107 protein-coding genes and 1 tRNA gene (2 of these 108 running past the window's edge) are annotated in these 115,343 nt (G+C 38.9%); 63 read left to right on the forward strand and 45 right to left on the reverse strand.

Annotated features, from left to right (window positions below):
* On the reverse strand, window positions 1-966 hold the 5' portion of the coding sequence (locus O2942_06095; protein ID MDA0781819.1) for a hypothetical protein. 24 nt of this gene lie to the left of the window's left edge; the window shows 966 of its 990 coding nt (coding positions 1-966); it begins with the start codon at window positions 964-966; the stop codon falls past the left edge of the window.
* A gap of 54 nt (window positions 967-1,020) precedes the next feature.
* On the opposite strand from O2942_06095, the gene O2942_06100 reads away from it, so the two are divergent.
* Together O2942_06100 and O2942_06105 are read left to right on the forward strand one after the other, a co-directional pair.
* Window positions 1,021-1,437, forward strand: a complete 417-nt coding sequence (locus tag O2942_06100) for an MAPEG family protein (GenBank protein MDA0781820.1) — start codon at window positions 1,021-1,023, stop codon at window positions 1,435-1,437.
* Between the two features lie 111 nt (window positions 1,438-1,548).
* Window positions 1,549-2,250, forward strand: coding sequence for a pirin family protein (locus tag O2942_06105; protein MDA0781821.1), 702 nt, complete (start codon window positions 1,549-1,551; stop codon window positions 2,248-2,250).
* A 64-nt stretch (window positions 2,251-2,314) separates the two neighbouring features.
* Here O2942_06105 and O2942_06110 read toward each other — a convergent pair whose 3' ends face one another.
* From O2942_06110 to murJ, 6 genes are all read right to left on the reverse strand, one after another.
* Window positions 2,315-2,659, reverse strand: a complete 345-nt coding sequence (locus O2942_06110; GenBank protein MDA0781822.1) for a hypothetical protein — start codon at window positions 2,657-2,659, stop codon at window positions 2,315-2,317.
* A gap of 79 nt (window positions 2,660-2,738) precedes the next feature.
* Window positions 2,739-3,524, reverse strand: coding sequence for an exodeoxyribonuclease III (gene xth, locus O2942_06115; GenBank protein ID MDA0781823.1), 786 nt, complete (start codon window positions 3,522-3,524; stop codon window positions 2,739-2,741).
* A 22-nt stretch (window positions 3,525-3,546) separates the two neighbouring features.
* Complete coding sequence (locus O2942_06120; GenBank protein MDA0781824.1) at window positions 3,547-4,449, reverse strand: tetratricopeptide repeat protein; 903 nt, start codon at window positions 4,447-4,449, stop codon at window positions 3,547-3,549.
* A 14-nt stretch (window positions 4,450-4,463) separates the two neighbouring features.
* On the reverse strand, window positions 4,464-4,940 hold the full coding sequence (locus O2942_06125; GenBank protein MDA0781825.1) for a hypothetical protein: 477 nt from the start codon (window positions 4,938-4,940) through the stop codon (window positions 4,464-4,466).
* A gap of 248 nt (window positions 4,941-5,188) precedes the next feature.
* Window positions 5,189-5,947, reverse strand: a complete 759-nt coding sequence (locus O2942_06130) for an SIMPL domain-containing protein (protein ID MDA0781826.1) — start codon at window positions 5,945-5,947, stop codon at window positions 5,189-5,191.
* Between the two features lie 72 nt (window positions 5,948-6,019).
* Complete coding sequence (murJ, locus tag O2942_06135; GenBank protein MDA0781827.1) at window positions 6,020-7,558, reverse strand: murein biosynthesis integral membrane protein MurJ; 1,539 nt, start codon at window positions 7,556-7,558, stop codon at window positions 6,020-6,022.
* A 266-nt stretch (window positions 7,559-7,824) separates the two neighbouring features.
* Between murJ and O2942_06140 the strand changes: the two genes are divergently transcribed.
* From O2942_06140 to O2942_06150, 3 genes are all read left to right on the forward strand, one after another.
* The gene (locus O2942_06140; GenBank protein MDA0781828.1) at window positions 7,825-8,784 is read left to right on the forward strand and encodes a calcium/sodium antiporter; all 960 of its coding nucleotides are present in this window, start codon (window positions 7,825-7,827) and stop codon (window positions 8,782-8,784) included.
* Window positions 8,785-8,942: 158 nt separating this feature from the next.
* Entirely contained in the window at window positions 8,943-9,452 is a 510-nt protein-coding gene (locus O2942_06145) for a TRAP transporter small permease subunit (protein MDA0781829.1), read from the forward strand.
* On the forward strand, window positions 9,449-10,879 hold the full coding sequence (locus tag O2942_06150) for a TRAP transporter large permease subunit (protein ID MDA0781830.1): 1,431 nt from the start codon (window positions 9,449-9,451) through the stop codon (window positions 10,877-10,879). The genes O2942_06145 and O2942_06150 overlap by 4 nt, the downstream gene beginning before the upstream one ends.
* 109 nt (window positions 10,880-10,988) lie before the next feature.
* On the opposite strand, the gene panB is transcribed toward O2942_06150, so the two are convergent.
* On the reverse strand, window positions 10,989-11,786 hold the full coding sequence (panB, locus tag O2942_06155) for a 3-methyl-2-oxobutanoate hydroxymethyltransferase (GenBank protein MDA0781831.1): 798 nt from the start codon (window positions 11,784-11,786) through the stop codon (window positions 10,989-10,991).
* 107 nt (window positions 11,787-11,893) lie between these two features.
* Between panB and O2942_06160 the strand changes: the two genes are divergently transcribed.
* The 3 genes from O2942_06160 to O2942_06170 all read left to right on the forward strand — a co-directional run bounded on the left by O2942_06160 (window position 11,894) and on the right by O2942_06170 (window position 14,087).
* Window positions 11,894-12,151 carry a DUF1467 family protein gene (locus tag O2942_06160; GenBank protein ID MDA0781832.1) on the forward strand — a complete coding sequence of 86 codons (258 nt, stop codon included), beginning with the start codon at window positions 11,894-11,896 and terminating at the stop codon, window positions 12,149-12,151.
* 127 nt (window positions 12,152-12,278) lie between these two features.
* Complete coding sequence (locus O2942_06165; GenBank protein ID MDA0781833.1) at window positions 12,279-13,373, forward strand: glutamine synthetase beta-grasp domain-containing protein; 1,095 nt, start codon at window positions 12,279-12,281, stop codon at window positions 13,371-13,373.
* 147 nt (window positions 13,374-13,520) lie between these two features.
* A complete protein-coding gene (locus tag O2942_06170; protein ID MDA0781834.1) occupies window positions 13,521-14,087 on the forward strand; it encodes a hypothetical protein in 567 nt (188 codons plus the stop codon).
* On the opposite strand, the gene O2942_06175 is transcribed toward O2942_06170, so the two are convergent.
* From O2942_06175 to O2942_06185, 3 genes are all read right to left on the reverse strand, one after another.
* On the reverse strand, window positions 14,084-15,196 hold the full coding sequence (locus O2942_06175; protein ID MDA0781835.1) for an ATP phosphoribosyltransferase regulatory subunit: 1,113 nt from the start codon (window positions 15,194-15,196) through the stop codon (window positions 14,084-14,086). The two genes, O2942_06170 and O2942_06175, sit on opposite strands and share 4 nt — an antisense overlap.
* A 67-nt stretch (window positions 15,197-15,263) precedes the next feature.
* Window positions 15,264-16,136 carry a SidE phosphodiesterase domain-containing protein gene (locus tag O2942_06180; GenBank protein MDA0781836.1) on the reverse strand — a complete coding sequence of 291 codons (873 nt, stop codon included), beginning with the start codon at window positions 16,134-16,136 and terminating at the stop codon, window positions 15,264-15,266.
* Window positions 16,137-16,297: 161 nt separating this feature from the next.
* Window positions 16,298-17,251 (reverse strand): hypothetical protein, encoded by a 954-nt coding sequence (locus O2942_06185; GenBank protein MDA0781837.1) that lies wholly within the window; start codon window positions 17,249-17,251, stop codon window positions 16,298-16,300.
* Between the two features lie 279 nt (window positions 17,252-17,530).
* Between O2942_06185 and O2942_06190 the strand changes: the two genes are divergently transcribed.
* The 7 genes from O2942_06190 (at window position 17,531) to O2942_06220 (ending at window position 27,713) form a co-directional block, all read left to right on the forward strand.
* Window positions 17,531-18,604, forward strand: coding sequence for an efflux RND transporter periplasmic adaptor subunit (locus O2942_06190; GenBank protein MDA0781838.1), 1,074 nt, complete (start codon window positions 17,531-17,533; stop codon window positions 18,602-18,604).
* Between the two features lie 4 nt (window positions 18,605-18,608).
* Window positions 18,609-21,770, forward strand: a complete 3,162-nt coding sequence (locus O2942_06195; GenBank protein MDA0781839.1) for an efflux RND transporter permease subunit — start codon at window positions 18,609-18,611, stop codon at window positions 21,768-21,770.
* Entirely contained in the window at window positions 21,745-23,505 is a 1,761-nt protein-coding gene (locus O2942_06200) for an LD-carboxypeptidase (GenBank protein ID MDA0781840.1), read from the forward strand. The genes O2942_06195 and O2942_06200 overlap by 26 nt, the downstream gene beginning before the upstream one ends.
* 184 nt (window positions 23,506-23,689) lie before the next feature.
* Window positions 23,690-24,262: a P44/Msp2 family outer membrane protein gene (locus tag O2942_06205; GenBank protein MDA0781841.1), complete on the forward strand. Its 573-nt coding sequence runs from the start codon at window positions 23,690-23,692 to the stop codon at window positions 24,260-24,262.
* Between the two features lie 74 nt (window positions 24,263-24,336).
* On the forward strand, window positions 24,337-25,347 hold the full coding sequence (locus O2942_06210; protein ID MDA0781842.1) for an alpha/beta hydrolase: 1,011 nt from the start codon (window positions 24,337-24,339) through the stop codon (window positions 25,345-25,347).
* Window positions 25,348-25,419: 72 nt separating this feature from the next.
* Window positions 25,420-26,181, forward strand: coding sequence for a thiazole synthase (locus O2942_06215; protein MDA0781843.1), 762 nt, complete (start codon window positions 25,420-25,422; stop codon window positions 26,179-26,181).
* A 17-nt stretch (window positions 26,182-26,198) separates the two neighbouring features.
* Entirely contained in the window at window positions 26,199-27,713 is a 1,515-nt protein-coding gene (locus tag O2942_06220; GenBank protein ID MDA0781844.1) for a glycosyltransferase family 39 protein, read from the forward strand.
* Window positions 27,714-27,720: 7 nt separating this feature from the next.
* Here the strand turns inward: O2942_06220 and O2942_06225 are convergent, their stop codons facing one another.
* Together O2942_06225 and O2942_06230 are read right to left on the reverse strand one after the other, a co-directional pair.
* On the reverse strand, window positions 27,721-28,428 hold the full coding sequence (locus O2942_06225) for a phosphatase PAP2 family protein (protein MDA0781845.1): 708 nt from the start codon (window positions 28,426-28,428) through the stop codon (window positions 27,721-27,723).
* A 70-nt stretch (window positions 28,429-28,498) separates the two neighbouring features.
* Window positions 28,499-29,830 carry a pitrilysin family protein gene (locus tag O2942_06230; GenBank protein ID MDA0781846.1) on the reverse strand — a complete coding sequence of 444 codons (1,332 nt, stop codon included), beginning with the start codon at window positions 29,828-29,830 and terminating at the stop codon, window positions 28,499-28,501.
* A 143-nt stretch (window positions 29,831-29,973) separates the two neighbouring features.
* On the opposite strand from O2942_06230, the gene O2942_06235 reads away from it, so the two are divergent.
* From O2942_06235 to purH, 4 genes are all read left to right on the forward strand, one after another.
* Window positions 29,974-30,375 carry a nucleotidyltransferase substrate binding protein gene (locus O2942_06235; protein MDA0781847.1) on the forward strand — a complete coding sequence of 134 codons (402 nt, stop codon included), beginning with the start codon at window positions 29,974-29,976 and terminating at the stop codon, window positions 30,373-30,375.
* Entirely contained in the window at window positions 30,372-30,680 is a 309-nt protein-coding gene (locus O2942_06240) for a nucleotidyltransferase domain-containing protein (protein ID MDA0781848.1), read from the forward strand. Before O2942_06235 ends, O2942_06240 begins: the two co-directional genes overlap by 4 nt.
* Complete coding sequence (locus tag O2942_06245; GenBank protein ID MDA0781849.1) at window positions 30,680-32,575, forward strand: nucleoside-diphosphate sugar epimerase/dehydratase; 1,896 nt, start codon at window positions 30,680-30,682, stop codon at window positions 32,573-32,575. The genes O2942_06240 and O2942_06245 overlap by 1 nt, the downstream gene beginning before the upstream one ends.
* A gap of 89 nt (window positions 32,576-32,664) precedes the next feature.
* The gene (purH, locus tag O2942_06250) at window positions 32,665-34,251 is read left to right on the forward strand and encodes a bifunctional phosphoribosylaminoimidazolecarboxamide formyltransferase/IMP cyclohydrolase (protein ID MDA0781850.1); all 1,587 of its coding nucleotides are present in this window, start codon (window positions 32,665-32,667) and stop codon (window positions 34,249-34,251) included.
* A 25-nt stretch (window positions 34,252-34,276) separates the two neighbouring features.
* On the opposite strand, the gene glpX is transcribed toward purH, so the two are convergent.
* Together glpX and O2942_06260 are read right to left on the reverse strand one after the other, a co-directional pair.
* Window positions 34,277-35,281 carry a class II fructose-bisphosphatase gene (glpX, locus tag O2942_06255; GenBank protein MDA0781851.1) on the reverse strand — a complete coding sequence of 335 codons (1,005 nt, stop codon included), beginning with the start codon at window positions 35,279-35,281 and terminating at the stop codon, window positions 34,277-34,279.
* A 35-nt stretch (window positions 35,282-35,316) separates the two neighbouring features.
* Window positions 35,317-36,606, reverse strand: coding sequence for a homoserine dehydrogenase (locus tag O2942_06260; protein ID MDA0781852.1), 1,290 nt, complete (start codon window positions 36,604-36,606; stop codon window positions 35,317-35,319).
* Window positions 36,607-37,173: 567 nt separating this feature from the next.
* Between O2942_06260 and O2942_06265 the strand changes: the two genes are divergently transcribed.
* Both O2942_06265 and O2942_06270 read left to right on the forward strand, forming a co-directional pair.
* Complete coding sequence (locus O2942_06265; protein MDA0781853.1) at window positions 37,174-38,409, forward strand: type II and III secretion system protein family protein; 1,236 nt, start codon at window positions 37,174-37,176, stop codon at window positions 38,407-38,409.
* Between the two features lie 7 nt (window positions 38,410-38,416).
* Window positions 38,417-38,899 (forward strand): hypothetical protein, encoded by a 483-nt coding sequence (locus O2942_06270; protein ID MDA0781854.1) that lies wholly within the window; start codon window positions 38,417-38,419, stop codon window positions 38,897-38,899.
* 207 nt (window positions 38,900-39,106) lie between these two features.
* Here the strand turns inward: O2942_06270 and proC are convergent, their stop codons facing one another.
* Together proC and O2942_06280 are read right to left on the reverse strand one after the other, a co-directional pair.
* Entirely contained in the window at window positions 39,107-39,910 is an 804-nt protein-coding gene (gene proC / locus O2942_06275) for a pyrroline-5-carboxylate reductase (GenBank protein MDA0781855.1), read from the reverse strand.
* On the reverse strand, window positions 39,907-40,173 hold the full coding sequence (locus O2942_06280) for an accessory factor UbiK family protein (protein ID MDA0781856.1): 267 nt from the start codon (window positions 40,171-40,173) through the stop codon (window positions 39,907-39,909). The genes proC and O2942_06280 overlap by 4 nt, the downstream gene beginning before the upstream one ends.
* A gap of 74 nt (window positions 40,174-40,247) precedes the next feature.
* Between O2942_06280 and lgt the strand changes: the two genes are divergently transcribed.
* The 19 genes from lgt to O2942_06375 all read left to right on the forward strand — a co-directional run bounded on the left by lgt (window position 40,248) and on the right by O2942_06375 (window position 63,230).
* Complete coding sequence (lgt, locus tag O2942_06285; protein MDA0781857.1) at window positions 40,248-41,042, forward strand: prolipoprotein diacylglyceryl transferase; 795 nt, start codon at window positions 40,248-40,250, stop codon at window positions 41,040-41,042.
* Window positions 41,043-41,134: 92 nt separating this feature from the next.
* Window positions 41,135-42,172, forward strand: coding sequence for an SAM-dependent methyltransferase (locus O2942_06290; GenBank protein MDA0781858.1), 1,038 nt, complete (start codon window positions 41,135-41,137; stop codon window positions 42,170-42,172).
* Window positions 42,173-42,565: 393 nt separating this feature from the next.
* Window positions 42,566-44,461: an Rne/Rng family ribonuclease gene (locus tag O2942_06295; GenBank protein ID MDA0781859.1), complete on the forward strand. Its 1,896-nt coding sequence runs from the start codon at window positions 42,566-42,568 to the stop codon at window positions 44,459-44,461.
* A gap of 80 nt (window positions 44,462-44,541) precedes the next feature.
* Complete coding sequence (aroA, locus tag O2942_06300; protein MDA0781860.1) at window positions 44,542-45,858, forward strand: 3-phosphoshikimate 1-carboxyvinyltransferase; 1,317 nt, start codon at window positions 44,542-44,544, stop codon at window positions 45,856-45,858.
* Window positions 45,859-46,042: 184 nt separating this feature from the next.
* Window positions 46,043-47,467, forward strand: a complete 1,425-nt coding sequence (locus tag O2942_06305; GenBank protein MDA0781861.1) for a fused MFS/spermidine synthase — start codon at window positions 46,043-46,045, stop codon at window positions 47,465-47,467.
* A gap of 18 nt (window positions 47,468-47,485) precedes the next feature.
* Window positions 47,486-48,130: a (d)CMP kinase gene (gene cmk / locus O2942_06310; GenBank protein MDA0781862.1), complete on the forward strand. Its 645-nt coding sequence runs from the start codon at window positions 47,486-47,488 to the stop codon at window positions 48,128-48,130.
* 140 nt (window positions 48,131-48,270) lie between these two features.
* A complete protein-coding gene (locus tag O2942_06315) occupies window positions 48,271-50,001 on the forward strand; it encodes a 30S ribosomal protein S1 (GenBank protein ID MDA0781863.1) in 1,731 nt (576 codons plus the stop codon).
* A 90-nt stretch (window positions 50,002-50,091) separates the two neighbouring features.
* Window positions 50,092-51,006, forward strand: a complete 915-nt coding sequence (gene sppA, locus O2942_06320; protein MDA0781864.1) for a signal peptide peptidase SppA — start codon at window positions 50,092-50,094, stop codon at window positions 51,004-51,006.
* A 109-nt stretch (window positions 51,007-51,115) separates the two neighbouring features.
* The gene (locus O2942_06325; protein MDA0781865.1) at window positions 51,116-51,400 is read left to right on the forward strand and encodes an integration host factor subunit beta; all 285 of its coding nucleotides are present in this window, start codon (window positions 51,116-51,118) and stop codon (window positions 51,398-51,400) included.
* Window positions 51,401-51,453: 53 nt separating this feature from the next.
* Window positions 51,454-53,238, forward strand: coding sequence for an AsmA family protein (locus tag O2942_06330; GenBank protein ID MDA0781866.1), 1,785 nt, complete (start codon window positions 51,454-51,456; stop codon window positions 53,236-53,238).
* A gap of 60 nt (window positions 53,239-53,298) precedes the next feature.
* On the forward strand, window positions 53,299-53,598 hold the full coding sequence (locus O2942_06335) for a LapA family protein (GenBank protein MDA0781867.1): 300 nt from the start codon (window positions 53,299-53,301) through the stop codon (window positions 53,596-53,598).
* Window positions 53,595-54,245 (forward strand): phosphoribosylanthranilate isomerase, encoded by a 651-nt coding sequence (locus O2942_06340; protein MDA0781868.1) that lies wholly within the window; start codon window positions 53,595-53,597, stop codon window positions 54,243-54,245. The genes O2942_06335 and O2942_06340 overlap by 4 nt, the downstream gene beginning before the upstream one ends.
* A gap of 10 nt (window positions 54,246-54,255) precedes the next feature.
* Window positions 54,256-55,461 (forward strand): tryptophan synthase subunit beta, encoded by a 1,206-nt coding sequence (trpB, locus tag O2942_06345; protein MDA0781869.1) that lies wholly within the window; start codon window positions 54,256-54,258, stop codon window positions 55,459-55,461.
* A 147-nt stretch (window positions 55,462-55,608) separates the two neighbouring features.
* Window positions 55,609-56,388: a tryptophan synthase subunit alpha gene (gene trpA / locus O2942_06350; GenBank protein MDA0781870.1), complete on the forward strand. Its 780-nt coding sequence runs from the start codon at window positions 55,609-55,611 to the stop codon at window positions 56,386-56,388.
* Between the two features lie 66 nt (window positions 56,389-56,454).
* Window positions 56,455-57,453: a fatty acid desaturase gene (locus O2942_06355; GenBank protein MDA0781871.1), complete on the forward strand. Its 999-nt coding sequence runs from the start codon at window positions 56,455-56,457 to the stop codon at window positions 57,451-57,453.
* Window positions 57,454-57,571: 118 nt separating this feature from the next.
* Window positions 57,572-58,729: an N-acetylmuramoyl-L-alanine amidase gene (locus tag O2942_06360; GenBank protein ID MDA0781872.1), complete on the forward strand. Its 1,158-nt coding sequence runs from the start codon at window positions 57,572-57,574 to the stop codon at window positions 58,727-58,729.
* Window positions 58,730-58,931: 202 nt separating this feature from the next.
* Window positions 58,932-61,382, forward strand: a complete 2,451-nt coding sequence (locus O2942_06365) for a penicillin-binding protein 1A (protein ID MDA0781873.1) — start codon at window positions 58,932-58,934, stop codon at window positions 61,380-61,382.
* An 18-nt stretch (window positions 61,383-61,400) separates the two neighbouring features.
* A protein-coding gene (prfB, locus tag O2942_06370; GenBank protein ID MDA0781874.1) for a peptide chain release factor 2 occupies window positions 61,401-62,496 on the forward strand; the annotation gives its coding sequence in 2 pieces (ribosomal slippage) (window positions 61,401-61,469 and window positions 61,471-62,496; 1,095 coding nt in all).
* Between the two features lie 206 nt (window positions 62,497-62,702).
* The gene (locus O2942_06375; protein ID MDA0781875.1) at window positions 62,703-63,230 is read left to right on the forward strand and encodes a hypothetical protein; all 528 of its coding nucleotides are present in this window, start codon (window positions 62,703-62,705) and stop codon (window positions 63,228-63,230) included.
* 155 nt (window positions 63,231-63,385) lie between these two features.
* Here the strand turns inward: O2942_06375 and groL are convergent, their stop codons facing one another.
* The 8 genes from groL to O2942_06415 all read right to left on the reverse strand — a co-directional run bounded on the left by groL (window position 63,386) and on the right by O2942_06415 (window position 73,787).
* Entirely contained in the window at window positions 63,386-65,035 is a 1,650-nt protein-coding gene (groL, locus tag O2942_06380; protein ID MDA0781876.1) for a chaperonin GroEL, read from the reverse strand.
* 33 nt (window positions 65,036-65,068) lie between these two features.
* Window positions 65,069-65,362, reverse strand: a complete 294-nt coding sequence (groES, locus tag O2942_06385) for a co-chaperone GroES (GenBank protein MDA0781877.1) — start codon at window positions 65,360-65,362, stop codon at window positions 65,069-65,071.
* Between the two features lie 320 nt (window positions 65,363-65,682).
* On the reverse strand, window positions 65,683-66,552 hold the full coding sequence (rsmA, locus tag O2942_06390) for a 16S rRNA (adenine(1518)-N(6)/adenine(1519)-N(6))-dimethyltransferase RsmA (protein MDA0781878.1): 870 nt from the start codon (window positions 66,550-66,552) through the stop codon (window positions 65,683-65,685).
* On the reverse strand, window positions 66,521-67,774 hold the full coding sequence (locus O2942_06395) for a peptidylprolyl isomerase (protein ID MDA0781879.1): 1,254 nt from the start codon (window positions 67,772-67,774) through the stop codon (window positions 66,521-66,523). Before O2942_06395 ends, rsmA begins: the two co-directional genes overlap by 32 nt.
* Before the next feature lie 74 nt (window positions 67,775-67,848).
* Window positions 67,849-70,032 carry an LPS assembly protein LptD gene (gene lptD / locus O2942_06400; GenBank protein MDA0781880.1) on the reverse strand — a complete coding sequence of 728 codons (2,184 nt, stop codon included), beginning with the start codon at window positions 70,030-70,032 and terminating at the stop codon, window positions 67,849-67,851.
* Window positions 70,033-70,320: 288 nt separating this feature from the next.
* On the reverse strand, window positions 70,321-70,566 hold the full coding sequence (locus tag O2942_06405) for a hypothetical protein (GenBank protein MDA0781881.1): 246 nt from the start codon (window positions 70,564-70,566) through the stop codon (window positions 70,321-70,323).
* A gap of 84 nt (window positions 70,567-70,650) precedes the next feature.
* Window positions 70,651-73,200 carry a methyl-accepting chemotaxis protein gene (locus O2942_06410; protein MDA0781882.1) on the reverse strand — a complete coding sequence of 850 codons (2,550 nt, stop codon included), beginning with the start codon at window positions 73,198-73,200 and terminating at the stop codon, window positions 70,651-70,653.
* Between the two features lie 38 nt (window positions 73,201-73,238).
* A complete protein-coding gene (locus O2942_06415; protein MDA0781883.1) occupies window positions 73,239-73,787 on the reverse strand; it encodes a chemotaxis protein CheW in 549 nt (182 codons plus the stop codon).
* Between the two features lie 322 nt (window positions 73,788-74,109).
* Here O2942_06415 and O2942_06420 point away from each other — a divergent pair, with 322 nt between their 5' ends.
* A complete protein-coding gene (locus O2942_06420) occupies window positions 74,110-74,388 on the forward strand; it encodes an HU family DNA-binding protein (protein ID MDA0781884.1) in 279 nt (92 codons plus the stop codon).
* Between the two features lie 485 nt (window positions 74,389-74,873).
* On the opposite strand, the gene O2942_06425 is transcribed toward O2942_06420, so the two are convergent.
* Together O2942_06425 and O2942_06430 are read right to left on the reverse strand one after the other, a co-directional pair.
* Window positions 74,874-75,179 (reverse strand): hypothetical protein, encoded by a 306-nt coding sequence (locus O2942_06425; protein ID MDA0781885.1) that lies wholly within the window; start codon window positions 75,177-75,179, stop codon window positions 74,874-74,876.
* Between the two features lie 93 nt (window positions 75,180-75,272).
* Window positions 75,273-75,485 carry a hypothetical protein gene (locus O2942_06430; GenBank protein MDA0781886.1) on the reverse strand — a complete coding sequence of 71 codons (213 nt, stop codon included), beginning with the start codon at window positions 75,483-75,485 and terminating at the stop codon, window positions 75,273-75,275.
* A 251-nt stretch (window positions 75,486-75,736) separates the two neighbouring features.
* Here O2942_06430 and rpiB point away from each other — a divergent pair, with 251 nt between their 5' ends.
* The 7 genes from rpiB to O2942_06465 all read left to right on the forward strand — a co-directional run bounded on the left by rpiB (window position 75,737) and on the right by O2942_06465 (window position 82,564).
* The gene (rpiB, locus tag O2942_06435) at window positions 75,737-76,174 is read left to right on the forward strand and encodes a ribose 5-phosphate isomerase B (GenBank protein MDA0781887.1); all 438 of its coding nucleotides are present in this window, start codon (window positions 75,737-75,739) and stop codon (window positions 76,172-76,174) included.
* Between the two features lie 85 nt (window positions 76,175-76,259).
* On the forward strand, window positions 76,260-77,588 hold the full coding sequence (locus O2942_06440; GenBank protein MDA0781888.1) for a serine hydroxymethyltransferase: 1,329 nt from the start codon (window positions 76,260-76,262) through the stop codon (window positions 77,586-77,588).
* A 93-nt stretch (window positions 77,589-77,681) separates the two neighbouring features.
* Entirely contained in the window at window positions 77,682-78,149 is a 468-nt protein-coding gene (gene nrdR, locus O2942_06445) for a transcriptional regulator NrdR (GenBank protein MDA0781889.1), read from the forward strand.
* A gap of 240 nt (window positions 78,150-78,389) precedes the next feature.
* Window positions 78,390-78,659, forward strand: coding sequence for a hypothetical protein (locus O2942_06450; protein ID MDA0781890.1), 270 nt, complete (start codon window positions 78,390-78,392; stop codon window positions 78,657-78,659).
* On the forward strand, window positions 78,660-79,034 hold the full coding sequence (locus O2942_06455; GenBank protein MDA0781891.1) for a hypothetical protein: 375 nt from the start codon (window positions 78,660-78,662) through the stop codon (window positions 79,032-79,034).
* Window positions 79,035-79,150: 116 nt separating this feature from the next.
* Window positions 79,151-80,239, forward strand: coding sequence for a bifunctional diaminohydroxyphosphoribosylaminopyrimidine deaminase/5-amino-6-(5-phosphoribosylamino)uracil reductase RibD (ribD, locus tag O2942_06460; protein MDA0781892.1), 1,089 nt, complete (start codon window positions 79,151-79,153; stop codon window positions 80,237-80,239).
* Window positions 80,240-80,311: 72 nt separating this feature from the next.
* Window positions 80,312-82,564 (forward strand): hypothetical protein, encoded by a 2,253-nt coding sequence (locus O2942_06465; GenBank protein ID MDA0781893.1) that lies wholly within the window; start codon window positions 80,312-80,314, stop codon window positions 82,562-82,564.
* 39 nt (window positions 82,565-82,603) lie between these two features.
* Here O2942_06465 and O2942_06470 read toward each other — a convergent pair whose 3' ends face one another.
* The 3 genes from O2942_06470 to O2942_06480 all read right to left on the reverse strand — a co-directional run bounded on the left by O2942_06470 (window position 82,604) and on the right by O2942_06480 (window position 85,160).
* Entirely contained in the window at window positions 82,604-83,146 is a 543-nt protein-coding gene (locus O2942_06470; GenBank protein ID MDA0781894.1) for a hypothetical protein, read from the reverse strand.
* 58 nt (window positions 83,147-83,204) lie between these two features.
* On the reverse strand, window positions 83,205-83,990 hold the full coding sequence (locus O2942_06475; protein MDA0781895.1) for a hypothetical protein: 786 nt from the start codon (window positions 83,988-83,990) through the stop codon (window positions 83,205-83,207).
* Window positions 83,991-84,074: 84 nt separating this feature from the next.
* Window positions 84,075-85,160, reverse strand: coding sequence for a hypothetical protein (locus tag O2942_06480; GenBank protein ID MDA0781896.1), 1,086 nt, complete (start codon window positions 85,158-85,160; stop codon window positions 84,075-84,077).
* 526 nt (window positions 85,161-85,686) lie between these two features.
* Here O2942_06480 and O2942_06485 point away from each other — a divergent pair.
* The 5 genes from O2942_06485 to O2942_06505 all read left to right on the forward strand — a co-directional run bounded on the left by O2942_06485 (window position 85,687) and on the right by O2942_06505 (window position 89,174).
* Window positions 85,687-85,950 carry a hypothetical protein gene (locus O2942_06485; GenBank protein MDA0781897.1) on the forward strand — a complete coding sequence of 88 codons (264 nt, stop codon included), beginning with the start codon at window positions 85,687-85,689 and terminating at the stop codon, window positions 85,948-85,950.
* Between the two features lie 82 nt (window positions 85,951-86,032).
* Entirely contained in the window at window positions 86,033-86,599 is a 567-nt protein-coding gene (locus O2942_06490) for a hypothetical protein (GenBank protein ID MDA0781898.1), read from the forward strand.
* An 88-nt stretch (window positions 86,600-86,687) separates the two neighbouring features.
* Window positions 86,688-87,509 (forward strand): mechanosensitive ion channel, encoded by an 822-nt coding sequence (locus O2942_06495; protein ID MDA0781899.1) that lies wholly within the window; start codon window positions 86,688-86,690, stop codon window positions 87,507-87,509.
* A 58-nt stretch (window positions 87,510-87,567) separates the two neighbouring features.
* Window positions 87,568-87,843 carry a hypothetical protein gene (locus O2942_06500; protein MDA0781900.1) on the forward strand — a complete coding sequence of 92 codons (276 nt, stop codon included), beginning with the start codon at window positions 87,568-87,570 and terminating at the stop codon, window positions 87,841-87,843.
* Window positions 87,844-87,950: 107 nt separating this feature from the next.
* A complete protein-coding gene (locus O2942_06505) occupies window positions 87,951-89,174 on the forward strand; it encodes a hypothetical protein (protein ID MDA0781901.1) in 1,224 nt (407 codons plus the stop codon).
* 127 nt (window positions 89,175-89,301) lie between these two features.
* Here O2942_06505 and O2942_06510 read toward each other — a convergent pair whose 3' ends face one another.
* The 5 genes from O2942_06510 to O2942_06530 form a co-directional block, all read right to left on the reverse strand.
* Window positions 89,302-89,928 (reverse strand): hypothetical protein, encoded by a 627-nt coding sequence (locus O2942_06510; protein ID MDA0781902.1) that lies wholly within the window; start codon window positions 89,926-89,928, stop codon window positions 89,302-89,304.
* 113 nt (window positions 89,929-90,041) lie between these two features.
* Window positions 90,042-90,905 carry an IS3 family transposase gene (locus O2942_06515; protein MDA0781903.1) on the reverse strand — a complete coding sequence of 288 codons (864 nt, stop codon included), beginning with the start codon at window positions 90,903-90,905 and terminating at the stop codon, window positions 90,042-90,044.
* Between the two features lie 11 nt (window positions 90,906-90,916).
* Window positions 90,917-91,201 carry a transposase gene (locus O2942_06520; GenBank protein MDA0781904.1) on the reverse strand — a complete coding sequence of 95 codons (285 nt, stop codon included), beginning with the start codon at window positions 91,199-91,201 and terminating at the stop codon, window positions 90,917-90,919.
* A 111-nt stretch (window positions 91,202-91,312) separates the two neighbouring features.
* Entirely contained in the window at window positions 91,313-93,700 is a 2,388-nt protein-coding gene (locus O2942_06525; protein MDA0781905.1) for a response regulator, read from the reverse strand.
* Window positions 93,701-93,719: 19 nt separating this feature from the next.
* Window positions 93,720-94,460, reverse strand: a complete 741-nt coding sequence (locus O2942_06530; protein ID MDA0781906.1) for a DUF5020 family protein — start codon at window positions 94,458-94,460, stop codon at window positions 93,720-93,722.
* A 154-nt stretch (window positions 94,461-94,614) separates the two neighbouring features.
* On the opposite strand from O2942_06530, the gene O2942_06535 reads away from it, so the two are divergent.
* The 3 genes from O2942_06535 to O2942_06545 are packed head-to-tail and all read left to right on the forward strand — an operon-like array spanning window position 94,615 to window position 97,363.
* Complete coding sequence (locus O2942_06535; GenBank protein MDA0781907.1) at window positions 94,615-95,556, forward strand: methyltransferase domain-containing protein; 942 nt, start codon at window positions 94,615-94,617, stop codon at window positions 95,554-95,556.
* A 21-nt stretch (window positions 95,557-95,577) separates the two neighbouring features.
* Window positions 95,578-96,315, forward strand: coding sequence for a transporter substrate-binding domain-containing protein (locus O2942_06540; protein MDA0781908.1), 738 nt, complete (start codon window positions 95,578-95,580; stop codon window positions 96,313-96,315).
* Window positions 96,316-96,337: 22 nt separating this feature from the next.
* Window positions 96,338-97,363 (forward strand): class I SAM-dependent methyltransferase, encoded by a 1,026-nt coding sequence (locus tag O2942_06545; protein MDA0781909.1) that lies wholly within the window; start codon window positions 96,338-96,340, stop codon window positions 97,361-97,363.
* 321 nt (window positions 97,364-97,684) lie between these two features.
* Here the strand turns inward: O2942_06545 and O2942_06550 are convergent, their stop codons facing one another.
* On the reverse strand, window positions 97,685-97,927 hold the full coding sequence (locus O2942_06550; GenBank protein ID MDA0781910.1) for a hypothetical protein: 243 nt from the start codon (window positions 97,925-97,927) through the stop codon (window positions 97,685-97,687).
* Window positions 97,928-98,313: 386 nt separating this feature from the next.
* A tRNA-Ser gene (locus tag O2942_06555) sits at window positions 98,314-98,403 on the reverse strand.
* A gap of 157 nt (window positions 98,404-98,560) precedes the next feature.
* Here O2942_06555 and flhB point away from each other — a divergent pair.
* The 7 genes from flhB to O2942_06590 all read left to right on the forward strand — a co-directional run bounded on the left by flhB (window position 98,561) and on the right by O2942_06590 (window position 106,141).
* Entirely contained in the window at window positions 98,561-99,646 is a 1,086-nt protein-coding gene (gene flhB, locus O2942_06560) for a flagellar biosynthesis protein FlhB (protein MDA0781911.1), read from the forward strand.
* An 88-nt stretch (window positions 99,647-99,734) separates the two neighbouring features.
* The gene (locus tag O2942_06565; protein MDA0781912.1) at window positions 99,735-100,229 is read left to right on the forward strand and encodes a hypothetical protein; all 495 of its coding nucleotides are present in this window, start codon (window positions 99,735-99,737) and stop codon (window positions 100,227-100,229) included.
* Between the two features lie 586 nt (window positions 100,230-100,815).
* The gene (gene rho / locus O2942_06570) at window positions 100,816-102,075 is read left to right on the forward strand and encodes a transcription termination factor Rho (GenBank protein MDA0781913.1); all 1,260 of its coding nucleotides are present in this window, start codon (window positions 100,816-100,818) and stop codon (window positions 102,073-102,075) included.
* 86 nt (window positions 102,076-102,161) lie between these two features.
* Entirely contained in the window at window positions 102,162-103,109 is a 948-nt protein-coding gene (mdh, locus tag O2942_06575) for a malate dehydrogenase (protein MDA0781914.1), read from the forward strand.
* A gap of 25 nt (window positions 103,110-103,134) precedes the next feature.
* Entirely contained in the window at window positions 103,135-104,337 is a 1,203-nt protein-coding gene (gene sucC, locus O2942_06580) for an ADP-forming succinate--CoA ligase subunit beta (protein MDA0781915.1), read from the forward strand.
* A gap of 120 nt (window positions 104,338-104,457) precedes the next feature.
* Window positions 104,458-105,333: a succinate--CoA ligase subunit alpha gene (gene sucD, locus O2942_06585; protein ID MDA0781916.1), complete on the forward strand. Its 876-nt coding sequence runs from the start codon at window positions 104,458-104,460 to the stop codon at window positions 105,331-105,333.
* Window positions 105,334-105,655: 322 nt separating this feature from the next.
* The gene (locus tag O2942_06590) at window positions 105,656-106,141 is read left to right on the forward strand and encodes a DUF4402 domain-containing protein (GenBank protein ID MDA0781917.1); all 486 of its coding nucleotides are present in this window, start codon (window positions 105,656-105,658) and stop codon (window positions 106,139-106,141) included.
* Between the two features lie 152 nt (window positions 106,142-106,293).
* Here O2942_06590 and O2942_06595 read toward each other — a convergent pair whose 3' ends face one another.
* The 8 genes from O2942_06595 to O2942_06630 all read right to left on the reverse strand — a co-directional run.
* Window positions 106,294-108,204: a hypothetical protein gene (locus tag O2942_06595; protein ID MDA0781918.1), complete on the reverse strand. Its 1,911-nt coding sequence runs from the start codon at window positions 108,202-108,204 to the stop codon at window positions 106,294-106,296.
* A gap of 103 nt (window positions 108,205-108,307) precedes the next feature.
* The gene (locus O2942_06600) at window positions 108,308-108,727 is read right to left on the reverse strand and encodes a hypothetical protein (protein MDA0781919.1); all 420 of its coding nucleotides are present in this window, start codon (window positions 108,725-108,727) and stop codon (window positions 108,308-108,310) included.
* 18 nt (window positions 108,728-108,745) lie between these two features.
* Window positions 108,746-109,525, reverse strand: a complete 780-nt coding sequence (locus tag O2942_06605) for a uracil-DNA glycosylase (GenBank protein MDA0781920.1) — start codon at window positions 109,523-109,525, stop codon at window positions 108,746-108,748.
* Window positions 109,522-110,616 carry an AraC family transcriptional regulator gene (locus O2942_06610; protein MDA0781921.1) on the reverse strand — a complete coding sequence of 365 codons (1,095 nt, stop codon included), beginning with the start codon at window positions 110,614-110,616 and terminating at the stop codon, window positions 109,522-109,524. The genes O2942_06605 and O2942_06610 overlap by 4 nt, the downstream gene beginning before the upstream one ends.
* A 21-nt stretch (window positions 110,617-110,637) precedes the next feature.
* Window positions 110,638-111,471 (reverse strand): hypothetical protein, encoded by an 834-nt coding sequence (locus tag O2942_06615; protein ID MDA0781922.1) that lies wholly within the window; start codon window positions 111,469-111,471, stop codon window positions 110,638-110,640.
* 28 nt (window positions 111,472-111,499) lie between these two features.
* On the reverse strand, window positions 111,500-112,303 hold the full coding sequence (locus tag O2942_06620; GenBank protein MDA0781923.1) for a hypothetical protein: 804 nt from the start codon (window positions 112,301-112,303) through the stop codon (window positions 111,500-111,502).
* Window positions 112,304-112,457: 154 nt separating this feature from the next.
* On the reverse strand, window positions 112,458-114,212 hold the full coding sequence (locus tag O2942_06625; protein ID MDA0781924.1) for a hypothetical protein: 1,755 nt from the start codon (window positions 114,210-114,212) through the stop codon (window positions 112,458-112,460).
* Window positions 114,213-114,642: 430 nt separating this feature from the next.
* Window positions 114,643-115,343, reverse strand: the 3' portion of a protein-coding gene (locus tag O2942_06630; protein MDA0781925.1) for a prepilin peptidase. Its footprint extends 31 nt past the window's final position; only the last 701 of its 732 coding nucleotides appear in the window; its start codon lies beyond the right edge, outside the window — the gene reads right to left on this strand; it ends in the stop codon at window positions 114,643-114,645.

The raw sequence follows: 115,343 nt of genomic DNA on the forward strand, positions 1-115,343 counted from the left end.
CCTTATCGCATCTTTTACGGCTGCTCTTTTTGCCTCAATGTCGACTTTAAGGTTCTCACCTTTTTTAAGATTATACATGTCATATAAATTCTCTATCATATCATCTGAATATTTATCTACTTCTTCTAGCATCTGTTTTTGCACGCCCGCAAACACAGTATCTAGTAATTTGTTGTCCAGAACATGTACCATACTATAGATTATCCTGCCCGACATTTCATCGCCGCTTTTATATATTTTTATGACTATATCGGTAAGTGCTTTTTCCGCTTCATCTTCCAATCCGCTATGTAGCAGCAGTAAAGCTCCCTGATATGAGGCAAATATATCATCATCTTTTACCATGATACCTGCCAGTTTTGCCTGACTGTCTTTAGGCAGGTCACGGGCAATTTTCACTACTCCTTCCAATCCATAATGTTCCTTCATTTCCTTATATTTTACAACGGACAGGTCGGAAAAAAGTATGTCCGCACTTTCTTGTTTATTTAAAAATTTGGGGTCGGGAATATAACTTGAAGCACCATAAGTATAGTTGCCCTTATCCTTGATTGCCATAATGGCGTATTTTGCCTGCATCTTTACATATTCATTATGTTCATTGCTATCATTTATTATCTCTTGCAATGCCGGTATAATATCTTCGGAAGCTTTATTACCGATAGCTGCAAGCGTTTCAAGCAGGGCTATCCTGTATGCAGAACCACGTTTGCTATATGCCCATTGCGGGTTCAGCTTTTGCACAATAATAGGCACAACCTCATGCGGCTTGGACTGCCCCGACATAGCCAGTTTTTCTTTTGCCTTTAATAATGCGATGATATCCTTTGGTAAACCGTGTTCACCGGTTCCTGCATTTTCCTCTATAACCGTTAACGCATCTTCATATAATTTTTCATCTGCGTAACTTGTATTTACAAAAGAAAATAATAACAATAATAACAATAATAAAATTACCCTGTTCATATTCTCACTATGATATATTATTGAGTTTAAAATAATAATATTACGTAAGATTTTATGGTTACATCATTATATGCCGGCTTACTAGCTTTTTTATTATTATCTCTTTCTATAATAGTGATAAAGGGACGCAGACAGGAACAAACGGCACTAGGCAGCGGTGGTTCAAGAATGCTTGAACAGCGTATAAGGGCGCAGGCAAATCTGGCAGAATATACTCCTATCGTACTTATCTTATTATTTGCCGCCGAAACTCAGGGCGTAAGCATATATTTAATTCACTTGATAGGTCTTCTGTTCTTTACAGGCAGGGTAGTTCATGCTTACGCCCTAATATCCTTTGAAAAATATGACGGCAACAAGCTTATAACATCGACAAAATACCGTAAGATAGGCATGGTCTGTACATTTTTGTCACTAGCTATACTGGCATCAACTAATATAATAGCTTACGCATATAAAACATTACAATAATTTAACTACTAATGATTCTTTATCGGTATTATTATAAAGTTATTGTTGAATGAACTCTATTGTCATCTCGGTCTACGGGTCGAGATGACGACTTAAATCACAGGAGATGCAATGATAAAAATATATCCGTATGAAGAATTAGGCGGAATGGAAATATCATGGCTAAAGGCAAAATATCATTTTAGCTTTTCCAACTACCACAACCCTAAGCGTATGGGATTCGGCAAGCTACGTGTAATAAATGACGATATTGTACGGGCAGGTCAGGGCTTTGACACCCACCCACACCGTGATATGGAAATTATCACATATGTTAAAAAAGGTGCTATCACCCACAAAGACAGTAACGGAAACGAAGGCAAGACCGGTGCCGGTAACGTTCAGGTAATGAGTGCCGGTACGGGAATCAGGCATAGCGAGTTCAACTTTGAAAACGAGGATACTTACCTTTACCAGATATGGATAGAGCCTGAAGAAAAAGGAGTTGCCCCACGATGGGACGCGGCAGAGTTTCCTTCACAGCCTGATAATGACAACTTACAACTGCTGGTATCGGGACGCAAGGAAGACTCGGAAAAAGGAGCTTTATATATCCACCAACAGGCATCAATTTACGGAGGACGTATAAAAGAAGGTAATACTCTTGAGCATCATATCCGCAATCAGATATATATTCTGGTATCAAATGGGCAGATAGAGATTGAAGGACAAAAGTTAAAAGAAGGTGACGGAGCTGAAATTACCGATAAAGAATCTATTTCAATAAGTGCTGTAAAAGACAGCGAAGTTCTTATTATTGACGTTCCGGAATAAAATTTATAATAAGTTCCGTGTTTAGATCCCCACCCTTGTGTGGGGATCTAAACTAAACATATTTTTAACGTCCTTGTTCCCTATCATTATCACGCCTCTGCTGTTCTCTTGCAGCATGGCTTCCGCTCCTATCCGGAGTCACAATATTTGCACCAGTATCTCTATCAATATCTTGTGCTGCCTGACCTGCTCCTCTATCGATTCCGTCATCAAGATCAGGTAAGAAAGGAGCCTGACCCGGTTGAATATTTACTAGTCGATCTACTCCCCTTTGAGGTAACGGAGGCGGGTTTTCAGGGTTACCTCGTCTTATCTGCTCCTCAGGAGTTCCGGGTTCTTCTGCTCTTGGTCTGACATTCCTTTGAGGCGATTCAGGCTCAGGTCGTCTTCTGTTATTTTCGTTATCCACTGTAAAACTCCTTGTTTATAATAAAAATATTAACTTTTTAACATCTTAACAAAAATAAACCTATTTTACAAGAGGCAGTTTATAATTGCAAAATTATCGGAGCGTGATCGGAAGGTTTTTCCCAATCTCTTGTTTGCGTTACTACATTATATGATAAAAGCCTGTCTTTTAAAGGAGAAGTCGTCCATATATGGTCAAGCCTTCTACCCCTGTCGGATTTTTTCCAGTCACGGTTACGGTAGCTCCACCAGCTATATGATTTTTCGTTATCGGGTATAAAGTGTCTTGCCGTATCTATCCAGCCGAATGTTTCCCTGAATCTATCAAGACCAACCCTTTCAGGTTCGGTATGGGAAACAACATTCCTAAGCTGCCTACTTGACCAGACATCATGCTCCATAGGAGCTATGTTAAAGTCACCCAATATTATTATTTTGTCTGTTTTTTTGCGGTTTGATGTAAACCACCTGTTCATGTAATCAACAAAATCCAGTTTGAATTTATATTTAGGATTAATATTAACATCAGGTTCATCACCACCGGCAGGTATATAAAAATTATGCAATTCTATCCCGTCAGGCAGCATAGTTGAGATGTGCCTTGAGTCAAAAGAACCTGCCATATTCTGTTTATCAACTCCCGCAAGTGGTATCTTGGATAATATGGCAACACCGTTATAGCTTTTCTCACCCCTGAACAATATATGTTCATACCCTATTTTTTTTATTGCCTTAACAGGAAATGACTCATCTACCACCTTTGTTTCCTGCAAACATAATATGTCCGGATTATGGAGCCTAGTAAATTCCTCCACTTGTTTTATCCTGAGCCTGACCGAATTAATATTCCAACTGGCTATTTTCATAATTTACTACTGATTTTATAGGTTATCCCTGAGTGTCTCTTTCTAAAAGCTGTAAGTTATTCCATGCTTTTTCATAGTGGGACGAGCTGGCTGAAAGTGCCTTAGCAAGATAGACTTTTGCCAATTCCTTGTCATTCGCCATACTTGCATAAAAACCAAGATTATTCATAACTTCGGCTTCGGAAAAATATCTTTCCAATATTACCTTAGCCATATTATGCTCTCCTGCCAGACCGTACAATAACGCAAGGTTAAGCTCTATTCTTTTTCTTTTTTCATCATCGCTTTGGTCAACAAGTGACACCGATTTTTCCAATATATCCTTACCACGCTTATAATCTCCGCCAAACGCAAGTGACAAACCTATATTATTCAATACGGTAGGATTATGTCCGTTATTTTTTATAGCAAGGTTATAATATTCCATCGACTCTTCAATATGTCCCTTTAAGGCATATATAACACCAAGTGCGTTTACGGCTTTCCACCTAGTATCGTCAAGGCTTACGACTTGACTGAGTATTTCAACTGCTGCCTGAAATTTTCCCAACACCAGATTGCACAAGCCCTTACCTTCGCTAGCGACAATATTTGCGGCATCGTTATTCAATATCCTGTCATATATGTTTATTGCCTTTCCGCAATTGCCGGTAAGCCTCAAAGCCTCGGCATAATATAACAGGCTTTCACTGCTGCTGTTTTCATTGATAAGTTTATCATACAGCGTTACGGCTTTTGGGTAGTCACCCTGTTTATAAAGGTCGTCAGCTTGTTTCAAGGAGTCAAAATTACTATTATTATCCTCTTTCTTATTACTTTTATTAAATGCCATATTATCGCCGTTAATATAGCTATAGCCGGAACATCCTGCTAAAAAGACGGTAAGTAATGTTATGTGTAAGAACACATTGAGTGATTTAAGCATGATATCAATAATTCCTAATCAAAATATATAGGATAATCATACTGCTCCGAATTGTAAGGGTCAACCTTTCTCGGAGGCGGCAGCTTTTTATCCTGATTCAGGTAGTAATAACTGCTATTATCCGCATCAGGATCGTATTTGGGATATCTTGTTCCGTAATTAGCGTCATTATCCTGAGGGTAGGGGGCAGATTGCTGATTATATTGCTGATTTGGATTGTAATATTGCTGCTGCGGCTGAACAGGAGCCGATTGATACCCTCGTAGCGGCGGCACATAATCGGCATCGTTGTCCTGAGGATAAGCATATTGCTGATTATATTGTTGTTTGTTGTACTCATTAGCACGCTGCTGCCTGTCAAAAATATTGGCTCTCCAGTCTTTTGACAGAGTATCCGAATCATACTTACTTTTAGGCACTGTAATATCAGGTCTCGCACAGGAGGTTGTTGCGGTCAAGACAAGCAAAATGGCAAATTTTTGCCATTTCATAAGCATTTTACTTTGAGTAAAAAAACTATTTTGCATCTTTTCCTTGCTACAATTTAATATATAATTAAAATATTTTCGCTAAAAAACTCGACAATTAAAAATATGGGGTCAAAAAGGATAAAAACTATATTTTTAGTAAAATAAATTTTTAAAACGTTTAATATAACATTTCTATATAAAGTCAAAGAGAAAAATGTTTATTTTTCAAAAATATTGCCTAACTTAAGACCCCTGAAAAGAACTCATTATCAATCAATAATGAATTGTGCATTCACATTAGCGGTTATAGTAAGCTCTCCCAAAGCAATAGTTCCCCCTGAAGACTCGGCATCCATTGACATTGCCATCATTCTCATGTGAGGCTGAGGTTGTACGGGAGAATTATATAAACTTGCGTTTATTCTGTATGGCTTACCTATAGAAACCCCTAAAGATTCAGCTATTGCCTCGGCATTCTTTTTAGCATCTTTTGCTGCCATTAGTTGTGCTTTCTTTTGTAGCTCATCAAATTTTGAGGAGGCGAAATTCACATTGTTTATATTTGTAACACCGGCATCTATTGCTTCTTCCAGTAGTGCCTCAAGCTTATCTGTTTCCTTTAATTTTACCGCAATACCTTTTTGGGTCTCAAAATGGCTGAAAACCTGCGTATTACAATTCTGATTGTCGGAAGGCACGAATCTGTCATTATTATTACACCTTACATATGTATATACGGGATTCACATTTATAAAATTGGTCTGGATATTTTTTTCTTCTATTTGAAGCTTGTTTTTCATGGCTTTTAAAAGTTTATCTGCCACTTCATCATTTTGTTTTTGTGCCTCTTTTAGGGACTTATCATTTTTTCGGATAGTAAAAGAAACATGAATTTCATCAGGCACAACCTGAACTTCAGCCTTACCGTTTACAGAAATAAGATTATAATCCTCTCCATCAGAATCGGCATATGCTTTTGAAAATAATGTAAACGATATAAAAAAAACTAATATGTACCTTAATGACATGCTCTTCCCCTGTTTTATAATTTTGCGTTTAAAATAGTACCGTATATATAAATTTTCAATTACAATTATCATTTATCCCTTTAATAATCTCCTAAAGTCACTCGGTCTTACGCATTTGGTGATGTACGAGACTATAAAGAAAGCTAGAATACCGCTTATTATCAGTCCGCTAAGTGCGATAAATTTTTGCATAAAAACGCCGGAAAGATAACTGCCCATAAAGCCCTGCATATAAAAAAGCATTACACCCATAACCGCAGAAGACAGCAACACTTTAAGCAACCTTATATTCAAACTCCTGTCAGCTTTATAAAGCCCTCTTTTTATTAAGATACCGCAAAGTAACGATGTATTGAGCCATGATGAAAACGAGGTTGCAACCGCAAGCCCTACATGCCCTATATATCTTATCAGTATCAGGCTTATGGTAACATTTGCCACCAGACATATTGCAGCGATTTTTACAGGTGTCTTCGTATCTCCGTTAGCGAAGAAAGAGGGCAAAAATATCTTTATCATAACAAAGGCAGGCAGCCCTACTGCATACGCTATCAGTGCCGCAGAGGTTGCTTTTGTTTCCTCCGCCCCGAACTGCCCCCTTTCAAACATGACCGATATCAAAGGCTCGGCAATTATCATTAATGCCAACGCCGCAGGTATGGTAAATATCATTACTATTTCCAAAGCTCTGTTTTGCGTATTTATCGCCTCATCTAATTTTTTACCCTTTATCTGGCGTGAAAGCATAGGCAATAAGGCAGTTCCCATAGCCGTACCTATTATAGCAAGCGGAAACTGAACCAACCTGTCGGCATAATAAAGGTAGGAAACCGCTCCTGCCATAGTTGTTGCGATAACGGTATTTATCCATAGATTTATCTGTGTAACTCCACCGCCTATAATCCCCGGAACCATTCTTTTTAGAAGAATTTTCACGTCATCATCTAATTTCGGCAATGAAAGATATATCCTTGCACCGTTTTTATATGCGGCAACGCCCACCCACAAAAACTGTATCACACCAGACACCATAACTGCCCAAGCAAGTGCATGTGCGGGAGTGTCGGTATATTTAGCCACCACCAAAAGGGCAAATATACAGCATATATTAAGCCATATGGGTGCAGATGCGGCAACGGCGAACTTACCGAAACTATTTAGCACGCCGCTAAATAGGGACATCAGGGAAATAAACAGTAAATACGGAAAAACTATCCTGCCGAACTGTACTGTTACATCGAATTTTTCCGCATCGTCTAAAAAGCCGGGGGCAAGCACATGCATAACCGCAGGCATGAATATCTGCATAATTATGGTCAGACACAATAATATGAAGAACATGAAAGAAAGGACGTGGCTTGCAAAGCTTACCGCTTCATCTTTGCCTTTTTCTTCCAGCTTTCCGGCAAACAGTGGAACAAATGCGGCATTGAACGCTCCTTCTGCCGACAGAGTCCTAAAAAAATTAGGCAGACGAAATGCGACAAAGAAGGCATCAGCTAAGAACCCCGCCCCTAATACGGACGCTATTAATATATCCCTGATATATCCTAGTATCCTTGAGCAAAGGGTGAATCCTCCCACTGTAAAAGCTGATTTGAATAATGACATAACTTATTATTTTTTATTTCCGCTATAATTTTGTTCTACTAAAATAAAGTAACTTTGAATTTAATTTACTTCTCGTGTCAAAAAAGTTTCCTAACTTTTTAGAATGTGGATTCCACTATAATTTTGCTCTACTAGCAAAATTCGTGGAATGACAAAATATATATTCGCAAAAAGACACTTTAAAACAAATACTCGCTTCACAGTCCGCTGGCAATTAAAAATATAACGTGATATATAGTTCTTCAAATTGATAAGGGAAATAATATATGGTTACGGCATTACAGATAATCGGCGGACTTGTTCTATTATTTATAGGCGGAGAGATTCTGGTTCGTGGGGCTGTAGCTTTGGCAAAAGATTTGGGTCTTTCGGCATTTATTATCGGTCTTACGGTGGTAGCCTACGGCACATCAAGCCCTGAGCTTGTAATAAGCGTGCAATCGGCTTTGGATAACCACCCCGATATTGCACTGGGCAACGTAATAGGAAGTAATATAAGCAATATATTATGCGTTATAGGATTAACGGCTCTTATCTGTCCGATTGCTATAGATAAAAAAGAAAGCGGTTTTGACGGCAAGATTATGCTTGGGGTCACAGCCTTACTAACCGCCTTATGCTTCCTTGGAATGTTAAATATAATATCGGCAGTAATATTCTTAGGAACGTTGGTAGGCTATACGTATTTTATTTTTCATAATGAAAAAAAGAAAAAAAGACAGCAGAAATTATCCGAAGATACAACCGCAGAGATTGAAGAGCAGTTAAAAGTAAGCCTGAGCCGATGGCAGGCTATAGCCTTTTGTATTGGCGGAATAATCCTTCTTATGCTGGGTGGCGATACTCTTATAACAGGTGCTGTTACCTTAGCGAAAATGGCGGGTTTATCCGAAGCGGTTATCGGCGTTACCCTTATTGCTATGGGAGGCTCCGCTCCTGAGCTTATAACCTCTGTGGTAGCCGCATTTCATAAAAAATCCGATATAGCACTCGGTAACATAATCGGCAGCAATTTGTTCAACATACTTGGCATACTGGGAATCACCACTGCACTTAGTCCTATTGAAGTGGCTCCTAAATTTTTAGAACAGGACTTACCTATCCTTGCGTTAACTACCGTTGCCCTACTGGCTGTTATGCTTATGCGTCCTGTCATTTCAAGGTTTGCAGGGTGTTTATTCTTTGCAGGATATATAGGTTATTTAGGATTGCAGTTTTATAGTTGATGTATGTCATGGAAGAACTTGTTTCATCACCTCTAACGTGACAAAGAAGATACTGAAATAAATTCAGTATGACAAAAATTCTGTTTCTTGAACACTCCTGAAAAAACAGTTTCAAAATATTGTGGCTAAACCTAAAAAAATATTTATAATCCGCAGGCATGCAGAAATTATTAAAACTCTCATGTACTATTGACAGCACAAACCGCACTATAGGCAGGTTATTTTCATGGCTGGCACTTGCTATGGTTTTGTTGATGTTCTTTAATGTAATTAGCCGTTATGTGTTAAACATAAACCTTGTATGGCAGCAGGAGCTTGTGGGCTTCATGCATGCTATTTTATTTTTGGCGACTGCCGGTTATACCCTGCTTGATGATAAACATGTGCGTGTCGATGTATTATATCAGCAACTAAATAAACGTAAAAAAGCCGTAGTTGAACTTGTTGGTACTATAATATTCTTATTTCCCGTATGCTTTGCCGTCAGTTATTTTTCATTCGAGTTTATTTCAAGTTCATGGGAGATAAAAGAATCCTCGTCCGAATATAACGGTATGCCGGGAGTATTCTTTTTAAAATCGTTTATCTGGGTATTTTGTTTTACAATTTTCACGCAGGGAATTTCGACCATCTGTAAATCAATTATTACTTTACAGGAGAAGGAATGACCATTCTTCTTACCATAATGCTGATAACTCTTTTTTGTGCCTTGCTCTCAGGCTTCCCCGTAGCATTTGTCCTATCGGGAGTTTCGCTTATTTTTGCCTGTATAGGTTCAACGCTTGGTTTGTTCGATATGGCATATCTATCGGCACTACCTAACCGCATATACGGCATAATGCGAAATGACCTGTTGATATCAATACCGCTATTCGTTTTTATGGGCGTAATGCTTGAACGGGCTAAAATAGCCGAAGAGCTATTGGAAGGCATGTCACTGGCATTTGGTAAAATGAGTTCCGGTCTTGGAGTATCGGTTGTTCTGGTGGGGGCGATACTTGCCGCCTCAACAGGGATAGTTGGGGCTACCGTTGTAACTATGGGGCTTATATCATTGCCTACTATGCTGAAAGCCGGTTACTGCCCTCGCATATCGTCAGGTACTATATGTGCAGCCGGTACTTTGGGACAGATAATTCCGCCATCTATAGTCCTGATATTACTTGGCGACCAGATATCGAGTGCCAATCAGACGGCACAAATGAAAATGGGTAATTTGTCACCCGATCCGGTTTCAATTGCCGATTTGTTCGTAGGTGCGTTGATACCGGGGCTAATCCTTGTCATATTATACATAGCGTGGCTTATTATATATAGTAAGTTATTTCCCGATAAAACACCTGCACAAAAAACAAAAAAAGATATAAGATTCACAGACCTGACGAAATCTTTATTGCCTCCTTTGCTACTTATATTAATAGTTCTCGGCTCTATTTTGACAGGAGTTGCCACGGCAACCGAATCTGCCGCAGTAGGTGCTGTCGGTGCTATCATATTATCATTCTTCAAAAAAGAATTTAATCTGAAAAATCTCAATGAGGTAATGCGTTCTACCGCTAAAGTTTCCTCAATGGTTTTTACCATATTAATAGGTGCGGCTATATTTACTCTGGTATTTAGGGGATTTGGCGGTGATGATATCGTACATTCAATATTGGGCGACTTGCCGGGTGGTTTGTTCACCGCAATGTTGCTTACTATGGTTGTGATGTTCCTGCTAGGGTTCTTCCTTGACTTTATTGAGATAATATTCGTGGTAGTACCGATAGTAGCACCTATATTATTGATGATAGGGGCTGACCCTATATGGCTGGCTATAATGATAGCCGTAAACCTGCAAACATCTTTCCTTACACCGCCTTTTGGTTTTGCGTTGTTTTATTTAAGGGGAGTAGCACCCGCATCGGTATTAAGCTCGGACATATATAAAGGTATAATACCTTTTGTTGTAATACAGATTGTAGTGCTATGCCTTTTGGCGGCTTTCCCTCCATTATCAACCAAGCTCCCTGAGATTGTTTACGGCAAGGTAAAAGCCGCACCGCATCAGTTGGAGGTTGAAACTTATGATGATGAAGGCAGTGTGGATTTTTAGGCCGTGTTCATTAATTATGTCATCACATGGCGATAAGTTATCTTATAATGCGTTCATTAGATACCGGAACTATGGAAAGTATGAAAATGCTTTTTGAAAAATTAAAATGCTAAAAACAGTTTTCTTTAGCCGGAAACTTGCCTGATTTAACCTCTTTACTATATGCTTTTGCGGCTTTTTCAAGTTCCTCGGCAACATTTCCGAAGCGTTTTACAAATTTAGGTTTAAAATCCTGAAACAGACCGGACATATCTTCGCTAACCAGTATCTGTCCGTCACACTGGGCAGAACCGCCAATCCCTATAACGGGTATTTCAAGTTCTTTAGCCACATCGGCGGCAAGCTGCTCTATCACACCTTCTATCACAACGGAAAAAGCACCTGCATTTTGAACGGCTATAGCGTCCTGCATTATTTTTTCTCTGCCCTCTTTGGTTTTACCCCTGCAACTATAGCCGCCATATGCGTTGACCCTCTGTGGCATAAGCCCTACATGACCCATCACAGGTATGCCCCTTTGTACAAGAAAGTCTATGGTATCGGTCATTTCAGTGCCACCTTCAAGCTTCACTCCCTGACACCCTGTACCGCTTATGATTTTAGCTGCGTTTTCAAATGCCTGCGATACGGAACTTTGATAACTTCCGAAAGGCATATCGACTATAACGCATGCTTTTTTAGAACCACGCATTACGGCAAGCCCGTGATTTATCATCATATCGACGGTAACCGGCAATGTTGATTCCATGCCGTAAAGCACCATTCCGACCGAATCACCTACCAGAAGCAGGTCTACGTGTTCGTCAAGAATTTTGGCGAAGGGAGCCGAATAAGCTGTAAGGCAAACGATAGGCTCACCGTTCTTACGCTTTTTAATATCAACTACGGAAGTTCTTTTTGTTATCATATCGGTATATTTTATATAACAATGTAAGAATAAGTCACGCAAAAAACATTGATTAGAAATATATTTTCGATACAATCCGTCAAGAAATTTATCAGGCAGTTTAATAAATGTCCATAGCTTCGGTTGTTGTTGTTTTTGTAATATTATGGTGGCTTGTATTGTTCATAGCTCTTCCTATAGGAGTAAATCCTGAAGAAAATCCCGATTCGGGCAATATGAAGGGTGCGCCGAAGAATCCCGATTTAAAAAAGAAGATAATAGCAACTACAATAATCACCGTTATTCTCACAACTGCATATTATTTTGCCGTTGAAAAAGGCTATATCGGTTTTTTTGATCACGACTCTTTACAACAACCATTCTAAAAAAATAGAATTTAATTCGTTAAAATACTACCTATACCAAGAGTTTCCCGATATTTTGCCCTTTACTTTGTAATCATTTTGATTATAATGCATGCGTTGCATCAACGCTAAAAAAACGGAGAAAAAAATGAGCAACCCAGCACTCGCAGAGTATATCTGGTTGGACGGTACTGTACCTGTTCGTCAGATTCGTTCAAAAGCAAAGGTGGTTAGCCTTTCTGATAACCCTAAGATAGAAGATTTTCCCGAGTGGAGCTTTGACGGTTCTTCAACCTCACAGGCAACGGGAGATAATTCGGACTGTATGTTAAGACCTATTAATTTTGTTAAAGACCCTATCCGTGGCGAAGGTAACTACATAGTAATGTGTGAAGTTTTCAATGCCGACGATTCTGTGCATGAATCAAATTCCAGAGCCCAGCTAAGGGCTGTTCTTGATGCAGGTGCGGCAGGTAAAGAACCGTGGATCGGCTTTGAGCAGGAATATACTTTGTTCCAGAGAAACATTCCGCTAGGCTGGCCTGAGCATGGCTATCCGGCTCCGCAAGGTCCTTATTACTGCGGTGTAGGAACAGAGCAGATATTCGGAAGAGAAATTGCTGAAGAACATGCTGCGGTGTGTCTTGCTGCCGGTATCATATTCTATGGTATCAATGCTGAAGTTATGCCCGGACAGTGGGAATTCCAGATCGGTTACAGAGGTGTCGATAACGAGGATAACGGCGTATTGAATATTTGTGACCACATGTGGATAGCACGTTGGTTACTTCACCGTATCGCAGAAGAATATGATGTTCATGTTTCTTTCGAGAACAAGCCTATAAAAGGTGACTGGAACGGCGCGGGAATGCATACTAACTTCTCTACCAACGAAACCCGTGATAAAAACAAGGGTAAAGCTGCTATTGACGATGCCGTTGCTCGCCTTTCTAAAAAGCACGATAAACATATTCCTCTATACGGTCATAACCTACACGAAAGACTTACGGGTCGCCATGAAACTTCAAGCATACATGAGTTCAGTGCAGGCACTGCCGATCGCGGTCGCTCTATCCGTGTGCCGCTTGGTGTGGTTCAAAAAGGATACGGCTATTTCGAGGACAGACGTCCGGGTGCAAACTCCGATCCTTATCTTGTAGCGGCACGTATTACTGCTACGGTATGCGATACTGATGAAAATGTTTTTACTTTTAATAACTGGCCTAGACAAAAAGCCGCCTGAAAGGAATAACTTTTTCAAAGAATAAAAAAGCCGGAGAGTTTTCTCCGGCTTTTTTTGTATATAGCCCGCCGAAATTTTTTCTTGAAAAGAAAAATATTACAATTATTCTAAAATTAAACAACAATGTCATTGTTTTGGAGGGGCGGTATGGGAAATAACAAGCCAAAAGCCTATAGCGGAAAGAACAGAACCAAACAAAAACGTGAGGATAAAAGGCGAAGTCAGCCAGAATCAAAACTTAATTTCCAAAACAATCATGACAACAAAAGTATCGATGGTCGGAAAGTTTTACAGTCCATATCCTCAACTTCCTTGAGCGAACTTAGCGATTCAATACAAACAGATGACTTGCATGATGTATTAGATGAATTTGAAGGTCGCGGTCGATTAATTTTAGAAGGTTATGAAAGTGCTTCAAGCAAACCGCCTTCAAGACAACAATCCAATGAAGATTTGCAAGCCGATTCCGTTATAAAAATAGATCTGCAAAAATCAGCCGATATAGGAGAGTTGTTAGAACGGATAGATAGCAGTGTTAACCCTAGCTCTAAAGTCGTCGGCAAATCCGGCAATAACGATTATATATCAACAGACAGCTTAAACTTCGTATTCGTACAAAAGCATGAGCTAAAAAGAAGCAAGTCATACGAAGAACTATTAAACCGTCAGCAAGAACAAAACGGCAAAGGGTTTTTGGGGCGTTTTTTTAGCTAGACCGTTTTTAGTTGCTTACCTTCCAAGTAACAGGAACAGCCCAGATATTGTGCTGTTTTTTTCATATCCTCACCATGTTCAAGTGAATGGATTATAACATAACCTTCTTTTTGCAGGCTCTCAATTTTTGCCGCACCCGTATCAAAGGGTATCAAAACCTTCTCTTTAGCGACAGGGCGAGGCAATAACCTGAACAACTCGTTCACATATAAAGTCGCACCGATACCGCTACCGTCTTCATCTATCTTATACCTTCCGCCACGCCCGAGTTCTGCCTTGGCTCCTTTAGCAAAAATAGAAAACCCTATTCCCGAGTGATAGCTAAACTGTCCGGCTCCAAGGGGGTCTGTGGATATCTGAACGTCAGGCAACTTGTCCTTAACTATATTGATAACTTCTACAAGGCGGTAAAACAGCACCTTTGCAGAATCAGGGACTGCTATATTAGAGATATCCTCACTCATGATATTGTAATTTATGAGTTTTAATATCAACTCGGCTCCTTCGCCTGCCAGATTGTTGATAGCAGTTTCATCTTTCCTTTTTATTGCCGAAAAAAGCGGCTTACGATCTTCTTTTTTAAAGCCGAGTTCTTTAAGGACTATCCCCGCCAAATCGGGCAAATTAAAATCTATGCACAGCCTTTTAACACCGGCGGCTTTTAATGCTCCCAGAGCCACAATTACAACCTCCGCATCGGCATAGGCGTTATCAACGCCTATAAGTTCTATGCCCGTCTGTGTGAATTGGCGTTCTGCGTGCAGACCGTCACCTTTTACCCTGAATACGTCACCTGCATATGAGAGCCTTAGCGGCTTTGGTGTATTAACCAGCCTTGTTGCGGCTATTCTGGCTATCTGAACGGTCATATCGGAACGCACACCCATCATCTTATCTGATTGCGGATCCATAAAGCGGAACGTGTTTTTCTTTAAAAAGCGTCCGGCACCTGCGAAAAGGCTATCTTCATATTCAATAGCCGGCGGAGATACTTTCTGGTAACCGAAACCTTCAACATGCTTTGATATCTTTGCCACTATATTTATTTGCGCTCCGGCTTTCGGGAATAACAAATCATGCAGCCCTGTAGGCAATAATGCTTTATTCATTTTATTTCTCAACTTTAGTCAATTAAAGACACTATAAGAAATTTGTTACTTTTTTCAATTTATTATTTTAAAGGTTATGCAAACCTTGTGACTGAGCTTTAGCAGCAACCATTTCGGCATAACTACTAAACTTGACTTGTTCTGATTTTCTTACGGGTAATAACTTACCCTGATTATATAGACTACCGAGTACATGGCTTTGATTCATTGAGTTTTCTATATTTGTGTATATGTCACCTTGTTGGAGTGCGTCTCTTTTTTCGGTATCAAAGCTTCCTTTGATTATTTTTCCGCTTTTTGACAGGCTTTTAAAATCTTTCGGCGAGTCGCCCTGCTCCACCATTCTTTGCTTAATCTCATCTATTATCCGATTAAGTTCTTGCCTTTCTTTTAAAGAAGATTCGTGATAAATACGCATTTTATGCGGATTAAAATCAAAATCATCAGCTCTTAAAACGTCTAGCGAATCAGCAGATTTTATTACTTTTTTATAAATTTCCGGACCTCCATGTTCCATAGATGAAGCAGCATGGCATATCTGAAAGGCTTTTTCAAGACCTATAATATCATTTGCCTTCATAAAATACATACAGTTGCTTACACTCCTTATCTCACTTTTAGTGTAAGGAGCATCTCCCGTAAGATCGGACTTACGTCCGGAATCATGCAATAAACCTGCAACCTGCATCGCCGTAACCTCTTCTTGAGAGAGTTCTCTTGCCTCTGCGTCTCCTTTAGAAACCAGATAGTTTGTAAGGACAGGTATGTAATATGCTACACGACTTACGTGTAAAGGACCATGGCGAACAGGTCTTTGTGCCGAGCTTAATACACCCTCGTTCAACACAGCAGTGTGATTTCTTTCCGTGCCATATTCTTTTTTTGTATCATCGGTCAAATGATAAAAATTTTCAAATATCTGTTTGGCAAATTCCTTCAATACACACCTCCAAAGTAATATTTTGATAACAATCGTATCTATTTGAGTAGTATTTTAACATAACATGCTTGATTTTACAATCTAATCACCGACAATTGAACATTATGAACTTCTTTATCTTTTAAGATTAGATGTTTTTGTAATTATTTGTCGAAGTAGTTTTAACTCGGACCAAAATTCTTTTCAAAATCATTGATAGCACGGTCTAATGACTGAATACGCTGATCGTCAATGCGTTTTTGCCATTTCCCTTTTCTTTCTTCAACCCTTGATGCTTGTTGTTGTTTTGTATCGGCAAACCTTGACTCGTATTCTTCGGATCTGTCTTTATCGGAGTCCATTCTAACACCTGCATCTTTCAGGGCTCTTAGTCCGTCCGGACTAAGAGCTTCCACCATTTTTCTATCTATAATTACCTTACTAAGAGTATCCTTGCTTGCATAAGGATTTACGGTCAGGTCGGTAGCCTTAAGTTCTCCATCATCATTCCAGTCGGGTTTAAATGAAAATGCTACGCTAGAACCCGGTGCACTCAGTGGAGCCGCCTCATATTCACTTGATTTAGGGTCGTATGACTCTTTATCATTGTGATAAGACGTATCAACATATTTATCAGGGTATATTGCATATACTCTTCCATCATCACTTTTGCCGGCATAAGTTGCGGCTTTATCGGGGTGATACGATGCAGAAATCAAGCCGCCTGTCGCCCCCATCATATTGCCGGAATCTCCTCTTTGGCTTGATCTGACGGCTGTGTCGTTAACATACGCAGTATTTAAATATAGACCCGTTAACTGAGAAAAAAGTGAGTCGCTTTTTGCCTGCCATGGTTCCTGACCCGAGAATACCGGAGGTATCCAGCCGTCATTATAAGCCCTGTCGTCCTCTCTTCCAGTTGCTCCTCTTGCAGCACCCCGATACAGAACAGTTCCGTCCTCATTCTTTTGCATTTTAGGATATTCCGAACTTGAAGCCAATGCTGCCTCTGCAAAACTATCCCTTACGGCTAACAGACTTGGATTTGCATTAAATGTCGTTGTCGCAAATCCGTTTAATTGTCTTGCCAACTTATCACTATCAATCTTAAATAACGGCTTATTTTCTTCAGGCATTTTTCAATTAATTATTAATTTATTACTAATATTATATACATAATTTAGTTAATATTTTATTAAATAAATTACAAAAATCTCACGCAATGCTAAAAATATCCTTAAATAATTGTTATAAACCTGAGTATAACCATACTTAATTGTGTTTCATCGGAGTTTTATGTTAACAGCCTTAAATTTTTGTAATTTTTATGCCAAATCTCAAGCTTTTCTTGTAAGAACTACTTAAATATGCTAGGTTGCGTTGCATATAATCACTTATCCCCGATATATAGTCCTATGCCGCATATTTCCTCAAAATTTATAGCCATATTAATATTTGCGGCAGTCTTTTTGTGGATAGGCTCAGGCTTTTTTCCGAGCATGGCAAACAAGCCTGAAGACGGCGGTACTGCAACCGCTCAAAAAACAACATCTACCGCACCGAAGGTCGGTATAACAAAGTCGGTAGCAAAAAACATCTGGCAAGAAGTTCAGCTATACGGCACTACCCAGTCATACCGCAGGGTAAATATAAGATCGCAGACACACGGCAAAGTCGAGAAAATATCGGTATTAGAAGGCGGAAGAGTTAAAGAAGGTGATATAATTTTATCCTTAGAAGTCGAAGACAGGAAAAAAATCCTGCAAAGTGCCGAAGCACTATTAGCACAACGCCAACTTGAATATGATGTGGCAAAGTCATTAAAAAATTCGGGTCACCAGTCCAAAACAAAATTATCGGAAAGCTACGCAAACCTGCAATCTGCCGTAGCGAACCTTTATAAAACCCAGACCGATTATGATGATATTTCTATAAAAGCGCCTTTTAACGGTATAGTTCAGGAGTTGCATGTTGAAGAAGGTGATTATCTCCATCAGTCCGGTGAGCAGGTTGCTACCGTTATCGATGATTCGAAGATACTTGCCGTTGTACAGATACCTGAAAATAAAATAACCGGTATAAAAATAGGCAATAACGCAACGATAAAAACCGTAAGCGGAATAGAAACGGTCGGGTTTGTTAGTTACATAAGCAAGGTTGCCGAAGCCTCTACAAGAACTTTTAGGGTTGAGGTAGAAATAATAAATGACGGCTATGATTTTTTTGAGGGCATGACTACGGGGATTATAATTCCTGTAAAACAAATAAAAGCCCATCTTATCAAGCCTTCTTTTTTCACTCTTGATGAGTCCGGAGAGATAGGCTTAAAAACACTATCCCATGAAAGCAGAGTGGAATTTTATCCTATAAATATAATTAAAGAGTCTAAAGAAGGGGTGTGGATAACAGGCATACCCGATAACACTAAAATAATAACCGCAGGTCAGGAATTTTTAAGGGTTGGCGATAAAGCGGTAGTGGCTGAGTAAAAAGATGGACACTTTCATTGACGCATGTATAAACAGATACCGCACGATAATACTGATATTGCTGTTAGTATTTGCCGTCGGCACATCTTCATACAGGTCTATACCCAAAGAGCAAGACCCTGACGTACGCATACCGTTTATCATAACGACAATGACCCATGAGGGCATATCGCCTGAAGATGCAGAGCGTTTACTTATAAAGCCGATGGAAAAGGAACTGCGTTCCATAGAGGGTGTAAAGGAAATGACTGCTTACGCAACCGAGGGGCGTGCATCTGTCACATTGGAGTTCAACGCCGGTTTTGATAGCGAAAAAGCATTGAACGATGTACGTGAGAAAGTTGATCTTGCAAAAACAGAGCTGCCGACAGATACAGATGAACCTGATGTAAAAGAAATAAATTTAAGCCTGTTCCCCGTGATAAACGTGATTATCGGCGGTGACATACCTGAACGCACTTTAGTTACCATAGCCCGTAACCTACGCGATAAGATTGAAGAACTGCCTAATGTCCTTGATGTCAATATAGCAGGCGACAGGGAAGAAGCAGTTGAGATTGAGATAGACCCGATAATGATAGAAAGCTACCGTATAACGCTGGCAGAGATGAATCAGGTAGCAAACGGTTTTAACAGGTTGATAGCGGCCGGTGCGCTTGATAACGGTAACGGGCGTTATTCAGTTAAAGTCCCAGGTTTATTAGAGGGGTTAAGCGATATTTTATCGCTTCCTGTAAAAGTAAACGGCGATTCTGTTATAACTGTTCGTGATATCGCAAAAATTAAAAAAACTTTCAAGGATCCTACAGGCTTTGCCCGAGCAAATGGTAAAAAATCTCTTGTACTTGAAGTTTCAAAACGTACAGGAACAAATGTCATCGAAACTATAACTCAGGTCAAGGAGCGTGTTGCATTTGAAAAACAGTTCTGGCCTGAACATATTGACATTACTTATTCAGGGGATAAGTCAGGTACTATAATCAATATGCTCAAAGACCTTGAGAATAATATAATCATGGCAATTTTACTGGTCATGATAGTAATTATTTACTTTGTGGGGCTGCGTTCGGCAACACTTGTAACTATAGCAATTCCGGGGGCGTTCTTACTTGGAGTTCTGTTTATTGATTCTATCGGGCTAACCGTCAATATAGTTGTGTTGTTCAGCCTTATATTATCTATCGGTATGCTTGTGGATTCGGCTATCATCACATGCGAGATGGCAGACCGTAAAATGACCGAAGGGAAAAGCAAAAAAGAGGCTTATACCGAAGCGGCAAAATATATGAAATGGCCTATCATAGCCTCCACCGCCACTACTTTAGTAGTGTTCATGCCGTTATTGTTCTGGCCGGGGATAGTCGGGCAGTTCATGCAATATATGCCTATTACTTTGATAGCCACTCTTACAGGCTCATTATTAATGGCGATAATTTTTATTCCTACTATAGGGTGTATATTGCCTTTCAAACACAAACCCTCACAGAAGGTTATTGAAAATATCGAGTTAACCGAAAAAGGCGACCTTGAAAAACTAAAAGGCTCCGCATCAGTTTATTACAAATTACTAAAGGCGGTTGTAAACCATGCAGGAATATTTGCCCTGTTTATATTCCTGATACTATGCAGTGTATATGTATATTATGCCAAATTCGGTACGGGTGTAGAATTTTTCCCCGAAATAGAGCCTGAAACATCGCAGATTCAGATAAGGGCTCGCGGCAACCTCTCCGTACAGGAAAAAGACGCGTTAGTCAGAAAGGTGGAAGAACGGATATTTGACGTTGAGGGCATAAGGGTATTTTACGCAAAATCCGGTGCTATGGAGGGCGGCAAGGGCATACCTGAGGACGCAGTCGGAATTGTCAATATAGAATATGATGACTGGAACAAACGCCCCAAAGCCCATAAGATAGTGGAGGAGATAAAAAAACGCACAGAAGGCATGGCAGGTATAATAATAAGTGCACAGGACGAACAGGCAGGTCCGGGTGCTGCAAAACCGATAGAACTGATAATATCCTCCCGAAAACCGGAATTGCTTGAACCTGCCGTTACCAAAATACTTGATTTAATGAGCAATATTGAAGGCTTGGTTGATATTGAGGACACAAGACCCATACCGGGTATTGAATGGAATATGGATATAGACAGGTCGATGGCGGCAAAGTTCGGGGCAGATGTAAATATACTGGGTAATTTCATCAAGTTTATAACTAACGGGCTTAAAATGACCTCTTACCGCCCTGACGATTCTGATGAAGATGTTGATATCCTTATACGCTTTCCGGAAGAAAAGCGTAACCTTACCGCCCTTGATGATTTAAAGGTAGCAACCGAGGCAGGATTGGTTCCCATATCAAATTTCGTAACACGCAAGGCACAGCCAAAGGTAGATACGATATACAGAATAAACGGTATGCGTAATATGACTATCAAGGCTGACGTGGCAGAAGGTGTCCTTGCCGATACCAAAGTTAAGGAAGCCAAAGAAATGCTTGCCCAAATGGAGCAAAACCCCGATATCTCGGTACGCTTCAAAGGCGATGAGGAACAACAAAACGAAGCACAGCAATTCTTATCTAATGCGTTTATACTTGCCCTGTTTTGTATGGCACTGATATTGGTAACGCAGTTTAACAGTATATATTATATGCTGATTATATTAAGTGCCGTATTTTTATCTACCGTAGGTGTATTGCTGGGCCTGATAGTTACAGGGCAGCCTTTCGGTATAGTAATGTGCGGTGTCGGGGTAATTTCCCTTTCAGGTATTGTGGTCAACAATAATATCATATTCATAGATACGTATCAGAAGCTGAAAGCGGAAGGTATGGAGCCAAGGGAAGCAGTCCTACGGACAGGAATACAACGCCTGCGTCCTATTCTTTTAACGGCTGGCACAACGGTTCTGGGATTGATACCGATGGTACTGGCACTAAATATAGATTTCATCACAAGGGAGGTTACTATCGGAGCACCTTCAAGCCAATGGTGGAGACAGCTTTCAACATCAATAGCCGGAGGTCTCACTTTTGCTACAATTTTGACGTTGTTTTTTACCCCAAGTTTGCTTATAATAGGAGACAGATTCTTTTATAAAAAACCTGAGGCAACGAAAAAGAAGCCAAAGTCAAAAAATGAAAAGATTAGAACAAGAGTATAAAGATAAACTTATAATATCAATAGTTACAACATCTTGGTATGCACCAAGTGACCAAATACAAGGTGCTGCCGCTTTTTTTGAAGAATCAGGATTCGGTGTGCGTATTAAAACACGCGGTCTTGACACAAAAGAAGAACGTGATAAATACGACATTGCATCGGTATTTCAGAAAATCAAGGGGGAATATTTCAAATCCGAACCAACCTCAACAGATGAAGAAAGAGAAGCGACTCAAAAAGATTTTGAGAAGGATTATCTCGACTACTCTGCCGCATTTAAAAAAATGAAAAAAAAGGACGGAAGCTCTACTAATGTTGAGGACGAACGGCTACAAAGGTTAGGTAATAATGAATTTGTACCGTTAAAAGATTATCTAGAGGATACTTATAAAAAGTCACAAATATTAAAAGAAGAAGTTGAAGCTGCAAGTCGTGGTGAAGTAGATGTTATATGGCCGGTTGACGGAGGAAGCGGAGCACCGGAAATGTTATCGTTCCTTCCTGATAAATTACCTGAAAATCCGGCGGTAATAGTTGGTATGAGTGATGTCGGGCATGTCCAGAATGCTTTAATACACTCAACAAATCATTCGATGAAGGGCATTCAAGAGTTCGGCTCACGTGTATTTGGAGATAGATTATTTACCGATAGAAATAGAGGACGGATAAACGAGTTATTCTCAACTATACAAAAGACTCGAAATGGTGAGGAAGTTGATGCTGAGTACACACTTAAAGCCGGTGAAAAAAATAAAACCCCAACAAAGCCTCAACTAGTTAATATGAGTGGAGGAACGCTCAATGTTATTAATCGGGCAGGCGATTATGATTTGCCTTTAAGCAATGATAAAAACTCTGACACGGTTATTGTTGAAATGCATGGACAGGCTAAAAAATTAGCAGGGGATGTCAGCCAACGAGCCGAAGATCGGGAACAAGATTCATTTGATAAGATTTTCGGTAATAAAAAAAACATCATTTTAGGTAACGTTCTATTCGATAAAAAAAGTGATGAGTTTCAAAGATTCACCGATAGAGCATCAGATGAAGGCATAAATGTTTATGAGGGTCTGCCGTTCGGTCATGGCGGGACTCGGTATCAAAGGCGACCTATTCCGCTTAATGTTGCTAGCGTTCTTCTTCCCGGTTCCTCTGAAACAGAAGCCACTTTGCTTATTAATCCTTCAAAAGAAAAGCTACAGGAAAAATTAGAGGAAATAGGATATAAATATACTCCTGCAAAATTTGTTGAAACATTAAAAAGCTCCCCCGAACAAGCAAGGGAATTTATAATGTCAGAACCTGAAATGGCTGCCGTAATGATAAAGTATAGCGGTTTACAGCCTAAAGATATTTTCGATCAGGTGGGTGTTGATGAAAGCGTTCAGAAGCAAATAACTGATAAAATATCTCAAGGGATCGGTGAACCGAGGGACAAGAAGATTAGTTCGCCACAAATTCAATTCCCGGATAGAATTATTAGAGAAGTTAAAGAAAGTGATTTAAAAATGCAGGAACAATTACAGCTCGGCAAAGAAAACTTAAAGCAAGTACCGGAAGAATTAATGAGTATGTCTGAAAAACATCAGCGGGAGCTATTGGAAATCTCTAAGCTTCTAAAAGGTGAGGGAGCTAAACCGAGCTATGACGATAACGGAACTGAAGTTCAATCAAAGGCAAAAAGCGAAACTAAAAGACGAGAACACAACACTCCTCAAAACGGTATAAATCTATAATAGCTTTGCACGTCTGCTATAATAAAGACTACAATGCGATTTATATAAAATCTATATTTATCGAACACTCCCTAACCCGTTGCTAAATAAAGTATTTGACAAGCGTGTAATAGATATGTTATGTTGGTTGTTGCAAGGTTGAAAAATGCATATAATTTTTAACTCCAAGTAGGAGTTCATGGGAATGAAAAGTAGAAAACAGTTAGTTTTTGCAAGTTTATTGGTTTCTTTAACGGCTTTTAGTTCAAACGCTAATGCTATTGAGCAATCCGTTATTGATGACGTATATTTAGATTCAAGAGAAGATATCCTTGAAAACAATAATGTTTCGTTCGGTTACAGGCTTCTATCGGCGGATAGCGTTTTAAAAAACGCACGCATTGAGCAGCAGCTATCTCACAACAAGGCAATATATGAAAATAACAGCTATCACAAAACAAAAGTGATGTCTAATTTTGTATATGACATAAAGAAGAAAAACGGTGTTAATGCTTATGTGGGAGCCGGTATCGGTGTTATGCACATTTCAAGCACCGATGATAATAAAGACGAATCGGAAACGTCACCATCTTATCAGGTTATCACAGGCATGAGCTACACATCGCCTAATCTGCCTTCATTTAAATTCCAGCTAGGTTATAGCTATATTGACAGGGTGGCAGGTCAGGAAGCCGGCAACGACCTGCACTTAAAGCAGGATAACTTAGAAAATGACGGAAACCACGCTGTTTCAGCAATCATAAAATACACTTTCTAAAAAAATATATTTTTGCTAAAAGTGATATATAAGATTAATTTACATAAAAAATTAACTTAATTAATTATATTAGCATGAAAAAGTCCGAACGATTCTTTAAAGATAGCGATAAAGAACTTAATTATATTTTTTGTGAACCGGAGAATCTCGACACCTCAAAACCTGTTGATTTGGTTTATGCATTACACGGGCTAGGAGGAGATGCCGAATCTTTTAGCGAATCTACACAAATATGCCCTGAATCTGCATCTACAAATTCGCTTGTTATAATCCCGTCTGCTCTAAACAAGGCTTGGCAGGACGAATCTATTAACCTTCTAAAAAAGCTAAATGAAAAAATAAACACCGATTACAATATTGATAAAACACATATTGTCGGTCACTCAATGGGAGGCGCTACGGCATTAGAGCTATTTTGCGACAACGGATTTTCTACCGATAATATATTTGCGGTCTCTACCTCTTATGATTACGAAGGGTGCAATCCCGAACACGGTTCAAATATTTACTTATACCACTATAGGGGTGATGCGATAGTTCCTGTAGAAGGCGGTACAAGTGCATTACCCGCAGTCGGCAATGTTGTCTCTCAAAATGAGTTGACGAATAATGCTGCAATATATAACGGTTGCGATATGTCGGATCGTCAAGTAATAGACGAAGGTTCAAAAACAACCGCACAATATAATAACTGCAACGATAATACCATCGTCAGGCACACGAAAGATTTGCCTTCTAACCTACGCCCGCATAGTTGGCAAAAAGAGCAAACCGCAAAGATACGGGATATAATTGAAAATCAATCCTACCCTTCCATATCTCCATCTTCATTCACATACGGTACTTCTTCTAATCCTTCATTTACCGCACAGCCGTCTTTACCTGAGGCATCTTCTTCGGCAAGTTCAAACAGACCGGATATAGGTCTTATAACCTCAATTGCCGCAGGAACTACAGCGGCTTTAGTTTTCGGTTCTATGTTTACTTCATTTTTTTGTAAAAAGACAAACCTTCATACCGAACGATTAGAAAGGGAAAGGGATAATAAGCAGTCAGGTTCAAATGCCGAATATAAAATATTATAAATGTATTGTTTATAAAAAATATATTTTTGCTATAGTGCTTTCAAAATACATAAAAATACGAAAGAAATCACTATGGACAAATTTATAATCGCAGGTAAAGAATTTAACTCGCGCCTTTTGGTCGGAACAGGAAAATATGCTTCACTGGAGGAAACAAGGGACGCTATACGTGCAAGCGGAGCAGAAATAATAACCGTTGCGGTACGCCGTATTGATGTAGCGGAACAAAAAAGCATTCAGGATTATTTACCTAAATCGGAATTCACATATCTTCCGAACTCGGCAGGCTGTTATACCGCCGATGAGGCTGTAAGAACACTACGCCTTGCCAAGGCGGCAGGCGGCGGAAATCTCGTGAAGCTGGAAGTTATAGGAGATAAAACCACCCTATACCCCGACATGGAAGAAACATTAAAAGCGGCTAAAACTCTGGTAGAAGAGGGCTTTGAAATAATGGTATATTGCAATGATGACCCTATCTACGCAAAAAAACTCGAAGAGCTTGGCTGTGTGGCTATCATGCCCCTTGCCGCTCCTATAGGGTCGGGTCTTGGCATACAAAACCCTCTTAACATAAGGATAATTGTACAAAACGCATCAATACCCGTATTGGTAGATGCAGGAGTCGGCACAGCCTCCGATGCGGCTATCGCTATGGAATTGGGCTGTGACGGCGTATTAATGAACACGGCAATATCCGATGCCGACAACTCTGTGTTGATGGCAAAAGCAATGAAAAAAGCGGTAGAAGCAGGAAGGCTTGCATATTTAGCCGGCAGAATGGCAAAAAAGGAATATGCTGTTGCGTCCTCCCCTGAAGTCGGAATTATATAGAAACACGATAAATGCCTATGACAAGAGAAATAAAGATATTTTTCATACTCGCTGCCGCAATTACGGCTTATAGGATATATTATCTGTCGCTAGAAGAGTTCAACCTGTTTTTTGACGAGGCACAATACTGGTATTGGGCACAAACATTTGACTGGGGCTATTATTCCAAACCACCAATGGTGGCATGGCTTATATCACTTACCACAGGCATATGCGGCGATACCGAGGGGTGCGTAAGGCTTGCCTCACCTTTGCTGCATTTTATTACCTCGGTCACTATATATTTTATCGCACAGGAATTATATAAGGACGAAAAAGCGGCACTTTTTAGCGGTCTTGCTTACGCAACTTTGCCTGCCGTTTCGGTCTCCTCAGCCCTGATATCAACCGATCCGCCACTACTTACCTTTTATGCGTTATCACTATTATTCTTTATAAAAGCCGTTAAAGAGGAAAGCTACAAACACTGGATACTTGCCGGAATTACGGCAGGTTTTGGCATGATGAGCAAATATAACATGCTGTTATTTTTATTATCCGCAATGCTGTATATGTTCTTGTCACCGGATAACAGGAAGCATCTAAAAGACAAAGGTTTTTGGACGGCATGTGTTATTGCCGGCTTGATATTTCTGCCCAATGTTATCTGGAATTTCAACAACGGTCTTGTTAGCTTCCTACACACAAAAGACAACGCCCAAGGTGAAGGTTTTTCTCTGCACTTTGATAAGATGTTTGAATTTTTAGGGTCGCAGTTCGGGGTGTTCGGTCCTATATTTTTCGGAACTTTGTTATTCATATTATTTAAAGTGATAAAAAGCTGTAAGACCGATGACGAAACAAAACTGCTTTTATGTTTTACTCTTCCCCTTTTACTTGTGATAACTACCGTTAGTCTGTTATCAAGAGCTCATGCCAACTGGGCGGCTCCCATATATGTTCCGGCAACGGTTCTGGTGTGTGCTTACCTCCTGCAAAACAATAGGAAAAAACTGATTATAGCATCATTTGCAATTCACATCATTGCCGCAGGGCTGCTTACTAATTTTTATAAATTAGATAATATTCCCAATATTGAAATAGCAGGCAGTAAGACAAAAATAGCGAACGGGAAATTATTCATAAAAGACCCGTTCAAGCGTGTGCATGGCTGGGAAGAACTCGGTCAGGGCGTGATAGTATTATTAGACTCATACCCTGACGCTACCGTTCTTACCGACTCCCGCAAGATTCATTCGGAATTGCTATATTATGCAAGACCACGTGCGTATGATGCCGTTAAATGGAACCCGACAGGCAACCGTGGCGACCATTTTGAAGTTACCACCGACATTAGGGAAGCTAAAACAAAAGACTTTTTATATATAACTGCTAATAACTCCGCTGACAAAATGGATAATTATTTTGAATCGGTAGAAAGAGTAGGCAACGTACACATTCCCCTTTATGAAGATTTTGATATAGATTTTTATTTTTACTACCTGAAGGGCTTTAAGGGATATGATACTGAAAATAATGAAATATCACCCTGAATTTATTTCAGGGGCTTTTTTCAATCTTCTCTTTTTCCTCACTAAACATCAACTTATGCAATATATAGCACATTCCAAGGACAAATAATCCTGAGAAAATAACATCGCTTAAGAAGTGCGCACCCTGCACTATTCTGGTAGCCCCATAAACACTACCCAGCATAGTTGCAAGAATAGAAAATTGCTTTCGCTTTTTTGGAAATGCAAACGCAAATGAGAAAAAGAAGAAGCCTACGGAAGGGTCACCCGATGTAAATGAACAGTTTCTTTCGCACTGGTCGGTTATTATAAGAGGAGGCGTAAATTCTTTCTTCCCGCCAAAATTTTCTACCTGATGCGGTCGTGCTCTGCCCCAGTTATCCTTGAATATGGCATTTACCACCAGTCCGGGACCGATTGCTAAGCATAATATAAGGTAAGCTATCTTTTTTTTTGTAAAACCAAGAATGTCAGATTTTTTTAAATAGTTCAAACCTAGCATGAAAAATAAAAAAACCGCTATGCAGATAGTTACATACTTTACCGATTCACGTAAAAATGCAAATATGGGATTTTTACCCAAGAAAAAGCCAAACACCATAGGCTCATCACTTATCATGGTTACTTTTTCACGGAAAAACAAACCTGAAACATAAAGGTCTAATTGCGGATAATACAAAAATAACGCTGCTATTACAGAGAATATGACTAAGTATAATATCTGATATTTTGTCATTTTCATTTCTTTGATAGCCTCAAAGTTATATTTTCTTAATTATTGTTTGCAAAACACTTAATATCAAAAATTACCCCTTCGGTGTCAGATAACCGGTAACCGATCTGTCAATTTGCAAAACTTCCCTAGCTGCTTCCTGAACCTGCTTTGCGGTAACTTTATCAATATTTTTTTCCCAGTTATCGGCATATTCCATTCCAACGCCTGTTGCCATCATCTGACCGTAAAGATATGCCAGAGTTTTTAAATCCTCCCTTGCATATATAGTTTCTGCTATCAGTGCGTTTTTGGCTCTTTTTAGTTCTTCTTCAGTTATGCCGTTTTGCTTAATATTTTCAATCTGCTTTTCAATTTCTTTTTCTATCTGTGCGATATCACTTTTATCTGACGGAATAGCATAAACCCCGAAAAAAGATTCCCCTAGCTGAAGGTCGTTATAGTAACTTGAAACGCTTACGGCAATCTCCTGTTCAACTACAAGATTTTGGTACAGCCTTCCCGTATCACTTTCAGCCAGAATATATGAAAGTAAAACCAGCGGATATGCCATTTCTTTTGCATCGGTATTTTGGCTTGGTGCAATATAATACCTGCTCCACTCCGAGCGGGTAACTTTTTCATCTGCAAGACTAATATTAATAGCAGCAAAATTATCTGTAGGCTCGCTAACCGTAATCCTTTCCGGAGTTTTTTTTGTTTTTATTTTACCGTAATATTTTTCCGCCAGCGGTTTTAATTCCTCCTCGGTAATATCGCCGGATACGACTAAAATAGCATTATTGGGTGCGTAATAATTGTCATACCATTTTTGTGCATCTTCAGTTTTAAGTGCCGCAATTTCATGCCTCCAACCGATAAGCGGAGTGCCGTACGGGTGATTCCTGTATAATGCCGCACGCATCTGTTCTGCGATAACCGAGGAAGGCTTGTTATCTACCCTTGCGGAGCGTTCTTCTAATATAACATCACGTTCGGTCAACACTTCTTTTTCATCAATTATAAGGTTTTCCATACGGTCTGATTCCATATCCATAACCGGTTCCAGCTTGTCACGTGAGATATTCTGGAAATACGCCGTATAGTCATAACTTGTAAAAGCGTTATCCTCACCTCCTGACTTTGCTATGGTTTTTGAAAACTCGCCCTTGCCATAGCGAGGAGTACCCTTGAACATCAGATGTTCCAGAAAATGTGCTATACCGCTTTTGCTTAGCGGCTCATCAACAGCACCTATTTTATACCAAACCATATGGGAGACGGCTGAAACCTTTGTATTTGGTATAACTACCACCTGCATTCCGTTATCAAGTGTAAAACCTTTTGCCCCGAAACTTTTTGCTATTGAAACTTCAGGGTAAAAACCCAGCAATATAATTATAATGAAGCTGAATATTTTTTTCATGCGTGTCCTTTATTTTTTATAACCGATAGTATAATAACCACCTTTTCAAATAAAACCAGTATAGCTTTTAAAAGGAAATACTTTATTGTAATTTTTATGTATCTGTGTTATTACAAGTTTTCAAATTTATAGATTTAAATGTTATGAATAAAGACATCAGATGGCAGCAGCGTTTTGCAAATTATAAAAAGGCTTTGTCACAACGATCTGATTTTATAAAGAAGCAGGATTTGAACAAACTTGAAGAACAGGGAATTATTCAAGCCTTTGAATATACTCATGAGCTGGCGTGGAAAACGCTGGCTGATTTTTTAAAAAGCAGCGGTAATACCGAAATATACGGTTCAAAAGATGCTACTCGCGAAGCTTTCGGGCTAGACCTGCTTGAAGATGGCGATATCTGGATGCAGATGATACAAAGCAGGAATATGACCTTCCATACATATAATGAGGAAACCGCAAAACAGATAGTAAGTGCTATCCGAAATAGCTATTTCATGGCGTTTACAAATTTAAAAGAAGTTCTGGAAGCTAAAGAAAAATGAATTTCGGTTTAGATGATAAAACTATAGGGCTGGTAAAAGGGGTTTTTTTAAAATACCCCGAAGTAGAATCGGTAACTTTATACGGCTCAAGGGCAACGGGTAAATTTACACAAGGTTCCGATATTGACCTTACGATAAAGGGGACGAGCATAGATATAAGTGTTTTAAGCAGGATAAGTAGCGAACTTGACGATTTGTTAATTCCATATACATTTGATTTATCGTCATTTTCTGATATTGATAACCCTGATTTACCGAATCATATAAAAAGTTTCGGTATCATCTTTTATAAAAAGGGCGAATAGTGATAAAACGTTCTCATATTGCGGCATTACATGATATATTTATGGCATCGGCAAGCCTGATAACATCCTTGTATTTGCGGCTTGGTGAGAATTTTGCAGCAAGTTATAATTACCTTACCCCCGCTATTTTGTTATTCACGGCTTCATGTGCCTGTGTATTTTTCTTTATGGGGCTTTATAAAGGTGTTTGGCGTTACGCATCGCTTAATGACCTTGTAAATATTGCAAAGTCGGTAGTTCTGGCAACGCTTATCTTCATACCGCTGATGTTCATGTTCAACCGTCTGGAAGATTTCCCCCGCTCGGTTCTGATAATAAACATACTTGTACTTATGGCAATGTTAGGCGGCCCCAGAATCCTTTACCGCATGTTGAAAGACAAGGATATTTCCCTTGGATTCCTGCAAAGCGGAATTGACGAGAGGACTCCTGTTTTACTTGTAGGAATGTCTGAAAACGGCGTAAGTTTTTTAAAGGAATGTGCAAGGCGTGAACGCTCAGAATATAAGATAGTAGGTATAATAGATAATGACAAAAACCGTATGGGGCGAAAAATTCACGGTATAACCGTCTATGGCGATGTTGACTCCATACCGGTTGCGATAAAACGCCTCAAGCGTGCGAATCAGCAACCCAAAAGGGTTATACTGGCACAGGATTATCTTGATAAGGAAACCGTTACCAAGCTGCTGAAAATGTCTGATACGCTTGGGTTTAAACTTGCAAAACTGCCTCGCATATCCGACTTTAAGGATAACATCGACAAGCTTGAAGTAAGACCAATCGCTATTGAAGACCTTTTAGGACGTGCCGAAATAACTCCTAGCCTTGGACGACGTGAAACTCTTATTAACGGCAAAAATATACTGGTGACAGGTGCGGGCGGCACTATAGGCAGTGAGTTAGTACGCCAGATATGCGAATATAGCCCTTTGCGTATAATTCTTTTAGAGATATCCGAATATAACCTTTACATGATAGACAAGGAGCTGGAAAATCTGGATAAGGATATTGAGATAATTTCCCTTATCGGTGATGTACGTAATTATAAATTACTCAATAAGATATTTGAAGAACATAAGCCTGATATTGTTTTCCATGCGGCAGCTTTAAAGCATGTGCCTATAGTTGAGCAAAACCTGATTGAAGCATTCATGACCAATGTTATAGGATCAAAAAATCTGGCTGACATCTGCACCCGTCATAAGGTAAGCCGTATGGTAATGATATCTACCGATAAGGCTGTCAACCCCACTTCCCTTATGGGAGTTACAAAGCGTATAGCAGAATGCTATATACAAAGCCTCGGTAATTCAAACGAAAATTCGGATACTATTTTCTCTACGGTCAGGTTCGGCAATGTTTTGGGGTCATCGGGTTCGGTTATACCTTTATTCCAAAGCCAGTTGGAAAAAGGAGGGCCTATAACAGTTACCCACCCTGACATGGAACGCTTCTTCATGACCGTTCCTGAGGCTGTGGAGCTTGTGCTTCAGGCATCTACTATAGAAAATGAAAATAATGATAAATCAGGCATATTCGTGCTTGATATGGGCAACCCCATCAAGATAGTAGACCTTGCCGCACAGATGATAAAACTTGCCGGTTTTACACCTGATGAAGATATCAAGATAACGTTTACGGGTGTCCGAGAAGGTGAAAAATTATATGAAGAATTATTTTATGATGATGAGGTCAGAGCAGAAACTCTTTATAAAGGCATCATGAAAGCTATAGCAGGCGATATTGATTTTCAGGATATCGTAAACAAAATAAATGCGGCGGAAAAAGAGTGTGAACACCAAAACCGTGAGGGTTTGACGGATATATTATTGCAAATAGTTCCTGAATATCTGACGGAACATAAAAAACAAATTGAAAAAGATGCGGCTTAAGCCTCCTTTCTTTATTCCCTCTCCCTATGGGAGAGGGTTAGGGTGAGGGGGAAACTTTCAAAATAATATAAAAAAGCGAAAGGAAAAAAATGAAACAACCAAACTATCAGGAACAAAAAATGTCAGTAAAGATAAAACGTGCGTTAATCTCGGTATCGGATAAAGCAGGCTTAGATGAACTTGCTCAATTTTTGAAACAGCATGGCGTAGAGATTCTTTCTACCGGAGGTACGGCAAAAAAACTGCGTGATGCAGGGCTGAATGTAAAAGATGTTTCAGAGCATACCGGCTTCCCTGAGATAATGGACGGACGTGTAAAAACCCTTCACCCTTCTATACATGGCGGTTTGCTTGCGGTTCTTGATAACAAAGAGCATGTAAAAGCCATGGAGGAAAACAACATAACCCCTATTGACCTTGTAATTGTTAATTTATACCCGTTTGAAGAAACCGTAGCACGTGGGGCGAGCTTTGAAGATGCTATTGAGAACATAGATATAGGCGGACCTTCAATGGTGCGTTCCGCTGCTAAAAACCATGCTTTTACTACTATCATAACCGACCATAATGACTATGCCGAATTAATTAATGAGATGAAAACAAACGACGGTGCAACATCAGATGTCTTCCGTCAGAGGATGGCGGCAAAGGCTTTTGCACGTACTGCCGCATATGATGCGGCAATCAGTACATGGTTTGCAAAGCAGCAAGGCGAACAATTCCCTCAAACATTTAATCTTACCGCATCTTTGAAACAACCTTTGCGTTATGGCGAGAATCCTCATCAGGGAGCCGCTTTTTATTCATATAATGATGGAACCGGCATAGCTGCCACAACTCAAATTCAAGGCAAGGAACTTAGCTACAACAACATCAATGATGCTGATGCGGCTTTGCAGTTGGTATCTGAATTTGATGAACCTGCCGCAGTTATTATCAAACATGCCAACCCGTGCGGAGTAGCTATCGGCGATAATATATTAGACGCATATAAAAAAGCATTGGCTTGCGATCCTGTCAGTGCCTTTGGCGGAATACTGGCATTCAACCGTAAACTGGAGGCGGAGATAGCAGACAATATTGCTAAAATGTTCGTTGAGGCAATCATAGCTCCCGACATATCCGATGAGGCAAAAGAGATATTATCCGCTAAAAAGAATGTAAGGATTCTTATTACAGGCAATAATAATAAGGTAAACAAATCTCTAACGGTAAAATCAGTTGTAGGCGGATTATTAGTTCAGGAAAGCGACTATGAACAAACTACAAAAGAAGACTTACAAGTTGTAACCGACAGAAAGCCGACTGATGACGAAATAAAAGAAATGCTGTTTGCGTTCAAAGTTTGTAAGCATGTTAAATCAAATGCAATAGTACTGGCAAGTAACAATGCCGGTATCGGCATAGGTGCAGGTCAGATGAGCCGTGTTGATTCTTCCAGAATTGCCGCCATAAAAGCAGGTGATTGCAAAGAAAACCCTAATCGTGCAAAAGGCTCGGTTTTAGCGTCCGATGCCTTCTTCCCGTTCGCAGACGGAGTTGAACAGGCAGCAAAAGCAGGAGTTACCGCAATAATACAACCGGGAGGCTCAATACGTGACGATGAAGTTATCGCAGAAGCCAACAAACATAACATTGCCATGGTATTTACGGGTAAAAGGCACTTCAGGCATTAGAAAACTAGTATAGTAAATTATTAGTCTAATGCTCGGCAGGGTCGCCGCCTTTTTTACGGTCGAAGAAATGCTGTGCCTTAATATGGCGTATAGTTCCTGTTTTAGAACGCATAACCACCGAATGCGTTGAAGCACCGCCTTTGAATCGTTGAACGCCGTCAAGCATTGAACCGCCGGTAACTCCTGTGGCAGCGAACATAACATTGCCCTTTGCCATCTCTTCCATAGTATATTTTCTGCTAAGGTCGCTCACGCCCATGCGTTTTGCTCTTTCACGCTGTTCGGAATCACTGAATATCAGCCTTCCCTGCATCTGCCCGCCGACGCATCTAAGAGCCGCAGCGGCAAGCACTCCCTCAGGCGCACCGCCTATTCCCATATACATATCAATCTGCGTGTCGTTAGTTGCGGTTGCTATAACACCTGCAACATCACCATCACCTATTAAGCGAACTCTGGCTCCTACTTCCCTTGTTTTAGCGATTATCTCCTCATGACGCTCACGGTCGAGTATGCATACTATCAAATCGGATATCTCGCATTTTTTAGCTTTTGCCAGACTTTTCAAATTGGATTCAACTGAATTATCCAAATCAACAACATGTTTGGGCAATCCGCTACCTACGGCTATCTTATCCATATATACGTCAGGTGCGTGCAAAAAGCCGTTTTTCTCCGCCATTGCGATAACTGCTAATGAGTTAGGACCTCCCGTAGCACAGATGGTAGTCCCCTCTAACGGGTCAAGTGCAATGTCGATTTCAGGCCCCTGACCGCTTCCGACTTTTTCGCCTATATATAGCATAGGGGCTTTATCACGCTCGCCCTCACCGATAACGACCGTACCGTCTATCGAAAGAGTATTAAGCGCTCTACGCATAGCATTAACCGCTGCCTGATCTGCGGCTTTTTCATCACCCAAGCCCATCCACTTATAAGAAGCAAGAGCGGCAGCTTCGGTAACACGCACCGCCTCCATGGCAAAATTACGGTCTAATGTCAGATCGTTATCATTTTCTTCTCTTCGCATTATGCTCACCATTTTTGTTCCTTTTTATTTATCGTTTACCCTTCTATACGTATAACGTTGGGTTTTTTAATTACACTATCCTGTTTTTCTATTTTTTCTACTGCTTTTATAATCGCCTTTTCGGAAGTCTTATGCGTAACGACAATTATATGTGCATGTTCGCCTTCTTTTGCCGATTTTTGCAAAATAGAATCTACCGATATCATTTCATCACGCAACACATCGGACACAGAAGCCAGAACACCCGACCTATCCTCGGCGGTAACCCTTATATAATATCTGCCGACATGTTCTAAAATACCTACAAATTCAGATTTGGCAAGCTTTTCAAACGGTGCATTAAACATATATGACGCTCTGCCCGATGCTATGTCGGCTATATCTGCCACCACTGCCGATGCAGTAGCTCCCTGACCCGCCCCCGGTCCTTGTAAAACAATTTTCCCTACAGCGTCACCTTCAATGAACACTGCATTATCAACACCTTCAACACTTGCTACCGGATAATTCTTCAAAACAAGACAAGGACACACCTTCTGACTAATGCCCTTATCGCTTTTAGAGCATATTCCCAGTAATTTTATCCTATAGCCCAGTTCTTTAGCATATTTTACATCAATTAGCGATACTTTCTCAATCCCTTCTATGTGAACATTATCGAAATCAACAGGAACTCCAAATGCCAGCGATGTAAGTATTGCCAGCTTATGAGCGGCATCTATACCGCCTACATCAAAGCTTGGGTCTGCCTCTGCGTATCCTAGTTCCTGAGCTTCTTTTAATATAACGTCAAAATCACGACCGGTATCTTTCATTGCAGTAAGCATGTAATTACACGTACCGTTTAAAATGCCCGATATTTTAGTTATCTCGTTCCCTGCAAGTCCTTCTTTTAAAGTTTTTATAACCGGTATGCCGCCTGCAACGGCAGCTTCAAACGCTACATAAACATTATTTTCCTCTGCGAGTAATGCTATCTCGTTTCCACGTTTTGCAATTAAAGCCTTGTTAGCGGTTACGAAGTTTTTGCCGTTTTTAATTGCTTTGATACACAAGTCATAGGCTACGCCCTCATCGCCGCCTATAAGCTCAACAACGGTATCTACATTTTCATCATCTGCGATATCACTTGCGTTATCATACCATTTTATACCGTCAAGATTTATCCCTCTATCTTTTTGGCTGCGGGCAGAAATCGCAACTATATTTATTTTTTTACCCGTACGTTGCTCCAATAACTCAGACCGGTTTTGCAATATCTTTACAACACCTACACCGACGGTGCCCAGACCTGCTATACCGACGTTCAAACTTATCTCAGACATACCGATTGCCTTTCTTATTTTTTAGTAATTTTAAAACAAGGCAAGAATATAGGGAATTTTTTGCCGGTTGTCACTATCGTAATTATTAAGATTAACAAGACTATTTATCAAAACGTCCGAAATATGTTTGAATATGCTCGGTTTTAGAAATATTCATTTATTAACCCGAATATCGTTTTAGAGATTATAAGGGGATCTTATATAGTTACAAGAAGATTCCCGACGTTACATCGGGAATGATATTAATATAATAAAATTATCAATGTACTTCCCGATAATGTTGTAAATCCTTTATCGCAAAGGGCTATAATAGACGAACGGCTATAAAGAACATACTCGCACTTTAGCTTTTATTAATGTCGGTCAGCATGTTTTTTACGGGTAGTTTATATTGCCGCTCTGAATGTTTTGATTGTAAATCAATATGTAAAATTAAATTGTGGATAATTAAATTTTATTGACTTGACCTAACCTTCCTATATGAACTATAAATTATATTAATACAGTGCATTTTCTACGTGCAGCTTCATTTTTTGAAGCTTTTTAAAAGTATTTTAGGTGGTTTTAATGTTTTCTATCAGAAGTTTATTGTTAAAAGTCGGTTTTTACTTCTTTATGCTACTTTCATTTACAAACATTGCCGTTGCAGGTGATGTTATAAACCTTACTATAGGTAAGAACGGGGCGGAAATAATAGATTTGCCGAGTGCAATGAGCCATGTACTGATAGCCGACAGGGAGGTTGCCGGAGTAGTTAAACATGCACCGAAAAAGGTTTCCGTAATAGGGCATGGGCTGGGACATACGAATATAAGATTTATGAACGGTAACCGTATCGTAAGGCAGGTGAATGTAACGGTTACTCAAGACCTGCTTTCTATAAAGCGTACGTTAAGCAACCTTTTCCCCGAGCAAAAAGTAGGGGTTGCCACGGTTAACGGCAGTGTTGCGTTAAAAGGAACCGTAAGTGATGCTCAGACTGCCGCACAAATAGTTAATGTAGTTAGAGAATATGTAGGTGATGAAAATAATGTCTTGAACCTTATGGGGTTAAGAAGCGGACAGCAGGTGATGCTTAGAGTAAGGGTAGGCGAAATTCGCCGTGATGTTTTGAAGAAGCTAGGGCTTGGCTTGCATGGTGTTATAACTTCAGGTTCCGCCGTACTTGGTGCTTTGGAAAGGGAAGGGGTGTTCAAAGTCCTTGCCGAGCCTACTTTGATAGCTATATCGGGTGAGACTGCCGATTTTCTGGCAGGCGGTGAAATACCCGTTCCTGTGATTCAGGCAGGTAATGTTATGTCGGTTGACTATAAGCCTGTGGGTGTAAGCGTGCAATTCACTCCGGTAGTGTTGTCTGAAAACCGTATAAGGCTTAGTGTCGCATCTGAGGTTTCTGAAGTTGATGCGAAAGTTGTAAGTGTAAACTCAATCTCCGTGCCTTCCATTTCAACAAGAAGGGCTAATACGACCGTTGAAATGGCATCGGGTGAGAGTTTTATGATAGCAGGGCTTATTGAGGACAGCAGTAAATCACATATACATAAGGTTCCGGGAGTGGGCGACCTTCCTATATTAAGTACATTATTCAGGAGTGTTGATTTTCAGCGCAATGAAACGGAACTGGTAATTGCGGTTACACCTTATCTTACAGACCCTGTAAGCGGTAATGATATTCGTCTTCCGACCGATAATTTTATACATAGGTCTAATATGGAAACGTTTTTCTTAGGCAGTATAGGTGTTCCGAAAAATACAGGGCGGAATGTAGGGCTGGAAGGCGGAGTCGGATATTTAATTGATTAGGGGTTATATGCGTTTATTTTTGTTGCTATCTTGTGTTTTATTTGTTTCATCTTGTGTTCGTCCTAGTGAACATACGGTCCAGGTTAAACCTGAAACGCTGTTAACAAGTAATATTGAGGACGTGACGTTCGCTATTACCGGTAGGGATTCTTTGGATTCAATGTTTGAGTGGGTGTTAGATGATAGACCGAGTGAAGCCGTGTTATATTGTGTAGGCGGTGATTCCCTATGTGTCGGTGCGGAAAAGATATTAAGCAACTTCTCGGTTCCGTACAGTATGAAAGTAACTAATAACAGGGAAAGTGCGGTATCTTTGAAATATAGCAGGCTGCTTACAAAGCAATGTCAAAGAGGAATCGGTTGTGCCATGTCGGCAAATTTCATAGGTGCTATAACTAACCGGTCAGACTTTACTAATCCCGCCCTTTCTGATTTTCAGGACGCACAAAAAGCCGTAGAGAACTATAATAATTATTATTATACAAGGTAATCCGAATCCGTATTTTTTATTCGGGAGTGTGATATATAGTGAATTCTAAATTCATTTACGTCATCGCCCGAGTTTTATTTAGAAAACTATAGGGCGATCTCGGTTAGATTACCCTATAATTGCCTTTGGCAATTCGGGTAATGATGTTTTTTATGAGAAATGAATTTAGAATTCACTATAGTTCAGTATGACAAGTCAGAGTATTTTTCATTCAGCCAATTCTTTTGAGCGACGAGTAGCCGCAGAGACGGTATTTTGAATGAGTTTTTGTAGTGAGCCGTCTTTAGAAAGTGCGTCAATACCGGCTTGCGTAGTTCCGTTAGGGCTGATTACCTGTTCTTTTAACTGTGTAACGCTATTATCGGAATTATTTGCCATTACGGCACTGCCTAAAACCGTGCTTATTGCAAGTTCGGTGGCGGTGTCTTGTGGTAATCCTTCTTTTATTCCGGCTTCTATCAGGCATTCTATAAAATGAAATACATAAGCAGGCCCGCTTCCGGCAAGACCTGTGGCAGCGTTCATTTGTGATTCGTTATCAAGCCATATAGCCATGCCCACCGATTCGAACAAGCTAGTTGTAATAGATTTTTGAGTTTCGTTTACAATATCGTTGGCACATATGGTAGTAGCACCGAGTTTTATAAGTGAAGGCAGATTAGGCATTGCTCTTACTATGGGAGTTTGTTTACCTAATTTATCTTCGAAAAACTTTATTGTCTTACCCGCCGCAACGGATATGAACAAAGTGTTGCCGTCGGTATATTTTTTATATTCTTCTAAAACATTGCCGATAATCTGAGGTTTTACGGCTAATAAAATTATTTCAGGCTTAAAATCATCAGGTATTTGTGAAGCTGAATTTACAAGATTTACACCGAAATCTGAACCTTTACCGCTTGGTGAAATTATAAGAGCCTGCGATTTGGATTCCAGATTAGGAAGTAGTCCGCCAAATAAAGCACTTCCCATTTTTCCGCAGCCTACAAGTATTATATTCTGACTTATCATTTGTTTTCTTTTAGTTTTTTTTCAAGAGCGGTAATTTTTTTTGAGAGTTTCTCTTGCTCAAGGCGAGCCTTTTGAGCCATTTGCCTTACTACTTCAAATTCTTCACGGCTAACAAGGTCGTGTTTTTTAAGTAGCTCGTCTACCTTTTCATGAACAGCATGGTCAAATTGTGACTTCATGTCGGCAAATGAGTTGAACGCCGTATCCATTGCGGAGCCTGCAAGTTTTGTAAAATCTTCAAAAAATTTGTTTTCTTTGTTCATTTCCTTTATTACTCTTTATAGTTATGAGTTTTCAGCTTATATAAACATAAAAAACAATCTTAATAAATAATAAAGTGATAGAATATCCACATATCGATCCGGTTATAATAGAAATAGGCTCACTTGCTATAAGGTGGTACTCCGTTGCATATGTGGTAGGAATCGTTATCGGTGCTTTATATGCCGACAGGCTTAACAAAAAACCGCCTGTGCAACAGAATCTTAAAGTATTCGATGATTTTATGGTATGGGCAATTATCGGTATAATTCTGGGCGGTCGTTTCGGGTATGTGCTTTTCTATAATTTTGAATATTATATTTCGCATATCGAAGAAGCTCTTAAAATATGGGCGGGGGGAATGTCGTTCCACGGAGGCTTTTTAGGTGTGGTTATCGCCACAATAATATTTTGTAGGAAGAATAAAGTTAATGTATGGGTGCTGTTTGACCTGCTTGCCTGTGCCGCACCTATAGGATTGTTCTTCGGAAGGATAGCAAATTTTATAAACGGGGAGCTATATGGGCGTGTGACCGATGCTCCGTGGGCTATGGTGTTCCCGACAGGCGGCAATCAGCCAAGGCACCCAAGCCAGCTTTATGAGGCATTCTTAGAAGGATTGCTATTGTTCATTATACTGTTTGTTATAGCAAACTACACAAAGTTAAAGCAATTTCCCGGAGTGCTGGCAGGAATATTTGTAGCAGGATACGCGGCTGCAAGGATAATAGTTGAGAATTATCGTGAGCCTGATGAGCATATAGGATTTTTATTCATGCAGATAACCACGGGACAGGCATTATCATTCCCTATGATGATTACGGGAATTATAATCATATTTTTTGCTATGAGGAAAAGGCGGGAGAAATAGGTGGTTCGATAAATATAGTTTTTGTTATGGGCGAAATTGTTTCAGTATGACATAGTATATTTGCATATGTATCGAAAAATTAAAAAAAACAGATGGATATAAAAACTATTATAAAAAACAGAGGTCACATATCCGTAAGTGAACTTATGAGTTATGCTTTGCCGATTTATTATGGCAGCCGGCAGCCTTTCGGAAAAGGAGGGGATTTTATAACCGCTCCTGAAATATCACAGGTGTTTGGCGAACTTATCGGGGCGTTCATAGCATATCAGTGGGTAAATATGGGAACTCCAAGCAGTGTTGCCCTCGTTGAGATGGGGCCGGGAAGGGGCATTTTGATGAAAGACCTTTTGCGTGGCACTAGGAACGTAAAAGGATTCCATGGGGCTATAGAGATACACATGGTGGAAAATAGCCATCAACTACAACAGATGCAAAAAGAAACCTTAGAAGGAATGCACGGCAATATTAAATGGCATGACAGCATAAATACAATACCACGAAAAAAATCGTTCTTTATAGCTAATGAATTTTTCGATGCTCTGCCTATTAACCAGTATGTAAAAACAAAAGAAAGGTGGTGCGAGAACTTAATATTTTTAGATAAAAACGAAAAATTAAGATTCGGGCTGTCGCCTGTTTGCGGTTTTTCAGAGGAATTTAATAAAAAGCACCCGTTTGCAAAGGAAGGCGACGTTTTGGAGGTCGGTCAAAGTTCGTTAGCAATCGTAAAAGACATAGCCAAACGTATAAAAGAGTTTGGCGGGGCAGGGGTTTTCATAGATTACGGCTATGATTATTACGGATATAAAGATACGTTGCAGGGTATGAAAAACCATAAATTCCATGACGTGCTGAAAAACATAGGTGAAGCGGATATAACGGCACATGTGGATTTTGTAGCGTTATCTGAGACGGTTAAAGAGCAGGGAATAAATGATTGCAGTATTGTTACCCAGCGTGAATTTTTGATGTCGTTAGGCATAGAAAAACGCCGTGAAATTCTGGTTGCCGGTGCGGCAAGTAAAAAACAGGCGAAAACGGTTAGTGATGGAGTTGAAAGGCTGATAGATGTGAAAAATATGGGAAACCTGTTTAAAGTTCTAGTTGCGGTTGAAGGAAAAACTTGATATCTAATTGTTTTTTATCCTGTTTTTTGCAGTTTTATTTTTAAATATATAAAAATTATTTATTTAATCGGAAATATGTGTATGATGTTCCTTTAGCAAACTTTCGTTGTTGTTATTAATGCTGAATTATTTATAATTATCAGGCTTAAAATATAAACAAACAATATGGAAAAATTGCTATTTTTATTGTGTATGCGGATTTTGGTTCGCTTAAATGTAGAATATCCGTTCTTGAGTAGGAATAAAAATAATTTCCGAAATGAGAATGTCCAAACTTTTTTATAAACATGTGTTCAGGGATGACATTTTTAGATAAATCAATTCTAGTAATAGAAAATATAATGGTTTCATTAAACTGTCGCTGTGAGCGAAAGCCTATGGAGTATTTAATAAATGCCAAAAAGAATTTTAGTAGACGCAACTCACGTAGAGGAAACTCGCGTTGTTGTGTTGGAAAACGGTCGTGTTACGGAGTATGATTCTGAAACATCGGTAAAAAAACAATTAAAAGGAAATATATATCTAGCAAAAATAACCAGAGTCGAACCTTCATTACAATCTGCCTTCGTAGAGTATGGAGGCGATAAGCACGGTTTTCTTCCTTTTTCCGAAATACACCCCGATTACTACGATATTCCTGTCGCAGATAAAAAAGCCCTGCTTGAGTCAATAAGAAGCGGTAACTCTAAAGACGATGAATCCGAAGAAGAAGATGAGTCTGTAAAAGATGCAAAATCAACCGGTTCTGGAAATGAAGGCGGCAATGAAGAATCTTCCGAATCGGAAGTTGATGTTGTTGCCGTAGAAGAAGAGCAGGAAATAAAAGACGAAAAAAAACAGGACGAGAACTTATACCGCAAATATAAGATTCAGGAAGTTATCAAGCGTAATAAGATAGTTCTTGTTCAGGTCGAAAAGGAAGAAAGGGGCAATAAAGGTGCTTCCCTTACTACTTTTATCTCACTTGCAGGGCGTTATTGCGTGTTAATGCCTAACTCACTAAGAAGAGGCGGCGTATCACGCAGAATAGAAAACCGTGATGATAGAAAACGCCTGAAGTCCGTACTTAAAAACCTTAACATACCTGTAGAAAAAGGACTGATAATCAGGACGGCAGGTGCTAAGCGAGCCGAGGACGAGTTAAGGGGTGATTATAATTATCTGGCAGGACTTTGGAACGGTATAATTGAAAAGACCAAGCAGTCAAACGCACCTGCATTCATTCATGCCGAAGGTGACATTATCAAGCGTACCATGCGTGACCTTTATAATGAAAAAATCGATGAGGTGCTGATAGAGGGAAAAGAAGCTTTTGAAACGGCTAAGGACTTTATTAAAGTTGTTATGTCGGGGCATGCCTCAAGAGTAAAGCAATATAAAAATAAAGTTCCCGTATTTACACGCTATAAGGTAGAAGAGCAGATAGCCGCACTTTATAATCCTGAGGTTCCGCTTGATTCGGGCGGTGCGTTGGTTATAAATCCGACCGAGGCACTTATATCTATTGATGTGAACTCAGGACGCTCGACCGGACAAAGGTCGGTTGAAGAAACGGCGGTATCTACCAATATCGAAGCGGCACGTGAAGTTGCAAGACAGCTTAGATTGCGTGACCTTTCGGGGCTTATAGTCATAGACTTTATCGATATGCTTGATCTTAGGAATAAGAAGACGGTAGAAAAAGTATTGCGTGACGCATTCGCAGATGACCGAGCTAGAATACAGATAGGAAGGATAAGTACGTTCGGACTGCTGGAAATGTCCCGTCAGAGAATGGCATCAAGCTTTCTGGAAGTAAACACTATGGTATGCCCTACCTGTGTAGGGGCGGGTGTGGTGAAAGCTACCGAGTCTAATGCCGTTACGGTTTTGAGAGCTGTTGAAAATGATGTCAGCAGGTCAAAATGCAAGGCAATAGGTGTTTATGTAACTCAGGACGTGGCACTTTATATACTTAACAACAAGAGAGAGCCTTTAAGCAAGATAGAAAATAAATATAATGTAAAAGTTTTCCTGAATGTTGATGATACGGCAGGTGCTAATAGTTTTTATATTGAGAAAATGAAAGGCTATGAAGATTCTGTTCCGGAGGCGGATACAAGACCTGTTAATAAACAGGAAAAACCTAAAAAGATTAGCGAGCCTCAAGAGGATAATAATGTAGAGCCGTTCCCTGAAAAAAAATCAAGACGTGAAACTAAACGTGAGGAAATACAGGAGAAAAAAGAAGCTCGTATTGTCGGTGCCGATAATATTTTTGAGGGCTTGTGGAAAAAGATAGTGGAGTAGTAGTTAGTTTTAGTGGTTGGTGTTAGTGTTAAGGGATAAAAACACTGACACTTAACACTATCACTTAACACTAAATAATAATGACAAAATTACAATCAACTAAATGCGGTTCTTTGAGCGGGGTTATTAAAGTACCCGGTGATAAGTCAATCTCTCACAGAAGTTTAATATTTGCATCACAGGCTATCGGCACTTCACGTATCTGCGGACTTTTGGAAGGTGAAGATGTTATAGCAACATCAAAAGCATTGCAGGCTATGGGTGTAGATATCAAAAAAGAACCAAATGGCGAATGGGTTGTAAAAGGTGTGGGTGTCGGCGGATTAACCAAGGCTGATAATGAACTTGATTTAGGTAACTCCGGAACAGGCGTAAGGCTGTTAATGGGACTTGTTGCTCCGTATAAGTTCAATACGGTATTTACCGGAGATGCAAGTTTAAAGAAAAGACCCATGTCCAGAGTTATGCAACCGCTAGAAAAAATGAATATCAGGTTTGAATGTAAAGCAGGTGGAAGGCTTCCCCTTACGGTTATCGGAAATGATGAAATCTTGCCGATAACATATAAGCTTCCCGTAGCTTCCGCACAGGTTAAGTCCGCTATATTACTTGCCGGTTTAAATTGCAGGGGTAAGACAACCGTTATTGAACCTGTACCTACTCGTGACCATACCGAGTTGATGCTAAAAGGGCTGGGAGCGGATATATCTACTAATGATAACGGCAATGGTGGACGAGAGATAACTTTGACGGGATACCCTGAATTAAAGGCTATGGATTTTGATGTGCCGGGCGATCCTTCGTCCGCCGCATTTGCGGTAGTGGCCGCACTGATAGTGCCCGATTCTGAAATAATGATAGAGAATGTTTGTATTAATCCCCTTAGGACGGGGCTGTATGATACGCTAATTGAAATGGGTGGTGATATAAAATTCCTGAATAAAAGGATTCAAGCTGGTGAAAAGGTTGCAGACCTTCAGGTGAAATATAGTAGGTTAAAAGGTGTGAAAGTCCCTGCATCACGTGCGGCTTCCATGATTGACGAATACCCGATACTGGCAGTAGCCGCTGCGGTTGCCGATGGTGATACTTTAATGGAAGGTTTGGAAGAACTGCGTGTTAAGGAAAGTGATAGATTGCAAGCGGTGTCGGACGGTCTACAAGCTTGCGGAGTCAAATTTGAAGCCGGAAATGATTGGTTAAAGGTAACGGGAGGCGATGTTAAAGGCGGAGGAATGGTTGAAACACACCTTGATCACCGTATCGCTATGTCATTCCTTATACTTGGAATGGTCGCAAAAGAACCTATTGCCGTAGATGACGGCACTATGATAAACACAAGCTTTCCTAAGTTTTCCCGACTTGTTAATTCTGTAGGCGGAAAAATAACCGTGTGAACTGTTTAAAAATAGCTTTTTAAACAGATTTATAATGTTTTTTTGTGAGAAATGCTCTATACGTATTACTTTATCCGCATTTTTTATTCATGATTTTATCGTGGTTTGTGTTTATAAAAAAGAACATAAGGATTTTCCTCGGTTTTAAACATAATGCTATTTTAAATTAAAGAGCAAGGTTTTAATGAGAGCAGCGTATATATACATAGTTATTTTGTTGGAAGGGTATGTAGTTCTGTCTACCGAATTGGTCGCTATACGTCAGCTTATACCTTTTGTCGGAAGCGGTACGGAAACTATGGCAATCGTTATAGCCGCCGTATTGATGCCGTTATCCTTCGGATATTATGTAGGCGGGAACTACCGTGCGAAATACGGACGGAAAAAATTAATCACCATCAGAAACAAGTTAATAAAAAACGTTATTAGTGCTTCGGTAATACTTGTATTCGGTCTTTCATACATACTGCTTGAGATATATTTCGGTATCTTTGATAATTATAATATCTCGCACAGGGTTGCACAGGCAACTATTTTCTCATTACTGTTTATTGTCTATCCGGTTTACCTGCTTGGTCAGACCGCTCCTTTGGTCAGTAACTATTTCAGGGGTAGCCACTTATCAAAAGCAACGGGAACTATATTAATGTTTTCAACAATAGGGTCGTTCTTAGGTGCTATTTTGTCAACGCTTGTGCTAATGGGTGCTATAGGAGTGCATAACGTAATTATCGTCAACATAGTATTGTTACTTATTGTAGTTGTGATACTAAGTAAAAAACTGTTTAGTATGAATAACGTTCTTATGGTTGTTATCACGTTTATCGCCTTTGGTCTGAACGGTAGCCATATAATGGAAGGTCTTGATGTGGTTGAGGATAATAATTACAATATAGTTAGGATAGAAAACGGTGAAGAGGACGGTACTAAAGTTCTGATAGTCAACAGAAGCCCTGCCGCAAAATATTCCGCAGATCCGGAGCTTAGATTCGGATATATAAGATATGTTGAAGAAAGATTCGTTAATCCTATAGCAAATCAAGACGGGGTATCCGATAAGCCTAAATCTATACTTGTAATAGGTGCCGGCGGGTTTACATTCGGTCAAGATGACTCTTTTAATAATTATACATTCGTCGATATCGATGCTACATTAAAAGAAGTTTCTGAAAAATATTTATTTAAATCCGAACTTAAAGATAACCATAAATTTGTTGCGATGCCTGCAAGAGGGTTCTTTAACCAAACAGATGAAAAATATGATCTTATATTCCTTGATGCGTTTACTAACGTAATTTCAACTCCTTTCCAGTTGATAACTAAAGAGTTCTTTGAGCAGGTCAAAGAACATCTGAATGAAGACGGTATAGTTTTGTTCAATGTTATAACCAGTCCGAATTTTAACGATAAGTTCAGCGTTAAGCTGGACAGAACTTTCAGGCAGGTGTTTTCCCCTGCTAATCGTCAGGTTTTGCGTTTATATGACGGTTGGACGGGGTCGGATTCGGATGAGAACGTTAACACGAATGTTGTATATTCTTATCATAACAGGAATTACACAAAAGGTAACTATACCGATAATATTAATACCTATTACTTGGATAGATGAATAAATAATTGAAGTTTTATGATTATAGCAATAGATGGACCGGCCGCGTCCGGAAAGGGGACGTTAGCCAAAAAACTGGCAGAACATTTTGGTTTAAATTATCTGGATACCGGAAGTATATACCGTGCCTTGGGCTATAAGATACTGGAAGCCGGGGGCTGTCCGGAAGATAAGAAGCTTGCTGTTGAAATGGCTAAGAACATAACGTCGGAAGAACTTAATAATCCGCATTTATATGATGAAGGAATCGGACGTGCAGCCTCGGTTGTTGCGGTAATTCCGGAAGTGAGGGACGCTTTGTTCAGGTTTCAAAGGGACTTTTCAAAAAGCCCTAAAGGGGCGGTTCTGGACGGCAGGGATATAGGTACGGTTATCTGTCCTGATGCCGATTTGAAGTTTTTTATTACCGCCGATATAGAGGTAAGAGCGATGCGGCGATTTAAACAGTTGCAAAACAACGGAGTTTCGGTTATATATCAGTCCGTGTTAGATGACCTTAGGCGACGTGACGAACGTGACAGTGGAAGAGCCGTAGCACCTTTGGCTATTGCCGAAGATGCCGTGCAGGTAGATACTACGGACATGGAAGTGTCTGAAGTTTTTGAAGAAATTGTCGCTGTAGTTGCCGGTGCAAGACGTGATTTCGCTAAGATAAACAACTAAAATATCGATTTTAAATTGTTTATTTCTAAATGGAATTTGGCAATGCCTTTAATGTTTTAATCTTACACACTAACCGCTTTGGTGAATATCGGTATTCATTCAAGGCATTTTTTTAACTTTTTTATTTAAATTAATTAATCATGACAAAAAATAATACTGTAAAGAAAAGTGAAGAATTTACAACAAGCGAGAGTTTTGCCGATCTTTTTGAACAATCCGTAAAAGAAGAAAAAGTAGAAGGTACTGTTGTACAGGGTACTGTTGTTGCTATTGAAAATGATATTGCTATAATTGATATAGGTCTGAAAACAGAAGGGCGCGTTTCTATTCGTGAATTTGAAATAGAAGAAGGGCAAGCCGATGTTAAAGTCGGCGATCAGGTAGAGGTTTACCTTGAAAGAATCGAAAGTGTAAGCAGCGGAGGTTCTATAGTTAGCCGTGAAAAAGCCGTAAGACAAAAAGCATGGGAAACATTAGAGAGTACATGTAAAGACGGTGATATTATCGAAGGGACTATATTCGGACGTGTTAAAGGCGGGTTCACGGTTGATATAAAAGGTGTTATCGCATTCTTACCGGGAAGTCAGGTCGATATACGTCCGGTAAAAGACATAACTCCGTTGATGAACATAAAGCAGCCTTTCCAGATATTGAAAATGGATACTAAGCAAGGGAACATAGTAGTTTCACGCCGTGCCATCTTAGAAGAGTCACGTGAAGAAGAGCGTTCGGAAATGCTTTCTCAGATTGAGGAAGGCGTACAGCTTGAAGGTGTTGTTAAAAATATCACCGATTACGGTGCTTTCGTTGATTTGGGAAGTGTTGACGGACTATTGCACGTTACCGATATTTCATGGAGCAGAATAAGCCACCCTTCGGAAGTTCTTTCTTTAGGACAGAAAATCAAAGTAAAAGTTATTAAGTTCAATCAGGATACGAAAAGAATTTCATTAGGTATGAAACAGCTTGAAGGAAACCCTTGGGCAGGAGTTGCTACCAGATTTCCTAAAGGGAAGCAATTCAAAGGTGTTGTTACTAACATTACCGATTACGGTGCTTTCGTTGAGATAGAAGAGGGTATTGAAGGTCTTGTACACGTTTCCGAGATTAGCTGGACAAAAAGCAATGCACATCCGGGCAAGCGTCTGTCGGTAGGTCAGGAAGTTCAGATCATGATACTTGATATTGATGAAGAAAAACATCGTATTAGCCTCGGCATTAAACAATGTGAGGATAACCCTTGGACGGCGTTCAGTGAAAAATATCCGGTCGGAAAAATCATTGAAGGTGAGATTAAGAACACGGTTGATTTCGGTCTGTTCATCGGATTGGAAGGCGATGTTGACGGTCTTATCCATTTATCGGATATCACTTGGAATGATAATGCCGAAGAATCATTAAAGCAATATAAGGTAGGTCAGGTTGTTAAGGTTAAGGTTCTTGGTGTTGAGCCGGAAAAAGAGCGTATCAGCCTAGGCATAAAACAACTTAGCGACGACCCTAGAGCTTCAGCCGTTAATGACATCGGCAAAGGTTCACGTGTAACCTGCGTTGTGTCCGATGTTAAAGATGAAGGTATAGAGGTTACTATAAATGATGCCTTAAAAACGTTCATAAAAAGAAGCGATCTTGCTCGTGATCGTATCGAACAAAGAAGCGATAGATTCGCAGTCGGTGATAAAGTCGATGCAAAAGTTGTGTCGGTAGATAAAAATTCCGGCTCGGTTTCAGTTTCTATAAAAGCTTTGGAAGTTGAAGAGCAAAAAGATGCTATTGCAGCTTATGGCTCTGCCGATAGCGGTGCAAGTCTCGGTGATATTTTGGGAGCTGCTTTGGAAAACAGCAATTCCTCAAAATCGGAAGACAAGTAGTATTAAATAATTGTAACTTGTAAACTACGCCTTTATAGGTGTAGTTTACAGTTGCTTAGGTTTTTATTTTTAAGTTGGGTTTTGTTTATTATGTCCTTATCAGCCGATACACTCCTTGACCGGATTAGAATGAAAGGCGAAATAAAAAAATGGCGTAATTTAACCATAATATTTGCCGTATTATGGGCTATAGGACTTATGGTGAGAGTGTTCGATCTTAATAATTTAAAGAAAGAATATATCGCTAGTGTTGATATAAAAGGTATTATAAGTCAAAGTCACGGACGTGATAAAAAGCTGGAATTTTTAAAAGACGATGAAAGGGTTCAGGCAGTCATAGTACATATAAACAGTCCCGGGGGAACTATGGTCGGCGGTGAGCATTTATATAACTCGCTTAGGGAGATAGCCGAGAAAAAACCTGTGGTGGCGGTTATGGGAACGGTTGCTGCTTCTGCCGGATATATGACGGCGATAGCTGCCGATAAAATATTTGCAAGTGAAGGCACTATGACCGGATCTATCGGTGTTATGATACAAGCGGCAGAGGTTACGGAGCTTGCCGATAAAATGGGAATTAATTTTATTACCGTTAAATCTTCGGATTTGAAAGGAACTCCGAGCTTTACCGAAAAAATGACTCCTAAGGCTAAAAAAGTCGTCCAAGACGGCATTGATGACGGTTATGATTATTTTACCGATCTTGTGGTGCAAAGAAGGTCTCTTAGTAAAGAAGAGGTATTAAAGCTTGCTGACGGTCGTATATATACCGGAAGGCAGGCTGTAAAAAACAAGCTGATCGATGCAATCGGTAAAGAAAGCGATGCGATAAAATGGCTGGAAGAGGAAAAAAATATAGAAGAGGGATTGAAGGTAAAGAATGTTTCAATAAAGGATAAAGACTCGATGTTTGATATGCTGCTTAACGGTTCTTTAGGTTTTGATAATCCGTATTTATCGCAGCTATTTCCGTCAAGTGGTTTTGTGGCGATGTGGAAGCCATAGCTTTATATAAAAAAATCAATAATTACTTTTACAATTATTATATGTCGTATATTAATATGCCGAAGGTAATAGAATTAACAAATAATTAATAAATTGTGGAGATGCGAAAGTGACTAAATCAGAATTAATTAGAAAAATTTCTCAACGTTTTCCTAATATGTTCTTAAAGGACATTCAGATTGTTGTAGATACTATATTTGATGAAATATCAGATGCACTGGTTGAAGAAAAGAGGGTTGAACTAAGAGGGTTCGGTGCATTTACTATAAGAAAAAGACAGGCAAGAAAAGCAAGAAACCCAAGGACTAACGAACTTGTTGATTTGGGAGAGAGAGCCGCTTTATATTTTAGGGCCGGTAAAGAGTTAAATGCACGCTTGAATAAAAACGATTAGTATATTATTAGTTATATAATAAAGCTTATAACCTGATATTCTAAGAATTATTCATGAAAAAATTACTTATATTATTTACATTATTCTTGTTCATGATAGTTGCGGCTTTACTTTCAGTGCCGCTCTGGCTTGATGTAAATAAATATAAGCAGGACATAACAAAGCTTATTCATGAAAAAACCGGATTTAAGGTTAAAATTGACGGTGAAATAACTGCGATAGCAGTTCCCGATATATCGTTGATGGTCGAAAATGTTTCGGTTGCTTCCTCGCTTGATGAAAGTCGTAATTTGTTTGCCTCAGAAAAGATGGTGATACAAATAAAATTAGCACCGTTATTTGATAAAAAACTGGAAATTGAAAGCCTGCAACTTATTAAGCCGAGCGTTAGCCTGAAGGTGAATAAAGAAGGTGAGGCTAACTGGGAGCAGAAAAAAGCAGAAAAAGAAGTAGATAAAGGAGCGGAGAAAGAGGCAGTTGACTCCAATGAGGTAACCGAAGTTGTTTATGGCGAAGAGAAGCCTTTTGATATTACCGAGCGTTTCTTATTAAACCGGTTTGAGATAAAAGATGCCGACTTTTCATACGTTGATGAGCAAAGTGAACAAAATATAAATATATCGAACCTGAATATAAAAACATCTATCAAGCCGGGCGAGAATGATTTCAATTTGTCAGGCAAACTAAATATATTTGAAGATAAATCAAAAGGTATTTTTGATCTGTCGGCTAAATACACAATAAGCGGTGCAACTTATAAACTTAATAATATCGATATAAAATTAGATGATATTAAGGCAAATAGCGAAATTGAGCATGAGAAGATAAACGGTAAACCGTCTTTAAAGCTATCATTATATACAAATAGTATTAATCTTAATAATTATACTATGGTATCTGCTAAAAACCGAAAAGTTACCGAGCAAACATCTGTTGAGGAAAAAGAAGAAAGTACCGAAGAGTTTACATGGGATACTAAAGAGTTTGATGTTGCCTTTTTGAATCAGGCTGACTTTAACTTTAATTTTAAGTCCGGCGGTATCAAATATGATAATTTTGAGATTGGTAATATTGCCTTAAATGCATATCTGAAAAGCGGAAGGCTGACATTGAATTTTAAAGATGTTTCCCTATATGGCGGGATAATGAATTCAGAGGTTTTGGTTGACGGTGCAAGCGGTCTGCCCGTGCTGAAAACTAAATTTGACATAAAGTCCTTAAACATGCAGCAAGTCCTGAAAACGGCAGGGCAAAAAGAAATATTTGAAGGGAAAACCGATATTGAAGGTAGCTTATATTCGGTAGGTAATACCCAAAAGGCATTGATAGAAAAATTAAGCGGTAAAATGTCATTGAATGTAAAAGACGGCGTAATCCAAGGTGTGGATCTAATATCAATTTTAAAGAGCAAGCCTGATGCCTTTAATTTAGGTGTCGCAAAACATACAACAAGATTCGAACAGATATCCGCAGACTTTGATATTAAGAACGGTTTGGCGGTAAATGAGAATCTTGTATTGAAGTCGGATATTATAAATTTTGCCGGACGTGGCGAAATAGATTTGCCAAAACAAAATATTGCGTATAAATTAACACCTAAATATTCGCAGGACTTTGAAAGTAATGAAGAACAAAAGCTTAGTATTCCTATACTGATAAGCGGTCATTTGTTGAAGCCGACAATCAGACTGGAAGTAAAATCCATAGTGCAGGATCTGATAAATAACCCCGAAGGTGGAAAAAACCTTGTAAATCAGTTAAAAAGGGATTTTAAGGATATGAAGAGCAATCTAGGTAGTGAAGACGGCATAAAATCATTGAAGGATATTTTTCAATAAAAAAGGAGTGTTCGATAAATATATATTTATTGAAAGTTTCCATAAAAAGGTGAATATGTTATGTGGATAATTAAAGTGGTTTTTTTCGTACTGATTACGGGTGTTACCACCATATTCGCACTTGCTAACCGTGAAGATGTCACGGTTTCTATGTACCCTCTATCATATGTCGTTGAAGCTCCGTTATACATAGTAATAATAGGTAGTTTTACTATGGGGGTTATAGTCTACGGTATAGGCTCCTCTTTCACCAAAGTCGGTTATGAAAAAATGAACTTGATGAATAAACGTAAGATACAAGCCCTAGAGAATGAAATAGAAGCATTGAAGGCGGAAAAGAAAATTAAAACATCGTTATGACGGTTAAAGTAAAGATATGCGGTCTGAAGACCAAAGATGAGGTCAGGGCGGCAGAAAGTTATGGTGCAGAGTATATCGGTCTTGTTTTCTTTCATAAGTCTCCAAGGAACATAACACCTAAACAGGCATTCAGGATAACCAAGGGTTTAAAACAGGGCGTAAAAAAAGTTGCGGTTGTTGTTGACCCCACGGATATGGAACTTGAGAGCATTATAAAAGATTTTAAACCTGATTATGTGCAATGTCACGGTAGCGAAAGCCGTAGCAGGATAAAGGATATTAAAAAAAGGTATAAGATAGGTGTTATAAAAGCATTCGCTGTTCGTTGCAGCGATGATGTAGTAAAATCCATGGATTATACCGACGTGGTCGATATGGTATTGTTTGATGCTAAAGTACCTAATTCGCCACTTCCGGGAGGTAACGGTCTTTCTTTTGACTGGACATTGTTAAAAGGGCGGGAGTTTAATGTTCCGTGGATTTTATCAGGCGGACTGAACGTGCAGAATGTGAAAAATGCCATTAAGATAAGCGGTGCAAAGATAGTTGATGTCTCTTCAAGTATTGAAAGTGAACCGGGTGTAAAAGATATCGGGTTGATAAAAGAGTTCATCAAGAACGCAAAGGCGGCACAAAATAAATTTTAAAGTATTTGATATGAATAAAAATAAATATTCACAGCCTGACGAAAAAGGACATTTCGGTATATATGGCGGTAGATATGTTTCGGAAACATTAATGCCGCTGATTCTGGAAGTGGAACAATCATATAAAAAATATAAAGATGACAAGGAGTTCAATAAGGAGCTTGAATATTACCTGAAGCATTATGTGGGCAGACCAAGTCCGTTATATTTTGCAAAAAGCCTGACCGAGCATCTGGGCGGAGCTAAGGTTTATTTTAAAAGAGATGAGCTTAACCATACGGGTGCGCATAAAATAAACCATTGTATGGGGCAGATATTGCTTGCCCGAAAAATGGGTAAGAAACGAATAATTGCTGAAACGGGAGCGGGGCAGCATGGTGTGGCAACGGCTACCGTATGTGCTTTGTTCGATATGAAATGCGTCGTTTATATGGGTGCAAAAGATATGGAAAGGCAAAAGCCGAATCTTTTCCGTATGAAACTTCTGGGAGCAGAGGTAGTGCCGGTGGACGCAGGCACGGGCACTCTAAAAGACGCAATGAATGAGGCTTTGCGAGATTGGGTATCGAATGTTGATGATACATATTACCTTATAGGCACAGCGGCAGGCCCGCACCCATTCCCGATGATGGTCAGGGATTTTCAGTCTGTAATAGGCAGGGAGGCTAAAGAGCAGTTGCTAGAGGCGGAGGGGAGGTTGCCCGATACTCTGGTTGCATGTATAGGCGGCGGTTCAAACGCACTTGGCTTGTTTACCGATTTTATAAATGATGAAATGGTCGAACTGGTTGCCGTTGAGGCATCGGGCAGGGGACTGGATACCCAAGACAACGCAGCATCAATTAGTAACGGGCGTTTTGGGGTTCTGCACGGAAACGCAACATATTATTTGCAAGATGATGACGGTCAGATTAAAAACGCTCATTCCATATCGGCAGGTCTTGACTATCCGGGGATAGGCCCGGAACATGCTTATTTAAATGATATAAAACGGGTCAAGTATGAGTCTGCAACGGATATCGAAGCTTTGGAAGCTTTTCAGCTTTGTGCTAAAACAGAAGGGATATTGCCTGCTTTAGAGCCTGCACACGCACTGGCACATGTTATAAAAATAGCCCCCAAATTGCCCAAAGAGCATATTATCATTATGAATTTATGCGGGCGAGGTGATAAGGACGTGTTTACTATTGCGGAAGCTTTAGGAGTTAAGATTTAATTTGCGTATATTTGTCATTCCACGAATTTGTTTAGTAAACAAATTATAGTGGAATCCATATTCTAAAAAGTTAGGAAACTCTTTACACGAGGTGCAAATTAAATTCAGTATGACAAAATGAAAAAATCTATATTTTTAGGAAAATATATGAGATTAGAAAATAAATTCAACGAGTTAAAACAGCAGGGTAGGGCAGGGCTTATAACATATATTATGGCATATGATAAAAGCCTTGAAGAATCGCAAAAAATTCTGAACGGACTGCCGGAAGCAGGAGCAGATATAATTGAACTGGGTATGCCTTTTTCCGACCCTATGGCAGACGGTCCTGTTATTCAGGCGGCAGGAATAAGGGCGTTAAAAGCGGGAGCTAAAGTTTCAGGTATTTTGAAAATGGTGGAACGGTTCAGGAAAAATAACGATAGCACTCCGATAGTGCTAATGGGTTATTATAATCCTGTGCGGAATTACGGTGTAGAAAAATTTTGTGTAGATGCGAACAAGGCAGGAGTCGATGCCGTTTTGATAGTTGATCTTCCGGTCGAAGAAGATGATGAATTATTCGAGATTACAAAGAAATATAATATCGCAAATATAAAACTGGCTACCCCTACTACCGATAATGAGCGTATGAAACTGATAGCAAAGAAAGCAAGTGGATTTTTATATTATGTTGCCGTTGCCGGAGTTACGGGTGTTAAATCGGCTAGTTACGAGTCTATAGGGCAGGCGGTGGAAAGAATAAAACAAAATTGTGATTTGCCTATAGCCGTAGGATTCGGTATAAAAACCGCAAGTGATGTAAAATCAGTGGGGAAATATGCCGACGCTGTTGTTGTCGGCTCCTCAATAGTTAACAAGATAAAGGATAGTTCGGCAGAAGAAGTATTGAATTTTGTCAGTGAGCTTGCAATTGGAAATAGATAAAATATTATTTACTAAGTTCTAATCTTTTATTATTATGTAATGAAATGATATAAATAAGGAGAAGATGTGGAAAATAAACAATCTATGGCATATTGGGATAAGCTTGTAGCTCCATATAAGAATCCCACAATACATGAAAGTTTGTTACAGTTATTTTCAACTCTAGGATTTTTTGCCGCCATATGCTATCTAATGTACCTGACGGTGGATTATTATTACCCGATTACGTTATTACTTTCATTATTTGCCGGTCTGTTCGTGGTAAAGATATTCATTATCCAGCATGATTGCGGTCACGGCTCATTCTTTAAGAAGAAAAAATATAATGATATGCTCGGTCCTCTTCTTAGCGTGTTTACAATGACCCCTTACGCACAATGGGCTAAAGAACATAACAGGCATCATGCCACATCGGGGAATTTGAACCATAGGGGTGTCGGTGACGTTACTACATGGACTGTTGAAGAATATCAAAATGCCGGTTCTTTGCAAAAACTGCAATACAGGATATTAAGAAATCCTTTCTTTCTGTTTACGGCAGGAGCTACGCTACATTTTCTTGTTAAGCAGCGTTTGCCCTTTTATAAGGCAAAGCGTTTGTCATCATGGGTTAGTGTGATGTTCACGAATGTTTATATGTTAGTCGTAGGTGCTGCCTTCTGCTATTGGCTGGGAGCAGGTACTTTTTTTAAGATATATCTACCTATAGCTTTCGTTGCTGCGGTCGCAGGGACGTGGATATTTTACATACAGCATCAATATGAAAACACGTACTGGGAAGGCGATAAGACATGGAATTATTGCGATGCGGCACTGAACGGCTCTTCTTTTTACGACCTTCCAAAATGGTTACACTGGATAACGGGTTATATCAGCTATCATCACATACATCATTTATCGGCAAAAATTCCTAATTACCGTCTGGAAAAATGCTATTACTCGGTTCCCGAGCTACAAAACCCTATAAAAATCAGTATATGGGAAAGCAGAAAAAGCTTCTGGCTATCACTATGGGACGAGGCAAATAATAAAATGGTAGGTTTCAAGGATTTAAAGGCGGCTTAAATTCAGTATGCCTATAAAGAGATAATTGCTTGAATAAAAATAGCTGAAAAATATTATTCAATAAGATATATTCTCTGTTATTGTAAAATTCGTTTTAATGACAGGAAGTCTTTAAATAATGAAACGCTTTGTAATTTTCGTAGTCTGTCTGTTGATACCGTTTGTATCTTACGCCCAAAATAAAGTTCAGGGTTTTAGAGCTTATGACCATGACCTATATAGCAGATTCGTACTTGATATGGATAAAAAGCCTGAATATAAGGCTTTTACCCTCGAAAATCCCCCACGCGCAGTAATCGATATCAATAATACCGTATGGGACGATAATTTGAGCCCACACAGCCACACCAAGCGTATAAAAGGAGTTCGTTATTCTCCTAAGACATCACCGTTGCGTATAGTGCTGGATTTGAATAATCCTGTGAATATCGTAGAGAATTTCGTCCTTGAACCTAAAGAGGGATACGGATACCGTTTGGTGCTAGACCTTAAGCCATCTAATCCTGATGATGAAGCTAAATTAAAACCCATACCGGTATCCAAAGATGGTAAAAGTTTTAACTCTCCGAAGCTCCCTGTGAAAAAACCTCGTAAGCCGTTAATAGTAATAGATGCAGGGCATGGCGGTCATGACCCCGGTACTATAGGTTATAGGAAAACATACGAAAAAGATATCACTTTGGCATACTCAAAAGAGCTTAAAAAACAATTAGAGGCAACAGGTAGATATAATGTTTATATGACCCGTACATCCGATAAATATATTCAATTGACCGACAGGGTTGAAAAAGCAAGGAAAGTAAAAGGCGATATGTTCATATCAATCCATGCTAACGCTCATGATAGCAGAAGTGTGAGCGGGTTTTCGGTCTATACTTTGTCTGAGAACGCATCGGATAAAGAGGCAGAAGCTTTAGCAAGAAAGGAAAATAAAGAAGATATAATAACAGGCATCGATCTGGTGCATGAATCTCGTGATATAACCGAACTTCTGATAGATATGACGCAAAGGGAAACCAAAAACGTTTCTTCTAGCTTTGCCGAAACTATAGTAGATAAATTGCAGCATGAGGTGAAACTGCTGACTAATCCTCATCGATTTGCAGGATTTAGGGTGTTAAAGGGTGCTGATATACCTTCGGTGTTAATTGAGCTTGGATATCTTTCAAACAGAAAAGAGGAGCGCCTATTGCAATCAGATGATTATAGAAAAAAACTGTCGGCAGGTTTTGTAAAATCAATAGATGAGCATTTTAAGAAGTATGAATTGGAGTAGGGGGATATAGTGTTTTAGAGGAACGTTTATAAATACAGATTTTGCCAACCAGAACACCACCGTTTCAGGTTCTTTTATAAACGGATTCGTACATAAAGCCGAGTAATGATGTTTTCTATGACAAAAAATATATTTTAATTGATAAATTTAAAAAAAACCGTACTATAAACGGTTTAATTTTTCTGGAAAAAGGTGTTCGATTTTGAAAAATATCTTTACAAAAATCGTAAATTTTCTAACGGCGGTTTTTACTCTGTGTTTGATAGGTGCGGTAATTGCCGCTATCGGTGTTTCGTATATATTATATAAATACGGTCGGGATCTGCCGGATTATAAAAAGCTTGCACAATATGAACCTCCTACCGTAACAAGGTTATATGCTGCCGATGGACGCATGATGGAAGAATACGCCAAAGAAAAACGTCTGTTCGTTCCTGTAAACGCTATACCTAAAAGGCTGATAAACGCTTTTATTGCTGCTGAAGACCAGAACTTCTATTCACATCCGGGCATTGATTTTTTAAGCATCTTAAGAGCTGCCGTAAAAAACGCATCGAATGTGGGGACAAATAAATCACTTGTGGGCGGGTCTACAATAACGCAGCAGGTGGTAAAGAACTTTTTGCTAACGAATGAAAAATCTCTGGACAGAAAAATCAAGGAGGCAATACTTGCGTTCAGGATAACTAAAGAATTTTCTAAAGATAAGATAATGGAATTATACCTTAATGAAATATATTTAGGCAACCGTTCCTATGGGGTAGCTGCCGCTGCACTTAATTATTTCAATAAATCCATTGACGAGTTGACCATTGAAGAGGCGGCAATGCTGGCGGCATTACCTAAAGCACCTAGCGATCTAGACCCTAGCAGATTTTACGATAAAGCGAAAACAAGGCGTGACTGGGTTATCGAACGCATGTTGGCGGAAGGTTTTATAACCGAGCTAGAGGCGGTTGACGCTATAACCGAGCCTATTAATGTAGTCTTACGTGATGAAACCGAAATGGTTAGGAATGCCGATTCTTTTTCAGAGGCGGTGCGTCAGGAACTTACAGAACTTTACGGTGAAGAAGGCGTTTATGAAAAAGGTCTTGCAGTCAGAACTACGTTACAACCGCAAATGCAAAGTTACGCTCAGGACGCTTTGCGAAAAGGTCTATTGGCATACGACAAGCGTCACGGTTATAAAGGTCCTGTAGCAAAGATAAAAATACTTGAAAATTATGCAGAAGAATTAAAACAGATAGCGAAACCTGAAAAGCTCGATGATTGGGAGCTTGCCGTAGTTCTGGGGCTTGATAAGGAAAAGGCTAAAATTGCTATTGACGAGGAAACAAAAGGTATAATACCTTTAAAGAACCTGAAGTGGGCAAAAAAATATATCAATGATAATTCAGTCGGTGGTGACATTGAAAAACCAAGCGACGCAGTTGCCGTCGGTGATGTGGTGGTTGTTCGGAAAACAGTTGAAAAGCAAAGTGATGAAACCGAATATTTTTTGGAACAAATCCCCGAAGTCAACGGTGCTATAGTAGCTATGGATCCATATACCGGTAAGGTGCTTGCCATGGTAGGCGGCTACGGTTACGGAGGCAGTCAGTTCAATCGGGCGATACAGGCTAAAAGGCAGCCGGGTTCGGCATTCAAACCGTTTGTTTATCTTGCCGCTTTAGAAAACGGGTTCGTGCCTACCTCGATTATCGTAGATGAAGAGGTTCAGCTTGAAAGGGGTGACAATCTGCCGGGGTGGAGACCGCAAAATTATTCAGGACAATATTACGGCCCTACAACATTGAGAGTAGGTGTAGAAAAATCAAGGAACGCAATGACGGTCAGGCTTTCCCAGTTGATGGGTATAGACAAGGTAGTTAATGTCGCTAAAAGATTCAACATATATGATGACCCTAACAGAGATTTATCGGTAGCACTGGGGTCGGCTGAAACTACACTGATGAGGCTAACCAACGCATATGCAATGTTGGTAAATGGCGGAAAAGTAATAAACCCTTCACTTATTGAAAGGATACAAAATAGTAACGGAAAAACTATCTTCAAAAGGGATAATAGAACATGCGAGGATTGTTTTATTAGTTTAAGCGAAGAAGAGGCAGACTCCCTTAGCCCTCCTGATGTGGAGGAGTATAGACAACAGGTTGCCGATCCTATAGCCGCATATCAGATGGTATCAATATTAGAGGGCGTGGTGCAAAGAGGTACTGGGCGTAATCTGGTATCGTTAGAAAAAATACTTGCTGGAAAAACAGGAACGACTAACGATAGTTTTGACGGGTGGTTTATGGGTTTTAGTGCTAATCTGGCAATAGGTGTGTATGTTGGATTTGATACGCCGAGAAGTCTTGGAAGGAATGAAACGGGAGCATCGGTTGCCTTGCCTATATGGAAAGAATTTGCAAGGCAGGCATTACAAAATGAGCCTGATCTACCGTTTAGAAGACCCTCCGGCGTAAAGCTTGTAAAGATAGATGCAAAAACAGGTTTGCTGCCTTCACCCGATACCCCGAAAGATCAGATTATTTTTGAAGCTTTCAGGGCAGGAACCGAGCCTGACTCCGCAACTTCAAACGCATTTGAACAAAAATTAAACGGTAACGGTTTTAATGAAGATTTCGGCAATGGTGGAATTTATTAATATTGATAACGGTTAGATATGAAGCCTGAAATACATGATTTAATTGACGATATAAAAAGTGATCTGGAGTTAATAAGGAGGTCTCTTTGACTGGGATACATCCGTAAAACGTCTTGAGGAGTTGAACACCCTTTGCGAAGCACCCGACCTTTGGAATGATAATGAAAAAGCAAGCAGCCTTTTAAAAGAAAGGACTTTCCTTGAAAACTCATTGAACGGCTATAATGAATCAAAGCAGGTTCTGGAAGATTGTGTTGAGCTTATAAGTCTTGGTGAAGAAGAAAAAGACGAAGATACCGTAAACGAGTCTGAAAAAGAATTGAAAAAACTAGCCAAAAAATTAAAAAGCAAAGTTGTAGAATGTCTGTTTTCAGGTGAAGCCGATTCCAATGACTGCTTCATGGAAATACATGCAGGAGCAGGCGGAACAGAGTCTCAGGACTGGGCTGAAATGCTGCTTAGAATGTATCTTAGATGGGCTGAAAGGCATGATTTTGAAACTGAAATAATTGACGAAAATGTCGGAGAAGAAGCCGGTATAAAATCAGCTACCTTCAAAATATGCGGTCATAACAGCTATGGCTGGTCAAGAACCGAAAGCGGCGTACATCGTCTTGTACGGATATCACCTTTTGACAGTAATGCCAGACGACACACTTCTTTTGCTAGTGTGTGGGTATATCCCGTGGTTGACGATAATATTGAAATAGAGATTGATGAAAAGGATTTACGGGTTGATACTTTCCGTGCGTCAGGTGCAGGAGGGCAGCACGTTAACAAAACAGACAGCGCTATCCGTATAACCCATATCCCCACCAACATCGTTGTGCAGTGCCAAAATAGCCGTTCACAACACAGAAATAGGGCGGAGGCATATAGTATGCTGCGTTCACGCCTTTATGAATTGGAGCTGCAGAAAAAACAACAGGCACAGGACGCAGTTAATGAAAGCAAGACCGAGATAGGTTGGGGGCATCAGATACGCTCATATGTCCTTCACCCTTACCAGATGATAAAAGACCTACGTACAGGTTATGAAACAAGTAATACGACGGCAGTTTTAGATGGCGATTTGGACGAGTTCATCAATGCTAGCCTGACTGAGCAGCTATAGTATAACACTATAGTAAATTAACTTTTCAACAATGCTGTCATCCCCCGAATTTTCGTAGAAAATTATAGGGGGATCTCAGTTTAATTTGTAGAGATCCCCGAACAAGTCGGGGATGACAATCCTAACTCTTGAAAAGTTAAAATACTATATATTTGATGCAGAGCGTTGTTTGTGCTATAATATTTGTAAAAATATCGGAGGAAAACTTGCCGGATAAACAAAATGATGAAGACCGTAAATTAGTAGAAGCAATAGATAATGTTTTTTACGATCTTGTAAAAGATGACGGTCATTCAAAAGAGCTTACTAAAAAAGAAGAGATACGTGAAGAAAAAGAACAAAAACGTAAGCGTGAGGCAATGCTTGCTCATGCAACGGTAGATGAAGGATTAAATAAGGATTCGTTAAAAAAACAGAAATTCGAAAGAAAAGAGTTAAGCAAACAAGAAGGTGCTGACCTTGAACATACAAAAGAACAGGAGCGTGAACCAGAATTGCACCTTGAAGAACGTGACCGTAATGACCATAATTATAAACAGCAACTAAAAAGTCCGTTAAAAGTTCAGGGTATAGACGCTGAGACAAAAGATATGATGAATGCAAAAATAAAACCTCATACCAATACATCTGTAGGTATTGAAGATGCCGGTTCTCCGAGCGAAATACGTACTCCCTCTGCTACTCCTTCTGCAAGGTCGAATATTGAAAAGGGAAGTTTTGATAGGTTTAGATAAGAGAGTTATTATCCATCGGATACTATGGTCAAGTCATAGTATTACGGGTATTAATAGGTGGAAGTTAATTAAAAGGACTATAAGTGTTTCGGATGAAAAAAGGCCTCCCATTTCTTAGGAGGCCTTTTGGCATTTTTTAAAAGTGTTAGTGCGAATTAGAATCCCATTCCGCCCATGCCACCCATTCCGCCCATGCCACCCATTGCAGGAGCAGCAGCGTCATCATCTTTGTCTTCTTCAGCTACGATAGTTTCAGTAGTTATCAATAGTCCTGAAATTGAAGCAGCGTCCTGAAGTGCAGAACGTACAACTTTTGCAGGGTCGATAATACCGGCTTTGAAAGCGTCAACATACTCAAGGTTTTGAGCGTCGAATATAATCTTCTCGTCTTTGCCTTCAAGAAGTTTACCGGCAACAACAGCACCATCTATACCTGCGTTAGCGGCAATCTGACGGACAGGAGCTTGTAGTGCACGTTTTACGATATTGATACCTGCCTGTTGGTCTTCGTTAACAGCTTTTAAGTTGTCAAGGACTCTTGTAGCATATAGTAAAGTAGCTCCACCACCTGCTACTACACCTTCTTCAACCGCAGCACGGGTTGCATTAAGTGCATCGTCAACACGGTCTTTTCTTTCTTTAACTTCCATTTCAGTAGCACCGCCTACTTTAAGTACGGCAACACCACCTGAAAGTTTAGCAAGACGCTCCTGAAGCTTCTCTTTGTCATAGTCAGAAGAAGTATCTTCTATTTGAGCTTTTATTGTTTTGCAACGAGTTTCAATATCTTTTTGTGAACCTTCACCATCAATTATAGTTGTATCATCTTTAGAGATAACAACTTTTTTAGCACTTCCTAACTGGTCAAGAGTAACGTTCTCTAATTTCTGACCTAAGTCTTCAGATATAACCTGACCTTCGGTAAGGATAGCGATATCTTCAAGCATAGCTTTACGACGGTCACCGAATCCCGGAGCTTTAACAGCAGCGATTTTTAAACCGCCACGAAGTTTGTTAACAACTAAAGTAGCTAGAGCTTCGCCTTCAACATCTTCGGCAATAATAAGAAGCGGACGACCTGATTGAACAACAGCCTCAAGTAGAGGTAGCATAGCCTGTAAGCCGTTTAGTTTTTTCTCGAAAAGAAGAATGAACGGGTTATCAAGTTCAACAGTCATTTTTTCAGCGTTAGTAACAAAGTATGGTGATAAGTAACCACGGTCAAATTGCATACCTTCAACAGTTTCAACTTCAAATTCCAGTCCTTTGCCTTCTTCAACGGTGATAACACCTTCAGCACCGACTTTTTCCATTGCTTCGGCAAGTTTCTCACCGATTTCCTTGTCACCGTTAGCAGAAATTGTAGCTACCTGAGCTATCTCGGCTTTGCCTGAAACTTTTTTAGCTTTTTTCTCAATTTCAGCCACAACCGCACAAACAGCCTGATCAATACCACGCTTTAAATCCATAGGGTTTAAACCTGCGGCTACTGACTTGATTCCTTCTCTTGCAATTGCTTGTGCAAGAACGGTAGCGGTAGTAGTACCGTCACCTGCGATGTCGTTAGTTTTGCTTGCAACTTGCTTAATAAGCTCCGCACCCATATTTTTGATAGTGTCCTTAAACTGTATCTGTTTAGCAACGGATACACCGTCCTTAGTGATTTTAGGCCCACCGAAAGATTGTCCTAAAATTACGTTACGACCTTTTGGTCCTAATGTTACTTTAACTGCGTCGGCAGCTGCGTTAATACCGGCTAGAAGCCCGTTACGAGCAGCCTCGGCGAAAATTACTTGTTTAGCCATTTGTATGTTTCCTTATTTTATGGTTATTTTTAATTATGCTGCTTCTTCAACAGCCATGATGTCGGATTCTTTCATTATCAACAATTCTTCACCGTTGATTTTAATTTCAGTTCCGCCCCATTTTTGGAAAAGTACTACGTCACCTTTTTTAACGTCAAGAGGCACAACTTTACCTGACTCGTCACGAGCTCCACTGCCAACTGCAACAATCTCTCCACGAGTCGGTTTTTCTTTAGCTGAATCAGGAATGATAATTCCTCCTGCCGTTTTTTCTTCTTCTTCGATGCGTTTCACTAAAACGCGGTCGTGCAAAGGTCTGATAGACATGTTATTAACTCCATTTATATATAAAATTTTTACAAGGGACTTTAGCCCTTACCACTCATTTGGTGACGTATTATTTTTTTTCAAGGGCGGAAGCAAAAAAAATGATAAATTTTTCAAAATATGTTTTATAGCTTATCCGAATAACTTCCCTATTCTTTATTTTTTGTCAACGAATTGGTGAACTTTTACAGGGGGCGACACATGCAGGTATAAAAACACTTGCGAGTTTCCACCCCTCACAAAAACACTTTGTGTTTTTAACTCTCCCTCAAGGGGAGAGTAGTTTTTTAACTTTTGCAGAGGGTTCTATAATGGTTGAGCTAGTTATTTAAACTATCCAATGAATTAGCCAAATCACAGAACTGTTTTACCGATAGTTCTTCAGGGCGTTTGTTCTCGTCTATAGATGCGGATTTTAAAATCTCTATAGGGTTTTTAGTAAGTTGCTTTAAACTGACTCGTAAAGTTTTCCTTCTCTGACCGAACGTTGCTTTGCACAGATTTTCTAATGTTTGCATATTAACCTTTGCGACCGGCTCTTTTCTGGGGGTCAGTGTAATAACCGTAGATGTAACTTTAGGAGGAGGATAAAAAGCACAAGGCGGTATGTCAAACTCATACTCTATATCACAAAGTAATTGTGCTTTTATTGAAAGCCTGCCGTAATCCTTAGTTTTTGGTTTTGCCATGATACGCATGGCAACCTCTTTTTGGAACATTAAAGTAAGGCTTTCAAATTTATCAATATTTTCAAGCCACATAAATAGTAATTCAGTGGATATATTATAAGGCAGGTTGGCAATTATCTTTACTTTACCGTCATTTTTTATATAGATATCGGTTTTTAGGGCATCGGCATTTACTATAGAAAGGCGTTCCCCCGATTCCGGTACAAGATAGTCATTTAGGGCGGTGATGCAGCGTTCATCTTTTTCAACGGCTATAACTCTATCCGCTCCGGCAGCTAAAATGGAACGGGTAAGCAGCCCCGGACCCGGACCTACCTCAATAACGCTCTTTCCTTCCAATGAACCCGAACTGCGAGCTATTTTGTCGGTCAGATTGCCGTCAAATAAAAAGTTCTGACCTAATTTTTTATCAGCGTTTATATTGTATTTACTCAATATATCTTTTATAGGAGGCAGGTCTTGCAAGTCGTTATACCCTAATCTCAATAAATGCTTTTTCACGAAGTTTCTGTAAATAACGCTGTGCTTGCAGGTCAAGCTTGCGGCGGAATATAATTTCCCTTAGCTTATCCTTAAGCACAAGGGAAGACTCCGGTTTTTCTTTATCACATACACCGAATATATGTACACCTTCGGGAGCAGGTACGGGAGGGCTAAGGCTTCCTACCGGAGTATTGATTATCGCAGGCTTAACTTCATGGTTCATATCGTCAATGTTAATAGCTATGGTATCGGTTGCTATATTTGAGCCGACATTTTTTGCAAATACGGCAAAGTCAGCACATGATTTATACTTCTTTGCGTTCTTAATTATTTTCTCCTGAATCTTTGAGATGTCGTTTTTTGAAGTTTCCGGTTTTATCTCAATAAAAGCATGCTTTAATTTAAAGTTTTTTACCGTTGTAGGGTCGTCCACCAATGCTCTGCGTTCGTTCAGTTTCATTATGTAATACTGTCCGTTAACAAAAAACGGGCGTGATATCTCCCCCACCTGAAGGTTGCGAACCTTTGAAATTATTTCTTTAGTTGCATGTTCCTCCCTTATCCAGCCTAATGAACCGCCGGACGAAGCGGTTGAGCTATGAGAAAATTCTTTTGCTATAGATTCAAATTTAGCACCGTTCTTTATTTCTTCATGCAGTTTTTCAGCAAGTAACCTTACCCGTTTTTCATCAGAAGGGGAATCGACAGGTATTACTATCTCAGACAGGTCTAACTCCGATATTCCCGATAAGTTTGAAATATGCTCCATTTTTTCTTCTATTTCTACGTCCGTTATCACTATCTGAGGCCGTACCTGCTGTGACAGTAGTTTGGTCCAGATAATTTGTGAACTTATTTGCTTTTTCATAGCGTCAATCGGAATGTTGTTCTTTTTCAGGAAGTTCTCGAACTCCCCCGGTTTAAGATTGTTCTGGGTTTCAAGGTTAGCTATCGCACTATCCATGTCCGATTCGGTTACCTCAATTCGATATTGCCTAGCTTCCTGCATATATAAAGCCTCGTCAATAAGTGTCTTTATTATCTGAGGCTTCAGTTTTTGCTTTGTCTCATTATTGTTCGGTAACCCTGATGATACTATAGAAAGTTCAAGCCTCTCACTCAGATCAACGGTAGATATTGCGGTATCGCCGACAATAGCGACTATTTCAAAGTTCTTGGCAATCGCACTATTGCCTAACAAAATTGATATTGTAAATAAAATAGATAATATATATTTCATAATTTTATTGCTGCTTTTACTAACCCTATTAGTACGAAAATTCGTATGAATAATAACGAAAAAATAATTATATTCTAGTATCCTAAATTTTTCAAAGATATTTGCAAGGAAAGAGTTGTGTTAGGTCTGATGTCACGGTCACGTGTGAATTCCTTGAACCATGCAAAGTTTACGTTAAAACAGTCTCCCTTATATAAAAGGTTTGCCTTGGTATATACCCATTCACCGTCTTCTAGGTCACGGTGACCTCCGCCCGAAACATTCCACTCATTATTCAAATCAAGCGAAGCACCGGCAATAATTAACTCACGATTTTCATTTCCCAGATTTGTAGTAGTGGTATCAAAGTTTTCATCAACAGAAAGATAATCAAGATTGAAGGTTACGGGAGCAACCGTGACATCGGCAGTTATTTCGTTTCTGTTTAATGCAAATGTTTCATCATCTACCCTGAAGCGGTAAGCAAGGTTAAACTTATCGTCCTTATGGTAGCCGATACGACCTACATAATCGGAGAAATGCTCATCTAAACCGGTTCTGGCACTGAAGTTGTTATTCTCTTTGAAATGGTAGTTCTGACCTAAAAGAAAGCTAAGATCGCCATAATCTTTATCAGATACCCTTCCTCTTAGACCGTAATTAACCCTAGGGCCGCTCTCGATTCTGTCATAACCTGTAAAGTGGTTTGAGTCAAAAAGGTTTTCGTCCGAAAATTCAATGTCCTGTGCGTCTTCATTGGGTATCTTATCAGGGTTGCCTCCATACGGGCTTACGATGAAATTAGCGGTAGGTTCAAGGAACACCTGCCTGTCATATATTTTATTAACTACAGGCAATTTCCAGCCTAACTTTGCCTCAGGGATAAATCTGGCAACTGAACCGTCAAGCTCCTCGCTGTTAGGGTCGGATGGGTTTTCTATTACCTCGTCAACAAAATAGCCGTCTCCTCGCAGGGAAGTTTTCAGTTCGAATACATGACCGGACTTAGTAATATGAGGTATGTTCCAGCCGCCTTTTACAGAAAGCCTGTTTGAACTTACGCCGTCATCACGCGTCAACACCATAAGGTTGGCATCTGCTATAAAACGTGAACCGTGAAAACCGGGCATAGTCTCATAATGTGCCGTCACACTAGGAAGTATCAACGGTGTAGCACCGGGGTCATCACTTTCCCTTAACCCTTGGAACGTTATTGATTCCGTGTGAATATAATTCCTTTTATCAATTGCCGTTGCAAAAACCCTTGATGTTAAGGTATCCTCTTCGCCAAAATCATATTTTTCCAGATATGTGTCGTCCGTAGAACGCTTACCGATGAATCCCCAACTCCATATGTCGGTTATTCTGAAGTCACCGCTTCCTTCTATATGCCCGCGAATTTCATTACCGCTTATCTCGTTGCCGTTAACATCAACCCTATTAGGATTGGTTATACTACCCTTTATATTCATAGAACCGCTTTGAAAAAGGTGGCGGTAATCCCCGGCAAGTATCGGACCTTCCTTGCTAGTGATTATAGGTGTTAAAGTAAGATCTTTATTAGGGGATATATTATAGTAATAAGGTGCTTTTACCGTTGTTCCGAATATTTTATCGGTTGAATATTTCGGAATTAAAAAACCGCTTTTCCTTTTGGCATCGGGTGTAGGGTGTGAAATATAAGGAGTATAGAGAGCCGGAACTCCTTTAATCTCGAAGAACGCATGGTTATATTTTACACGCTGTTTTTCATCGTCAATGGTAGCTTTCTTTGCCCTAACTTGCCACAGAGGCGGTTTTTCAGGGTTTTCCTCGCACATCTTACACGGAGTGTAGTGTATATCCTCAAGTACGATAAGTTTTTCATTTACCCTTTGTGCATTTGCTCCCCACATGCGTGAGTCGTCAATGAACTTAATTTTAAAATTATGTATAATACCCTTTTTCAGGTCGTCTTTGAGTTCCATATGATCGGCGAACATAACATTGCCGCTCGGCTCCATAATACTTATATTACCGATAGCTTTCACTACATTGGTGTTTTGGTCGTATGTTACCTTATCGGCAAAAAGCACTATACCGCCTTGTGTAACTTCAACCTTGCCCTCAGCCGTAACTATTTTGGACTCTTTATCGTAGTCCATTGAGTCGGCTTCAATTTCGGCAGGCTTTTTAGAGTTTTCCTTTATGTTGTCCGCAATATAATCCTGTGCATTTGACTTTGAATGCAAACCGGTAAATAAAATTATAAATGCTAAGGCTTGAACAAAATAATTCATATTGCAGATTTAAAATGAAATACAGATACAATTAAGAGTGAAGGCAACATATAGCAGCTATTTTACCTCATGTCATCAAAAGAAATGGTTTTTTCCACATGTGTACTAAGGATATTAAAAAGGGTGTCGTCCGAGAGATATATTACTACCTAACCTCAACTCGTTTAATCCTCAATCAAAAAAGCTTTAATTTTAGGTTCGTCAATTTTATACGCATATGCGACAAGACATGCTAAAATATTGACGAAAGCGTTTATAGGCTACTTGTTAGTTATAGTTCGATAGTCACTAAAACTCGCCGTTAATTATTCTTTTGAAATCAGGTATCTTTGTCTTCTTGCCCTGATAGGTACTTTGGTTTACCGCCTCAAAAAGGGCGTTCAGGGTTTCGTCAATTCTTTCTTTTGCTATCTCGTCGGGGCTTTTATCGGCTAAAGCTTTGTTCATTTGGGCAAATATCCTGTTCAAAGTTTCATTTATCTCTTCTTTATCAGCCGTTTTTGCCTGTTCGTCTTCTTTACTGAGTACAACCATTTTTAAACTCCATAAAACTTATACTATTCAAGCGGATAAAAATAAGCCCCCGTTATTTAGAGGGCTTGTTTTTTATAGGTAGGACTAGAATTCTTCCCAGTCATCATCATATTTTCCGGATATAGGTGTAACTTTTTCCGGCTTTGCCGGAGGGGATTTGGCAGCCTGAGCTTTTGGTTTTGACTGGGACATAGCCGAAGGCTTGCTTGCAACTTTCGCCGAAGACCTGCCCATAGATGCTACCTTAGCAGTAGCGTGCATTTGTCCTTCATCAGCTTCTTCAATCCTAAAGAACGATATCAACTCTTCAAGACCGTAAGCTTGATCCACAAGGGATTGTGCCGCTGCCGTATTTTCTTCTACCAATGCAGCATTTTGCTGTGTCATCTCGTCCATTTGAGCAACTGCGGAGTTTATCTCCTCAATACCTGTTGCCTGCTGGGAGCTTGCCGAGGCTATCTCTGAAATTATAGCAGCAACTTCTGCAACCGAACCGACTATTTCTTTTAATGTTTCTCCCGCCTGATTTACCAGTTCGGAACCGCTCTTAACCTGATCGGAGCTTTCATTTATCAGCGTTTTGATATCTTTTGAAGCCGCCGCAGAACGCCCGGCTAATGAACGCACCTCGGAGGCTACGACCGCAAAGCCCTTGCCTGCATCTCCGGCTCTTGCCGCCTCAACCGCCGCATTTAGTGCAAGAAGATTGGTCTGGAAAGCTATGTCATCTATAACATTGATGATATCGGATATTTTTTGTGATGATTCCGTAATACCGCCCATAGCAGTTACAACCTCGCTTACAACATTTCCGCCTTTAGTAGCGACATTCTTGGCACTTTCGGCAAGGCTATTGGCATTATTGGAATTTTCGGTGTTCTGCCTTACCGCACCTGTTATCTGCTCCATAGAGGCTGCCGTTTCTTCTAAAGTAGATGCCTGCTGTTCGGTACGCTCGGATAAGTCCTTACTGCCTGAGGATATCTCACTAGATGCGGAGTTGACCGAACTTGCGGATTCCTTGATTCTACCTACTATCGAGCGTAACTGGTTTATAGTGCCGTTAACAGATTCCTTTATCTCATTAAACATTCCTTCATATTCACCGTTAATCTGCTCGGTAAGGTCACCTTTGGAAAGCGATTTAAGTACGCCCACCGTTTCCGTCAAGCCTCTGTGCGATACCTCGCCGATCTCATTAATGCCTTTAGAAAGATTCAGCATAAATCCTTCCTTGCCTTCTAAAGATAATCTTTGTGTAAAATCACCTTTGGTAGTAGCGTCTACAACCTGCTTGACTTCTTCTTCGACAGCCAGTTCTAAAGTTATATCATTCCATTCGACAACTGTTCCAAGACGCTCACCTTTTTTGCCGAAAACAGGGTTAGCTATCAAAGAGAATGTACGTCCGCCAACTTTAATAGATGTTCTGTAAGTTGAGCTTAACTTTTCAAGCATAGATTTTTGATGCTCGGGATTTGCGTGGAAGATATCGATATTAGAGCCGACCACCGTATCAACATCGAATTTAGGCAAATCTTTTCTGATATCCGATTCCGCCTTTCTCAGCATTCCGCCTACGGCATCGTTCATGTATATGATATTGTTTTTCTCGTCAGCAAGCATTACGTTGGAAGTTACACTATCCAGTGATGTCTGAATGCGTGCGGAACGCATTTGTTCATCACGCAAGTGAGTTACGTCTACGGCAAACTTAACAACTTTGAATACTTTGCCGTTATTATCTAAAACAGGGTTGTAAGTTGCTTGAATCCATATTTCCTTGCTGCCTTTGCCATAACGGACATACTGGTCGGCAGCAAATTCACCCTTGCCTAATTTTTCCCAGAATTCTTTGTATTCGGAGGATTTAACATATTCCGGATCAACGAAAATACTATGGTGTTTACCTTTTATTTCATCTAAGCCGTAGCCCATAGCACCACAGAAATTCTCATTGGCATGTAGTATGTAGCCTTTAGGGTCAAATTCAATACATGCCTGAGAGCGGTTAAGTGCGTCAATCTGCCCCTGACTGTTTACAAGCCTCTCGTCTAAAGCCCTTTGCTTGGTAACGTCTTTCCATTCTACAACAGTTCCTGCTCGCTTACCGTTTAAAATAACAGGATTGGCTATCAGGTCAAATATACGACCGCCGACATTAATCGAAGTATTATAGGTACTTTTCAGGCTATCAAGCATGCCACGTTGGTGAGCAGGATTCTTATGGAATGAATCTATATTCACGCCTATAATTTTTTTGATATCAAAGGACGGCAGGTCTTTTTTGATATCAGACTCAGCTTCGGTCATCATTTTCATAAGTTCGGGATTCAGGTATATGATGTTGTAATTTTCATCAGCTATCATAACCTGCGAAGAAACGCTTTCTAATGTTTGTTCCTTCCTTTGTTGCTCCATTAATGTCGCATCAATAGAATCTTTAGTTATTTTGGCAACCGCTATTGCTAGAATAAGCCCCACAAGAACCAATATATTCTCCATGCCCCATTCGGACTGTGGGTTGAGCATTGACGCGAAGGTGTTAAATTCCGAAAAGACAAACATTCCTATAATAAAACAGAATGCAATTAAGACTCTTTGGCTAACTGAAAGTTTTTTTAGATTAGACATTGTATTTTCCTCTTTTTACATAAAAGTTAATTTTGTTGTTAATTGTCCGAGGTGGTTTGCTCCTGAGGAACATCAGCCTTACTCGCAATTTTTTCAGCTTCACAAAGCATGTTAGAGTCAAATAAATTTTCAATATTCAGTATGACAACCATCTTATCGTCAGACTGAATCAATCCGTCGACATAATTTTCATCAATATTGGTATCCATTTTAGGAGCGGATTTTATCTGTTCTACAGAAACCGTCAGAATGTCGGAAACCGCATCAACCAGCACCCCTATCAAACGCTGATTAACGGCTATTATTATAACTACATTTTTTTCATTAGGCTCCGTCGTCCCCATTTCAAACCTATGGCGGAGGTCAAAAATAGGAATAACCACACCACGTAAATTTATAACACCTTTCATAAATGGAGGGGAATTAGGAAGTACAGTAGGCTTGCTCCAACCTTTGATCTCACGAATAGTCATTAAAGATACGCCGTATTCTTCCTTTTCGACCTTAAATGTTAGAAATTGTTTTGAATCGGCATTTTCCTGACCTGCATCCAATCCATCGTTATTTGATTGTTTTTCACTTTTCATTATAAATATTCCTATACATTAAGAATTCCACAAATGACATAAAGAATAATTTCTTACGGTAATTTAAATTATCGCCTATAATGCTCAACTTATAATTTAAATACAAGTATAATTTTATATCATTGGTAAAAATTTTGATATTAATTAAAAAGATATAAATATCGGTAAAAAAATTAGGATTTTTTATTCGATAGTAAAACTAATATGGCTTAAAACTAAAAAAACGAAGTAAATGCTTGCTTTTTAGTATTTTAGGCGATATCAAAAATGTTAGGCGTTTTTTTGCCTAGTAAATTCAACAATAATAAAGGATTTTTTAAAAATGAATAAAGAGCAATTAACAGCTGCAATAGCTAATAAAACTGGTAGCACTAAAAAAGAAGCACAGGATTTTTTAGATGCTTATATAGAAGTACTTACTGATGCACTTGCCGATAACGATAACGGCATTCAACTTGCAGGTTTCGGCAGCCTTACCGTAAAAGACCGTAAAGCTACCACAGGAAGAAACCCTAGAACAGGCGAAGTTATCCAGATTCCGGCTAAGAAAGTTGTTAAATTTTCTCCTGCTAAAAAACTTAAAGATGCCGTTAACGGTTAATTTAAGCTTTTAAGGTGAATATGAAAAAGACCCTGAATTTAAGGGTCTTTTTTTGTATTTTTCAATGGTTGAGAAGCCGTAGTCAAAAAACTACTCTCCCCTTGAGGGAGAGTTAAAAACACGAAAGTGTTTTTGTGAGGGGTAGAAACTAGCAAGTATTTGTTATACCTGCATGTGTCGCCACCTCCTTAAAACTAACCCTCCACCGTACACGGGAGAGTTGGTAAAAAGAACTCAAATTTGAACTTTGCTCCCTCTCCCTTAGGGAGAGGGTTGGGGTGAGGGAGCTTTAAAATAAGCACTTTAATTGCAAGTCCTTGTTTTTATTAAAAGTCCTCTCCCTCATCCTAACCTTCTCCCAAAGGGAGAAGGGACTAAATTTTATAATGCCTTACCACTTTTGCAGAGGCTTCTATAATAATTCAAGTCTTTTTATTATTTAGATTCTGAGAATATATACTTTTGCAAAAATCGCACTGAAGTCTTTAATTATCAATATTCGCTTCGGGCTTGTAGTCAAGAATGCTTATGTTGCTATCGTGGTCGCAATTATACATCATTCTCATTTTTTGCTTTATATCATCTGATGCGATTCCTTCACCCTGTTCTAAAACAATGCCGTAATCCTCGGCATCGAAATTACCGCATTTTATTGCCTTTTGAAATTCCGGCATCTGATCTTGCCTGACTGCTATATATAAATACGACTTCTGCCCCGATTCATCTTTGTAAACCAGATAATTTACACAATAGGTTTTATTTTTTACCAGACTGCTAGGTATATTTCTCATTTTTAATGAATTAGTTAATAGTGAAAAAAATCTTAGCCAGTATATCAGTATAAGCCACAAGTTTCAACTAAAAGGTTTGTATATAGATGTATTTTAACGTGTTATGCCGTTATCTGTTTCTTGCCAGTTATTTCTTGCGTGTAAACTTTCAACTGCACCGGTTTGTTTTTGTTCCTTTACGTCATTATTCCTGAAAGCTTTTTGAGCTGACATTACGTTGCTTAAATTTTTACCAGATATTTCTTTTACTACTACACTGGATTCTTTTAGATTAACTTCCCCAACAAAAAAATTGTTTGCAGCCATATGATTCATCTCCTGTCCCCTCCCTTGATAGAGGGCAATAATTATAATATTATACAATAAAAAAGACTCAGTGTCACTTAAAAAGCTCACCTTGGTTAATAAGTTAGTGTTTATTGTTAAAATAATGCATTACCCACTATTTTTATGATAATCAAGAATTATTGAACAAATATTACAACTTTAAATTAATTGTTGTAATAATATGTTTTTTTGATATTTTCCGTTACAAATGTTTATTAATAGATGGTCAAATGTCTGAAATTATAGCCATAGCTACAGATCATGCGGGTTTTGAGCTAAAAGAGATCTTAAAAGAAGAATTGCACAAATCAGGCTATGAAGTTCTGGACTTGGGAACTAATAGCAAAGATTCTGTTGATTATACGGATTATGGGTATAAATTGGCGGAGCAGGTTGCGGTGAATAAATGCAACTTCGGTGTGGCAATATGTGGAAGCGGCATAGGGATAAGCATAGCGGCAAACAGGAATAAAAATATAAGAGCCGCACTATGCCATAATGTGGAAATGGCAAAATTGGCAAGACAACATAACGATGCTAACGTTCTGGTGTTGGGTGCCAGATTTGTAAGTTTAAATGATGCAAAGGAATGTTTGAAAGCTTTTCTTACTACGGGGTTTGAAGGTGGCAGGCATAAAAAAAGAGTAGAAAAGCTCAGCGGTATATAATTATAAGAAAGTGTAGTTATTCGATTCTTATTATTAAACTATTATTAAAGGAATTATTTTAATGTCAAACTTAGCGGAAAAAATTATGCACAATAAAAATGAAACTTTTTTTGAAGGACATTTAAAAGACACCGATAAGGAAATATTCAATGCCATTGAAGGTGAACTTGGTCGTCAGCAAAATCAGATAGAACTGATAGCTTCGGAGAATATTACCAGCCGTTCGGTGATAGAAGCACAAGGCTCTATATTCACTAATAAATACGCAGAAGGATATCCGGGTAAGAGATATTACGGCGGATGTGAATTTGCCGATCAAGTAGAGCAAATCGCTATTGACAGGGCTTGTGAGCTTTTTGATTGTACATATGCTAACATACAGCCTAATTCAGGCTCTCAGGCTAATCAGGGAGTGTTTTTGGCTTTGCTACGGCCCGGTGATACTATTTTAGGATTGTCACTTGCTTCGGGCGGTCACCTTACTCACGGCGCAGCCCCGAATATGTCGGGTAAATGGTTTAACTCGGTTCAGTACGGTGTGCGTGAAGATAACGCCCTGATAGATTATGATGAAGTTGAAAAACTTGCCAAAGAAAACAAACCTAAGCTTATTATAGCAGGCTGTTCGGCATATCCTAGAGTTATAGACTGGGCAAGATTCCGCAAGATAGCCGATGAAGTGGGTGCGTTTTTAATGGTCGATATGGCTCACGTGGCAGGTCTGGTTGCCGCAGGTACTTATCCAAGCCCGTTACCGCACGCACATGTGGTAACTACTACGACACATAAAACATTGCGTGGTCCTCGCGGCGGTCTTATCCTTTCAAAATTCCCTGATACTGTGGTGCGTAAAACCCCTACAGGCAAGGATATTACTTTGGGTAATGCTATTAATTCGTCAATTTTCCCCGGATTGCAGGGTGGGCCTTTGGTGCATGTTATGGCGGCAAAAGCGGTAGCTTTGAAAGAATGTATGACTGAAAGTTTCAAAAAATACGGTAAAGCGGTTATAGATAATGCACGTGCTTTGGCTGAGGTTCTAGTCGAGCGTGGTACCGATATCGTAAGCGGCGGAACAGACAGCCATGTTGTGCTGGTTGATCTGCGTCCTAAAGGAGTTACCGGCAAAGAAGCGGAAGAATCGCTAGAGCGTGCCGGATTGACATGCAACAAGAATGCTATTCCTTTTGACCCTGAGTCCCCGTTTGTTACTTCCGGTGTACGTCTTGGCACTCCTGCCGGTACTACAAGAGGTTTCGGTCTTGAGGAGTTCAAGCTTATCGGTAACCTTATAGGTGATGTGCTTGACGGACTTGCTAAGAATAAAGCTAATAACAGCGAGACCGAACAAAAAGTTAAAAAACAGGTTGAAGAGCTTTGTGCTAAATTCCCTATCTATTCTGAAATAGGATAGCAAGGTTAGTGAGAAAGTATCAAAAGTTTATAGCGAGTAATAGCTTTTTTACTTTTTTACCATTTAACTTTTATACTAAATAAAGAGGTAGGTATGCGTTGTCCATTTTGCGGTAATGAAGATACTCAGGTCAAGGATTCACGCCCGTCTGAAGAAGGTGTTTCTATAAGGCGGCGTAGATATTGCACAGAGTGTGATTCACGCTTTACTACTTTTGAAAGGGTGCAGCTTAAAGAGCTTGTAGTAGTAAAAAAAGACGGAAAACGCAGACCTTTTGACAGGGATAAGCTGGTAAGTTCCATAAGGGTGGCGGTAAGGAAGCGTCCGATCACCGAAGAACAGGTGGAAATGGCAGTGAACAACATCGTCCGCAATCTGGAAAAAACGGTTGAAAGCGAAGTTGAAAGCGACCGTATAGGCGAAGCCGTTATGGAAGTTCTGGCAGAACTCGACCCCGTTTCATATATCAGGTTCGCATCAGTATATAAAGACTTTACAGGCGTTCAGGACTTTCAGGATTTTGCAGGTACGATAGGTATTATTGTGAAAGAGGAAAAATAGTTTCTGGTGTCGTTTCTTCAGCGTGACAAAGTACATATTTATCGAGCATTAAAGTAAATTCAAATTTACTATGCTATTTATTTACTATGCTATTTATAGTGTTTTTAATTTATGTCTTTATCTGATAATATAAAATTCATACAAGCAGCCAAAGAACATGGTTGCGATGAAAATGAAAAAGAAATTGAAAAAGATTATGAAAGAGGTTAAATATTCATCTAAGAAAGGTGAGGAAAAGAAATGAAAAAAAGTTTTCAAGAGCAATTTAAAAACTTAAAAGAAATTATTGCTGCAAATGTACAAAGTTTAAAAGGATTAATTCAGCAATCAGAAAATCTTTCGGAAATAATTGAAAAGCTGGACGAAACAGAGCCTAAAAGTAAAGAACTGAAAGAGCAATTAGAGCAAATAAAATCTCAATTATCAAAGTCTATTGATGAATTAGTTACGCACACAAGGCAACTTTTTGAAGCGTATGATAAGCTTATTGATGAGGCTTTTAAAAAATAAATGAACTTAAATCTAAAACCGCCTAAGAATTACAAAGATAAAGAAGAAAAGTGGGAAAGCTTATTAAACGAAGTTTCAGTTAGTCTTGCCAAATCGGATGCTAAGTTTGACAAAACAGAGCATATTAATAAATCTAGGTTAGCAATAACAAAGTTATTTCTTAAATGGTATTTCTGCTTAATTGTTTTTGGATTTATATTTAGTGCTGGTTATAATTTTATGGTAGCAAAAATAAACCTTTCGTTATTAACTTCGAATGCAACATCTTTAGATTTTATAGACGTAGGTAATACAGTTGCTTTAATTACGAGTACTCTTAGTAGTGGTGTGGGTTTTGTAATTGGCTATTATTTTAAAAATAAAGACAGCGAATAATCAATATTTAGATATGGGTACGTGTCAGCATATAAATACCTTAATTTACTTTGACAGGATACTTATAGTAATTTCAAACACTATGAATTTCATAGCTAGAGTAAGGTTTTTAATTTATGCCTTTATCAAATCATACAAAATTCATGCAAATAGCTCTTAACCTTTCTAAAAGGGGAGTAGGGTTAACCGCACCTAATCCTACCGTAGGCTGTGTGTTGGTCAGGGAGGGGCAGATAATAGCAACGGGTATTACTGCAAAAGGCGGAAGACCGCATGCAGAATATATTGCACTGCACAAGGCGGGCGATGAGGCAAAGGGAGCAACAGCCTATGTTACCTTGGAGCCATGCAGCCATTATGGCAAAACCCCTCCATGTGCCGATAGTTTAATTAAGTCGGGTGTTACAAGGGTAGTAGTGGCTACTCAGGATAGCTTTGTAAAAGTGTCAGGTGAGGGGATAAAAAAGCTAAAAGATGCAGGCATTGAGGTGGTCACGGGAGTTTGCGAAGAGGACGCAAGAAAGATAAATGAAGGGTTCTTCAGCGTCCATGAGAAGGGCAGACCGTATGTTACGCTGAAACTTGCCACCTGTGCCAACGGCAAAATTGCCGATAAGCTTGGTAACAGCAAGTGGATAACAGGCGAAGATACAAGAGCATACGCCCATTATATCAGGGCGAAGAATGACGCTATCTTAGTGGGTGTGGGAACGGTAATTTCAGATGACCCTATGCTTAATTGCCGTTTAAATGGTATGGAAGACCAAAGCCCTATACGTGTTATAACGGATAACAACCTTCGTACCACGATAGACAGCAAACTAGTCAGGACGGCTAAAGATATCCCTACATATATTATATGCTCTGCCGATGCTGAAAATAAAAATATTGAAAAGTCAGGCGTTGAGATTTTGAGATGTAAAGCCGATGTTAATGTTGAAGAAGCCGTGAGAATTCTTGCCGCTAAAGGAATAACAAGGCTGATGGTGGAAGGTGGGAGTAAGGTTGCCGCTTCCTTCATAAAAGCAAATGTTGTTGATGAACTGATTTGGATGCAGGCAAAAAAAGAAATAGATGAAGACGGAATTGACGCTATCGAAGCTATGGACATAAAAAAAATCGCAGAAGAAAAATTTGAAAAGATATCGGAACTTCAAATGGAAAATGACAAGGTAACTTTGTATAACTCCATAAAAACCAGATAGTTAATTAAAAGTTAACACTTTTATGTTAAATTTGTGCTACGAATTTGTGTGTTTAACCAAGTAGTGCAATATATGGATTTACTTAATTCCAATAAAAGTTCTATATCAAAGGATATTGAATCTATCCGTAAGAATGCCTTTGAAGATAGCACTTCAAGGATTGAAGAGCAGAAATCCGATATCGCAGAAAAACAAAAAGACCTTCAAGAACTTCTTGCCACCGTTCGTAAAAAACACAATCAGATAAAAGAAGAACAAATAAGGATAGCTCAGGAAAAAAGGCGTGAACTCGATGAAATGATAAACACGGCCAAAGAAGAGCAGATAGCCCTACAAAATGTGCAGGAACAAGAGCTTGCGGAAAAAAGATACAAGCTTAATCTCCTAAAAGACCAAGCCGAAGAACGCCTAAAAACATTCCCTCAGGATAAGCAGGAGTTGATGCGTGAACGCCTGAACGAGCTTATGGAACTTGCATGGAAAAAGCAATATGAACTGGAGGAGCGTCAGGTAAGGCTAACCCGGAAAGAAAAAGACGACCTTAAAAATCTTGCACTGGATATTCAGGAAAAACAGAAAAAATTTGAAAGCGAACAAGTCAGAACAATGAAAGAAGACTTGAATAGGCTTTTAAATGAGGCACGCCTCAAAGAAGAAGAAATAGAAAATGAATTCAGACAATTAGCAAAAAATGAAAAAGCGGAACTAGATAGCCTCGTAGATGATGCGAAGCAAAAGAAAAAAGCATTGGAAGATAAGTATAAGCAGAAGTTACAGGATAATAAGAACTATATAAAAGAACAGTTAAGGGTAAGCGGGCTTTATATAAAGCAGGGTAATATGGAGGAAGTAAAAAAAATCCATGACGAAATGCGTAATGTTATAAAGCGTAATAGGGAGGAAATGGAAAAAGAGCATATTACCATTAAGGAGTCGGCAAAGGACGAGTTGTTTGAATTTGAAAAACATTCAAATGAAAGCCAGAGAAGTATAATGCGAAGGCAAAAGGAAGTTATTAACCACGCTAAAGAAATGATGAACAGACAGGCAGAAGAAAAACTAAAATCCATGCAGGACGAACTGGTACGCCGAACTGAAGAGAACATATATAACTTCAAACAGCAAATGCTGGCAAAGCATAAAGAAATGAAGGCGGAGCATTTTGAGATAGTAAAGCAGGTTGCAAAACACATCGAACAAAGAGAAAGCGATAGTAAGAAAAGAAGGCAAAAAGAACAGAAGGAAATTATCACTAATACCAAACGCGGTATTATGCAGATAGAAGAAAAAGCACAAATTAACCGGAATAATATGCTCAAAGAGCAAAAGGAAATGGTAGATAACGCTAAACGTGACCTAAAATATCTTGATCTTGAAACACTCGAAATTAGAAAAGAGATAGATAAAGAAAGCTATGATATTTTTAAGGAAAGCGAGAATATCACCAATGAAATGGCAATAAAGAACGCAGAAGAAAACAGAAAAAACCGTTGGGAGACCGTACAGACCGAGAGAAAGCTGGAAAAATATGAAATAGGTAAGCAATCATATGAAAACCTACTAAAGGTCGAACAGGATAAACGAATAGCAAGTATGCAGGCAAGAATGGAAATGGTAGAGATGGGCAAGCAAATTCAGGAAAGAAAAAATGCCCTGATGGCGGAACAAAAGAGCCTTACATTTTCAAACCAACAGGAAATCGTCGAATTAAAAAAAGAAGCCGAATTAAAAATGGAGATGTCACAAAGACAACATGATAAGGCTATAAAAAGAGAACAGGACGAACTAGAGCGTGTAATAAAAGACGTAGATATCAGAAGGAGTCAGATAAATAAAGAAAAAGAAGAGATAGATGAATTTGTCAGAACCGCAGAAGAGGATAAAAGAAGGATTGAACAAGGCGGTATGAACGAGCAGGAACTCGCAGAACATAAAGAATTAGTGAAACTGATAAATATGGCAAAAGAAAAACACCGTGAAATAAGTGAAGAACAGGAAGGTATAATAGAAAAAGCAAAAATAGATATGGAAAGAAAAATTGAGGAAAGCAGGAAGAAATTAGAAGAGGAAGAAAATAAAATAATTATAGAGCATCAGAAAAATCTAAGGGAACTTGAAGGAAAAACAGAAGAGCGGAAGAAGCATCTAATAAAAGAACAAAAGGAACTATTCCGTCAACATGATGATAATATGAAAGAAGTGCAGGAAAACGCAGAAAAAACCCAGAAGGAAATTAAAAACAAACATAACGATATCCTAAGGGAGGCTCAAAAGAAACTTATTGATCTTGAGACGGATAAAAATAAAAAAGAACCGGAGGAATAATCTTTACGGTTCTTTTTGTAATAAATTTAACAGTAAGTGCTATGGGTTAACTTCGATAATAGTAATAGTAGCACCATTTCCTACTTGTGTAACCCTGCTGGAATTGAAATCTCCGATCTGCTCCTTGTTTATGGTATTTCCATTACCGAATTGAAGATCTATAGATTTGTTAAAGTTGCCCTGCTGACTCAAATTGTTAGTATTGTCATCACCGTCTTGAACCTGAATAGCAACGTTGCCGTAACCCATTGAAACAACTTCGGCAATGTTAAAATTGCCGTTTTGATATTGACCGGCATAATTATTATTTCCTATCTGCACAAGTCTTGCGTTATTTCCATTACCCAATTGAACTTGTCCGAGTATGTCCGGTATGTTACCGATCTCATTAGGTGATTCTAAAAGAGATTGGTTATTATTACCGAGCTGTAAAGCCGTACTTGTGTTAAAGTTACCTTCTTGCTTAACTATGATAAAATTATTATCACCAATCTGGTCAATAGTAACCGAGTTTGAATCGGCGAAAGAAACGCTTGATGTCAAACTTAATATAGCCAATGCTTTTAAAACGTTTTTTATCATATATATAAATAAAATTTGAAAAATTAAGGCAGAGGAATAATTCCCTCTGCCTCAACGGTTATAAAGAACTGCTGCTGCTCGGGTTTTGAACAACATTGGAAATGTTATTATCACCTGTTTGTGAGCCGCTATAAGTAGAACCTACGCCGTTTTGTAGTGAATCAGAGTAGTTTGAAAAACCGTTCTGAGTCAAACTAACGGTATGCAAATCACCGCTTTGAACACTAATGGAATCATTAAAAGTTCCAAACTGGCTTACATCGTTATTGTTATCATCTCCTATAGAAAATGCGTCAATATCGTTGTTCTCACCGTCCTGCACAATAATGGCAGAGTTGTTCGAACCTAACTGTAATAAAGTGGAGTCGTTATCTAATCCGTTCTGGTTTACGCTTGCAGTGTTATCGTCACCGCCTGCCTGAGCCACGATTGAGTAGTTAACTTCACCTATCTGAGTGATGTCGGCAGAGTTTCCGTCAGTGTATTGATAAACGTCATTGTCATTGCTTAAACCGTCTTGCAAAGCATTTGCCGTGTTACCGTTACCGTTCTGTAGATTGTTAGTATTGTTAAAATCACCTGACTGATCAACGGTAGCACCGTTGTCATTACCAAGCTGGTTAACAACATAAACGTTCTCATTACCTGTTTGTGATGAATCGTTGCCGTTATTATCACCTTGCTGGTTAACAAGGCTGTCATTAAGGTTACCTGACTGATCGGTAATGTTTGAGTTGTCATTACCGGTTTGAGTAAGGGTGGTTAAGTTATTATCTGCTAATGCAGTGGTTGCCAGAAGCGTAGTAGCTCCTGCCACTGTAAGAAATGTTTTTTTAAAGTTCATTTTTTTATCCTACTTTTTTATTTAGTTAATGGTCGCCTGCTAATGCAGACGACCATGTGTATTGTAAAGACAACAACTTAAAGATTATTGATTTACAGTAGAGCTATTACCGTTACCGATTTGGCTACCGAAGAAAGTATTACCGTTACCGGTTTGAGTAACGTAAGAAACGTTATAGTTTCCGTCCTGAGTCAAAGTAGATGAGTTTGAATCACCTGTTTGAACAGCGTTTGAATAGTTGTTATCGCCACCGAACTGAGAAATAGTAATGATGTTTAAGTTACCTACAGTGTTAGCAATACTCTCGTTAAAGTTTCCGATTTGTGAAACGGTGTAAAGGTTGTCATCACCTGTTTGAGCCTCAAGGTCGGAAATGTTAGCGTTTCCTTCCTGATCAATGTCAGCGATGTTGTAATCACCTAATTGGTTAACTTCCGAATCGTTAGCATTACCGCCGAATTGGTCAACCGTTACAGTGTTGAAGTTTCCGATAGAACCTGCAAAACTTTGATTATCGTTACCGTCTTGGTTGATAGTGAAGCTGTTATTTGTGTCAAGGTAGTCAGGAGTAGGGTCTTGAGAGAAAATAGAAGACTCAACCGTGCTGTCGTTGCTAAAACCGACCTGAGTTACATCGGCAGTTACGAAACTTCCGTCAATGTGAGCGTCACTTGTGTTCTCGTCACCGGTTTGGTTGATATTAGCTGTGTTGGCATTGCCGTGCTGATATACCGAACTTGAGTTGTCATTACCTGTTTGGTTAACATTCGCAACGTTAAGTGAACCGGGAGCCGGTAGTGAACCGAATTGGTAACCCTGATCAACGTTAGAATAGTTGTCATCACCTATCTGATTAACGAAAGCATCATTAAAATCACCAACTTGGTATGCATAACTATCGTTTCCGTTACCTTCCTGATAAATAACCTGCTCTTTCTCATCACCGCTTTGTGAGCCGTATGAGTAGTTGTTATCACCGACCTGATCAAGATCGGAAATGTTAAGATCTCCGTTTTGATAAAGTTCGCCATAGTTAGAATCACCTGTTTGATCTGCCGTTGAAACGTTATCAATACCGTTTTGGTTCAAATAAAACTGGTTATTGTTTGCTAAAGCAGTGCTTGAAATTAAAGCCGCAGTAGTAGCCGCTAAAAGTAGTTTTTTTGACATAATAAAATTACCTTATTTTAATTATAATTAGTTAATGAATATTAATATTCGGATACATAAAAATCAGAAAAAAAATTAACAGACAAGAGAAAAAATTAAGTTTTATTAACGGGAAAAAATATGCATATAAAACAGGCGTTTGTTGTTTTGAATTTACGGATAATTTATTCTTTTGTGTAATTTATAATATACATAGTTTATTTTTTTAAATAAAATTATTAACTAATTATTTTTAATATATTAGTACGTTTTTGACAATTTAAAGAATGACTAAATTTTTTAACGTTTATTTGCCGTTGTTTACTAGAATGATAGTTTCCTAACTTTTTTTAAAGTGGGTTCCACTATAATTTGTTTTACCAAACAAATTCGTGGAATGACATATATACCTAAGGTAAATTAAAAGTTACTATGTTTGTCAAATCTTCAATTTTTAACTGAAAGTAATCAATTTATTACTTGAAGGTGATGGAAAAATGCTCTAAAATGCAACAAAATTGTTGTATTTGGGGTATATGATTAAATTATGAAGTATGCGAATATAAAAACAAATGAATTACCGCCTATAAAACCGCTTTTGGATAAAGAGGAGTTTGATAGCCTTGCAATGTTGGAACGGAATAACAATGAAATAGTTTATTCGGTGGAAGTAAGTAGCATCGGACTTGGCGTTTATGACGTTCCGACTGCGGCAAGCACTGCCGGAGGAGCAAATGCGTATGCAGGACTTGTATTGTCATTCATATTATGGCTTGTCCTGTTTTTAAAGTTGTTGAAAAAACGCTTCTAAAATAATCATCTGTTTTGGCGGTAACCGATTTGTTTTTGAAAAAGAGTTCGTGGGAAGTAACAAAATAATAGGGTTTATATCATTGAGATTAATTTGTAGTTTATCATTATTTTTAATAATATCGGTACTATTTAATACTGCATATGCCGCAGATACGGAAAAAGTCACCCGATGTGTTAGTACGTTTAGCACTATAACGGAATCTGTTAATAAATTCTTTATCGTATGTATATCAATATGGGCTGCATTATACATAGGTCAACGTGTAAAGGACAAATATAAGGATATGTCCGGCATATCGGTAATAATGAAATTTTTCTTTTACGTTATATGCTACGGCGTATTCATGGTTACGGTTTTTGCCACAAACCTTATCACATATACTATTTTTGAAGATTATATGGAATATGCCGTTTATGTTTCGGTGTTTGCCATATCCTTCTTGCTAATGAATTATACTGAAGAATATAATAAGAAACTCGTAAAAAATATGGAAGGTGTTGCTCTTTTCAGGTTTTTTATCAAGGTTATAGCGATGTCGGTAGCGGCAAGCTTTATTTCTTCGTATATATATTGGATACAGGTTCTTGCCGAACTTTTTCGGATAATATTAATGCACCTTGATTCTACGCTGCTCGAATGCCTGTAGTTATTAAAATATTTTAGTTAGCAATATAATTAGCTTGTAAAAATTCTGTTTTTTTGTATAAGGAGCTTTCAAAAAAGGGAGTTTTTTTATGTTCGCCGAGTTCTTAAATCAAGAAAAATTGATAGAATATATCACACTATACGGTGTTAAGTTCTTATTAGCAATCGTAATACTTGTTGTAGGTTTAATGGTAATTAAGTATGTTACCAAGGCAACCGTAGCCGTTATGAAGAAAGTAAAAATGGATGATGTTTTGGTATCTTTCTTCAGTAAGATAGTCAAAGCATTATTGATGGCTTTTGTTATAATAGCATCGGTCGGGCAGTTGGGAGTGGATACTACTTCCCTTGCGGCAATGATAGCTGCTGCCGGTTTGGCGATAGGTCTTGCATTGCAAGGTTCGTTATCGAATTTTGCCGCAGGTGTTATGATAATCGCTACAAGACCGTTCAAGATAGGTGATTATGTAGAGGTTTCAGGTGTAGGAGGGGCGATAACCGATCTTAGTATTTATAATACTATTTTGGTTACGCCGGATAATAAGGTAATTACAATTCCAAATAGTAAAATAACTTCGGAGAATATAATTAATTTTTCGGCTAGGGATACCAGAAGGGTTGATATGGTATTCGGTATCAGTTATTCGGACGATATTAAAAAAGCCAAAAAAGTAATAAATAAGGTTATAAAAGATGACTCAAGGATACTTGCCGAGCCAGAACCTTTAGTTGCCGTATCGGCATTAGCAGATAGCAGTGTCAATTTCAATGTTCGCCCTTGGGTGAAAAAAGAGGACTACTGGAACGTATACTTCGATATGCACGAAAACATCAAAATAGCATTCGATAAAGAAGGAATAACAATACCTTTCCCTCAAAGAGAACTGCATGTTCATAACCTTAAAAAATAAATCCTGAAAATATTTATTTTTATGCTATACTGCATTTGAACTAATATGGAGGTTTTTTATGATAACAAGGATGTTAAAAATATCCGTAGCGGTTTTTTCCTTATTTGGTTTGACAGCCTGTCCTGTGGCTTTGCTTGACGTAAGACCGAGAGGTGATGAGATCGTTTACGGTTCTTACACCGAGGCATATGACGAGGCATATGAGGAATGTACGCAAAACCAGCGGTTTGCCGATAAAACTCTGGCAGAGTGTCTTAAAGTGTTGGATTTTCAGGAAAATGTCAATTATAGAAGCATGGACGATTTCTCGGATCAGGACGGTGTTGATGAGTAATGAACACTCCCTTTAAAAATTCCATAATAATGCTTTTTTAAAATAATATTCTCTGTTACTGTCTTTTTATAAAACAATAAGTCGAAAAATTTTTTCAGCGTTTTTTTATGAAAAAGTCAGGACTATCAGCTTTTATCATGCTCTTATTTGCATCAAACCGCAATGCCTGTTCGGCATTTATATCCGAATGGGCTAATTTTGCCAATGATTACGGACGTGAACTACCGGATATTCAATATATAAAAAAGCAGTCATACTCTCCAAAGGCGGAGCGTTCTTTAGATGAGCTAAAGTGTTCGGTCGATTATGCACAGCAAAAGCTGGAAGATTTTTCGCATGGTTTTGTTATAAGCCGTAAAAATAACGGCAATATGGGGGAGTCGGGAGAGGTAACTTTTGTAAAGTTAAGGGGGACAAGTTCTCAAATATATTATAACGGGCAATATATGGAAGAGGGCTATATGCCAAGCTCCATTACGGGAAAATTCAACGGTCTGGAAAAAATGGGACGTGAAAAAAAATTCGCTTCACCTTTTGTGGTCTCAAACGGTGCAAAATCTTTTGACAGGACGTTAGAAAAAATATTAAAAAATCCGGGGCAGGATATTCATGATTCTGCCAGATTGTCTGTATTTACAAGAAAACCTGAGGAACTTTATGAATTTTGCAGCTATATATTTGAGCATCACAGCCGTAATAAAGAAAATTCAATATTTGGAATTGACGAGGAAAGCCCTGTTATAGTTAAGGAGTGGAGCCGGAAAAACAGCGGGTTTTTCAGTGCAAAGCTTAACGTGCCTATTAATACGGAAAACGGTAAAATATATTCCGAGATAATGTTCGTACCCGAGCATAAAAAAAGCCGCATGGCAACGGACTTGCTTTCTCATACCGCTTATGAGGTGGCACGTAAAGATAATAGCGGTTTTTATAATAAGGACGCTTTACGAAAATGGAATGTTGTGGTGAGGGAAGTTCAAAATAACCGTCTGACCGACCTTGACGGGATAATCGGTGATGAGGTGCGTGCAAAAAACGGTATTGGAGCAGTTACTGCTCGTGATTTTGATATATATAAACTGAAATCATTGTTTAACAGCTACGGCAAATATTATGACAGCCCCATAGAACGCAGAAAAACAGAGATGTCCATGATACAAAAAGAGCTAAACAAAAAGGCAATGGAAGATATTTGCCGTGATGAAAACTGGAACCCCGAACGAATAGAAAGAATGTCCGAAAACTATTCGCTTCCCAAGCATATGGTAAGATTCGCACAGGTAAACAAATATCAAGGGTGCGAGATAAGTTACCCGATGATGGGGCGTTGAGTGTTAAAAACCCCGTCTCGCAGGGGGAACTTAAAGAATTATGCAGAGGTCTTTTGTTGGAGTTTTTGAAAGAGCAGAATCATACTTTGCTTTTAATGATGAGGAAAAAATTAGCGTATATTAAGAACTAATAAACTGCAACCGGCTCTCTTTGTTCTGCAAAAGATGGATAATCTTCTAAAATTACACTAATAATATTATCCCATGTATATAAATTTATTCGTTCTTTGTATAAATACTGCTGGCGTTTAAAAGAAGGCAAAGTCAGTGAAGGGTTATTTGAACTCCTTCCTATTATTATGCCTCCCATTTCCGGATGCACATTTGAAGCACCTATTAAATCTCTAAAAGTGCCGTCAACATTACTTACATCATGGATATAATCTAGTAACTGGGTTTCCGCTTCTATTAAGTGTTCCGTAGGTAAAGGTCTACCGTTTTTAACTTTATCAAAAATTGAATTCTTGGGACTTTTGCATTCATAAAGAATTACTTTTTTACGAGGGAGGGAATGTGTTTCTGGGTTTGATAAGGTATGTGGCGTTCCACATATAATAATATCTGCTCTTGTTCCTATACCGGAGGTGCAATATTCTGTATAAGCATATTCTAATCTTATATTATGCTTCTTAGCCAATACTTGGCTAAATGGCACAAGCTTATCACGGCACGGATTTTCTCCTTCGTTCTCAATTGCACTTTTGAGTGCATCAAACGATTCTTTAGTAGGATAAAATTCACTGAATGAATTCATTATGCAGCTACTACATGTTTTGGTTGGTGAGTTTCATCCGGCTGTACAAGTTTACCGGTATTTAAATCCCTAAACATAAATTGGTTGCCAAGGAAATCTGACCTGTCAACCCTTTAGCGAACAGCCTTTTTAATAATCCTTGCATCCTCTTCAAACTCAGCAGGAGAGCTGTATCCGATGGTTGAGTGAGCTCTGATTCTATTGTAAAACCCCTCGATATATTCAAAAATAGCAGCCTTTGCCTGTTTTTGATTGGCAAAATTATTCATTTGTGGTATCTCCCGTTTTAAGGTGCTGAAGAAGCTCTCGGATGTCGCATTATCCCAACAATCACCTTTGCGACTCATGCTTTGAATAATTTTATGGTCTTGCAGAATAGCTCGGTGTGATTTGGCACAATATTGACTGCCCCTATCGCTATGCCAGATTAGACCTTTGCCGGGTTTTCTGCTCCAAATAGCCATTGTCAGTGCGTCATTCACCAAAGAGCTCTTCAGGCTTGTATTCATTGACCATCCGACTATTTTGCGTGAATATAAATCCATCACCGTAGCCAGATAAAGAAAGCCATTTTTAGTTGGGATATAGGTGATATCGCCTGCCCAAACACGATTTGCTGCGTCCGCATAAAACTGGCGTTGTAGCAAATTGGGTGCAATATATCGCGTGTGATTAGAGTCGGTTGTAACCTTGAATTTATGCTTTATTTTGCATTGTAAACCAGATAGTTGCATCAGTCGGGCGATGCGTTTGCGACTGATTTTAATGCCACGCTGTTGCAACCTGCTTTGAATACTTCTTGTGCCATAATTTTCACGACCTTCGACAAATATGGCTTTGATTTTCTGTGTTAAAAGTGCGTTGTAATAGGCCCGTTTTGACAACGGATTCTTGCACCAAGCATAATATCGGCTGCGTGCAACATGCAGGATTTTACACATTTCCGATACTGGAAAGACTCCTTGAAATTCCTTTATCCATGCGTACTTTACTGAATTTCCTTGGCAAAATACGCTGCCGCCTTTTTTAAGATGTCACGTTCCAACTCAGCCTGTGCCAATGCTTTTTTCAGACGTTTATTTTCTGCGACAATATTGTCATTAACAGGATTCTTAATGGATTCGTCCGTCACAGAACTGAGCCAATTATAAAGCGTATTAACGTTGATTCCAAGCTCTCTGGCAACCTCAGATGCAGAATGATTAGCCTCACGAACCAGCGAAATTGCCTGATTCTTAAATTCAGGCGAATAAAAACTCCTTTTCTTTGTCATAATAATATTCCTTTAGGTTGAAATCCTTCTATAGGATTTGTCCGCTAAAGTATAGCCACTTCAGTTTATCGATGGCAGTGAAATATAACCCAGTAGGCTAGGCTTAGATACCTACTCGGAGGTATCTCTTAACTTTCGTAAGGTATCTTCTATCTTTTCTATAGTTATGGGCTTAGGGAGAAAATCTGTCATACCTGCATTCAAGCATATTTCTTTATCACCAACAAGTGCATTAGCAGTTAGTGCTATTATTGGAGGACACAAATATTGATTGTCACGGTAATGCTCTAGAATTAATTTTGTAGCCTGATATCCGTCCATAATTGGCATTTGACAATCCATAAGTATTAAATCAAAACGTTTAACTTTAACGACATCAACGGCCTCCTTGCCATTATTAGCTATAGTTACAACGCAACCGCAGTCTTCAAGCATTTGTTTTGCAACCATTTGATTTACACGATTGTCTTCAACCAAGAGAACCTGGTTGCTATCGTTCTCATTAGTAATATCAGTATTTCCTTTAACATCATCCTCATCAATAATAGATAAATCATCGTTTAGAGGCTTTATATCATAAAAAAAGTGTTCAGTTTTTATACCATCCAGTAAACCATCTTTATGCAAACTATATAGTTTTTGTAAAATAGATATAAGACTATCACCATGAACTGGCTTAGAAAGAAAAGCATTAAACCCAGCTTTCTCAAATCTTGATATATCACAATTTACTACCGATGACAAAGCTATTAAGAGTATATCCTTACCAACTTTTTCACGAATAATCTTCGCAAATTCTATACCGTCTATTTCAGGCATTAAATAATCAATTATAGCAATATCAAAACTATTACCACATGCGCAATTTTCCATAATAACATCTAACGCACGCTTTGGAAATTGAGAGCTTTCTAAAGAAATATTAGGGATAGTATTAAGATGCTCTTGTATAATTACACAGTTTAATTCTACATCATCGACTATAAGAATTTTTATTCCATCAAGAACATCATTATCACCGAGCTTAAGTAAGGTTTCTACCGGAGTAATTTCTTTACTTTTTTTCAGCTGTATCGTGAAAGAGAATGTAGACCCTTTGTTTTTGTCACTATCAACAACTAATTCACCTCCCATTAATTTTACAAGGTTATACGCAATCGCCAAGCCTAAGCCAGTTCCTCCATATATTCTAGTTGTAGACGCATCAGCCTGAATAAATTTATCAAATATTGTTTTTTGTTGATCTTTAGCTATTCCAACACCTGTATCTTTAACCTCAAAGCTAATGTGTGCATAATTATCATTATTATCTGTAATTATTCTAATTATAAGTGACACATATCCTTTGTCAGTAAATTTTATGGCATTGCCAACAAGATTGAAAAGTATTTGTCTTATATGTTTAGAATCACCTTCAAAATGAGAAGGTGATTTAGCAGGGTAATATAAAATTAATTCAATCCCTTTATCTTGTGCTACTGATAAAAGCAATAAGATTATCGCATTGCATACACTTCTTAAATCAAACGGTGCTTTTTCAATATTAAGACTACCTGACTCGATTTTTGATATGTCCAAAATATCATTAATGATATCAAGAAGTGCCGTACTTGAAGACATAATAGTATTTGCAAAATTCTTTTGCTTATCATCAAGCTTCGTACGCAAAAGTAATGATACCATTCCCATTATCCCATTCATGGGTGTTCGTATTTCATGGCTCATATTAGCAAGGAACTCACTCTTTGCCTTATTAGCTTTTTCAGATACTATTACAGCCTCTTGGAGGCTTTTTTCACGCTTTGAAATATTATGAATCATTTCGTTAAAATAATCTACCAAGTCTCCGATTTCATCAGAATACATTTTTTCTACTCGAATATCGTAGTTGCCTGTATTTGAAATTAACTCCGATGTTTGCAACAAGTTTCTGACAGGGTTTGTAATAATCTTTCTGAAAAACGTAATAAGTATTAAACTTAACATAACAGCAATTACAGCTGCGATAACCGCATAAATGATAAATTTTGTTACCGTATTCTTTATATGACTCAAATCTGAATAAATATATAAAGTACCAACTAAATAATCTCTGTATAAAATAGGCTCTGATAACGCAAAACCGTTTTTATCCTGCACTAAATCTTTATTGATATCTTCAGGACACTGCATCTTGCTACTTTTACGTAAATATGATGCTACTAACTCATCGTATTCTCCATATAAACAGGCAGCCTTAATAGATAATTTTGCAGAAAGAGATTCTAGCTTTTTCTTTGCAAGATTTCTATTGTCATGGATAAGAGGGTCAATATTACTTTCTCCTACAATATTGAGTAAAAGATTTATTTCTTTAAGAGAAGATTCCTTCATTGATTTTGTATAGTAGATGATAAAAAAGATACTTAGCATCATTATACTAATTGTACCTATCGCAGTTACAAGAAGCGCTAATTTATTTTTTATAGATAAGTTAAGTACTTTATTTACAAACACCATTCATATAACGAAATAAATTTTAGAATATAAATTTAACAATTGCTTGGGGGGCGTGCTCTTCTATGCCATTGACACCAAATTTATTATGCCAATACTGGTATTCTAGTCCACCATACAACCTATTTGGCTTATTCCAAACATCACCTATATCAAGAAGGAATTGTGGAACTATAGTTAGGTTTTCTTCCAAATTATCTTCCCCACCTGCCCAATCAGCAAAACCGTTAATAGTCATTTTTCGGTTTCCTATAGGAAACCGGTAGTCCCAAACAGCACTAATCTGATAAGTTGAGCCGCTTAAATTTTCGTTATCACGCACATACCCATTTAACATAAAATAACTAAATCCTGGTATTTTAACATTTGTGCCCAGTCCGTATAAATACACTCTGATATTGTCACTGCCGAATTCAAGCTGTGTCGCAATCAACACATCATTTATAATCCCATAGTCTAGTTGCTTATCTAGAACCTTGCCCAAACTTATCCGCGGATGTAATTCCCCATATACCTTTGTACTGGAGTTTTCCAAGAAACTTATGTCAGTAAAAAAGAATGTATCCCCATACTCCCAACCATTTGCATGCTCAAATGTTATAATTTCCCGGTCTTGATCGCCAAGCTGATAGTTTCCTCCATGAGAAAAAGTAATACTATTAGATTGCCAGTTATCCGCATATGCAATATTTGATGTTAAGCAAATCAAAGAGCATATGGTGCATGTTTTTAATAATTTTAAGATAGGTATAACAATCCTCATTTTTAAAACTCCAATATTTAACTTATATATGTATATAACAAACAATATTTAATTTATATATGTATACAATGCAATTACTAGTTGATTATTTATCGCAGTATCTATAACTTTAGTAAGTATATAATAATATGTAACAAATATTTAGAGACCTCGAGTGACTAAAGAAAAATCCGATCCCGGCAAATGGTTTGAAGCTTTTCAAAACAACACCAACCAAAAACAATTAACAAAGCAATTATTGGCCGGCTTTCTTAGTAAAGCATTTCCAGGCAAAAAAGACTTGAAGCTTTTGGATATAGGTTGTGCTAGTGCATCGCTAACATCAGATGTTATTAAAGATTTAGGTAATACCAATATATTCTATATTGGTATTGACGGCGAAGAGGAAGCTCTATCCGAGGCTAGGTTGAATTTAGTATCAAGTAAAGTTACAAATCCAACTCTTATTAAAGGTGACTGTTTTTCAAAGGGCATACAAAAAGATTTACCCGAAATTGACGTGATGCTTGCATCTCATGTAGGGTACTACGCGAAAGACGTTGCAGAATTTACGGGTGACTATATGGATAAATTATCACCGAAAGGTGTAGCTGTCTTTATTCATGATGCACCTGAGTCCGACATAAACCAGCTGCGTACCGATTTTGCAGCCAATATAAAACTCAATACAGCATCAGTTATGGAAGAGAATTTGAGAGATAATTATGACATGCGTGCTTTATCATATAAAACATTATTACAATTTCCTGAGAATATGAATCAATTATGGGAACCACTAGAGACCCGAGATGCATCCCATATTCCGAATTTTGAAGTGGCAAAACATTTGCTGGAGTTTGTAGTTCAACAGCCTCTTGAAAAATTGAAGAAAGAAGGAGAGCTGCCCAAATATCTAGATAATGTTAAGGAAAAATTAGGTAATCAAAATAATTGTCTCATTATACGCAGTCGTTTGCAGGTTGCCGTAAGAAAAGATCATGAAACCGGGTTTGAAGGACAATTGGGGGAAGCCTTTGAGTCTTTGAAAGAAAACGCTCAGGGTTTAGAAAAAATAACTACAACACCGCAAGAAAGCAAGATAATGAAAGTAGCATAAGAACAAAATGTTGGGTATAAAATGATAAAAAGAATCTTTTTGGTGTTTTTGATACAGTTTTTATTTATTAGTATTTCTTCAAGAGTCGAAGCTAAAGAAATAAAAGTAGCTGTAGGTTTTGCAGTTGCGCCATATATAATAGCTGATACCCAAAGCGGCATTGAACTTGATATCATTCGAGAAGCTCTGGAATATAAAGGGTATAGCATGAAAACCATTCATGTTCCTTTTATAGAAATTGATCGGGCAATTATTGACAAGGGTGCAGATGCTATAGCCACAGTTGAGGAAAAGATAGGTATTGACGGTCATTTCTCTGATCACGTAATTACATATACTAATTATGCAATATCTTTAGCTTCTAAAAACCTAACCATTAATTCAATAGACGATTTAATAGATAAAAAAGTTACATCATTTCAATTATCAACAAAATATTTAGGACATAAGTTTGCTGAGATGGCAGAGGCGAATCCACGCTTTAGGGAAAAAGAAAAACATACATTGTCAATAAAAGTGTTATTTAACGAGCAGTCGGATGTCGCTATTATGGATAAGAATATTTTTCTTTATTATAGCAAAGATGTAAAAGATGAAGCTGATACCACCAAACCTGTCATATATCATGACATATTTCCTGCTAATGAATATAAAGTAGTCTTCAAGGATAAAGATGTTCGTGATGATTTTAATGAAGGCTTAAAGCACCTCAAAGATTCAGGTCGTTATCAGCAAATATATAATAAATATTTAAAATAATATCTTATACGAAAGGTAATTCATGCAAGCAAAAAACTATAAACAAGAAGAACAAAAAATTGGCAATGAATCTTACGATGAAAGATTCGCAACCTTCTTAAAAAATACAAACCAGAAAACTTTAACTGCCAAGATTTTGGAGAGCTTATTTACTGAAACTTCTAAAAACACAGATATTGCAAAAGATGGATCTTTATCCGTAATGGATGTTGGCTGTGGTGAAGGCACATTAGCAAAACAATTAATACCTAAACTACAAAAAGCATTTAAAGATACTTCTATCAGTTATACAGGCTTGGACTATAATGATAATTTTGTAAAAAAGTTCGTAGAAGAATTGAAGGAGTTTCCTGGTGTTAACATAAGTGCCAAGAAAGCTGACGCTTTTAATAATGAGCCACTTGAAGCAGAGAAGGCAGATATTATTGTCGCATCACATATGATTTACCATAGCTATAATACATCCGATAAAGAAGAGTCTAACAAAAAGGCTGGCAATTTTGTTGGCAAGATCATGAACAAGCTCAATAATAACGGTATAGGGATCATGATACATGAGGCTGGAAGTTCAGATATGCGTCAAATTGGTACCAATTATGGTTCACCCCTTATGCCAAATGCTACAGATACCATCGCCGGAATATGCAAAGATAGCAACACTAGACTTGCAACCATTCCATTCGAAGCAAGATTAAATTTTCCAACTCTTACAGCGAAGCAATGGGATGACTTAAAAACTGTTCCTGGCATGCAAAAGGCTAAATATAACAGTGATATGAAAGAAGCTGTGAATCTCTTGGGCTTTATAGTACAACGTGATTTGTCTGATTTGGAAAATGAAAAAAAACTACCTGATTTTGTAAATAGCGTGCAAGATAAAATAAAGGATAATGGAGGTTCTCTTGTGATTCGCTCGGAAATACAAATTCTATTATCTAAGGGTATAAGTAAAGACTTTGAGAAAGCGATTGAGGAATGCTCAAGCTGCTTAAATGAAGAATCTACTTTCGCTGCTAAATCAAGTAAGTCTACTGGACATATTTTATAGGCTCCAACTCGTTCTTTATCGGCGGAATAGGCTTGGAATGATTTGAGCAGGTGGCTAACACGCCTTTTGAATATTCAGACAAAATTTGGGTAAACATGGTTAAAAGACGACGAAAGGCACAAGAATTGCTGTATGAATCTAAACTTTTTGTTTATAGCACCAGCACATGAGAGCTTACTGCACCCCGGAACAAGAAGTAGGCTGTGTTAACAAATTATCTGCTGTATAAAGGCACATGCGATAAATGAACCTTGAACCTACTCCCCATTTTCGGACAATCTGTTAAGAGTATTTAACCACTTTTAACTTATCTTTGGGTAATTATTGGACTTCCTTCCTAAACTCCGCAACACATTCCTCATAAGTACCAACGGAATGCTCCTCATTGCCGTATCTGGTAATAATGATATAGTTTTTCCCCTCATCCTCCGGGTGGGCTTGTAAGTGCCGTTTCAAGGCTGTTTCATTGCTCTCACCATAAAATAGGGTTACATTCACCCAATCAGTGCCGTTAGGATATAGGGCTTTTTCTGCCTTGGTAATTCTGCCTTTTAATCTGCTCATGTTATTTGCTATCATTAAGTTTTTGTTCAACCGATATTAGCCGTTGCTCAAGTTCCTCTGTTTCAAAGGAGCGACGCAAATCATCAATAAGGGAGGTTATAGCCTTGCCCTCCAGGCGCATAAACGTTTTCAAACTAGTAACGCATAGAGTAAATTTTGGATTCATGTACACACAAACCATATCACGTATATGGTGCTAGAAATCAATAGATTTACTAATCATTTGAAAACAACAAAGGTTTGCATATTAAATGGCGGATTGGATGGAAAGAAAAATATTCACCATTATTCACCCCTAATCGCACTTTATTTGTGGGTAAATTTGTGGGTTGGCATTAATCCTTTTGAAACAATACATTGATAATAAAGGGTATTTACGGCCAAACTGGCGGAGAGGATGGGATTCGAACCCACGTTAGAGTTGCCCCTAAACACGCTTTCCAAGCGTGCGCCTTCAGCCACTCGGCCACCTCTCCTTAGAGTAAAGAATGTTGTTAATAAATGATGTTTACTAAATAATCAATGTTTTGTTTCCGGAACTCCTTTTTTGATTACATTCCGGTAAAATATCTTTAGTTAATAAAATAAAAAAGCTATATTTGTTAGCTATAATAAAAAATAGTAATTCAACCCATGCCGGACGAAGATCAGGACGATTCGCAAAAGACCGAAGACCCCACACAAAAACGCCTTGACGATGCGTTTAAAAAAGGGCAGGTTCCCCATTCAAGGGAGGTGACCAGTCTACTGATGCTTGTCGTGTTCGCCCTGACACTGATATGGATAGTTCCATCTATCATGGAACGAGCTGCCCTGAATATGACGGGTTTTATAGGCTCTGCCCATGATTTTCAGATAGATAGCCGAAGCATCGTGGGAATTTCAACCCAAGTGCTAAAAAGCGTTCTGTTTCTTATGATAGTACCCGTCTCGATACTTATACTTATCATATATTTTTCAAGCATGATACAGCACCCTATAGTGTTCTCACATGAATCTTTTATGCCCAAACTAGAGAGGATATCGCTATTAAAAGGGCTTAAACGCCTTTTTTCAATGAGAAGCCTTATGGAATTTATAAAAGGTATATTAAAAATAACACTGGTTGCCGTAGTAGGTTATATTGCCGTTTATCCAAGTTTGAACGAGATAATAAATATACAAAACGAAAGCATTATGGCGGCACTACTTTTGCTGCTACAGCTTGCTACGAAAATGATGATAGGAGTGTGTGCTTTTATGGGTGTTATTGCCGTAATCGACTTTCTATATCAGAAATATGAACATATAAAATCACTCAAGATGTCCAAACGTGACCTTAAGGACGAGTTTAAACAAACAGAAGGTAGTCCGGAAGTAAAAGCCAAATTAAGGGAGATAAGGAATAAAAGAGCGCAAAACCGTATGATGCAGAATGTACCTGACGCTGATGCGGTAATCACCAACCCTACACACTATTCTATCGCCATCAAATATGATGAGGCGGTTAATCAGGCTCCTGTGGTCGTTGCAAAAGGAATGGACTTCATGGCCTTGAAAATAAGGGAGGTAGCAAAGGAAAATAATGTACCTATAATCGAAAACGCACCTTTAGCAAGGGCGTTATACGCATCGGTAGAACTTGAGCAGGAAATTCCGTTCAAACACTACGAAGCGGTTGCTGAAGTAATACGCTATATCTACAAACTGAAAGGGAAAAATAATAAAAAGTCGGCGTAAAAATATTTAAAAAATTTACTTTTGTAGATGGCGGTAATGTGCTATTCTTTGTACAGGAAGGTTATTTAAAATCTTCAAGGCATAAGGTATGGCGATAATATTAGATAAAATAAAATCCCTGTTCAGAAAAAATAAAGAAAATATCCGAAAAGAAGATAAACAAGAGGATATGGACGATAGTTATGCTTTGCCCGATGCGTATGTTGTTGAAAGTTATGGCGGTAACGAAGAAAAATCCGGTAAAAAGTATAAACATGCAAACTATGTAAATGAAGTAATAGAAAAATTTTACAATGCTAAAAGTTCGGGTGCTTCAAAAGATATGATAGAAAATCTAGGGGAGCAGGTAATCGTAGCAATGCAAAAGGAAAGTATTGATAAGGCAAGAGAAATCAAAGAAAATAATTCCGATGATTATGTCGGGATTTTAAAAGAATTTAATGAAAAACAACAGGGACTCATAAATCGATTCAAGTCAGATAACGGATTGGGTGAGGAAAAGCAAAGCGATCTAAATAATAGTGAAAGTTATTTACAAAAAATTATATTAAGCGATAAAGAAAAGAGTCAAAGAAATATATAACCAACGGTCGTTAAAAATATAAAAAATATTGAATATGCAGTAGTTATGATTGTTTTTCAGCGGCTTGTAGAAAATCTTAAATTGCAAAACATATTATAAAATTAATTTTTTAGCTTATAACATGTTGACAAAAAGGTTTTTTATTGGTAACTGATAGATACTTTTTGCCTGTAAATTAAAAAGCTCATAGGCAAATGTTAAGTAAATTCCAAACATTATCCAATGTAAAAAAATCCGGATGACAACATCTACACAAATACTTATCAATTAATATATTTTAAGGCATCATTTTATGGAAAATGAACAAGCACCAAAAAAACTTGAACTAAAAACTAAGCCAAAAAGACAATTCAATACAAAAAAATCTGATGATGATAATCATAACAAAGAATCTGCCGCCGAGGTAGTTAAAGACGCATCGGGTGCATCACATACAGCACCGCAGGAAACAGCACCGAGGGAAACAGCACCGAGGGAAACAGCACCGAGGGAAAGGTATAGGCATAATAAAGACGGACATGAACATGATGCTCCCGTAAAAGAAGCCAAGCCTGCAATAGAAAGGGATAAGTTTGTCGGAACTACGATGAACCTTAAGGAATTAAAGCTTAAATCTTCAGATGAGTTATTGAAACTTGCAGAACAATGCGGTGTTGAAAATGCCGGAGGTATGCTAAAGCAAGACCTTGTATTTGCTATCTTAAAAGTTGTTGCCGATAATGGCGGTATAGTAGCAGGTGAGGGGGTTATCGAGGTGTTGCAGGACGGATTCGGATTTTTGCGTTCACCTGAGGCGAACTATCTACCCGGCCCTGACGATATATATGTTTCCCCTAATCAGATTAAGAAATTCGGCTTAAGGACGGGTGACACCGTAAGCGGTGAAACACGCTCGCCTAAAAGGGGTGAACGTTATTTCGCATTGCTGAAAGTAAACCAGATAAACATGAGTGACCCCGAAGATGCACGTCACAGGATAAATTTCGATAACCTTACACCGTTGTTCCCTGATGATAAATTCAATCTTGGGGAAATGAAAGACCCCACCGCAAAAGATTTGAGTACCCGTATCATTGATGTGGTTTGCCCCATCGGTAAAGGACAGCGTGCGTTGATAGTAGCTCCCCCTCGTACGGGTAAAACGGTATTGATGAAAAATATCGCACTTGCCATTAAGGAAAATCACCCTGAAGTGATATTGATGGTGCTGCTTATAGACGAACGCCCTGAGGAGGTGACGGATATGTCACGCTCGGTAAAAGGTGAAGTTATCAGCTCGACGTTCGATGAACCTGCCGCAAGACACGTACAGGTGGCGGAGATGGTAATTGAAAGAGCGAAACGTCTTGTCGAGCATAAACGAGATGTTGTTATAGTGCTGGATTCAATTACAAGGCTTGCACGTGCTTATAACACATGCGTACCGTCATCGGGTAAGGTGTTATCCGGTGGTGTGGATTCAAACGCCCTGCAACGTCCGAAAAGGTTTTTTGGTGCTGCGCGTAATATCGAAAACGGCGGTTCTCTTACTATAATATCAACGGCTCTTATAGATACCGGTTCCAGAATGGACGAGGTAATATTTGAGGAATTCAAAGGTACGGGTAACTCCGAAATAGTGCTTGAGAGAAAATTATCCGATAAACGTATCTTCCCTGCTATTGATATAACTAAGTCCGGAACACGTAAGGAAGAACTTCTTGTCGGTAAGGATACTCTTTCTAAAATGTGGATGTTAAGACGTATTTTAGAGCCTATGGGTGTAGTTGACGCAAGTGAGTTCTTGATCGGTAAATTAAAAGCGTCTAAAAACAATGATGACTTTTTTGAGTCAATGAATTCGTAAGCTTTAGTTACGAGCTGCTAGTTGCAGGTTGCTAGCGGTTCGTGTTTTTAGTCTTGCAGCTTGCAACTTACAACTAGGAACTAAATATGGTACAGCGTAACAAAATAGCCCTTATAGGTTCGGGTAATATCGGTGGAACTCTGGCTCACCTTGCCGGCTTAAAAGAAATGGGCGATATAGTATTATTTGATATTAACGAAGGATTGCCGCAGGGGAAGTCTCTGGATATTGCTCAAAGCTCCGCTATAGAAGATTTTGATTCTAACCTGTCGGGTGCTAATGACTATTCGGCTATCAAAGGGGCTGATGTGGTTATAGTTACCGCCGGTGTTGCCAGAAAACCCGGTATGAGCCGTGATGACCTTATAGAAATTAATACTAAAGTTATCAAAACCGTAGGTGAGGGCATCAAACAATATGCTCCTGACGCTTTTGTAATCGTTATTACCAATCCGCTTGATGCTATGGTGTGGGTAATGAAAGAAGTTACAGGGTTTAAGCCTGAAAAGGTTGTAGGCATGGCAGGTGTGCTTGATTCTGCCCGATTCAGATATTTCCTTTCGGAAGAATTCGGTGTTTCAGTGGAAGATGTTACGGCATTCGTATTGGGCGGTCACGGTGATACGATGGTTCCGCTTGCAAAATATTCTACCGTTGCAGGTATTCCTCTGCCTGATCTGGTGAAAATGGGTTGGACGACGCAGGAAAAATTAGATGCTATTGTTCAGCGTACACGTGACGGAGGTGCGGAAATCGTAGGTTTGCTAAAAACAGGTTCTGCTTTTTATGCTCCTGCTTCTGCAGCTATCCAAATGGCGGAAAGCTATCTTAAGGACAAGAAAAGAGTTTTACCTTGTGCGGCATATCTTACTGGACAATACGGCGTGAGTGATTTATATGTCGGCGTACCTGTGGTTATAGGTAAGAACGGCGTTGAAAAAATCGTCGAGATTGAATTGGTAGGCGAAGAAAAAGAAAATTTCGACAAGTCCGTAGCTGCGGTTAGAGGACTTGTTGACGGGATTAAATTGTAAATTAATAAAAAACTAAGGAAGAATTATGGATATACATGAATATCAAGGCAAACGTATATTAGCCGGGTTCGGTGTGCCTGTGCCGGAAGGATATCCGGCTCATTCAGCTAAAGAAGCTGAAGAAGCCGCCAAAGAACTGCCCGGACCCGTCTATGTGGTAAAATCACAAATACATGCAGGCGGACGCGGTAAGGGTAAGTTTAAAGAAACTCCAAATGCTGCAGGCGGTGTACGTGTTGTAAAGTCAGTTGAGGAAGTTAGGAAAAATGCCGAGGAAATGCTCGGTAATACCCTTATTACAATACAAACAGGCGAAGAAGGTAAACAGGTTAACCGTTTATATATCGAAGACGGTTCGGACATTAAAAAAGAATATTACCTTTCACTGCTTGTTGACCGTGAAACTTCAAAGGTGGCTTTCGTAGCATCTACAGAAGGCGGTATGGATATTGAAGAAGTGGCACATAACACGCCTGAGAAAATCATTACTTTAAGTGTTGATCCGGCTTCCGGAATTTCAGGATTCCATGCCAGAAAGCTAGGTTTTGCACTTGGCTTTTCAGGTGATCAGTTAAAGCAGTTTTCTAAAATCGTTTTCGCTCTATATGAAGCATTTTTGCAAACCGATGCATCTCAAATCGAGATAAACCCATTGGTGCTTACAGGAAGCGGTCAGATAGTCGTACTGGACGCTAAGTGCGGTTTTGATGATAACGCTCTTTTCCGTCACCCTGATATCGAAGATTTGCGTGATGAGTCTGAGGAAAACCCACAGGAGAAAAAAGCAAAAGACCATGAATTAAGCTATGTTAAAATGGACGGCAATATCGGTTGTATGGTAAATGGTGCCGGTCTTGCAATGGCAACTATGGATATCATTAAGCTAAAAGGCGGAGAGCCTGCTAACTTTTTGGACGTTGGCGGCGGTGCTACTAAAGAGCGTGTTACCGAGGCATTCAAAATTATTTTGTCTGATGATAACGTACAGGGCATTTTGGTTAATATCTTTGGCGGTATTATGCGTTGCGATGTAATCGCAGAGGGTGTTATTGCCGCTGCTAAGGAAGTGGCTTTAAGCGTTCCTTTGGTCGTTCGTTTGGAAGGGACTAATGTCGCCTTGGGCAAAGAGATATTAAATAAGTCGGGCTTGGATATTATTCCTGCGAATGATTTGGAAGATGCTGCAACTAAAGTTGTAGCTGCCGTTAAGAATAAGGCTGCGGCGTAGAGTTGAGCTATGAATATATGAACTATGAACTTAAGAAAATTTAAATCTTCATAGTTTCTTAGTTCGTAATTTCTTAGTTCACACATTGTTACAAAATTTATAAAGAAATAGGAATTTATAATGGCTATTTTAATTAACAAAGAAACTAAAGTTATCTGTCAGGGTTTTACCGGTTCGCAAGGTACGTTCCACTCTGAACAGGCTATCGCATACGGAACGAAAATGGTAGGCGGTGTTACTCCCGGTAAAGGTGGTGGTAAACACTTAAACCTACCTATATTTGATACCGTACAGGAGGCTAAAGATGTTACGGGTGCTAACGCTTCTGTTATTTACGTTCCGCCTCCGTTTGCAGCCGATGCTATTTTAGAGGCAATAGATGCCGAAATCGAACTTGCTATCTGTATCACAGAAGGAATACCCGTACTTGATATGGTTAAAGTTAAAAAAGCACTAAGCGGCTCTAAAACACGTCTTATAGGTCCTAACTGTCCGGGTGTTATAACTCCTGACGAGTGCAAAATAGGTATTATGCCGGGTCATATCCACAAGCGTGGTAAAATCGGTATTCTTTCACGTTCGGGTACTCTAACTTATGAAGCGGTTCATCAGACTACGGCCGAAGGGTTCGGACAGTCTACATGTGTCGGAATCGGCGGTGACCCTGTAAACGGTACTAACTTCATTGACGTGTTGGATATGTTCTTGGGCGATGATGAAACGCAGGCTATCGTTATGATAGGCGAGATAGGCGGCTCGGCAGAAGAAGAGGCAGCACAGTTCCTGAAAGATTCAAAAGTTAAAAAACCTGTTGTAGGATTTATTGCAGGACGTACTGCCCCTCCGGGAAAACGTATGGGACATGCCGGAGCTATAATTTCAGGCGGAAAAGGTGGTGCTGAAGATAAAATCGAAGCTATGCAATCGGCAGGAATTAAAGTTTCCGATTCACCTGCGGCTCTTGGTAAAACCATGAAAAAGCTTTTGGCTGCTTAGTTTTTGTATTATAGATTCGTCGATTTAATCGGCGAATCTACTTTATTTATTCGTATCTATAGTTATTCCAAATAATTTCCATACGATGATAGATTGTCATTTATTATTCATCAATTTTCGGCTCATGTGTGTTTTTTACACATCGCCTCAATTTCTTAGTGTAAATAAAAAGCAAAAACACTATATGATAAAAGAGCCGGCTTTTTAGTCTTTTTTTTGTAATATTTGTGTAATATTTGTGCTGTACTATTATGATACATCATAAATATAAAGCATAAATATAAAGCAGGTTAACATTTTTATTATATAAAATATACATAACATGGGGAAGTTAAGGTTATTTTTATTAGCAATTATCGGTGTTTTATCATCGAATCCGGCTTTTTCGGAAACAGCATCATCTACGGCATCGGTACAAATTCATCTTCCTATGCAGGTTAATCAGTTGCAGGAACTTAACTTCGGTAAAGTATTCGTTCCCAACTCAGGCAGTCATCTTGTCGTAGTAAGGCGTAACGGTCAATATAATGCCAACACACAAGGAACTATAGGTTCATTTCAACAAAACGCACGTTTCCGCATCTTCGGTACACCGAATGCCGTAGTTAATTATACCGTAATATCGACAAATTCAACAATACCGGGAGTGGATTTTGACAGCTTGTTAATACCTGCCTCGCAAACTATAGGTGCTAACGGAAGAAGGGCAGTTAATGTGGGAGGACGGATATTCGTTCATAGTAATGCCGTGCCGGGAGTATATACAAGCGGCGAGTTAAGCTATACTTTCATGGCAGAATATGAGTAATTTTTACGGAATTGTACGTTTAATGGTTGATTTGTCACCGGCGAACTTGTTTCAGGGTCTTTTCTAGGTAAAATGAGATGCTGAAATAAATTCAGCATGACAAAAACAACCAATTCTAACTACTCAACCATTAAACGTACAATTCCGATTTTTTATATAACTAAATCCCTTTGGGAGTTTCTCACCATTTGACCGTATGAAGTCTGCTTTTCCTTGTCCACTATTTCAAACCCGTCCTTTTTGAGTTTGCTCAATAACATGTTTGCAGATTCCTCTTTACTTTTGGGATTTAAGCCTGACATTGCCAATATTTCCGTAAATGCTTTTTGGTCGTGGACGTTTATTTTACATTCCTTACAATCAATAACCGCTCCCAGCCTTCCTTCGGATACATCTCCGTCGAACAGGTAAGCCTTTACATTCGCTCCCTTATATTGCCCGACATTTGCGATACTCAAAGCAGAAACCGAGCGTTCAAAAGAGCTTTGTGTTTTTTTATCGGCTTGTGTAGATATGATTATTGCATTGTTTCTTTTGCTTCCGTTTAAGGATTTCTCATCGAAAGATTGTGATAATTGCTCTTGTTTATAATTTACCGAAAAACCTGCCTGTTTAAATTTATCTATAAAGATAGCAGATGATTCTTCGGGTGTTTTGCCAAGATTAGAACGTGATATGGTGCGTAAGAAGGCTTCTTTGTCAAAGACATCAATAGAGCTTCTCCTGCAATCTATTCTTGCATTTAGTTCAGGATTCCCGTCTCGTCTTTCATAAAGGTTAACCTCGATATTCTTACCGTTATGTTCGGTTATATTTAATATACTGCGAGCAGAGTCCTCGTATGACTTGCGGATTGCCGGTTCATTGGGCTTTCTGCCGATTCGGAGTGCCCTTTCATAACAACCCTTTACAGCCTTATCAACGTCCATTGAAACATGGTCTGCCTTAATTTCCTTGCCGCTGTTTAAAAATTCGTCTATCTCAGGTCTGTTAAGCCCGAGTGAACCGATAATAACATTGGGCCCGACCCATCTTGAGCGAGCATCGTGACAACGGGTCAGCCTGCTTTCGTAAGCTACTATAGAAGATTCGTTCTGGGTTGCCTCCAGACCATATTGCGAATCAAGCTTACCCTCCTCGGTGGCAGTCGTCCATAATGCGGTTTTCAGATAATCTGCGTTCTGGTGGCTAACGTCAGGGTAATGTGCCGATGATAAAAAATAACTCTTACCCGCTCCCATGCCCCCGAAAATTATATGTCCTATCCTTTGGTCGCACGGATGCAGGGTAAGCCGCTCATGTTCGGGTATTTGCGAGTTTATATATCTGTCGGTAAGCGTTACGCCTATCCTGCGCAACTGCTTATATGTTTCCGTATGCCCCATTATACGACGGGTAATATCTCCGGCATCATCACCGTCTTGCGGACTAAACGTGCCTTGCTCTATCCTGTTCCTTACTCTTTGATATGTTTCGATAGATTTATTCTCATGACGTGGTCTTGAAGGTGATATCTGCCATTGCTCGTTAAACGCCTCGGGATTCCAAGGTCTGTCTTTTTGTGATGATGTGATTTGTGAAATAAAACCGTTAGTAATATTCAGCCGCTCGTCAAAAGTATAAGGCATTTCATCAAGCTTGCCCTTTTTTAAGGCATCATCGAAAGGTTCTTTTATTGCAGAATGTATTTGCTGTGATTTTTCATGGTTTATCAATCCGCGTAATGTTTCATCGGTTTCGTCTATGCGTAAACGGGTTTGTACCATATTCAATATAGAATGCAATAATGACCTGTCGGCCTTTGGAGTAGTGGTTGTAATTACCTTAATATCAGGCACTCCCAAAGCCTGTGCCATACCGATAACTTCGTTAGCGGCAGCCCTTGAATATATCAGATCCGTAGATGCCCGATGGAAAGGTCGCAAGCCTTCTTCATGCACATACTCATCTGAATCCGGCTCGGTACTCAAATAGCGTGCATTAGATGCTACAAGACGCTGCATTGAACTTCTAAATAAGGCAGAGCCTGACGTTCTTGTTAAATTAGCGGATTTTGAATGCAATTTAAAACACCACCTCCGATTGTTAAAAAATTAACAAAATTAAGGGTTCTAAATTTACTTGGAAATATTATTTTGTCAAGCTATTGAATTTATTATCTTTTATCTAGTGTTCTAGTTCTATAGTGCCGATATAAACTATGCTGCCGTCAGGGTTTTGGTAGTTTACTATGTAGTTGCCGCTACTCAGATTCTTTAGGACTATCTCTTTTTTCAAGTCTTTTGGAAAACCAAGCCCTGTTTGGCAAGTGAAATTTATTACCGAACCTTGAACTGATGATTTTGTCCCATGAAAACCCTGAGCTGAATTTTCATGCCACCGACCGTCTGTAAAGGTAAAAGGAATATGCGTATATCGGCTTTTAAATGAACCTGTTACCACATAAGGCTCACCAAGTGTAATATTGCCGACATATTTTATATCAAGGTCTGTCTTTGTAAAAATGTCTAGAGAATCTTTTATTAAATTATCCGCAAAAGCATTTGTATTAAGAAATACTAAGAATAAAAATATAACTTTTTTCATTGGTTCCTCAGCAGTGCTTTAAATTTTTATGTCGTTTTCCCTTATATGTTTTCGTATGGTCAGGCAATCATGCCACGCACTCTTTTTCTGTCCGGGTGACCTTAACAGATATGAAGGGTGAAAAATAGCCGTGGTCTTTATAGTACCGTCCAAAAACTGATTCCCATAATCAAAAAACCGTCCGCGTATCTTTGTGATGGTCTGATTGTTGTTTAAAACCGATGTTACGGCAGTTCCGCCTACGAGTATGATTAGTTTCGGGTTTATAAGTGCTATGTGCTTCTCAACAAACGGGCGGCAGATATTTATCTCTTCGGGGGTAGGGCGGCGATTGCCCGGTGGTCGCCAGAACAGTGTATTGGTTATATAAAAATTCTTTTCACGTGACAAACCTATATGAATAAGCATTTTATCAAGCAACTGACCGCTTGCCCCGCAAAACGGGATACCTCTAGCATCCTCTTCAGCACCGGGAGCTTCACCTATCAGCATTATCTCGGCATCGGGCTGACCGTCACAAAATACCGTGTTGGTTGCCGTTTTTGTTATTGATATGCCTTTGAAAGATTCGATGGTTTCTTTGAGTTTTTCCCTTGTGTCACAGGATTTTGCCTGTTCCAGTGTTTCCATTGCCGTATTGGAAGGGCTTTGAATAGGTTTTACGGCTCTTTTAAGGGAAACGGCAGGGGAGGTATCTTCCGGCGGCGGTTTGGGTTTTTGTTTATATCTGTTTATAGGTTTTTCCTCAATAGCCTCGTCAGCCCCAAATTCTGCTAATGTTCTCAGTAGCTCAATCATACAATGCCTTTCTTCATGTCCTCCCTGTATTGGGTGGGTGATTTACCTGTAAGGCTCTTAAATACACGATTAAATGAGGCAATGCTATTAAAACCTACATCATAGGATATATCGGTAACCGGACTTTCAGAGTTGCAAAGCAGTTCTTTTGCCTCCTTTACCCTGTAGTCATTAGCCAGATCGCTAAAGCTCTTTTTGAACTTTATATTTATTATCCTCGATAGCATATGCTCGCTTATGTTGAGGGTTTCGGATAACTTGGCTCTGTTAAAACCGACTTCCCTATAAACTTTCTTTTCTTCCAGTAAGCTATATATCTTTTCAGATAAGCTTTGTTCATATTTTGTCAAAGAGTTTTTTTTCAAAGAGAGTGTAGGTAGACCAACGTCAAACAGGTCGGTGAATACACGGAAAATCGATGTCATAACCATGTATATGAACGCAATCTTGAATATTATTTTAGCAAAATCATATTTTGTCCGCGATACGTTCTCAGAAACATACCCCAAATCAAGTAACAATAATCCTACATTATATATTATAAGCGAAATAACCAGCCAGTATTTATATTTTTTATATACCCTGTCGCCTACTATCTCGGCTCTACGCCTGCCTACTATCAATGTAAGAAGGATAAATATTAATGAAGATAGAATTATATTATTAAGATTGGTAAATACGCTTGATTTAAAGCATATATCTATAACAAGGCAAAGTTCATCAAGCCCGATCGACTTAAATAAAAGAGGACCGGCAGTGAAAGTAGGTATTGCCAATACCAGCCAGTAGTAGCTCGGCGGAATCCTGTTAAGTATAAATTGGAATATCAGTAAAACACTAATAGAAGGTATGAACGCCTCACCCAATATCAGGAATGTCTCAAGGTTTCGGTATTCCTGCATATTAATAAACGCCGGTAGTAAAGATGCCGATATTCCCGATATCAGAGATAAAAAATATAATGTCGGAACAACAACCAGCTCTTTTTGCCTTGCTTTATAAAGAAGGTATAAAATAACTATAACGCAGGGAAATAAAGCTACTAAATGTAAAGACTGAACAAAACTTAAAGTAACCTTCTCTATTAACATTGCTTTATATGTTCTTCTTTATTAATTTGCAGTTGTGGCATCTTCTTTTTCGGTATCATCATCGGATTGTTTTTTTTCAAAATCAGAAAGATTATTTTCATACAATCTTTCAAACTGAGGACAGTCCCGACTAAGGTTAGCTATCTGTTCATTCATAGGAAGCCCCCTATATTGTTCATCAAGGCGTTCAAGAACAAAATGGGTCATAAAATTAATCTCGCCCTGATCAATATCATCAATATTCTTTATGATATCGCACACTATACCCATTGCCTGATCCTTCTCACCCCGTTTTTCATGGATAAAAGCCGGCATCTGCTTTACCCACATAGGAACATCATCACGCGGAGTTTCGGCAAGTTTATAAGCAAGTCTTAATGCCCAATCCTTATCCTTTAGCTTATGGTTGGCAAGATACACTGCCTGACCCATCCACCACCACTTATTATACAGGTCTTTTTCCGCATGCTCCTCCAGATATTGGGCAACATACTTCACATCTGGGGTGTTTTGAGTCTGGCTGAAATAATAGGCTGCTATCGAAGGGACAAAATGTGATTTGGGATCCAGCGTATCAAGAAGTTTAAACCAGTTATAAAGTTTAACAAAGTTATATTCCCGTAGTGCCGTGAACCTGCCGAACGTATCGCCGGCATTTTGTAACTGGAATGTCAGGGTTCTAAAGTAAAATTGTTCATCTCCCAGTGAAATAGCCTTTACCGATTCTTTACTGGGAACATCGGGTACTATAGAAAAATCCGGCTTAAACTTTTTAGTTTCATGCCATAACAATATCTGTACCGTAAGGAATATCACTACAAATATATCCGACCTATAAAAACGTTTTTGTGACATGTTGTTCTACCTATATCAAACCTTTTATTTAAAACTGTTTTCTTTTAAAATCGTACACTGAAACAGATAATAAAAGTAATATGAACACTATTGATTGAACGGGAAATACCCATAAATCCTCTTGCCCAGATACCCCGTATATTATCCACTTGCTTTTTGCAAAAAGATCAAGTCTCGGTAAGACATATGCTACTTTCTCCAGAATGAACTCAAGCACATGTCCGTATTTACCTGCCCCCATCATAGCATTCGGAGCTTCCATAGTAGCTATGAAAAAACCCATCAGGCGTGATATCAGATAAAAACAAAAACTTGATAATACCGAACTAACCGCACTTTTCATTATAAGAGATGCAAGCATTGCAAAAGCGACTATTATGGATATTTCCATTGCAAGACTGCCTGACCATGCCAAAAGCCCCAGCCAGTGTTCGGCAGGAGAAACTAAATTCATACCTATAAGACCCGGCATAAAGAAAATGCTTATTATCAGTATGATAGGAACTATAGAAACAAAAGCAAGGAAACAAAAGCCAAGCCAGTATGCGATAACGAACCGGCTCCTTGAGATAGGCTTGGATAATATAGATTCCACCTCACGGTTATCAAACGACCTGCGGACATGGAAGCACACGAACACTATCAGACCTGTAACGATAATGATGCGGCTTGAGCCGGCAAAATATGCCATAGACATCTGCCCTTGTTCTACCAAAGCCGTGTTACCGACAAATACGGAAAAACCGTACGCCATTAAAATTACGGCACATAGACCTATAAACAACAAATCCCTAGATGCGGTAAGGATTGTGTACTTAATTATAGTTTTCATCAGATTACCACTAATTATGATTACGTATCTTGCGTAATAATAGTTAGTATATGTAAAAATGCAATTCTTAATTGAGAATTGCATAGAAACGACAAATTTACTAATATAAGTTGGAATTATATCCTTGGTTATATTAGTAAATTGTCAGTTTTTTCTAGAATGCAAGCGGACGAGAATCTTTCGGTACGAATGTGTTGTAATAATTTTTATCGTCTTTATGTATGCTACGGGTATCATTATTTTTGATTATTGTAGCTTTTATGAATATTACCGTTTCAACAGTGCTGGTAGTTTGAACCTTGCTTTTGAACAGATTACCGACTATAGGGGCTCTGTTCATGAAAGGTACGCCTTTATCCTCGCTGCTTTGTATATCCTGCATAAGACCGCCTATAACCATTATTTCACCGCTTTTTATCTTCAACACGGAATCCAACTCCCTTATCTCCACTATCGGAATATTGCTTTGAATAGAAGGTACGTTGTTACGAGCCGCAATGATGGCTACACCGGGGTCTGACACGGTATCGGTTATCCTTGAAAGAGTAGGACGAACATGCATAGTAATTTCATTAGTATCTAAATTGATAGACGGTTGCAGCGTAAGTATAACCCCCACCGGTATAGTGTTTGATTCCGAATCAATAGTAAGAGTAGTGCTTGTTCCACCTGCACCGTCATCTTCCTCTTCTTCCTGAGCTTCAATAGTGAAATATACCAGATTTTCGGCGAAGCTCAGTACTGCCTGTTGATTATTCATAGCATTTAACCTAGGGCTGGACAAAGTCCTTGTTACGCCGAATTGCTCGGTAAAGCTTATAGCCTTAGTTAAGCTTGATGCTCCTGAGTGAGATGCACTTATCGTGAAGAAATCGGCAGTATTGCTTATAGCAGCGTCAAAGTTGCCTGTTATCGAAAGCGAACCCTCGTTACTCAGGTAACTCCAGTCAACACCGCTGCGATATTGTTCGTCAAGAGTTACCTCAACAACCTTTGCCTCAATTAAAACTTGTGTAGATACTTGTTTACGAACTTTTTCTAAATAATCCTTAATACTTTCATGCTGCTTGTTAGTAGCAATAACAGAGATTACACCTGCCTGTCTGTTCAATTGTAAAGAAGCAGAACCGTCAGATGCCGCTGCGGTGGTATCTTCAAATCTGGCGGTAGATAGTATATTGGTTTGTTGAGTGAAATTTAATATGTTGGTTACGGCCTCCTCAACAGATGTCCAAACATCAGCCTCGGATGACTGGGTAGTGCTGCTTGCAGAGCCGGAAGGCAGTTCTGATTCGGAACCACCCAGACCTTGAGTGTCAACGCTTATACTGCTTTCAGAAGTTCTTGTCATATTAAGGAAATCTACCTCATAATCCATTTTATACGGAGTGTCCCTTTCAACTCTCATTATTCCGTCTTTAACACTATACCTTAAACCTCCGAGAGCAGAAACCTTATCGATTACCGTGTTGAACGGTTTGTCTTTAACTCTCAATATTATACCGCCGTCTATCCTTGGGTCTATCTCCATATCTACATCGGCAAGACGTGATAATTCTATAAGCACGTCCTTTAAAGGTATATCATCGGTAACTGAAATCGATATAAGTTTGTCGTTCATAACAGATGAAGGTATCGGAGTCGTTAATATATTTGATGCCTCCGGTATAGCCGGCTCCGTATACTCGCTTGAATCATAACCGTAGCTATTGTCATTTTTTGAGCCTTCATAGTTATGTCTTGCATTAAGATTCCTTGCACGATTATTGCGATCGTCACGGTCATTATTTGCGTTTCTTACCTGCGAAGGCTTCAATGAGTCTTTGAGCTGCTGACGGCTAAGCCCTAGTTCGGGATCGATTATCTCGTTATTGGCTCGGTCTATCTCTGCCTGGGTTATTTTCGTCATAGGAATGCACGATGTAACCATGCAAAACGCAGAAAAATAAACTGTTGCTTTGGTGAATGTAATTAATTTTTTACTTAAAAATTTCATCTTCAATACCTTATGAACGCAATTTTGATGCTGTCTACCCTTGTTATTTACCTATTACAGTTTCCTTAACTTATTTTTATCGGTTAGTTTCTACTTGTTTTTCACAAAAATTTTTCTAATAATTATACCTTGTGTCAAAAAGAAACATTACCTCTAAATTCTATTTATACGTTAATTAGGTTAATAAATAGTTAACTTATAATATAAAATTATAACTATTTTTTATTAAAAATTTATTAATTATTAGTTGCTTAGATCGATGTAGCGTCTTTGTAACAAAAAGGGTCGCTTCGGTAATGTTTTTGTTTTAAAAGTGCGTCGTTTTGTGTCCTGCCGGAAAATTTTAGATTGATAAATTATATAATAACAGTGAAGTGAATAAGGAGAAATATAAAGATAAAATAAATATTTTTTTCCCAAAAGTGAAAAAAAACATAAAAAACAGAACCGATAATAAAGTTAAATGCCATATATAACTGTTAAGGTTAACAAATAAGAAAATGACAAAAACAAGATGTGCAGCCTCATTTGGAAAAATAGTTCCTTTTTTAAAGGAATCAGCTAATACATTGGCAGATTTTATTATAATAAAGGCAAAGACGGGTAATATAAGATAGTCGGCTATGTCGGATACTGCGGAATATTTGTACAAAATAGCCGCAGGTATCATGCAGCCTAGCACCTGATTTGATATCTGTTTTTTTTCAAGAAGTATAACAAGTGAAATCACAATACAAACCGTCATTAATGTAAGTGACAGAGTTTGAATTGTAAAACCGCTCTTCCAATAAAAAGCCGCAAATAAAGATCCCATAACCAATTCTATCGCCGGATATCTCCGGTGAACCTTTGCTCGGCAATAATGGCACTTCCCTTTGTTGAAAAGCCATGAAAAAACAGGGAACAGGTCGATTATGCCTAATTTGTGGTTGCATTTGGGGCAATGTGACGGTGTGAATATTAATTCTTCACCAAGCGGTATCCTATGGCTTGCCATAGTGGCAAAGCTGCCGAACAATAAACCGAACATAAAGGCCAAAGCCG

This window comes from Pseudomonadota bacterium, from assembly GCA_027620075.1.
Classification (GTDB): domain Bacteria; phylum Pseudomonadota; class Alphaproteobacteria; order Rickettsiales; family UBA6187; genus 1-14-0-20-39-49.

What these genes read in the sequence shown, in the direction of transcription:
- sucD (MDA0781916.1), top strand. Translation starts at nt 104,458, where the DNA reads ATGGCTATTTTAATTAACAAAGAAACTAAAGTTATCTGTCAGGGTTTT.
- O2942_06505 (MDA0781901.1), top strand. Translation starts at nt 87,951, where the DNA reads ATGAAAAAGTCAGGACTATCAGCTTTTATCATGCTCTTATTTGCATCA.
- sppA (MDA0781864.1), top strand. Translation starts at nt 50,092, where the DNA reads ATGTCCTTATCAGCCGATACACTCCTTGACCGGATTAGAATGAAAGGC.
- O2942_06210 (MDA0781842.1), top strand. Translation starts at nt 24,337, where the DNA reads ATGAAAAAGTCCGAACGATTCTTTAAAGATAGCGATAAAGAACTTAAT.
- O2942_06185 (MDA0781837.1), bottom strand. Translation starts at nt 17,251, where the DNA reads ATGCCTGAAGAAAATAAGCCGTTATTTAAGATTGATAGTGATAAGTTG.
- O2942_06360 (MDA0781872.1), top strand. Translation starts at nt 57,572, where the DNA reads ATGAAACGCTTTGTAATTTTCGTAGTCTGTCTGTTGATACCGTTTGTA.
- O2942_06295 (MDA0781859.1), top strand. Translation starts at nt 42,566, where the DNA reads ATGCCAAAAAGAATTTTAGTAGACGCAACTCACGTAGAGGAAACTCGC.
- O2942_06485 (MDA0781897.1), top strand. Translation starts at nt 85,687, where the DNA reads ATGAAGTATGCGAATATAAAAACAAATGAATTACCGCCTATAAAACCG.
- O2942_06470 (MDA0781894.1), bottom strand. Translation starts at nt 83,146, where the DNA reads ATGATAAAAAACGTTTTAAAAGCATTGGCTATATTAAGTTTGACATCA.
- mdh (MDA0781914.1), top strand. Translation starts at nt 102,162, where the DNA reads ATGGTACAGCGTAACAAAATAGCCCTTATAGGTTCGGGTAATATCGGT.
- O2942_06510 (MDA0781902.1), bottom strand. Translation starts at nt 89,928, where the DNA reads ATGAATTCATTCAGTGAATTTTATCCTACTAAAGAATCGTTTGATGCA.
- O2942_06430 (MDA0781886.1), bottom strand. Translation starts at nt 75,485, where the DNA reads ATGGCTGCAAACAATTTTTTTGTTGGGGAAGTTAATCTAAAAGAATCC.
- O2942_06530 (MDA0781906.1), bottom strand. Translation starts at nt 94,460, where the DNA reads ATGAGGATTGTTATACCTATCTTAAAATTATTAAAAACATGCACCATA.
- O2942_06425 (MDA0781885.1), bottom strand. Translation starts at nt 75,179, where the DNA reads ATGAGAAATATACCTAGCAGTCTGGTAAAAAATAAAACCTATTGTGTA.
- purH (MDA0781850.1), top strand. Translation starts at nt 32,665, where the DNA reads ATGAAACAACCAAACTATCAGGAACAAAAAATGTCAGTAAAGATAAAA.
- groL (MDA0781876.1), bottom strand. Translation starts at nt 65,035, where the DNA reads ATGGCTAAACAAGTAATTTTCGCCGAGGCTGCTCGTAACGGGCTTCTA.
- O2942_06230 (MDA0781846.1), bottom strand. Translation starts at nt 29,830, where the DNA reads ATGAAAAAAATATTCAGCTTCATTATAATTATATTGCTGGGTTTTTAC.
- O2942_06160 (MDA0781832.1), top strand. Translation starts at nt 11,894, where the DNA reads ATGTCCATAGCTTCGGTTGTTGTTGTTTTTGTAATATTATGGTGGCTT.
- flhB (MDA0781911.1), top strand. Translation starts at nt 98,561, where the DNA reads ATGCCGGACGAAGATCAGGACGATTCGCAAAAGACCGAAGACCCCACA.
- O2942_06290 (MDA0781858.1), top strand. Translation starts at nt 41,135, where the DNA reads ATGGATATAAAAACTATTATAAAAAACAGAGGTCACATATCCGTAAGT.
- O2942_06265 (MDA0781853.1), top strand. Translation starts at nt 37,174, where the DNA reads ATGTTTTCTATCAGAAGTTTATTGTTAAAAGTCGGTTTTTACTTCTTT.
- lptD (MDA0781880.1), bottom strand. Translation starts at nt 70,032, where the DNA reads ATGAATTATTTTGTTCAAGCCTTAGCATTTATAATTTTATTTACCGGT.
- O2942_06195 (MDA0781839.1), top strand. Translation starts at nt 18,609, where the DNA reads ATGGACACTTTCATTGACGCATGTATAAACAGATACCGCACGATAATA.
- O2942_06420 (MDA0781884.1), top strand. Translation starts at nt 74,110, where the DNA reads ATGAATAAAGAGCAATTAACAGCTGCAATAGCTAATAAAACTGGTAGC.
- O2942_06205 (MDA0781841.1), top strand. Translation starts at nt 23,690, where the DNA reads ATGAAAAGTAGAAAACAGTTAGTTTTTGCAAGTTTATTGGTTTCTTTA.
- O2942_06215 (MDA0781843.1), top strand. Translation starts at nt 25,420, where the DNA reads ATGGACAAATTTATAATCGCAGGTAAAGAATTTAACTCGCGCCTTTTG.
- O2942_06450 (MDA0781890.1), top strand. Translation starts at nt 78,390, where the DNA reads ATGAAAAAAAGTTTTCAAGAGCAATTTAAAAACTTAAAAGAAATTATT.
- aroA (MDA0781860.1), top strand. Translation starts at nt 44,542, where the DNA reads ATGACAAAATTACAATCAACTAAATGCGGTTCTTTGAGCGGGGTTATT.
- O2942_06525 (MDA0781905.1), bottom strand. Translation starts at nt 93,700, where the DNA reads ATGGTGTTTGTAAATAAAGTACTTAACTTATCTATAAAAAATAAATTA.
- O2942_06270 (MDA0781854.1), top strand. Translation starts at nt 38,417, where the DNA reads ATGCGTTTATTTTTGTTGCTATCTTGTGTTTTATTTGTTTCATCTTGT.
- ribD (MDA0781892.1), top strand. Translation starts at nt 79,151, where the DNA reads ATGCCTTTATCAAATCATACAAAATTCATGCAAATAGCTCTTAACCTT.
- O2942_06550 (MDA0781910.1), bottom strand. Translation starts at nt 97,927, where the DNA reads ATGAGCAGATTAAAAGGCAGAATTACCAAGGCAGAAAAAGCCCTATAT.
- O2942_06280 (MDA0781856.1), bottom strand. Translation starts at nt 40,173, where the DNA reads ATGAACAAAGAAAACAAATTTTTTGAAGATTTTACAAAACTTGCAGGC.
- O2942_06315 (MDA0781863.1), top strand. Translation starts at nt 48,271, where the DNA reads ATGACAAAAAATAATACTGTAAAGAAAAGTGAAGAATTTACAACAAGC.
- O2942_06335 (MDA0781867.1), top strand. Translation starts at nt 53,299, where the DNA reads ATGTGGATAATTAAAGTGGTTTTTTTCGTACTGATTACGGGTGTTACC.
- xth (MDA0781823.1), bottom strand. Translation starts at nt 3,524, where the DNA reads ATGAAAATAGCCAGTTGGAATATTAATTCGGTCAGGCTCAGGATAAAA.
- O2942_06565 (MDA0781912.1), top strand. Translation starts at nt 99,735, where the DNA reads ATGGCGATAATATTAGATAAAATAAAATCCCTGTTCAGAAAAAATAAA.
- O2942_06240 (MDA0781848.1), top strand. Translation starts at nt 30,372, where the DNA reads ATGAATTTCGGTTTAGATGATAAAACTATAGGGCTGGTAAAAGGGGTT.
- O2942_06140 (MDA0781828.1), top strand. Translation starts at nt 7,825, where the DNA reads ATGGTTACGGCATTACAGATAATCGGCGGACTTGTTCTATTATTTATA.
- O2942_06545 (MDA0781909.1), top strand. Translation starts at nt 96,338, where the DNA reads ATGCAAGCAAAAAACTATAAACAAGAAGAACAAAAAATTGGCAATGAA.
- trpA (MDA0781870.1), top strand. Translation starts at nt 55,609, where the DNA reads ATGAGATTAGAAAATAAATTCAACGAGTTAAAACAGCAGGGTAGGGCA.
- O2942_06235 (MDA0781847.1), top strand. Translation starts at nt 29,974, where the DNA reads ATGAATAAAGACATCAGATGGCAGCAGCGTTTTGCAAATTATAAAAAG.
- O2942_06145 (MDA0781829.1), top strand. Translation starts at nt 8,943, where the DNA reads ATGCAGAAATTATTAAAACTCTCATGTACTATTGACAGCACAAACCGC.
- proC (MDA0781855.1), bottom strand. Translation starts at nt 39,910, where the DNA reads ATGATAAGTCAGAATATAATACTTGTAGGCTGCGGAAAAATGGGAAGT.
- O2942_06150 (MDA0781830.1), top strand. Translation starts at nt 9,449, where the DNA reads ATGACCATTCTTCTTACCATAATGCTGATAACTCTTTTTTGTGCCTTG.
- O2942_06170 (MDA0781834.1), top strand. Translation starts at nt 13,521, where the DNA reads ATGGGAAATAACAAGCCAAAAGCCTATAGCGGAAAGAACAGAACCAAA.
- O2942_06620 (MDA0781923.1), bottom strand. Translation starts at nt 112,303, where the DNA reads ATGAAAACTATAATTAAGTACACAATCCTTACCGCATCTAGGGATTTG.
- O2942_06480 (MDA0781896.1), bottom strand. Translation starts at nt 85,160, where the DNA reads ATGTCAAAAAAACTACTTTTAGCGGCTACTACTGCGGCTTTAATTTCA.
- O2942_06455 (MDA0781891.1), top strand. Translation starts at nt 78,660, where the DNA reads ATGAACTTAAATCTAAAACCGCCTAAGAATTACAAAGATAAAGAAGAA.
- O2942_06610 (MDA0781921.1), bottom strand. Translation starts at nt 110,616, where the DNA reads ATGTTAATAGAGAAGGTTACTTTAAGTTTTGTTCAGTCTTTACATTTA.
- O2942_06465 (MDA0781893.1), top strand. Translation starts at nt 80,312, where the DNA reads ATGGATTTACTTAATTCCAATAAAAGTTCTATATCAAAGGATATTGAA.
- O2942_06200 (MDA0781840.1), top strand. Translation starts at nt 21,745, where the DNA reads ATGAAAAGATTAGAACAAGAGTATAAAGATAAACTTATAATATCAATA.
- O2942_06130 (MDA0781826.1), bottom strand. Translation starts at nt 5,947, where the DNA reads ATGTCATTAAGGTACATATTAGTTTTTTTTATATCGTTTACATTATTT.
- O2942_06100 (MDA0781820.1), top strand. Translation starts at nt 1,021, where the DNA reads ATGGTTACATCATTATATGCCGGCTTACTAGCTTTTTTATTATTATCT.
- O2942_06615 (MDA0781922.1), bottom strand. Translation starts at nt 111,471, where the DNA reads ATGTCACAAAAACGTTTTTATAGGTCGGATATATTTGTAGTGATATTC.
- O2942_06440 (MDA0781888.1), top strand. Translation starts at nt 76,260, where the DNA reads ATGCACAATAAAAATGAAACTTTTTTTGAAGGACATTTAAAAGACACC.
- O2942_06495 (MDA0781899.1), top strand. Translation starts at nt 86,688, where the DNA reads ATGTTCGCCGAGTTCTTAAATCAAGAAAAATTGATAGAATATATCACA.
- O2942_06605 (MDA0781920.1), bottom strand. Translation starts at nt 109,525, where the DNA reads ATGATTGAGCTACTGAGAACATTAGCAGAATTTGGGGCTGACGAGGCT.
- O2942_06395 (MDA0781879.1), bottom strand. Translation starts at nt 67,774, where the DNA reads ATGAAATATATATTATCTATTTTATTTACAATATCAATTTTGTTAGGC.
- O2942_06475 (MDA0781895.1), bottom strand. Translation starts at nt 83,990, where the DNA reads ATGAACTTTAAAAAAACATTTCTTACAGTGGCAGGAGCTACTACGCTT.
- O2942_06410 (MDA0781882.1), bottom strand. Translation starts at nt 73,200, where the DNA reads ATGTCTAATCTAAAAAAACTTTCAGTTAGCCAAAGAGTCTTAATTGCA.
- O2942_06590 (MDA0781917.1), top strand. Translation starts at nt 105,656, where the DNA reads ATGGGGAAGTTAAGGTTATTTTTATTAGCAATTATCGGTGTTTTATCA.
- O2942_06340 (MDA0781868.1), top strand. Translation starts at nt 53,595, where the DNA reads ATGACGGTTAAAGTAAAGATATGCGGTCTGAAGACCAAAGATGAGGTC.
- rho (MDA0781913.1), top strand. Translation starts at nt 100,816, where the DNA reads ATGAACCTTAAGGAATTAAAGCTTAAATCTTCAGATGAGTTATTGAAA.
- trpB (MDA0781869.1), top strand. Translation starts at nt 54,256, where the DNA reads ATGAATAAAAATAAATATTCACAGCCTGACGAAAAAGGACATTTCGGT.
- O2942_06540 (MDA0781908.1), top strand. Translation starts at nt 95,578, where the DNA reads ATGATAAAAAGAATCTTTTTGGTGTTTTTGATACAGTTTTTATTTATT.
- panB (MDA0781831.1), bottom strand. Translation starts at nt 11,786, where the DNA reads ATGATAACAAAAAGAACTTCCGTAGTTGATATTAAAAAGCGTAAGAAC.
- sucC (MDA0781915.1), top strand. Translation starts at nt 103,135, where the DNA reads ATGGATATACATGAATATCAAGGCAAACGTATATTAGCCGGGTTCGGT.
- O2942_06625 (MDA0781924.1), bottom strand. Translation starts at nt 114,212, where the DNA reads ATGACGAAAATAACCCAGGCAGAGATAGACCGAGCCAATAACGAGATA.
- O2942_06260 (MDA0781852.1), bottom strand. Translation starts at nt 36,606, where the DNA reads ATGTCTGAGATAAGTTTGAACGTCGGTATAGCAGGTCTGGGCACCGTC.
- O2942_06125 (MDA0781825.1), bottom strand. Translation starts at nt 4,940, where the DNA reads ATGAAATGGCAAAAATTTGCCATTTTGCTTGTCTTGACCGCAACAACC.
- O2942_06500 (MDA0781900.1), top strand. Translation starts at nt 87,568, where the DNA reads ATGATAACAAGGATGTTAAAAATATCCGTAGCGGTTTTTTCCTTATTT.
- O2942_06175 (MDA0781835.1), bottom strand. Translation starts at nt 15,196, where the DNA reads ATGAATAAAGCATTATTGCCTACAGGGCTGCATGATTTGTTATTCCCG.
- O2942_06305 (MDA0781861.1), top strand. Translation starts at nt 46,043, where the DNA reads ATGAGAGCAGCGTATATATACATAGTTATTTTGTTGGAAGGGTATGTA.
- O2942_06415 (MDA0781883.1), bottom strand. Translation starts at nt 73,787, where the DNA reads ATGAAAAGTGAAAAACAATCAAATAACGATGGATTGGATGCAGGTCAG.
- O2942_06405 (MDA0781881.1), bottom strand. Translation starts at nt 70,566, where the DNA reads ATGGTTGTACTCAGTAAAGAAGACGAACAGGCAAAAACGGCTGATAAA.
- O2942_06220 (MDA0781844.1), top strand. Translation starts at nt 26,199, where the DNA reads ATGACAAGAGAAATAAAGATATTTTTCATACTCGCTGCCGCAATTACG.
- glpX (MDA0781851.1), bottom strand. Translation starts at nt 35,281, where the DNA reads ATGCGAAGAGAAGAAAATGATAACGATCTGACATTAGACCGTAATTTT.
- cmk (MDA0781862.1), top strand. Translation starts at nt 47,486, where the DNA reads ATGATTATAGCAATAGATGGACCGGCCGCGTCCGGAAAGGGGACGTTA.
- O2942_06330 (MDA0781866.1), top strand. Translation starts at nt 51,454, where the DNA reads ATGAAAAAATTACTTATATTATTTACATTATTCTTGTTCATGATAGTT.
- rpiB (MDA0781887.1), top strand. Translation starts at nt 75,737, where the DNA reads ATGTCTGAAATTATAGCCATAGCTACAGATCATGCGGGTTTTGAGCTA.
- groES (MDA0781877.1), bottom strand. Translation starts at nt 65,362, where the DNA reads ATGTCTATCAGACCTTTGCACGACCGCGTTTTAGTGAAACGCATCGAA.
- O2942_06600 (MDA0781919.1), bottom strand. Translation starts at nt 108,727, where the DNA reads ATGAAAAAAGTTATATTTTTATTCTTAGTATTTCTTAATACAAATGCT.
- O2942_06105 (MDA0781821.1), top strand. Translation starts at nt 1,549, where the DNA reads ATGATAAAAATATATCCGTATGAAGAATTAGGCGGAATGGAAATATCA.
- O2942_06190 (MDA0781838.1), top strand. Translation starts at nt 17,531, where the DNA reads ATGCCGCATATTTCCTCAAAATTTATAGCCATATTAATATTTGCGGCA.
- murJ (MDA0781827.1), bottom strand. Translation starts at nt 7,558, where the DNA reads ATGTCATTATTCAAATCAGCTTTTACAGTGGGAGGATTCACCCTTTGC.
- O2942_06520 (MDA0781904.1), bottom strand. Translation starts at nt 91,201, where the DNA reads ATGACAAAGAAAAGGAGTTTTTATTCGCCTGAATTTAAGAATCAGGCA.
- O2942_06120 (MDA0781824.1), bottom strand. Translation starts at nt 4,449, where the DNA reads ATGCTTAAATCACTCAATGTGTTCTTACACATAACATTACTTACCGTC.
- nrdR (MDA0781889.1), top strand. Translation starts at nt 77,682, where the DNA reads ATGCGTTGTCCATTTTGCGGTAATGAAGATACTCAGGTCAAGGATTCA.
- O2942_06165 (MDA0781833.1), top strand. Translation starts at nt 12,279, where the DNA reads ATGAGCAACCCAGCACTCGCAGAGTATATCTGGTTGGACGGTACTGTA.
- O2942_06225 (MDA0781845.1), bottom strand. Translation starts at nt 28,428, where the DNA reads ATGACAAAATATCAGATATTATACTTAGTCATATTCTCTGTAATAGCA.